Raw genomic sequence first — 100,448 nt, forward strand, 5'->3', positions numbered from 1 at the left:
CAATGCAGAAGGGCGACGTACCGCGAACCTATGCCAGTCCCGACCTGCTGATGGCGCTGACAGGCTACAAGCCGGACACGAGCCTTGATGTCGGCGTGAAAGCGTTCGTCGACTGGTACCTTGAAGCACGCCGCGAACTGGATCGCGAGTTGGAGGCCACCAAATGAAATATCGCGCGGAAATTGACGGGCTAAGAGCGATTGCAGTTGTTCCGGTTCTCTTTTTCCACGCCGCGATCTATCCTTTTAGCGGGGGGTATGTTGGTGTCGATATCTTCTTCGTGATCAGTGGATATCTGATCACTGGCATACTGCTTCGGGAGATCGCGCAAGGCAGCTTTTCGGTGGTAGGTTTCTATGACCGTCGTATCCGACGCATCTATCCAGCTCTCTTTGCAACGATCATCGTCACTGCGATTGCTGCTTCATTCGTTCTTTATGCTGATGATCTGAAGGATTTTGGTCAGAGTGTCATCGCGACACTCACTTTCATGTCAAACGTCCTGTTCTGGCATGAGACCGACTACTTTGCTCCGAATGCTGAATTCAAGCCACTGTTGCACACCTGGTCGCTTGCAGTCGAGGAGCAGTTCTATGTCCTCTTTCCGCTGCTCCTGGCGGCGCTTGCCACCAAGGCACGACGAAGCCAGTTTGTCATTGTCGCAATTTTGACTGTATTAAGCTTCTCCGCAGCGGAGATTGCTTCGGTTCGTTCTCCAGCGGCCGCCTTCTTCCTCCTTCCATTTCGGACGTGGGAACTGTCAGCGGGTGCGCTGCTGGCGCTTTATGAAGCAGGACGCGAGCGCCCGACCGGACGCTTTGCGGAGATAGGTGCTGCTGTCGGCATACTCTTGATCGCCTACGCTATTTTTGGCCTCGACAACGAGACGCCTTTTCCCGGGCGATGGGCGTTGCTGCCGGTATGCGGAGCAATTCTGGTCATTCACTTCGCTCAGCCTTCAAATTTGGTGGGAAGACTGCTCGGCTCGCGAATTCCTGTCGCGATAGGGTTGATCAGCTATAGCCTCTATCTCGTCCACCAACCAATATTCGCCTTGTACAGGTATGCTCGGGTGGTTGAACCATCTCGTCTGGAGATGCTGAACCTGGTTGCGCTTAGCTTTGCGTTGGCAGCCATATCCTGGAAGCTCGTTGAGCAACCGTTCAGGCGGCCGCGCTATCGGTCTCGCGCGGTATTTGCGTCAGCGGCATTCGGGAGCCTCGTGCTGATTTCGCTCGGCGCGGTGGCACATCTCAATGCTGGCTTTCCATCGTGGACGCTCGCGCGCCTGACGCCACAGCAGGCGGTGGTCTATCGAAATCTGCTGGAGGAACGGGGTCGGATCGACCGGGTCGCCGACAGTAACAAATTTGGTGAATGCGTGTTCCGCACAGGTAAGCTTGACGAAATTTTCCGGCGCCAGTTTGCCGAATGCGCCGGGAAGTATGGTCCCGCAACCATGATCGTCGGCGACTCACATGCGGGCAATCTTTTTGACGCCATTGCTCCACTTGCCGAGCGCCCATTTGTCATAGGGCTCAACAAAGGCTTCTGTCGAGCTGTCGAGTCCAATCCTCAATGCTTTTATGGAGAGTTGCTGAATTTCGTGCAAGCGAACTCGGCCTCGGTACACAAGATCATCTATATGCAGGCAGGCTTCTATCTACTTGATGCCCCAGATGGGGCGGTCGGTAGTCGGGACATGTTCCAGCGCTACACTGATCAACAGTTTCCTGTCAGCCGGTCGCGCATTGGCATTACGCTTGCCTATTTGAACAAGCTTGCCAGCCTGACTGATGTCGTTTGGCTCGGGCCATGGATCGATCCGCATGTTACGCACAACCAGCTTGTTGCAAATGGCTGCGACGCGTCGATCGACCTGCCGAACTCCTTTGTTATCCCCTCTTATACGCATCTGGATCAAACCGTCCACGAGTTGGCGCGCGAAAAACAGCTGAACTATGTATCGACGATCAACGCTTTGAACTTCAATGCGCGGCATGATCTGGTCGATTGCCAGAACGTCTACTTTATCGATGCAGACCACTGGAGTGTCGCTGGCGAACAGAGGTTCGGCCCAAAGGTTTTGGGTGCACTTGATATGACGATGTGAAGGGGTGCCCCAGCGGGCTCCGTGATTGCAGACAAGCTACCACCGTCAGATTCATCAGGGGATTTGTCATGACAATGAAGACACCACGATATCATGCCCTCGATGGCGCACGAGGCGTAGCCGCGTTCGTGGTCGTGCTTTGCCATTGCTTGTCGAGAGCCTATCGCCACCCTGACCTGTCGCCATTGCAATTGAACGCATTGAAGGCGTTCCTTACGCTCGGCCACCTCAGCGTCATATTCTTCTTTGTTCTCAGCGGCTTTGCTCTGGGCATTCGCTACACACTAGGAAAGAACAGCTCATACTGGCGGTTTCAGCTGGGTCGTGTGGTACGCCTTGTGCCGTGTGTCGCTGCGGTCGTCGTCACTGCAACCGTCCTTCGGCTCATGACACCGGACCTGCCGGCCGAGATGCTCTCAGGCGCATTTGTCGACTTGTGGAAGCTTCCGATAAACTTCGAAGCATTGGTGCGACACATTTTCTTGATCGGAGTTAGTCGAACGGACACGGATCTGGATCCACCATTGTGGAGCCTTGTCTACGAAATGCGGGCCGGGCTGTTCATTCCCTTGTTCATGTATTCGCTCAAGCGATACTCCTTATCAATCAACATTCTGCTGATTGTCATCCTATACGCCTTTTCATCGATCTCACTGTCGATCGTCGGGCTGCCAAACCCGGTCTTCTACGGCGAGACACTGTTTGGGTCGCTACTGGCTACGTTGCATTACCTCGGATCGTTTCTGTTGGGATGCATGATCTGCCATTCTCTACATCATGGTGGCGAGCAGCAAATTGCACAAGGAAGCTGGAGCTTCACCTCGCTGATTGTCTTTGCTCTACTGGCGTTGTGGCTCGGGGGCATTCTTGCCCACAGCGACCTGCTTTTGAGCATGGCCGCCGGGTGTGCGATATATTGCATCTTGCGAATCGAACCACTGAAGCGAGGGCTCGAGGTTGCGCCGATCCAGTTCCTGGGCAAAATATCCTATTCACTATACCTGGTCCATATGCCGGTTTCGTTCGCGGTACTTCGATTGGCGGCAGGCGAAATAGGCGACGGTTACTTTCTGATCGTTGCTCCAGCCCTCAGTCTACTTGTTGCAACGATTTTGTTCCTCATTGTTGAACGTCCGTCGATTGCTCTTTCGAGACTTGTTGGGCGCCCGAGCAAAGCCGCGAAATCAATCGGCCAGACCGAACGAAACGAAGATCGGTCAACGATGAAAGAGCCATCGGCCGGAGAGTCGAAAGATCTGCAAGTTCAATCCCTCTGATGGAGAAATCTAATGGATGTCAATAACCTCGATTGCCACAAGAGTGTCGAAGAGATGGCACTCTTTGCAGTTTCGATCCTGAGTTCAGCCTCCTCCTCATCTGTCCAAGTTTCCAGTGCCAGGAGCGTTTTGGTCGAAGTAAAGCGCGCATCCTACCAATTGGCTACGGATGAGGATGTCAGGGCCCAATACCAGCGCCTCGCATTGGCGTGTGCTGATCGCTGATGACGGGCCAGAATTCCTTCGCCCAACCATCATGTCGTGTTTGGCGAAAACTCCTACCGTGAGGTGTCGGATGGGAAAATCGAACGGTAACGCGATTACGATTCTCATCGTGGATGACGAACTAGCGGTCCGCATCGCACTGCGGGCGGAACTTGAGGACGCCGCGATGACGGTGATCGAGGCGCGCAACGCCACCGAGGCGCTGCGCGAACTCGAACGCAATAAGAATATTGAGGCCGTGTTGAGTGATATTCGGATGCCTGGAGGGTTTGATGGAGTCGCTCTCGCGCGACTTGTGGAACGTCGATGGCCGTGCATGCGAATTCTGCTGACATCGGAAGAGCATATGGTTTCCGACAGAGACCTGCCCTTGGGTACACGCTACATCGCCAAACCCTACGAAAGCCGGCAGGTGGTAGCGACCATTCGCGGGATGGTGCGAGGCTACGCGTGAAAGACAATGAACAGCATGGATGTTTGCGTTTCAAGAGAAGGCCCGGCACATTGTCGCCGTATGGTCCGCCTGCCGGGCCCTCTGCCGCAGGGAGGGGTGGTGCGGCGTCACCGTTTGATCTCCAATCGGTGAGTCGTTCCATCTCAAAGAAAAAGGAGGGCTAACTCGCGATGAACGCGGCCCGGGCGCACGACCATTTTGGCACAAGAACGGGGGGCGCCCTGGACGGGGAAAAGGATGCGCGATGGGACTAGAAGGTGGTTTCCTGCACCAGCCACCACACGGGCAGAAATGCCAGCGCAATCGCTGCCAGCCAGACCGAGGCGAATTTAATCAGGTATTGCCGTCTCGCTTTTGCTTCGTTCCATTCGTAGTACATCGCCAACTCCCAACTTTAGGCTTCGCTACTGAAACATTGCATCAGCGATGAGTCGAGTGCGCAATTGCAACACTCGCCGTTGAACAAACTCGGATCATCCACTGCTTTTTCCCTTCCGTGCCCAATCCTCAATATCGCTCGTGGCAACCCAAGAGAGATGGGGCCGTGTAATTCGATAGGATTGTGTTGTGCCGTGGTGTTGTGTAGGTCGAATCCACCATCACCGGAGCACTTTTCAAAGCCTGCTCCGCCTTACCGATCTCCTCGTGAAGCGGTTGTCCCATGAACCGGGCTGTATCGGTGCCGAGCTCCCGGGCCGCCGAGAAGGACACCACCGGTCGATCGCGTAGTCGACGCGGATCAACGATTTTGCGTGGTCTGCCTGCTCCTGCGTCTCTGCAAGCACGAGCGCGACCGGCTGGCCGTTCCAATGGATGCTGTCATCCTGGATCACTGGCGGACTATCGCCACCGGCAGCTTTCTCACCGGAAAGAAGCAGGGGTGGCCGGTGCAGCCGCGGCGCGTTCTGGTAGGTCATGACGAGCACGACGCCAGGTGCTGCTTCCGCTACGCTGGTTTCGATTGTCGATATACGACCTTTGGCGATGGTGCTGTAGACGAGGGCAGCATAGGCCATATCGGGTAGTGGAAACTCTGCGGCGAAAGGCGCTTTGCCCGATACTTTTAGCGGCCATCAATGCGGGAGACCGGTTGTTCTATGTGGCCATGACGTTTGAGAATGAAGGGATCCGGTCCCCCGCCAGGGATCCAGCTACCGGGAGCCATGGCGACAACCTTCGCCCTGCTTGCCTGGATCAAACCCTTGGCTTTTTGCTTGGCATCCTCGTAGACTCTCATGCCGCATCTCCCGTCAGTTCCATAAGCACCGAGACGATGGTGCGCGTTGCCGCTGAGAGGCCGCGCATCGGCGAGTTCGGCCTCTGCCGCAACAGTAAGGGCGGCTTCATTGGCCACGCGCCCGCGAAGTGTGTCTTCAACTTTCTCTGCCCGCCACGGTTTGTGCGCCACGCCGCCAAGTGCGACCCGCAGGTCACGTATGCGGTCCCCTTCGATATCTACGGCCGCGGCTACGGAAACGAGAGCAAACGCGTAGCTCGTGCGGTTACGCACCTTGCGGTAGGTCGACCGGGCCGAGAACGATGGCTGCGGCAACTCGATCGGATGTGACGTGGCTTGGGACACCCCGTCTAATTTCATCGACCATTGCCACTGCCGAACAGATTTGACCGGGCGTGCAGTAGCCACATTGAAAGCCATCGTATTCTACAAAGGCCTGTTGCAGTGGATGTAACGCATCGGGCTGCCCCACTCCCTCGATCGTGATAACCGATCGCCCTTCAAATTGGACCGCAAGAGCGAGGCAGGAGAGAATGCGTTCTCCGTCAATCAGGATGGTGCATGCCCCGCATGCTCCTTGATTGCAGCCCTTTTTGGTGCCGTGCAGCTGTAGGTGATCGCGTAGGAGATCCAGCAGGGACACTCGCGGGTCCTCTGGCATCTGCACCGCTTCGCCATTGACAGAGATGCTCATCCGCGCCTCCCTATGTTCGGTGAAAAATCCGCGAAGCTGTTAAAACGCAGGCGTCGCGAATACTTAAAGATCGAGGCTGCGTTTACGGCAGCAACAATGTGAATGGGATCGACTTCGAAGCCGGTGATGTGACAGGTCGTCAGAGCAGGCGAACCCTATCTCGCGATAGCGGCCATTGGCTTTGCTCGACGTGATGATCTTCAAAAGGTATGCGTTACGATCCGAACCTCACTATCGAGCACCCTCTTTGGCCGGCTCGAAGATCAGTTGCCGAGGAGCAAGAGCGACCGGACGCGGTCAGCGGCATCATCGCTGTGAACGGGCGAGCAATGTCCTCGCTTCTTCGAAACGGCGCTTCCTGTCGGCGTCCTGCTCACTTGCCGAATAGCATGTGTTTGAGACGCAAAACTTTACCAGTTCGTGCGGCTTTTGGTTATTTCTAAACTCGCATTCAAAGCTATCGGTCATCTCTGCAGGAGCCGTACCAGCCCTCGTAGAGTATGTCATACGCACACCTGGCGGCTTCAACTCCGGAAATGACTGGATTGTGCCTACTGGAAGCTTTTCCAGCATAAAGAAGGCTTGCGCGACCGCTTTGCATGTTGCTTCAAGCTCCGGTGACTGTGCAAATCCGGAGACGGGCGTCAGAACAAGGGCAGCGATGAGGAATGCCTGGCGCAATTTTGGGGCTCCTTGAGAGTCGTTTAGTCGTTAACTAGAACTTTCTCAACGAAAACAAGTCGATCCTACAATGGAGGGCTTTCACTTTGCTGCGACTCCATTTGTGCTCGAAATTTTTGCCAGCAGTTGAGGGCGTCTGGCCGAACTGAAGCTGCTTCCTTCTAATCCGCGGTAACGGGTATCCTCCTCTTAAGAAATTCACGAAATATCTCCCGAACAATTTCAGGAAAGCCTTCGGGCCAAAACGCCGACCCACGTCTTCCTGACCCCAGCGGCCTATAAAGGCGTTTGAAGAACGGCTTAGTGTTGAACCCTTGGCTGGTCCAACTCCTGCGAAGGGCCGCGACCAACAGTTCAATTTGCGTCCAGCCTGTAAGAGGCTGATCCAACCCTTGGAACAATCCGTAGGACGGGGATGTCGCCAGATAATACTGCCGGGGGAACAATGTTCATCGTGCATCACCTTAACAACAGCCGTTCGCAACGTGTCCTGTGGCTGCTGGAGGAACTTGGTCTCGACTACGAAATCCGCCACTACAAGCGGAACTTAGACATGAGTGCCCCGGACGAGATGAAGAGGATACATCCGCTCGGAAAATCCCCGATCGTGGGCGTGATAGACGATAGCTGTCGTATGACACTCGTCGAAACCGGCGCGATCTGCGAGTACCTCGTTGAGAGTGCAAATGGGCGCCTGGGTGCTCCCGGTGATTGTGAAAGTAGTCAACGCTATCGGCAGTTTCTTCACTATGCAGAAGGCTCTATCATGCCGCTCCTCTTTGCCCTCCTCGTCGTTTCGAAAATTCCGCTGCTCGGAGTAATCGCCGCCAGGAAGATCCGCCCGATGCTCGATCTCCATCTTGATTATGTAGAGCGCGAACTCTCGGAGCGACGCTGGTTTGCTGGAGATACCTTTACGGCCGCGGATGTTATGATGAGCTTTCCGTTGGAGGCTGCTGCGAAATGGTCGGGTCGGAACGCCAATCGACCCGCCACCTCCGATTGGCTGAAACGAATTCACGCCCGCGATGCCTTTGCTCGCGCATTGCAGAAGGGGGGACAATATGTCCTGGCTCGGTGAGAAGAAGATCTTATCGATAGGTGATTTTACCGGAACAGCTTTCGATCCACGGGGTTAACCTTTGGATCGTCTAATCGGAGGACATCCAATGTCGTTCAACATATTGATCGTTGAAGATCAGCCGCTTATTGCACTTAATCTCCAGGATACGGTCGAAGAACTCGGCCACAACCCCATCGGCATCGCCAGCAACATGTATCAGGCATTGATGCTTGCGAGTAAAGCCGACGTCGCGCTTGTGGACGTTCATCTGGAAGACGGACCCACGGGACCGATCGTCGGACGGGCACTCGCTGATGCTGAGGTAAGTGTTCTATTCATGACAAGTGATCCAGGCGCGCTCCGGGGAGCCGTAGAGGGCGCTCTGGGCGTTATGCAAAAACCCATTCTCGATCTCGAGCTTATTGAAGCGATTCAATATGTTGCCGACCGGCGGGCCGGTAACAATGACATTCCTCCGCCGCGCGGTCTCACCGAATTTTAGGATGGGCCTTTACCTATCTCTTCCGCCAATTGAATACCATAGTCATCGCGTCCGTCTCGTTGGAAAATCGCTTATCAACCGAGGTACACATCTTATGGTGCTGACCTCCCGGGTCAGTTTCGAGACCAATGCTAATCGAGATCGCCGGTGCGCAACATAGTTTGTGAAGGCGCCCCGGATGAGATTGGCTATTCCGAGCACAGGTATTGGCTTTAGGAAAGGGTTTACCGGCGGCTGGGCGCGCGCGCCCCAGTAGCGTACGCAGCCGAACCAGCTCGACTGGCTTCACCTTACTCACCGTAGGGCGAGCAGGAGAATGACATCGAAAGTGGCGGAACGGCTTTTTCGAAATTCGCCAGCACCGGGACAACAATCATGTCGATCCTGACGTCTCCAGCACAGAACAAGTTAGTCGGCATGGAGAAGCTGGATGAACAGGAACTGCGAGAGATGAGCAGGAAACTACCCGAAAGCAAAGCACGTTGACAATTTCGCAGACGATAGGGCCGGGAGGAGCGAGGGGAGCTCTAGTTCCGTCACGTTGCTTGTCCGGTCGGAAAGGGTGCCCAGGTGTTGCCTTCGGAGAAGCCGGGCACCCTTTCCTCTGGCGTTCGAGCATTAATGCTCACATTCCCGTTCATCCTCTCGGACCAACACGAAGGTAGCCATGAATCGGATATTAGGGCGTGGTCGGATTAAAGAAACTTAATCCCCAACAATAGGTTAACGATGAGACTGATGCAAAGCGGACGCAGCGAGGAGCCGATGTTGCCAGCTCTACTCGCCGCGCGCATCACTGTCGCCGGGGAGAGGTCCGACGCCAGGTGATTCGATTTTTATTGGTGAAGCGGCCGGCTCGCCCCTGGCTAGCACTGCTCAAGGGAGCCGACCTGCGCCGCTCGTTTGGGGAACGGGCGCGACGCTCACAAACATATGGAGAACACCGACTCCATATTCCAGAGCGGAGAAGGATAAACACCGTGATGACAAGAAATGCGGCACGAGAGAGCTCATTCAAAACAGTGCAAACCGAGCTGGTTGGGCGTTCGGAGTTTGACTAAGGCGCTATGGCTATTTGCAACAATCGAGTCTTGACACCGGCACTAAATCTGGCTGGTCCTTATGTCTGCTGGCGTACGGTTTCCCAGCTTCTGGTGTTTGTGTACAATTACCGCCCTACATATCAACGGCCGGCCCAAAAGAGAACGGCGGAGGCCGGTTGGGAGACTGCACGTGCTCTTGCCGCAAACATGGGAGGAGCCGACAGTGTCTCTCCTTACTCTTCTTTCGCTTGACGATGACAGCATTGAGTTGGTGACCCGTGCTGTTCGGCAGTGGTGCGAAGACCATAAGGTGCCCTTGGAGTCACCGCAAGGTCGTGAAGCAATGTCTGAGGCGACACGGCTCGCAGTCGGAGGCGAAAAATCGCCTGAGATCATTGCGGATGCTCTCGGCCGACATATGCGATTAGCGCATTACAAGCAGCTGACTGTCATCTAAAGCGCAAGCCAGCAAAATAGAGCCGACCTGCCGGAGGCGGGATGTGGGCGAAGACATTTGCCAGAACTGGAGCTGGAAACTCCCGCCGATTTGCAAACGTATCCTATTTGTTTCGTAATACCCAGCCAGCAAATTGTTGGGCGGCGTCAGTCGCTCCAGCGAATGCCGTTGGTCACGAAAAGGACCCTGCCGTCCCGAATGCAGGGCTAATCAGTATAGACTCGCGGGGTTTCAATTCACGAGCAATTCTTAACTATACGGCCGCACGATTGTTCCCTGTAGAACAACGCAATGGTCTGGATCTCTCGCTGCCGCAGGAGCCTGCAAACTTGGCCAAAAGGAAATTCCGTTGCGGTTTGTCTGGCGCCATTCCCGAGGAAGCGACGAGTATTGGGAATCGCGGCGATTTCAGCGCTCCCATTCATTTCTTGAAGAAACAGGTCGGCACCGGGGCGCCGACCTATTCAATCTGCCTCACAACAACTGCCAGTAAATCCGTGGTCAATTGTAAGAAACACGATGGGTTGAGCTTACCGCATATTGGCGAGTGGTCAATACCGATTATGCGAAGCCGGTCATTCGTATTACCTTACAGCAGACAAACCCACGATAAGGCCTGTCGCCACGCTGAGCAGTACAAACTGATTGTCAACCCGAACCCATTGCTGGCCTCGGCCGGGTTGGCGCAAGCCATAGCGGCGATACTCTCTGACTGCCTGGTACCGACGCCAATCGTGCATGCGTTGACCTCTGTCCCAGCGACGTTCGCTATGATAGCGGTGATCAGGTCGCCGGTCGTCGTATCTGCGGTCGTGGCGGGGCGGTTCACGCCATTGCTGCGCCTGAGCAAGAGATGCGGTTAGCATAGTGCCGGCGAGGGCGAGAACGAATAGCTTCTTCATCGGGATATCCTCATCGTTTAACGAGCCACACCTAGTGAAAGCAGGGTTAACGAAAGGTTAATCGGGCATGCGAAGGTCGCACAACAATTCGTCATCGCCGATAAGCAACTCGCGAGTTGGCTGTTTCAGTAGGGATCATGCAGACATAGGCCCTATCTAGACGGTCCCCGCATGCCAGGCACGCAAAAGGAATGGGGAACACTCTGTCGCGATCGTCGTTTACCTTTCGTCACCACAATGCAAGGAGAAAGCGTAATGGATTGGAACCGTGTCGAAGGAAACTGGAAGCAGATGAAGGGCAAGGTCAAGGAGCAGTGGGGCAAACTCACAGACGATGACCTTGATCAGATTGCCGGGAAGCGCGACCAGTTGGAGGGCAAGATCCAGGAACGCTACGGGCTCGAGCGTGATCGCGCTCGCCGCGACATAGATGACTGGTACGGCCATCAGACCTGGTAACAGCGAGGGCCCGGAACAAAATTTCCGGGCCTCTTCATTTCAAGGAGAGCGTGATGCCCAAGTACAGAAAAGAGCTGTCCAGTGAGGAGGATTATCGCGACTTCGAGGAGCGCGACCTCTCAGAAGGCTGGCCCTATCCCGATAAGGAGAATAGCGGGACTCAATCCCAAAATCGCGAATACGGCGTCAAGTCAGGTTCTGGCGAAGGCGGAAATAGCGGGTTTCGCGTGGATGGAGTCGATGCTGATGGGAGCGAATACCGCCTGAGAGACTCGTTGGAACCTGGTTCGATTGATCGCGACGAGAGCGACGAATTGGAAGCCAGATTGACAGAAACCCTTGAAAACATCCCGGACGTCGATATCGACAGCATAGACGTTCATGTGGATGGACACACCGTCACACTCGAGGGGACTGTCGAAACGATTGAGATTGCGCGGAAAGTCGAGCTCGCCGCGCTAGCGGTCGACGGGGTTCGGCAGGTCCACAACAAAATCGAAACCACAGGCGTGGATTCGCATATTCCTGACGATAACTGATGTGGAGTGCCGGTTATCCGCATCTGGAAGATCGGTGTGCGTTTGCCGCTCGATATCGTCGAATATCAGGCTCAACTGAAACATATGTATTCTGATATTTGTGTAATTGAGGATTTTCCAATAGGCTCCTTCTTGGAGTTGTCCTCCCTGTTAGCAAAACTCCTCCCTGGTCCGCCTATCGAGCGGGCCATTTTTTCGGGAGCTACACCCCATCTGGGAACTAAGTCTAGCCTCAGCGCACGTCTGATGCCCTGGCAGCCCTTGCCAGTATCGCCCTGAAAGCGGCGGGACCCCTGGCTCAACGCCTGAGACGTGCTTTTAGCCTGCTGTCGGCATGGGGATCGAAATAGTGATAGAGAGCCGTCGCACGCACGGTGTCGGGATCACACGGTTCGTTGGCGTGAATGCTGCGGTAACCCCAGAAAAAGTAGAGACTTCCCGGAACCATTTTGATTCTTGTGAACGACGACGGATCGTTTTGTGCTCGGGTTCGCAGCGACTTCTGCCGGATCTTGTCTACGATGACTTTGTCGACAAGGTTACCTGCATACGTTTGGCGGACAGGCCTCGCATTTGGGACAAGAAGGAGGTCGCCTGCACGGCCAGTATCCGGAATAACAATGGGGATCAACGCTGTGATAAGGTAGGAGTCATAGTGGAAGTTGAGAGAATGTTCCATCATTCCCTTACCGGTGAGGCATCTCAGCAATTGATAAAACTCGACAGCGGGAGCCGGTTTGCTGCGGCTGGCTACATAAAGCCTCGAGAAAATCGACTGGAATTGCGGGGATTGTGCCAGCTCATCAAGTCCTGAACCCTTGACTGCTTCCCGACCCTTGAAGGCGACATATTCGTTCTGGGAGCTCCGCACGGACGATGCGACGAACTCCTGCATGGTACTCAGGCTTGAGATAGTTAAAAAGTCCGGGATGCAGCAATACCCATCGCGTTCCATAGCGTTATACATCGCTTGCAGCTGATCGTCGGAAATTTCGGGTGTATTTGTATCAAGCGCATTTGGGCTATCCATGGCGGACCTCGAAGCGTTTGAACCTCCCAAGTAAACAATAAGGGTTGCATTTAAACTTGTCCACACCGATATTTCAAACGCGGCAGGGGTAATGAGAATATTCTCTAAACCGACCAGCTTCGACTTGTTAGGCTTAGGAATTAGAGGTCGAAGCGAGCGGTGGCGAGTGGGGCCAAGGGCTCACGGCCTTGGTCTGTCGTAGATTAGATGATGTTTCGTTTGCAGGCGACGGCAATGGCCTGCATCCGACTTACACAATTTAGCTTGGTGGTCGCGGACTTGAAGTAGCCATTGACGGTATGCTCGCTTAGGGAAAGGATGATTGCGATCTCCGCGCTGCTCTTTCCTGCCGCAGCCCACTTGAGACAGCTCACTTCGCGGTTGGTTAACGTGTGCTCAGGTTCCAAGTCCGTTTCTTTGACGAATTCATCAAGAGCTGCCAGCGTTTCATACACCAAGCAGGCAACGTGCTTTGCCAGGGCTGGACGCTGACCCGCAAACAATACGATATACCGCCGACCCGCGACGTCGTGCGGCGCGAAGCCGACGGCACTGCCGTCTCCAACCCGGAGTAAGCTCGATCTTATTTCTCGACGCTCTCCCAGGGCTCCGGTCAACCACGATTTGCAAACAACCACCGGCATGATCGAACCTCGCAATTCGACTACGAGCGGATCATCTTTGAATTGGTTCAATCTATCAGATTCGCGCTGTGCAGCGACGGTCCAATTGGACGCGATCAGGTTTTCTAGCAGACCGGAACGATCCACTGTGGGAAAATGGGCAGCAAAGAAACTGTCGAGGCCGTAGGTCTGACCGATCTCAGATAGTGCAGCGGTAAGGCGGGTGAGACCATCGAGGTGGTCCTCATACGCAATATACGGAACAGGCAGGAGTGATAATGCCATCGAACTTTTCTATTCAATCAGACGGACCCTTTGAACTCATGGCGAGACGGGCGGTCGCGACAACGTACCGTGGTACCCACCTTCGATCTTGGAAGCGCAAGTGATGGCCTGGTACTAGCGTCACTAAAACAGCATCTAGTAATTTGAGGGTGGCGATGAAAGTATCAATCATGGCCTGTCCGCTACCGTACGGACCCATGGCCGCCGAACCCGCCTGACGGCGCGGTATGTTTCGAAGATGATCGACGGAGATTTAGCTTCCATTCATGCGAAAGCCACCTCATGGCTGTTTCTCTGACCTGTATCAACCCACGTCCCAACGAAGCAGAAACTATCGACGCTCGAGTGAGTGCAGGGCGCGTTCATCATTCCCACCTGTGACGGCATTGCGCGCCGGCGTTTACGACTTGCCTCCAACTCTGCCTGCCCGCTGAATTCGATAGGACGAGCTGCGTGGTGATCTCACGCCGGGGCGGCGGCAGTACCCCTTTACTGCCGATTGGAGCGCTCTCTTATGTGAGGAGACCGTTCAGGTAACCTAGCTTCATTGTAACCGGGTTTGACATGACGAACGGATAGCTATCTTTCTGCCCCATACTTCTTTGTATTGCGTTGACCGCTATGCTCAATGGTACCCATGCATCGACGAGTTGTTGACCAGATCGAGCCCGGTAGGGGTCGAAAAGAATTTGAGCTGCAATTTCTTCATGGCCCCTCGGCTCGATAGTAATGCCGAACGCACGGGCTGTTTCGAGCGTATCGACGATGTGCAGCAGATGGGCAAATGACTCTGCGAAGTCCTCCCAGGGATGTGAACTAGCGTACGCGGAGATGAAACTGGCTTGCCAATTTGGCTTTGGCCCATGGGAATAGTAGCGTTGCAAAGCTTCGTCGTAATCCTCCCGCTCATCGCCGAAAATCCGACGAAACTCTTCAAAGCAGCCTTTGTCACGGACGAGCTTGTTCCAGATAAAATGCCCGGTCTCATGTCTGAAATGCCCGAGGAGGGTCCTGTACGGCTCGTTCATGGATGTCCGCACGTGCGCCAACGTAACGTCGTCGGCTTCAGCAGCGCGAATGGAGATGACGCCTTCCTCGTGGCCAGTTTTAGGAATAACGATATTGCCGTCAGGTTGCAGTTGATCCTCAAGGAAGTCGAACACGAGCCCTCCCTGAGGGTCTGCGAGACGCTCCGGGAGCGGCAGGTTCCACTTCAACAGAGAATAGAAAAGGTGCCGCTGCGCTTGGCCGATTCGACGCCAGCGATTGAGACCGTCGGCCGTTGAAGCGTTCGGTACGAGCCGGTTGTGTCGGCACGCGACGCAGAAGCTGGTGTCGTTTTCATCGGCTACCAGCCAGTTGCAAACGTCGATTGCCTCGTTTCTGCAGAACTGTCGCCTTTCGGTCGGTTGGCCGGCGAGGCGCCAAGCTGCGCCATCCGCCTCGAGTGCGAACATCGCGAGCTTGTCCGCATCGAAACCCAGACGGGCGCCACACTTGACGCAGCTTCTGTTGTCGAAGTGCACTATTTGGCCGCAACTGTCGCAGGCAAAAAGACGCATGTTACGCCCTCCATTTTGTTGCGTCCCCACGGGACGGTGTTTTCCGCCTCACGCACCAGCGTTCAGGAATGCCTGCACTCGTTGAATGTTCCAGTGCAAATATGATGAGCGGTGATCAGCGAGTGGAGCACGCTTCAGGCCCGGTTCGACGCGGTCACAAGCGAGGGTTGGACAGAGCCTTTCGCTGCCGCAACTGAAGATTCATCCCGAACCGTGATATCAACCAAAGAATAAGTTCCGAAAATGCATAATTAGGATACATTATGCCCATCAAACGAGCAGAGGTGGCTCCCCGAAATGCGTGTTCTCATTGTCGAAGATGAGTATCTCATCGCGTTGGACCTCGAAGGTACGGTTCTCAATTTGGGACACCAACCGATCGGACCAGCTTCCAGAGTCGGGGAGGCTATGGATCTTGCCCACGATGCTGAAGTTGCATTTGTGGATGTTCGGCTTCTCGATGGTGAGACGGGCCCGGAGATCGCCCGGCGACTTGATCGCGATTTCGGGGTCAGCGTCCTGTTCGTCACGGGCAACCCTGAAACCGTCGCGGATAATCCTCACGCAATCGGCATACTCGTCAAGCCATATAATGAACGTGAGATCGCTGACGCTCTCGAGTACGCTGTGTCATTGCGGAACGGCGAGACTGCTTCGCCTCCACGTTCGCTCTGGAGACGACGTTCCGTCATGCCTGCACTGCCATAATCTTCAGGCAGCGTGAAAGCATTTTCAACGCTTACTAGATTCTGTCGATAAAGGCAGTACGGATCACCACCTCATCTTGGTCGAACGTTGACTGAAGCTGGTACTTATATGCTTTCCACCACGGCCTGTGTATCGCTGGAGCCATCACCTCGACCACGGCGATACGATCCTGCTGAACGTCGTCTCCGTCATCCCATAGGCCCTCGGCAGCGTTGATGTACATTGTCACGCCGCCAAAACGTTCCGTAAGTTCTTCTTTGATGGCGGAAAGCTGTTGCGCCATATGCCGTTGCTCCGAAATCGGCAAGAGAATCTGCACGAGATAGCTCATCAATTAGGATTCCTGTTCTTGATGCTGGAACGCTAGTCGGATCCGGTTGCAGCTTCGCTGAAAACTAGCGTGGAGCCATTCTGTTCCTCGCGTAATACAAATGCCGCCCGCAATCGACAAGGACGGGTCACTTGCGACCTTCCACCGGTCAACTCTTCCCTCCTCCAATGTTGCCAGCCACCACAGGAAATCCGACCCCAGACCCGGTGTTTTTTCTATGTGTCGCGGTCTTGGGCCGACGCCTGTTACCTCGACCCGCTCTTACAGTGACGAACAGTCGGAACAATTTGCTTACAAACAGCATATATGCCCCAGGATTGTGCGCTGATTGCGCTAATTAGGAAGGAGAAATGGCATGCCCGTCAAGCAAGAGAGGACTGCTGCACTCAAATCTGAAGGCGCGAAGGTAGGTGAACGAGTCCCACGAGCCATCATCGATACGAACACGGCATCCGTCGGCATCGCGCCCCAACCTGAGTTCGACGCGGAGGCGGAAATCGGGGCGCTCCGGCAGCAATTGGAAACTTTGCGGCAGCAAGTTTCAGACGCCTCCGCCGCGATCACGAGCGGTGCCCGCCGCGTGGCTCGTCAGACAGAGGCCACCGTCAAAAACTATCCTGCATCCAGCCTTTTGGGCGTGGCAGCTATTGCCGCTGCGCTAGCGCTCGCCGTGGGACTTCAACCGTCTCGGCGCCAATCACGGTATGACCGCATGTTGGACGACATGCGAGACCTGTATGAACGGGTTCGCGACCGGCTTTGATCGAAGCCGCGGATACGGGTCCATGTCCCTCGCAGTCGCTTCGGTGGCCGTCGTACTTGGCGCCAACAAGTATCTGTGACCGCCTCCAAGGCGGTGATGACGCCGCTATCAGCCGGGCGGTCAGCTTGGGCTATCCTGCATGGATCTCATGGTCGTCAGCCGGAGGAATATCGCGCGGCGGCGCGAGGGTACGGCTGTGAGTTCGGTGGAATCCTCGCTTCGCAGCGATGGTCGACATGATGGCGTTCTCTCTGCCGGCATCTGGTTGCGAATGAGCTGTTGCGCGTGGTGTGCAAAGGAGACCGCTGGACAGTATTGAAGGCGGCGAATGGGGATTGATTTTACGATGCGAAGGGCGCAGCAACTTGTCGGCCTATGCTCGGGTACTTGGCTTACTAGGACGCGGACTCATTAGCTGACGCGATCCAGATCCTGGTCGCGGCAAGTTTGAGCCCGGCAAGGTAATTATCTGCACGTTTGTCGTATCGCGTTGCCAGATCGCGCATTTGATTGATGCGATTGAAAAAACGCTCCACGAGATTGCGCTGGCGATAGACCCAGCGGCTGAAACTGAAGGTTTGGTTGCGGTTGACCTTGGCGGGGATATTTGCCCAGCACTTACGTTGCTTGGCAAAGTTACGGATCGCGTCGGTGTCGTAGGCTTTGTGGGCAAGCAGCGTCGAACCAGGCTGGCTGATTGTCGCTCAGCAGCTTTTCGGACATGGGAGCATCGGCGGCCTGGCCCGCGCTCAATTTCAGTCGAACAGGCAAACCATCAGCATCGACGAGCGCGTGGATTTTTGTCGTCAGGTCGCCACGCTAACGTTCCATGCAAGGATCGGCAGATCCCCTTTTTGCGTTGGCACCATGCTGGAACGCGGACACAGGAAGAATCGATTATAACGATCTCGCCGGCATAATGCCTTGAAGCAGCGCCGAGTAGGCGATCCCAGACGCCCGCCGCCAGCGCGAGAAGCGATTGTAGAGCGTCGTGCCCGGGACCATAGCGATCCGAAAGCGCCAGAGGATACCATTGTAATTGCCGAACCCGGCTCTGTCTACGTGCTTTCCGGGCCTGCGCGCAGCAGTTGGGAATATTCCATCCCGCCAGTCGATCAGCTCCGCTATTCCATAACCTTCCGCCAAATCGGCTGACGACGTCGGAAGAGGCGCCCTAGACGAGAATGGCGCACCGGGTTTCCCGGCGCTGCAGGCAGTATTGTGGGAGGGCAAGACGGGCGATTTCGTCACTTCGCATTATCGTCATGCGGTCCTCCCGATCTTCCTGAAGCAGGGCTGCGGCGTCTTTTTCAACATGATCTCGCTCGGCGGCTTTGCGACGGCCCCTTCGCCACCGCCTGCAGCGCCAGCAAGTTCGGGCTTCGTGGATTCTCCGAAGCATCCAGGCGGAGCTTGCCGACAAGCCTCGCATCCACACCTGCGACGTTTATCCTGCCTTCGTCGATACGCCCCGGCTGAGGCACGGCGCAAACTATATCGGCCAGAAAGTGACCGCCGCCGCCGGTTCTCGCTGCACGTCGTGTTGCGGAAGCCATCGTCAGCGTTGCAGGATCTCCGCGTCCGACCACCACGGTCGGATCCGTGACTACGGCTACCAGATCGGCCTACCTGGTAGCGTCGAATGTGGCCGCGCGCGTACTCGGCCGCTTCATGGCAGTGTATTTCAATCCAGCGCCCCGTATCGCTGGAAGCGACGGCAATCTCTGCGAACCGTCAGCCGACGCCGCCCACGTCGACGGCGGGTTGCGGTCACCATACCGGTCCTCCATGCCGCTTCTTCTTGGTGTCGCTGCGGTTGCTGTGATCGCCCTTGCCGCCGCGGTTGGCTCAAGGCACTCGCGACCAGGCTTAAAAGAAAGGAGCTGATAAAGGTTCCGGTGGCCATAGAGGAGATGCAGGTGGTTGAAGACCAAATTCGGCCACGGACCATTCCGACGTACGCCTTGGGCGAGGATCTTTCGGCATTGCATCGCTCAAAGTGTGAGCGACGCGTGGTTATGATGACAAATTGGGAGCTCCTATCGTTTTCAGGGGACCACGACAGATCCTGCCCTGAAGACGAAGCGGGGCAGTCAACAGGAAAGGGGAGAAGCTGGCTCACGTCCTTCTCTGACGCTCGAACAAAATGTGTTGGATTTGCCTAATCATTCAAAAGAGCGGGCGGCGACTACAGGTTTAGGACGGATTTGAACGGGATCGTCTCAACCAGCCGCCCGGCATCGTCGACGATTTCGAATACCTGGCCATCAATAAGCTCGCCGGCCAGCAGCTTCTCAGCCAGCATCTCCCGCGCTGCCTTGATGGCTTCTAGTCGGGCTGCGGCAAGGCCGCTCATCTCGACCCCGGTATCTTCTATGAACTGGTCGCCGTCTCTTCGGTGGAAAAAGTATCTGGTCACGTCCGAACTATCTCAAGTGTCTAAGTAGCAAAGGAACCTTTTCCGAAGCTTCTTGTTCCGCTGCCAATAACACTCCCCAGGAGCAGAAGGTCAAGGAAACGCCGCGCTGCATTCAAGTCTTGCGGGAGTGCACCTGGCGTGACTGGCACCGCCCCTCTGCGAAAATGGAAACCTCGGCCAGAACGGCGGAACCCTTTGTCGGGAATAGCAGCGTGACAGTTTCCAGCACGTCACCCGCGTTACGGGTCGTGATCCCTATCGTCGATTGCATCGGGCGACGCCGAACGACTATCAGAAATTTTTGGCGCGCCTCCATCACTTGCAAGTACAGTCGCGACGCAGCAGCGGAATATCACGCCGACCACCGTGAACGTGGGTTCGCACAGCAAGGATCCCAACGACTCAGCGCTTCCGGCGCGAGCGGGCGGAACAATTTATAGATACTGCTTTGCCCGCTAAGGGCAGCCGCGTCCGGTATCGTACGGGAACAGCTGTCACGTGGCTTGGTTCGGCTTACAGAGGAGATTCATGAAGTACCAAGAAGCAGTTCGATCACTGACCGACGCGGTAGCTCGACGGAGAGCGATTTTATTTGTTGGCGCCGGTGTCTCCATGAGTGTTGGCCTTCCGTCATGGGAAAACCTGATTGAACACATGCAGTCGGACCTCGGGATGGCACGCTCGGTCCCTGAATCCCATCGAAGCTCGTATCAGCAAATCGCTGAGTTTTATCGTCTCAAGCATGGCTGGATTTGTCCGCTCGTCGAGTGGATGAACCGAGAGTGGCGCATCGATGCTGATCGTCTGCGAAATTCGGATCTGCATCGCTTGATTGTCAACGTCAACTTCCCCCTGGTATATACCACCAACTACGACGCTAATCTTGAAACGGCCTATGAGGCGTTCGGCGAACCATACGTCAGGATAACGGGTCCCGCGGATCTGGCGGCCGCTACGCCGGGCGTCACGCAGATCGTCAAATTCCACGGCGACTTTTCCAACCCTGACACTCTCGTGATCACCGAATCCGACTACTTCGACCGCTTGTCATTTGACGCCCCGATGGACATAAAGTTCAGGGGTGACGCGTTTGCGTCGACGCTTCTTTTTATCGGCTACAGCATGACGGATCTGAACATCCGCTTCCTGCTCCACCGCCTATGGAAAACGTGGAGGGTCTCCGGCGAGGAGCGGGCGCGGCCCCCGCTATACATCGTTATGCACGAGGCAAACGATGTACAGAAGCACGTTCTCGATCGGTGGGGCGTTACGGTGATCGAAGGCAAAGGTCGCAACGCAGAAGAGTCGCTTTTGCTGTTCCTACAGGAGTTGAAACTTGCATTCGCGGGCCAGAGGGCGCCCTGTCGATCAGCGGAAGCTTTGCCTTTCAGTCGAGCTTCGGGCCAAACGAAACCGGTCGATACACTAGATGAATGATCGACAAGTCGGGATAACCTCCATTCAAAAATCGCTGCGTGATGTCTGCGGCGCGGCCGATCATCTGCTCGATGGACTTTGCAGCCTACCAAGACCCCGGTAGAAACAGATAGACTATAATCCGGTACCCCGTTCCGCACCGGCGAAGATGCGACTGGCAACGCAGGGCCAGCCACAAGGTGATCAACTGTCAGCCCTTGGCCGTAGTTTGCAAAGATCCCGTCCTGTCCGCTCTCGAGACCGTGGGCTGTGATCAAAAGCGGTATTCGCCCGCTGTTGAGAAGATAGAAATCGGAGTTCGAGCAGGTTTTGCGTTTGCGGAGAAGTGTCGAACAGGCTTCCGGCACTTGGCAATTCATCAGTGGGAGGATGAATAGCGCCGGCCGGCCGCTCACGAGCCCTCGTATGACGAATTGGTTTTGGGCGAGAAGACCTCGCCCACATTTCGTCACCAACATGCCACCAGGATTCGTGTAGACCTCGATACGATTTCGTGCAGGTTGTCCGGCGACAAGCGCTCCCGTAACCCCATCGATCGATGCTCCGGCTATCTGGTTGGACGTGATGTTGTGCTCATCGAAGCGTTTCGTGGTCGTCGCGGGCCATACCGCAGATGGTCAAGATACAAGATCCGATTGGAGATTTCCTGTTCCACAGCGTCCGGTCATGGTCAGCGGTCGACCTCACCAAATACGATGTCCAGTGACCCGAGAATGGCTGAGATGTCCGCCAACTGGTGACCCCGACAGAGAAAATCCATTGCTTGAAGGTGCGTAAATCCCGGAGCGCGAATCTTGCATCGGTACGGGGCATTTGTGCCGTCTGCGACAAGATAGACGCCAAACTCTCCCTTTGGCGCTTCAACAGCAGCGTAGATCTCGGATGCTGGAATCCGAAAACCCTCAGTATAAAGTTTGAAATGGTGGATCAAGGCCTCCATGGATCGCTTCATTTCGCCGCGCTTTGGCGGGACTACCTTGCCGTTGAGGGAGGTATAGGGACCTGTTGCTTCGCTGGAAAGCAACCTGTCAATGCACTGACGCATTATCTTCACAGACTCTCTCATTTCCTGCATTCGGATAAGATATCTGTCGTAACAGTCACCATTTTTTCCGATCGGAACGTCAAAATCCAGTTCGGAATAGCACTCATATGGCTGGGCACGTCGAAGGTCCCATGCGGCACCCGAGCCTCGCAACATCACGCCAGTGAAGCCCCAAGCCCACGCGTCCTCGAGGCCGATCGAGCCGATGTCCACATTTCGTTGCTTAAAGATCCGGTTGTTGGTCAAGATGGAATCGATATCAGCGAGGGCGCCCGGAAAGGTCTCGCACCACTTGCTGATATCAAAAAGGAGGTCTTCGGGAAGATCCTGATGCACGCCGCCTGGTCGAAAATACGCCGCATGCATGCGCGATCCTGAAGCCCGCTCGTAAAAAACCATGAGCTTCTCGCGTTCCTCAAATCCCCATAGCGGCGGTGTCAGTGCCCCAACGTCCATCGCCTGCGTGGTGATGTTCAAGAGATGGGACAATATTCGACTAAGCTCGGCGTAGAGGACTCGTATCAGTTTTCCTCGAACCGGCACGTCCAGTCCCAGTAATTTCTCAATCGCAAGGCAATAAGCATGCTCTTGCGACATCGGAGCGACGTAATCGAGTCTATCGAAATAGGGGAGAGCCTGCAGGTACGTCTTCTTCTCAATCAATTTTTCCGTTCCCCGGTGAAGAAGGCCGATGTGAGGGTCGACCCGCTCCACAAGCTCGCCATCGAGCTCGAGAATGAGGCGAAGAACTCCGTGGGCAGCAGGATGCTGTGGTCCGAAATTGATCGTGAAGGTTCGTACGCTGTGTTCGTTCATAGCTGCCTCGCGTAAAGAGTTACCTCGTCTCGCTATCAATCGTGGGAGTCGCCTTCTCGTCGCCAGGCAGTTCTGACGGCGTGCTGTCCCAGGGCGATAGAAAATCGAAGTCGCGGTACTCTTGCTTCAACTCGACCGGCTCGTAGACGACCCTTTTGACAGCGTCGTCATACCGCAGCTCGACAAATCCAGTGAGCGGAAAGTCCTTCCGAAGGGGGTGACCTTCAAAACCGTAGTCAGTCAAGATACGGCGCAAGTCCGGGTGCCCCTCAAAGACGATGCCATACATATCCCAGGCTTCACGCTCGTACCAATTGGCACAAGGAAAGAGGTTACAGACCGATGGGACAGAAGTAACCTCGTCGGCCCTAATTTTCACCCTGACGCGAACGTTCCTTTTTGGTGCGAGGAGGTGGTACACGACATCGAAGCGCTCTACTCGACCAGGCCAATCGACCCCACAAATATCGAGCAGTATTATGAAACCAAACGCTTCATCGTCTCTAAGCAGACCAAGGACGTCGAGCAAATGCTCTTTTTCTACCATAAGCGTGAGTTCCTCACGCTCCTGTGCCGACGAGGCCCCTCCAGCGGCTTTTTGAAGAATTTCATCAGAAAGGGCGGTAAGCGTTGCGTTCATAATGATGGTCCTCTCGAAGAGGTTCTCTAACAGGCCGAGGGGCCATCAGTTCCAATTCCATGAATATATTAGCCGTGAGATTTCCGCGGGAACTTGTGCAGACGCCGGCGGTTGGGTGGCTCTTTCAGGCGGAGGCGGACATGGCTCAAGTTGCTTTTGATCAACGACTTGCAACACAAATCGATCCCACCATGGGCAGGATCGATGCTGAACTTGCCGACAAGGGTTTCCTCGTGGCAAGTGCCGACGAGCTTATCACCTGGGCGCGCACCGGTTCGCTAATGTGGTTGACTTTCGGTCTTGCTTGCTGCGCGATCGAGATGATGCAGATGTCCATGCCGCGCTACGACGTCGAAAGATTCGGCGTGGCACCGAGGGCAAGCCCACGGCAAGCGGATTTGATCATCATTGCCGGCACATTGTGCAATAAAATGGCTCCCGCGCTACGCAAGATCTATGATCAGATGCCTGAACCCAGATACGTCATATCAATGGGATCGTGCGCGAACGGTGGTGGTTACTATCACTATTCGTATTCGGTCGTGAGGGGCTGCGACAGAGTAATACCTGTCGACATCTACGTCCCCGGGTGCCCTCCTACAGCCGAGGCCCTGTTGTATGGGATACTCCTCCTGCAGCGAAAGATAAGACGCAATGGCTGCATTGAACGATGAAATAACCTTGCGCGGGACGGTTTGAGGACAGATGCGATGTTCAGCGAGCTCCTCAGCAAGAGAATTCTTGTTGTGGAAGACGATTACATGCAATCGGCTGAGTTGAGTCTGATCCTTGAACTCCAGGGGAGCGACGTCGTTGGGCCATTTCCGTACCTGCAGGATGGCTTGAGGGCAGCCGAGAACGGGAACATCGACGCCGCTGTGCTTGATGTGCGATTGGGCGACGAAAATGTCTACCAGTTGGCCGATAACCTTGACATGAGAAAGATCCCCTTCATCTTCGTCACCGGGTTCTCTCGAGAGAAAGTCCCGGATCGGTTTATAGGGGTGCGCTGTCTTCAGAAACCTTTCGACAATAATTCGATGGTGATGATACTAGCAATCGCTATAGCCGAACATCGCAGCCTTCACTAGCTGACAGTCGACAGAGGGAGCGCGCCGCGCCCGTCGCCCGATCCGACAGCAACTAGCTGTTTCTTGGTGTGGTCATGATCGCAAGAATGCGGCTTAAGGCAACCAACGCGCCTCGATCATTGGGGTAAGCATCGACCATACGCGCCACGCGGCAGAACGTCCTCACAGCATCAGCCACGGCGATCGGGAACAATCGTTATCCACTGTTGTTCCAAAAAGCCCGTTGCGGCAGGTAAGGCCGTGGCAACCTAGAACGAGGACCGCCGATGCCGAGGGAACCGACGATCTCAAAGATGATAGGAACTAAGCTCGAGGCTTTTGTACGACGCTACCGTGCCCTTTTGCCGGTTGCCATGAAAGATTATCGATGCAGACGGCAGGAAGCTAAATACAAGCTAGACAGGCGCATGGGCGAGAACATCTGGTGCCGCCCAGGCTCGCCTCTGAACCGGCGCGAGTATGGTCCAGGCCAGCATGGCCAGCGGCGAAGAGGAAAGCTCTCTGATTTCGGCATTCAACTGCGCGCAAAGGCAGAAGCTGAAGGGCTATTACGCCAACAGTCTAATCCCACAGAAAATCCGGACCTGTCATCTGGTAGGTGAGCTTCAAGGTTCCGTCTGCTCGGACGACGTACCGTTCAAACACGCGATATCCGAACTGACCGAGGAAGGTATTTTTGACGACCGTTCCCGGCTTGTAGCGTGAATGAACGACCTTGCCTCCGTAGGTGAGGCTGCCCGGAAGTGGTCTTATTTCGCCCGACGAGATTGATGTATCTTGCGTCGCGCAGCCTGCAAGACCAATGAGGAGGACTGCCGTCACGGCGAATATCCGTATGCTGCTCAAGGTGGGTTACTCCGTCTGCTAGGACTTGCGAAAGAATGATCAACCCGCTCGCCTGTGGTGACTCGCAGCCACCTGAGGCGTATCGCGGCAACTCCCGAATGCCTCCGCCGCCGCAGGCTTGAAAGAAGTCTCAAGACGACGCGGATCTCACCCTCGACATCGCCGATGGCCTGCTGCAGGTCTCGTGCGAACTGGGGGCAGCCGCTCGTCTTGAACCGGACAGCTTGTTGCCAGGAACATTCATCTCTCCGCAACTGTGTGAACAAGGCTGGCAAACTGCAGGAAGCAGGCAAAGTTCCCGCCGAAGGCTATCTGCAGTTTTCCGTTTGATTTGTTCCGCTTGTGCCGGAAGTTGTCGAGCCGGAGCTACTGGATGAGCCGGTTGAACCCGCGCGATTGCTGGCGTCCGAGCAACCGTTAGTTCCCGACTGGCTGTCGGTGTTAGAAGAGCCGCTGCTGGACGTTCCAGCACCGCCGCTGTCTGGGGAAGTCGTGGTGCCGCTGCCTCCGCTGGACCCGGACCCGCCGCCGGAGGTGCCGGCCCCACCGGAACTGCCCGAGCCGGACGCTCCGCTGCCGGAAGAGCCTCCCGCGCCGCCGCTGCCACCCGATGACTGCGCAATCGCCGACGTGGCGAGGCCGAAGGACAGAAGCGATACCGTTACAAGTTTCAGAAACATAATGTTCTCCAAGCTCATTGTTACAATTGTGCGAACCTGAAGGTCGAGCCACAGTTCCCGATGAGTGCAAGGGTATCTCGCTCGGTACGGTTTAATACGATTAGCAATGGGAGACTTGATTCAGCTTGAGCTAACGGACGCGAAGTGGAATGGTTTTTTCTTATTCACGGTTTGGCGGGGTCAGCGATGATAAATGGCGTGGCAGACGGTCTTTTCGAGCCCGCCGACCTGCGGGTGGTGCAGGACGTGTTTGACGAGATTACGGCAGAACCCTGGTGCTCTCGCGGGGTAGCCTACCGGGAGGAGTTAGCGCGGTATGTGATGAGCATGTACCGACGCGGCCTGATCCTGCCAGGGCAGCTTAAGGAGCTCTGCCGCACAGCCGCCTGGAACAAATTTAGCGCGGGTAAATCAGACATCAAGGGATATCGATTTCTGATCGTGGAGGATGAGTATGTCACCGCCCGCGAGGCTTCCGAAATGCTGACAGAGCTCGGCGCGGATATTGTTGGACCGGTGTCGAGGGTGGCCGACGCGGTCGACCTCATCGAACACGGGCCTGAACTCGACGGTGCCCTTCTTGACATCAACCTTGACGGAGAAATGGTGTACCCTGCGGCGGCAATGCTAAAGATGAAGCGGGTGCCGTTCGCGTTCGTCACCGCCTACGAGGACAGGGTGCTGCCAACGTCATATAGGTCGGTGAAGGTTTTCACGAAGCCCGCCAGCTGGGGGGCGATCGCGTCTTACTTGGCGCGTGAACGTGACATCGCAAGGCCCCATTTCCGCGATACGCGGATCCGGGCTTCCGGACGGTGCTCTAGGTAAAACTTGTTCCCGATGTCGGCGGCGGAGCGGCGGCTTTGCGTTGTCGCCCTTCAAAGGGACCATCCGTCATCTCTGAGATCCGGTCAAGCGAACAGAAAGATACCGAACACCGCCAAAGCGGAGGTAATGCCGAGGCCAGTCAAACCGGCTGTCATGTATCCTGAAGCTGTACCCGTCTGCCCATGCCTGATCTCTGCGCTGGTGCCAATAACAGCAACCAAACCCGCAGCAAGCCAGCACGCAAGTGTGAACGCTCCAAGTAGCATCGCACAAAGTGGTGATCGTCAATCAAGTCAGCTTGTTAGAGCACCGGCACTCTGTGAGCGCCTGAATCATGCACGATCTGCGCGAAACGAAAGACCGCATCGTCAAACTGATCATTGAACCCGTGTATGAAGACGAGAACGCTACCGTCCGAGGTTTGGACGGCGATTGGTTCTATTTGGGGGATTTGACGACCGGCGACGCGTAATTGGCCAAAGTTCCTACGCGATCCTGACGACCACGGCGAATGACGATGCGCGCCTTTCGGCGATCGGCAGATGGCGTGCTGCGCGAGAACAGTGGATAGCATGGCTCGATCTGACCTGCCCGGAGGGCGAATTCCTCCAGTCATTGCCATTGCCGGTGGGAAGTTTCAAAGTCTCATCCGACTCGGACGGCCGCTGCAAGCCTTCTGAGGGTCGATCATTCACGACTGCTCTGCCATTGGGCAGGAACAACGCCAGTTAAGTATGGTTGGGCCTCTATTAAGGCCAATAGATCGGATTGCAAGATGACCGGCCCCATCCATCAAACTCCTGAACAGCAAAACACCGACACTGTACCGGAAGATACGCCCTTTGCCGCCGAAAACACCTGTCGCCGATGCAAGGGAACGGGCAAGGTCGACGGGAATAGATGCCCCGATTGCCAGGGAAGCGGCAAGGTCATCACGCCAGTCGGAGGCGCAGGTTGAACGAAGTCGGCATTACGAGCTCTCAGCCGCCGCCACTATTTCGTTCCCAGAACGAAGCACTGAGCTTCTTCGATGAGCTGCAGCCTGTGGTGCCCGCCGAAATGATTGGTCTCTGGCAAGGCCATGGCATCGCAACCGGACATCCCCTCGACGGAGTCCTCGAAAACCTCGGCTGGTACGGCAAGCGCGTCCATCCCGACCTTCGCGCCGATGCACTGCTCTTTCGGGCGGGGCCGGGGCGGCTCGCAGCCGTCGACCCGGCGCTGATCCCGCTCGAGCTGGCGTTGTGGCTGAGCCGCTTCGGCCGTACCCGGATTGCGCGGAACTGGTTCACCTATCTGCAGAGGGCCGTGCGGGCGCGAGCGCCTGTCTCCAGGCTCAAACCATTACCGTTTCGAGGCAAGACTAGTACGGCGATGATATATGATCGCCAGCCGATCATTGATCACTTCCGCCGGATCGACGACGAGATGGTCATTGGCGCCATGGTCGTTGAGGGCGACGGGCGTTTCTTTTTCTTTCTTCTCCGACGGGCCTCACCCGCGCCGGCGCGGGCATGATCGCGGGCAAACCGCCTCTTGAAGCGTCTGGTTACTCCTATAATGCCATTCTGAGGAGAAGACCGGTGGCGCATTGCAAGGAGGGAGAAAATGCCGCTCAATGATGTTACATGGACGCGTCGGGTGAGGAACCGGCTGCAGTGTCGCCTGTAGCGCACCTTCACAGGCGTCTATGATGCCTTCGATTTCCTGGAAAACGAATGGCCTCTGCGGCACGGTGAACGTCACGAGCGCGCGATAAAAGCCTGCCGCAGTGCGCTAAATGGCATCGCACCGGCCGTCATTGCGCCTTGGAAGACTCCGCCGCAGCCGCTCCGAGCCGCGAGCGGCCCCCATATAGGCGCTTCCATGGGATCGCCTTTTCCGAAGGCGTGCCTTCGGCAGCATCGCCCGAAACAGCAGCTGCCTCATCGTCGGCGATAATGTCGCGCGGCTGCTGACATACACCATGGGGCTTGGCGCCGCAGCAAATTGAGAACTTTCGGCAAAGGCAGATTTTTCGCGTCGTGCTCTTTGTTCCGCGGATTTGCGAGCAAGGAGGTCGATGTACCGCTGATCATCTCCTCGATTTGATCTCGCCTTCAACCCACTGCTCCACGAGGCCATTTACTCCACCATCGATCGGCATTCCGCGTCTTCGGGCGCGGGCGATAGCGCACTCCGCGATTGACATTCTTAATTGCACGCGCGTTCCTCGACTCACGTACGTTTCACTTGAACCGACGGCCTCTTGCCTCGTGGTGCTCGCCGGCATTCGAGGCTGTCCGGGTTAGAAGAAAAGGGCGCTCCCCTCGTGGTTTCAGGTTTCCGTTGGAGGTGGGTCGTCTTGTAATGGCGCCACCTGCTTCTTATCTCTCGAGCACCAGGGACGTTGCGAACGTCGACGATCTCGCGCGTGACCGCGCGAAGAAAAAATGCAGTGCGAGGGCCTGCTCCGCGAGACGAGAGTCCGCCAAGCTTATGACAAACCGTCCGAACGCCGGGTTCGCGAAAGGGCGCAGGCGATTGCTCGCCGGCGCAAGGCGCCCCGCAAGAAGATGCAGCGGGAAGGACTTCTGCCTGCCGCTAGCCGCAGGGCATCAGCTCGGTAGCTGCCGGCATAGTAGGGAAGGACACATGACGGACGAACTGCACAGCATTACGGTTTCCGACGAGCGGCTTGAAGATTGCCGAGATGTCGTTGAGCCAGACCTGCAGGACCTGATCCGCACGACGATTGGCTCGGGCTTTTCGGCCGAGGAGGTGCTGATCGCAATCACCGAACTCCTGGCAGAGGATTTTGCCGCGGTCCTCAAAGTTCCGAGCGTTCGTTGAGGCGAAGAACCCATGGCTTTTTCAGCGCAAGCAGATCTGTTCGGGATGCTGAACCGGCTCTACCGCCGGTTTCCGCTACAAACCCGATATAGTTCCCGAAGACGTTCAGTCGGGCCTCCTACATGAAATTTCGCAACTGCCGTTGAAACGGTTCGACTTCCATGGTTTCGAAGGCAAGCGGAGGGTCGTCTCCTACGGCTGGAAATACGACTTTGACACCGAGCAGGTTCGGCGCACCCAAGACATACCGCCATTTCTCCTGCCGATACGAGCCATAGCTGCAGCCTTTGCCGGTATAGCACCGGATCAACTGCAGCAGGCTCTCGTCGCCGCACCCGGCGCGCCGATCGGCTGGCATAAGGACAAGAAGGTTTTTGCCCGGGTTGTCGGCGTCTCGTTACTGTCGCCATGCACGTTCAGGCTAAGGCGCCGCGCGGGCGACAAATGGGAGCGCGCGTCGCATTGATCACCCGGCGGTCGTCTACTTGCTCGACTCCACGGCTCCTGGTCGGCAGCAACGGCGCGATAACCGCCCCATTCCTCCTCGGTCAGTTCGTGACGGCGCATGACAATCTCCTTTCGCGGAGATTGAATCACACAAGCCAGCGACATGAACCCCGTTATGGGGACACTGCCTAGTCGAAATCACCTATCCGTCCGGTCTGGAAAATGATGATCGGGTTGCCTTCCTCACCCACGGCAGGCTTTCCCTCTCTTTTCACGACAAGAGCACCCGCATGCGTCGTGGCGAGTGCTTTAGCTTCCTCGACGGCGCCGTGCTCGTCCTCGTCAACAACGGTCTCCCATACCTGGATCGCCTGCCCATTTTCGTCGAGATCGAAAGCAAAGATTGATATGGAAGTGAATGCTCCCGGCATTGAAGTCTCCGTGGGCTCGGACCGGTTCGTCTTTTCACTTGCGGTTTGAAAACTGCGGGGCTGGGACGCGCGAATTTGCGCCGGTTCTGCCGGTTTTCGGGTCGGCATCCGCCACGCTGTCGCCTGCCTCACGACTGCCGCCCATGTTGACCGGTGGCGCCCGCTGCTCGTCCACGTTGGTTTCGGGCATTTCGTCGTCCTGTGTATCCTCGTTCAAGGACTTCGGCGGGAGCTTGACAGAATCTGGGATTGATCTGGTCTTCATTGCAATTCTCCTTTGATCAGAAGAACTCGCAAACCAGAGCACGGTTCCGCGGTCATTTGTCCGCTTTTCAGTTGCTCTCACCTGCCGTGGAAGCCGGTTGGCCGGTCATCAGATTTATCCAAGTAAGTGACAGCCGCACGGTGTCCAGCGAAGGACGCCATGCCGACTGTCGAGGCCTTCGACGGCCCGCGGACCAGGACTACGGCTTTTGCACGCCGATCTAGTGCTCGCCGCCATTCGCACGGACAGCGGCTTTGTGAAGGGTGATTAGCGGGTCAAGAGGGGCTGCGTAGCGGTGCACCAGGTCCCAGCGTTCGACGGACCGGCGGTAAACCTGGGTACGCTGCCGGCTGCCTGAGCATTGGGATACAACTTGCTTCTCCGGTCACATAGCCCTCTCACGACACCTGATCTGCGAACTTTGACACAGAGGTCCAGGACCGAAGGCATCGGCGTAAATGGGAGAACCCTTTACCGTAGCGGCTGTCGCGAGCTTCTGCCTCAACCTCAGCGCTTTTGTCCATTGTCTAGAAGAGCGTATCATCGCGAGGCCGGGAACCATGTAGCGCTAATGATCGTTGAACGGCATCTTGGATGGCAGGTACCGATGACACGGAAGCAGATATTCACTTACGTTATGTTCGCCGTCGGATCCGGTGCAGCCGGATACCTTCTTTATCAGACCTTCAGCGAATATTCCGTCTGGGACATCATTGACTCCGTCGAGGCGATACCCGTTTCGAATCTCGCCATGGCCCTCGTTTTTGCCTTTGGTTCCTACGCCTGCCTTACGGGCTTCGACTGGACGGGCGTGGGCTACGTCAAACGCGACCTTTCATATTCAAAGATCGCTCTCGCCTCCTTCATTGCATTGTCCATAGGACAGAGCGTTGGTCTTTCGGGATTGAGCAGCGGTGCCCTCAGATATCGGTACTATGCCCACTGGGGTATGACCACTGAGGATGTGGCGAAGATCGTGCTCCTGTCGGGCGTCACCGTTGCCATTGGAATGGCAATGCTGTGCGGCATCGTGATGCTTCTTAATCCCCGTGACGCCGCTGGCGTGCTTGGTTTGAGAGAGGATGCCGTCAGGATGATCGGGATTTCCTGCCTAGGTTCAATCGTTGGATACCTTGCGCTTGCGGCTTTCCTGCGCGTGCCGCTAACGATCCGTGGCTGGACATTCCAGATGCCGAAATTGCGGATTGCTGTCGCGCAAGTCATCATCGGCACTATAAACTTTGCACTCGTTGCAGCGTGCTTGCGAGAGGTGATGGCTGCCAACGCTGATGTCAGTTACCTCAAGGCAGCGACCGCCTTCGTACTGGCAAACCTAGCCATAATGGTAACCCATGCGCCAGGCGGTCTGGGCGTGCTTGAGGCGACGGTGCGTCACGTGATGGGAGACCAGGCTTCGATCGGTTCACTCGTTGCGTTCAGGGTTGTCTATTTCTTCATCCCGTTCTTCATTGGACTGCCGTTATCGCTGATCGTCGAGGGGCTATTCCGTGCGCGGAAGTCAAGCGGTAACCCTTCATCGCCCGGTCCAGTCACTACAACTGCCTAGGCCGGACAGCCGAGGAAGGATTGGCTGGGACGCTTGCCCAGTGAAAGCGCCGCAAGGTGCGGAATGACCCATCATTGGCGAGAGCCGAAGTTGTCTTCGGGCTGCGACTGAGCTTTTGCGCTGGTGCCCCCTGTGGAAGGCTGTTTCTGTGAACCGATGCTTTTGGGATTTGTGAGCCGGCTGAGGCGAAGGACGACAGCCCTTTGCTGGCGGACAGGCGGCACGTACTCAACGGTTCCGAGCACGAACTGTCCGCAAGCGGACAGCATCCATTTGCGCCATGGCGCGTTACGTTTTCAAGGAGGACGCACCATGACTACGACCAATTCCGACCGGAGAAGAGTCAAAATGACGATTGCTGACAGGCTAGCTTTGTACGAACGGACGAACGAAGTAGCGCGTCAAACCATTGAGGAAGAGCGAAGAAAGCGGGAAGCTAAGACGGAGAGGCTCCGTTTGGCGAGACAACAAGCTGAGGAGCAGGAACGGCAACTTTAACAAAGACGACGAGCCTGGACTTGCCCATACCAGGGAGCCGACGGTTCGATCTTCGCTCCGTGCGGCGGCCAGAAGAAACTCGTCGTGACACCGGCAGGCCGGCCAAGCCGCATCTCGTTTTTCATTCCATCGGACGGAAAAAGCTCAAGCGTCCTCCATGGCCAACGCGAGGTGACCGGTCATGCTTTCGGTCCGGAGCGTCGGATTTCGATTGATTTTTTTGCAACCTTCCATCCGTCCCCTAAGTAGTGGCTAATGGAGATGTTGAATCTTGATAGTAGGACTTTGGGAACAGGAGACCAGCCGTGGCGTTCGGCTAGGCGATTAGGAGCTGACCGGCTGGAGAATACGCATTCTCGCTTTGGGCATGGAACTGATTTATTGAAGTTTCCTTGCGACTTCGCCCTACGATTAAGATAACAATCGCGAACGAATGACCCTTGCCGTTTCGACATTCCCTTGCACCACTCCGAAACGCTCTGGATCAGTGCCCATCACGATACACTGGAGGCACTCTCGACATGGCCGATGAACCCGATCTAAGTGGCAAGTCTGTTCTCGTCGTCGAGGATGATTACTTTATGGCGTCGGACTTCGCGTCCGCACTTCGAAGCGCAGGTGCTGAGGTGCTAGGGCCGTGTCCCTCAGAAGAGGCGACGCTTGCGATACTTGAAACAGCGGTTCCATCAGCGGCAATTCTGGATCTGAACCTTGGTGGCGGCGGTCCTCGATTCGAGATTGCCCTGCTTCTGCGGCAGAAAGGTATCCCTTTCATCTTTCTGACCGGGTATGATCCGGATGTCATCCCGGCGGACTTGCAGAACGTCGTTCGATTGCAGAAGCCGATCTCGCTTCGGCAGATCGTAAACGCGGTTAATGACCTGACCTAGGCACTGCTAGCTCACCCAGATCCTTCGGCTGGCGTGTCGATCGGCTGGAGGGGCAGACAGCAAACTTTATCTGCGTCAAAACATGCCCCAAAATTCACCGCGCAATGGACAGTTAGGGGTTCAGCGGGCCTCTTCGGCAGACCTTTCGTATTCCATCAGCCGCTGCCGGGGGATACACTCTCTTCGTCATTATCGGGAAGAGAGCCTGCGCCCGGGGTCTTGCTGCCGTCCTGCAGATGCTCCTGGGCGTGCGGACCGGCAGCCGGGATGTTATGCCCGTCAACTGGCTTCCTTCCCGTCTCTTCGATTGCTAGCTGCGCCTTCTTGTCTTTGTTCACCTTTGATACTCCTTGCTTGGCGAGGGGAAACCTCCGGGCCCTGTCAAAGTTCCGTAACCGTACCGCGCTGGTTGCTGAGAGTTTCGGATTGTGGCCCATCCAGCAATCGTTCTTCAGGCGCATCCCTGGCGAACCAAAACCTTCATGAAATGTTTCGATGCCCGTCTGTGGAACCACCAGGATCATTATCAGTCGCCCGCACCTGTCGAAGCTAAGGGATCACTCGATCCGTCAGCTATCGTACAGACGTAAGATGCACCTTGTGCGGCGTCCGTGCATTTTCGTACATTAGATATGTGGAATATGGAGGAGAACAAATGAGGAAGCAGACTGTCGTCTTCAATGGACAGGAGGTAGGTATCGCGGTGCCGCTTGATGATCGTATGAAATTCATTGCAGTCAAGTTTGACGTGATTGGCTTGGATAACGAAGTTTTTGATACCGTCAATGATATACGCTTGGCTATCGTCCGACATCTCGCGGCCGAGGAAAGCCTGCTATGAAGTGCCTGAGTGGCTGAGTAAGCCTTGCCCTTTCAGCCGGGATTGTTCCTGAGCAGGCGCCTCGCGTCTCCCGCCATTTCCGGTCGACACTAATCCCGCGTTGAGATCGAGAAGATCGCGATGGCGGCTGTGATCGAGAGTAGTCACAAGCGGCCGTCCTCCAACTGCGGCCGTCGGCTGTGCCTTTTAGAGAGGATATTGGGGTGGGAGTGAACATACAGTCCGTCTCGACGGTTCCAACAACAGACTAAAGTCCCAGTCTCGGAACTCCTTGCGAGGTCGCTCGTTTTCTCGCCGCGGCCAGGTAAGCCGCACGAGATAAAGGAGGTCTGAATATGTTCCATAAAGTTATCGTCGGCGCCGCAATGTCCGCTGCTCTGATGTCGGGCGTCGCTTTCGCCCAGTCGTCCACTGTGAATGGCGCAGCAGGTGGCGCCGTTACGGGCGCGATTGTCGGTGGTCCAGTCGGTGCTGCCGTTGGCGGTGTTGCAGGCGCGATCGTTGGTGCGGCGATCGATCCGCCGCCGCAGAAGGTTGTCACTTATGTTCGAGAAGCTCCGGCCCCGACAACGCGAGTCGTCGTCAGGGAGAGGATCGTCGTCGGCCATCCGCTACCGGAAACGGTGGTGGTGACGCCGGTTCCAGACAATCCCCAGTACTCCTATGCGATCGTGAACAACGAGCGCGTCATCGTCGAGCCATCCTCCCGGAAGGTGATCCAGGTCATCAATTGATGGTCCTACGGGCGCGGCGCGAGCCGCGTCCGTAGCTTCCTTCAGCACTCAGGAGACTCACGATGAAGACCCTCGCTTCGCTGGCGTTTGGAGTTGCTAGTTCCATCGGTCTGTGCATAGCCGTTACGTCTGTCGCTCAAGAGGTTATCGCCGAGACCGGGACCGAGAAGCTGGTAAATGTATCCTCGCCCGATCTCTGGACGAGCAAGCCCGTTCGTGTCGATACCGCCGTTCAAAACTACGAGCGCATTCCGGCAGCCTATTCGACTTATGCGAGCGACGCGCCTACGGCCCGGATTGCGGCAGACACTCCGCGAACTGGTTCGACGTCTCTCCCAGTTCCAGAAAAACCATTGCTGTCGGCAGAACACCTGAGCTTTTGTGCGTCACGGTATCGGTCCTACGATCCGGCCTCAAACACATACCGGGCTTACAGCGGATCAACGAAGACCTGCGCCTCGCCGTACGCGAACGAGAAATCAGGCGACGGCGAAGAACAAACGGCTAAGGCAGGAGCTGAAGTGTTGGATGCGACGGCGGCCGCGTGGTGCGCCGCACGCTACCAGTCCTATCGCGCATCCGACAACACGTATCAGCCTTACGATGGCCCACGCAGGACCTGCATTGCGCCTACCCGCCAGGAAATCGCGTCCGCCAGGTAGCGTCATCGCGGCGCAGGCTGCGGGCACGATCTTGTCGAAAGCGAGAGGTTCCAAGGGAAGGTGGCACGAGTGTGAGTGGTCTGGCTGTCCTCCGACTTGCGTGCTGACCTTGCTCTTGTCCTTCATAGGCGTTCTGCGGGCCTTTTTTCGGCTTCAGCGAGGCATGGCCGCTCGTCATCAGTACTGGGACTACGATTCATGACCTTTTTGATGGTCCTCGGACTGCAGAACTTGCAAAAGTCATGCAGGTCACGCTCGATCCGGCTGGTCCAACAAAGCCGGGACAGAGAAGTTGAATGAGCAGCAGCTTCGCGAGATGAGATGAGAGCTTGCTGAGCGGGTCGCATCCATAGGGCATGTTGCTGACGGCAAGGCCGAGGAGGAGCAACGAGGGTTAGCTTCAGATCGCAATTTTGAAGGTAGAAAGGCGATGATCACGGATTGCGTCGCCAGGGACGTAGACGATTGGATATCTTCCGCTTAGCGCGCGCGCATACAATACTCAGCCCGCCGAGGGATGCACCGGCGAGAATGCCCGATGCAGCATGCAATTCGTAAAGCTGCAGTGTGATCATGGCTTCGAGGACGAGCAGGGCGCACGCGGCAGCGACTACGGTTTCCTTCAACATCGAGACCTCCGGAAGATTGCCACGAAACGTTGTCGGGGCCGCGAAGTTCCCTGGGGCATCGACGAGGCCAGCGCTTTACTGTGTCCGGGGTGGCCTACACCGGTAGAGCAATACAGGGAACTTCCTGAATCGGCGTCCGTTTTGGTCGTATTACACCGAAAGGAGCTATTACAGTGTCAACAACATCCCGAGGACGGGCACAGGATCGCGCACGCGTCGCAGGCAGCCAGGACCACGAAGTGAACAATCTGGCGTAGAAGGAAGGTGTTTCCAAACAGACTGTCAAGACGGCGGTAAAGAAGGCTGGCAATTCGCGCAAAAAAGTTCAGGTTGAAGTCGACCATAGCTGATTGACAGCGGAAGGGGTTTAGCAACGTTGAAGCTTCACTGCACGGACGCGGCTCTCAGGTGGACTCGGGAGTCATTTGACCGATCGCCTCAGGGTGTTCGCGATACGTCCGTAGTGTCCGCCTTGGGACTGAAGTCCCAGTAAAGGAACCCTTGCACCAACAGGCGCGTTCTGATCGGCCGGGCAAAAGAGGTTCCAAATGAGCGACAACACCGCATCGAAACTATTCTCCAAGTTCGCGACTGCCATTGCCGGCTTTTCTGGAAAGCCGGTGACCTTCGTTCTCGCTGTCGTTTTGGTTCTGGTGTGGGCAGTTTCCGGCCCGTTCTTCGACTACAGCGAGACCTGGCAGCTCGTCATCAACACGAGCACAACGATCGTCACCTTCCTAATGGTCTTTGTCCTCCAGAACTCCCAGAACCGCGACGGCAAGGCCGTGCAGGCGAAGCTGGACGAGCTCATCCTGACATCTCAGGCCCAGAATAAGTTCGTGGGGATCGAGAAGCTCGATGAGCAGCAGCTGCGCGAGCTGAGCCAAAAGCTGGCCCAGAGGGCCGAGTGTGTCGACGAGGTTGCCGAGGACAAGGCAGGCAGACGCGAGCGCAAACCTGCGTGATGCCTCTATCTATGAGGGGGATTGATACGAGATACTCCTCGGTGACCGGTGTTATGTCCTGATCATCACGCGTGAGTTCCTGGGCGCATCGCTGATCTGAACACATACGACGCGACGCCTTGTGCTCTATCGCTGGGTACCAAGGCACTCGTCGTGTCCGTTGACGATCACCATTCACCGGTTGACGTTCCGTGTCATCACGTGGCGCGCGGCGGCCTCGGCTGGTATCGATCACGGCACCAGATGGGGTGAGAGATGCTATCGCTCGCCACGAGGTCATCGCATGCCATGCTGGAAGAAAGTCCGCTCCAGTCGTGGTTGAAACCGACAAAGGCGAGGCGTGTGTTGCAGCGAATAGGGGCGATATCGCCCAGGTCGGCAACGATGTCTACGAAGAAGATCTCGGGGTCGCGGGCCGAGTACTTGAGAATTTCTGCAGCGATAGTCGATACGCTTGTGCACACGCCCCGGTAAAAAGCTATTTCGCCGTTCTCGGCGAACTCAGCGAAGGCTGCTACCGCAACGTGAGCGGACAGAGGAGCCATTGTACCTGTTGGGCCGTCGAACCTTTGCCCATTGCCGCTTGCGACATGGGCATGACAACTACCACTGAACTGATAGAAGATTGCCTGCCTCGTGAAGTACTCGGCAATCCAGCGCCATTCGAACTCGACAGCGTTAGGGCGCCGGTAGTTGTCAATTTCAGCCAGAATCTCATTAAAAGCTCGCCTCGCCTTAGCCATCTGCTTCTCCTCAAAAACCGAAGCCAGACGGCTTGCGAAAGTTCCCGATGGCACGCGACAGTCAGCTGGATTTCCTGGTCAGATGACCAGGGGGCCTTGCAGTTTGGTGAAGCGTCCTTTGAGATGGGGGCTTCGAGGGCCGATTGATGGACCCGCGTCGTCCGGTTAAGACACCTCCACGACATGTCAAGCTCAAATGGAACAGTAAAGAGTGTGGCTTGTTAGGCGCCGTGGCTGTGCAAACCGTGATCGGCCATCTGCTGGAGGCTGAGATGAATCCCAAGAGTACATTAAGTATCGCTGGTCATCCTGTTCACCCAATGTTGGTGCCCTTTCCAATTGCCTTTTTCGTTGGAGCATTGCTCACAGACATTGTTCATACGCAGTCTGATGACCCTTTCTGGCCCTCTGCATCGAGTTGGCTCCTTGGCGCGGGTCTTATCTCAGCAATTTTAGCTGCGCTTTCTGGGCTAACAGATTTCCTTGGTGAGGCCCGCATTCGCTCTTTGCGAGCCGCCTGGTATCACATGCTGGGCAACGTCGCGCTCGTTGCCATTGAGGCATTCAATTTGTGGCGTCGCGTAGCAGACGGTTTGGATTTCGTAATTCCGATGGGCTTGGTGCTCTCCCTCGTGGCGACAGTTGTCCTACTTTTTAATGGGTGGAAGGGATGGGAGATGGTCTATCGGCATCGAGTTGGCATCAGCGACAAGTAGCAGCTTCGAGTGGCACGGCTGCGGCGCAAACGCTTTATCGCAGGGGCCAGGCTGTGCTTGCGAGAGGATGGCGAACCAAGACAGGACGGACAGAGCAAATGACATTCCCGACAATACGCATTTCCGGCATGGTAGCTGAAGATCAGCTTGATATGATCGAAAGCATCTGTTCTGAAATCGCTTCACAGCCATGGTTCCTAGACGATGAGGACCGCAAGCGGGAATTCGTCGGGCGCGTTGTTTTCATCTTCTCTCGTGGAATGGTCGAGCGTGAAAGGCTGAGGAGCTACGCGATGGTTCTCGCTAAAGCCCGCTATGAGCGATCAGATGGGTCCAAACAGCGCATCAACAATGTCATCAAATTCAACAGGCTTGTTCAGTAGACGATATCCGTTGAACCTGCCTGGAACACGCATCCGATCCCCAGTCGAAGCAAAGACAAATGGCGTTTCTCTGGCTGAAAGAGCATCAGCGATGAGGTAGGCATTTTCCGCACCCAGGCGGATATCCAGGAGCGCCGCATCCATACATTCAGTTGCAATAAGCTCCAGCGTCAATTTTACATTCGATACTGGCCCGACGATTGTGCTTCCGTGCGCTATGAATTCAGCACACAGCTCAGCATCGAGAAAGAAGTCATCCTCCACAACGAGAATAACTTTGCCGAGAAGCAGATTGTCCATACAGGCACCTGTAGGCATGGATGACATTGAAACTGTGCTCGTGCTGTTCTGTTCCTTTCGATCATGGCTGTTTACATCACAATTCATCGGCCATGGCTGTTATTGCCCAAGGTAGGACGGTGCTCTCATAGAAGCCCGCTCACTTTCGCCCGCGTTGACGATCAAGATTTCTTCCTCCCAGGAAAAGGAGGATAAAACAGATGAAGTTCGCTTTTGTAGCAACGAGGCTGGCTGTCATCCTTATCGCTGCGGATGCTGCATGTTCCTGCCAACCTTCGAAGCGCCCGAGCGGTCACCATATAGTCTTGCGCGGTCGGATCGCTTGCACGACTCCCTGGGAACAATCTGAGGTGTCTGCGGTTCTGCGCCACGCAAAGTGGAGGTAATGATGCCGCAACAGATTCCGCTGAACAGCAGCAACCGGTCTAAGGAAGTTGACCGTGACGATGATACTCGGGAGATTGTGACTGACCTCGCCTATCTTCGAACCGTGATGGTGAACGTGATCTTCTTCGGCCTCCCGAATGCAGGAGACCGCAACTGGGTCCTCATCGACACGGGCATTCTGGGCGCGAAGTCCGCGATCAAGATCGCCGCGGAAAAGAGATTCGGTGAGGGAGCCAGGCCAGCGGCGATCGTTCTAACACACGGACACTTTGATCATGTCGGCACTTTGGAAGGGCTCCTAGAAGAATGGAAGGATACACCTGTATACGCCCATCCACTGGAACAACCTTACCTGACAGGTCAGGCAGCCTATCCAGAGGGAGATCCGACTGTTGGTGGGGGATTGATGGCGAAGATGTCGGGTTTATTGCCTACTCATCCCATCGATGTCTCGGCTAACCTGCATACTCTGGCCGAAGATGGTTCACTTCCCGCAATGCCGGGATGGCGGTGGCTTCATACGCCTGGCCACTGCCCCGGCCACATTTCCCTATGGCGCGAAAGTGACCGCACCCTTATCGCGGGCGACGCCGTCATTACGACAGCGGCCGAATCCGCTTACGCGACAGCTTTTCAAACGCCGGAACTGCACGGCCCACCGAAGTATTTTACGATCGACTGGGAGCAGTCCCGCTCCTCCGTTAGAACGCTAGCAGCGCTCAGACCGGATCTCTTGATCGCTGGTCACGGACGCGCGATGTCTGGCGCCGAGATGACAAAGGCTCTTTCACTCTTGGCAGAAAATTTCGATCGCGTGGCAGTTCCTGAAGAAGGGCGTTACGTTTCCCATCCTGCTAAGGTAAGTGATGGCTCCGCTTACGTAGGGAAATAGGATGCCCGATGCTTAAGGGGGCATGCCGATTGCCGGCAGCCTGTCACCGTCCGTACTATCGCAGCCGGTTACCTAAATGGCGAACTACCGTTCATCCGAAGTCGCTCGGAACAATGGAACTCTTACGGTGTTTGCGATTTGCAGGAGGCGCTGATGGTTCGCTATTTTCTACATATCCGCGACGGAGAGAAACTTGAAAAAGACGCTGAAGGATCAGAGTTCGCATCTCTGGACCTTGCAATCGAGGAAGCTCGCATCGCCGCCCGCGAAATAATGGCTGAGAGAGTGCGGGCGGGCTACGAGCCGGACGGCCACTCATTTGAAATAACAACAGGTGAGGGCCAGATTGCTGCCACCGTGCCCTTTCGCTCAGCTTTGAAGCCTCTCGCCTGAATGCTGTTGTTCCGGGAGGGAGCTGCTTCCTAGAGCGTTCCGAAGAAAATGCGAAATGCACCTTGTGGCACACCGTTAGCGCGGCATGATGGGTCCACCTGTGGTACCGAACAGACGATCGTCCTGTAGAGAATGAAGGGCGTCGCTGAAGCTCGGGCGCCTGACACAAAGCATGTCCGCACCAGGATGAGGAGGAAAGGACAAGCTGACGCTCCCACCGTGGCCAGCGACGCGAACGCAGCGAGGAGCCGGTGTTGGCAGCTCAACTCGCCGCGTGCATCACCGTCGCCGTGTGTAGAGGTCGGCGCCAGTGATCCAGATCGCAGGTAAAGCGGCCGGCCCAGTTACAGCAGCACTGCTCGTCGTGAGCCGACCTGCGCCGGTCGTTTGGGGAACGGGCCCGGCGCAAGTCTATATCTGGTGGCTTTGGTCGACGGTTTCTATGTCTGCAAACGTACCATGTGAAGCGAACTTGCGCCCCCGCATCACAAAGACAGCGAGCAACGGCGCCCAACGAGATTTGCTGGAACTTCAAAAATCGTTCGGCCTGGGAGGCGGCGCTGGGTTCACTGACGCTTGCTCTAACCCGCGTCTTGGTTCGACATGATGTTCAATAAACGGACCAAGGTAGCGACTTGGAGCTGAGTTTATCAGGAGAAAAGGCTTGGCCCGTCATTGATCCCGCCTTGGTGCCTTTCTAGCCGTTAAAGCTATGCCCAGTAGTCAACCGTCTACGAGCACTGTTTCCATCAAGTGGCAACGGAAGCGCGTGCGAGCGATGGGTGCACCGCTGTCATGGCTCTTGCAAGTTTGCGTGGCGAGCAAAAGGAATTTGTCGATGTCGCACTTGAAACTGGGCACTTCGCCAAATGCGGAACTCGAATGGTAGATGCAGGTTCGGCTCCGGTAACCGATGGAGAACAGGCATGCAATGGCACTCACTTCTGACACATCTGGGAACCTGGACTGCTCGACCATGGGCTTTCCTGATCGTCGCGCTGTATACGAGCGGGTGGCTTCTCCACAGTCCTGAGACGCTGGAGTGGCATGGCGTTGCCACGCTTGCTACCTGGTCGATGACTTTATTTATACAGCGCGCGGAACACCGCGATACCCAGGCAATCCATGCCAAGCTCGACGAACTGCTTTGCGTGCAAGGTGAAGCGAGAAGTGACCTGACACGATTGGACGAGAAGGAGCCGGAGGAGATCGAGCGCTTTCGGGAGGTGGATAGGACAGAAGAGTAATTTTCTTTGGAAGCATAAGCGGCTTGGAGACGGGAATTGAGTGGTGGCAGAAACAAAATTTGCGCTGTCGCGTCGGCCATTCCAGCATCGCGCCCGATAGTTGCTCCCCAAAAAAAATGTTGAGCTGAGGCTCGTTGAACGCCGGTGGGAGTGGGTGGTCCGACGGGGCGCGTAGACCCAAAAAGTCAGCGCCCAAGCTAGTGCTTTGGGAGCATCATGGAACTCTAGAAGTCAATTTAGGTTTTGATAGGCCTGAGCATCAGCGTTGGTTCCGGCATGTAAGCTGCAACAGACTGCGGAGCATCCACAAAACATGACAAAAAATCCAAAACGAAGACCAAAGATTGGCTTTGACAGCGGTCCGGCCGGCGGTTGGGGCTCGGCTAAATCGGTCAGTGAAGTGTTGCTCAGAGAGCACGTGCCTCTCTCAGGCCCCACGCTACTTGCCGAGCAGAATAAGCCCGATGGCTACATGTGTGTAAGTTGCGCCTGGGCAAAGCCGGCAAAGACGCATCCCTTGGAATTCTGCGAGAACGGAGCGAAGGCTACAGCCTGGGAGGTGACAAGCCGCCGCGCCGATCGCGCCTTCTTCGAGGCCCATACACTGGCGGAGCTGGAAAGCTGGCGAGATCACGATCTTGAGGAGCAGGGCAGACTCACGCACCCCATGCGGTGGGATAGTGAAGGCGACAAGTACGTCCCGGTTGACTGGGAGGAGGCGTTTGAAGAAATAGGCCGCGAGTTGCGTGGAATATCCCCAAAACAGGCGGAATTTTACACTTCAGGCCGCGCCTCACTTGAGACGTCCTATATGTATCAGTTGATGGCCCGGATTTATGGCAGCAATAACCTGCCTGACTCTTCCAACATGTGTCACGAAAGCTCATCGGTCGGATTGCCCGAAAGCATCGGTGCGTCCGTTGGAACCGCAATCCTTTCCGATTTCCAGAACTGCGATTGCATCTTTTATATCGCGCAAAACGTGGGCACTTCATCGCCTCGGCTGCTGCACGATCTGCAGGATGCAGTGGACCGCGGCGTGAAGGTTGTAACGTTCAACCTTCTGAAAGAGCCTGGACTGGAGCGTTTCATTAATCCCCAGGCACCCAGCGAGATGCTGACGGGGAAGGAGACACCGATCTCCTCCAACTACTATCAGGTGAAGAGTGGCGGCGATATTGCCGCAATATTTGGCATTTCCAAAGCTTTGATCGAAGCCGATGACGCCTTGCATGCAGCGGGGATAACCAAAGTTTCTGGCTCTGATGCGGAACCTGACGATCCTTCGAACGCGGCGGCTATTGCGTTTGCGGCATCAATCGCAGCAGCCGACAAGAAACACGTTCTGGACCACGACTTCATCAGCACCCACACCGCGGGCTTTGAGGAATTTGCGGCTGCGGCGCGTCAGTATCAATGGGAGGATCTAGAACGGGTTTCCGGTCTTACCAGGCAGCAGATGATCGAGGCCGCCGGTATTTATGCGGCTTCCGACGCCGTTCTGATAGTATACGGCATGGGCCTGACCCAGCATCTGATGGGAGTCGAGAATGTTCACATGGTTGCAAACCTTGCCCTGCTGCGGGGGAACATAGGCAAGCCGGGTGCCAATATCTGTGCCGTGCGAGGCCATTCCAATGTCCAGGGACAAAGGACGGTCGGGATTACCGAAAAGCCCGGGCTGGTTCCCCTCGACAAGCTGAAGGAGCTTTACAAATTCGAGCCGCCCCGATGGGAGGGGCATACGACTGTGGATACCTGCAAGTCGATCATAGAAGGCGAGACAAAGGCGTTTATCAGCCTCGGCGGAAATTTCCTCCGCGCCGCGCCTGAAACCGGGGCGATGGAAGCGGCATGGCGTAAATTGCGGTTGACGGTACAGATAGCTACCAAGCTCAACCGCAGCCATGTCATCCATGGCGAGATCGCATATCTATTGCCTTGTCTGGGGCGCATCGAAATTGATGAACAGGCGAGCGGGCCTCAGGCGGTTTCAATGGAAAGTTCCATCGCACATTTTCATGGATCAAGGGGTAAGGCAAAACCCGCCAGTCCAGAGCTCCTTTCCGAACCGGCGATCGTGGCGGGCATAGCCAAGGCGACACTGACCCAAGGGGAGGTGCCATGGGATCAATGGGTCGGTGATTATGCGCTGATCCGTGAGGCGATCGAGCAAACCTATCCGGAAACGTTCAAGGATTTCAACAAGCGTCTGTTTCAGCCCGGAGGCATCCCGCGTCCACTGCCCGCCAGGGAGCGAAAATGGGTGACGCAGAGTGGCAAGGCCAACTTCCTGACGCCTCCGCGGCTTTTCCCGGAACTGCCGGAGGAGGCACACGCTGAAGGAGTACTCCATCTTTCTACTCTTCGCTCCAACGATCAGTTCAACACTACGATCTACGGCTATAGCGACCGGTTCCGTGGCATCGATGGCACGCGGCAAGTCGTGTTTATGAATGGAAAGGACATAGCAAGGCTTGGGTTTGCAGCGGGCGATGTCGTCGACCTTGTAACTGCCATGGAGTCTCAAAAACGACGGGAAGTTAAGGGCTTCCGGGTTGTTGAATATCAAATCCCCGAAGGATGTTGTGCAGCTTATTACCCGGAGACCAATCCGCTGTTCCCGCTGAGCCATCACAGCCCAAAGGCCAAGACACCATCCTACAAGCTCTTGCCCGTTCGCTTAACCCGGTCTGATAGAATGCCTTTCAATTGAAGGATGGAGCATGACACCGGGCACCACTCACACGTCTCCGATTGTGCTCCCATCAATCCTCCTGATCCTTGTGGCAACCACGGCAGGCGCCATCGCGTATTTCCGCGAGCCTCGACAGTATCGTGCTGATCCGCCAGTGTCCTCATCCCTAGAGGGGTTAAGGTTGATGCCGAATGGCATAGCTGGGACACCCCCTGATGTCTATTTCGCGCTCGGCAAACCCTTCGAGAAAACAGCCTTCGACCTGTCTCAGGGCAAGCGCCTCTATACCTGGTTCGGATGTGTCCAATGCCACGGAGAAGGTGAAGGTGGGAAGGGACCGTCATTTCTCGACGGGTGGTGGCTATATGGCCCATCGATGGTGTCTATCGTCGCATCCGTCCGGGATGGTCGGCCGCACGGAATGCCAGCGTTCAGAAGCAGGATGACGATTGACGAGATATGGCAGCTTTCCGGGTATGTGAAGGCAGTCGGTGCGTATTCGGCGAGCGTCAACGCGCCTGCGCGCAACGACGACCGACAGACGCGGCCAGCTGAGAACCGCGCGCCGGCTGCGTCCCTTTTCCGAGAGGATCCCGCAGTCGTTCATCCGAATCAGGGGCCTACTCCGTGAAGCGGCCTCTACTACTGCTACTTCCTCCCGTATTTTTGTGCGGCTGCGATGGCATCCAATCGGCGCTTGATCCTCATGGACAATCAGCCGTTCTCCTGAGGGATCTGATTATCGGCATCGTGATTGTCTGCACCATCGTGTGGCTGGCGGTAATGGCTACGCTTGTCTGGGCACTGCAGCGCCGACGAGATGTGCCTGAAACGGCAGAACGCCGTCTGCGTAATGCTGTCATCGCAGCCGTCGCAGGAACAGTTGTTATCATCACCGGACTGACAATCGCAAGTTTTTACACCACCCGTGGTTTAGGTCCGGAGCCTGATGTCGACCTGACGATCCGGGTGCGGGCGCAGCAATGGTGGTGGCAGTTCATCTATGAGGACAAGAACGCGGCAAAGGGGTTCCAGGCAGCGAACGAAATCCACATCCCGGTTGGCAAGACGATCCGGGTTCTTCTCGAAAGCACAGATGTGATTCATTCCTTCTGGGTGCCGAGCCTTGCGGGCAAGCAGGACCTTATTCCAGGGCGGGAAAACATACTTACTTTCCGCGCCGATAAACCAGGCGTCTACCGGGGCCAGTGCGCCGAATTTTGCGGGTTGCAACACAGCCATATGGCGTTCGTGGTAATTGCAGAGGATGAGCAGGCATACCGCCAATGGGAGGCCGCCCAGCGCGCACCCGCAAAAGAGCCCGACGAGGTTGACACTGTTGCGGGCAAACGGGCTTTCCTCGCCAAGCAGTGCAGCGCCTGCCACACGATCCGCGGGACGGAGGCAACCGGGACCTCGGGCCCTGACCTAACTCACGTCGGAAGCCGAGCGACGGTTGGTGCGGGTCTTCTCAACAACACCCGCGGTTCGCTTGCCGCCTGGATTGCCGATCCCCAGACGCTGAAGCCCGGGAACAACATGCCGCTCGTGCCTCTTTCGCCAGAAGAGCTCCGGCAGATTTCCGCCTATATGGAAAGCTTAAAGTGATGGCCGAACAGCACCTAACAGGGTTGAGAGACATTGAGCTGGACCAAGCGGGGCTGGATCGGGCGCTCGGCAGGACCTGGGGTTCAAACCATGGCTTCTGGGGTGCGATCGCCAACGTCGATCACAAGGTGATTGCCCGCCGCTATATAGTCACGGCTTTTGTCTTTCTGATGTTAGGGGGTGTTCTGGCACTTGCAATGCGGCTCCAGCTAGCGCAGCCGGAGGCCAGGTTTATTGGTCCGGACAGATATAACCAAATATTCACTATGCATGGCTCGAACATGATGTTCCTCTTTGCCGTGCCGGTAATGGAGGCGATGGCTGTCTACCTCGTGCCCCTGATGGTCGGCACGCGCAATATCGCGTTTCCACGGCTGAACGCTTTTTCCTACTGGGTCTTTTTGGCCGGAGGTATCTTGCTTTGGCTTTCGTTCCTGCTTGACGCCGCACCTGATGTCGGCTGGTTTGCCTATGTGCCGCTCGCGGGCCCGGAGTACGGAGCGGGCAAACGCGCCGATATATGGGCACAAATGATCACCTTCACGGAGCTTTCGGCGTTGGCGATCGCGGTGGAAATCGTGGTGACCGTCTTCACCCAAAGAGCGCCAGGAATGTCGCTCGACCGCATTCCGCTTTTGGTCTGGGCAATGGTCGTCATGGCGTTCCTGGTGATCATGGCCATGCCGGCAATCATGTTCGCAAGTTCGACCTTGATCATGGACCGACTCGTTGGAACTCATTTCTATAATCCAGCGGAGGGCGGCGACGCGCTGCTTTGGCAACACGTCTTCTGGTTCTTCGGCCATCCGGAAGTTTACATCATCTTCCTGCCCGCCGTCGGCATGGTCTCCACGATCCTGCCTACTTTTGTTCAGCGGCCGATTTTCGGCTATCTACCGCTTGTCATGGCCCTCATCGCAACGGGCGTGCTGTCCTTTGGACTATGGGTCCATCATATGTTCGTCGTCGGACTGCCACGGCTAGGAGAAAGCTTTTTTACGGCCTCCAGTATGGCGATCGCTGTTCCAGCCGGCATCCAGATCTTCTGCTGGCTGGCGACGCTCTGGGATGGACGACCAGTGTTCAAGGTACCCATGCTTTACATCCTCGGCTTCATCGTGACGTTCGTGATCGGCGGCCTGACGGGAGTGATGGTCGCCTCGGTGCCCTTCGATACCCAGGTCCACGACACTTATTTTGTCGTTGCGCATTTCCACTACGTCTTGATAGGGGGCGCAGTCTTTCCGTTGCTTGGGGCGATTTATTACTGGTTTCCCAAAATGACCGGGAGGATGATGAGCGAAACCTTGGGACGCTGGTCGTTCTGGTTGATCTTCCTAGGCTTTCACCTCACGTTCTTTCCGATGCATATCCTCGGGCTGCAGGGCATGCCGCGCCGCATCTATACCTATCAGCCGGAACTGCCTTGGAGCGGGCTTAACATGTTTGTCAGCCTGAGTTCGATCATGCTGGCTGCAGGGTTTTTAGTCTTTTTTGTAGACGCGATCCGCAGTTGCAGGATTGGGCCGAAGGCTGGAGAAAATCCGTGGAACGCACCGACGCTGGAATGGGCGACTACCTCACCGCCGCCACCATACAATTTCCGCTCGATCCCTGTGGTGGAGGACCGCAATCCGCTTTGGTCACAGAGGGGCGAACGTGCCATCGCATCAGGTTTGCGGACCGATCGCCGCGAACTTTTGGTGACCAGCGTAGTTGAAGCATTGCCGGTGGCGCGCGAGTCTTCGGCGCGAAGCTCGGTGTGGCCCTTCTGGGCGGCGATAGCCACCGCGGTCATGCTGATCTGGTCGATGTTTTCGGCCTGGGCGGTGATCTGGGGCTCGATCCCGATCGCACTCACTCTGATCGGCTGGTTCTGGCCGAAGGGAACACCGGAGGACGATTCATGAGAGAAAGGGTTGTTCTTGACGTTTCTCACCTGCCGCTTCATGCGACGGGTACAGCTAGCCCGACCTGGTGGGGTACCTGCGCCTTCATGCTGATTGAGGGCTCCGGCTTCGGCCTGGCGATTGCCGTCTACTTCTATCTCATGAGTCTTGCGCCCCGTTGGCCGGTAGATGCTCCTCCGCCGGACCTTTGGGCGGGAACCGTCGTGACTATGCTGTTGATCGTGAGCTTGGTTCCAAACATCCTCGTGTCACGTTGGGCGAAGCAGAAGGATTTGCGCCGGGTCCAGATCGGACTCGTCATCATGTCGGTGATGGGGGCCGTGCCGCTCGTATTTCGCGCCTACGAGTTTCCTGCCTTGCATGTCCTTTGGGACGACAGCGTCTATGGTTCGATCACCTGGACGATCCTAGGATTGCACACAACCCACATATTAACCGACTTGGTCGATACGCTGGTTTTGACCTGTTTGATGTTTTCACGGCACGGCGACAACCCCCGCCGATACGGTGATGTACAAGACAATTGCCTCTACTGGAATTTCGTCGTCGCAACCTGGCTGCCGATTTATGCCTGCCTCTACTGGGTGCCGCGCCTATGAGACCGGCCATTAACCAATTTGGCGGTTTGATCGTGGCGCCGGCCGCCTGGGCGGCGAACCTACAGCTCGGCCAAATCCTTCCCCATATCGACTGCGCGTCCGGCCTCACCTTGACGGCGGCAGCCAGCTTCGTCGCTGCGATCGTAGCCCTGATCGGCACCGTCGTATCTTGCCAGGCCTATGTCGTCTCGGTTTCTCGCAACTCATTGTTCGTTGCGGGTCTCGGTGCGCTTACGGGAGCAGCCTTTCTGTTCGCGCTTTTCCTCCAGGGAGCAGCAACACTGCTGCTGGACGCATGTCAACGTTGATGATCCTTCTCGTGGCGCTCATGAGTGCTGGCAGCGCGGCCGCGCATGGCGCGCTAGAGCACGGCGCTGCGCCGGAATGGACTTTCGATCCATGGATCGTCACGCCCATCGCTCTGGCGGGAGGGCTTTTCGCAATCGGACAAGCAAAACTCGCGGTGCGGTCGAAGGAAAGGACGATTGTCATCAGATCCGGCGCCGCCTATTGGGGCGGCTGGACCGTGCTCTTCGTCGCCTTGATGTCCCCACTGCATTTCCTTGGCGAACATCTCTTCACATTCCACATGATTGAGCATGAGCTTGTGATGGCGATCGCAGCGCCTCTGATCGTAGTGGCGCGTCCGATCGGCGTTTTGATATGGGGTTTGCCGAGGGCTGCACGCCACCTCGTCATGACCGTGGTGAAATCGCATCCGGTTGAGCGGACCTGGGATTTCCTGACCAAGGGAACGGTCGCGACATTGCTGCATGGGCTTGCAATATGGATCTGGCATGCTCCGGCCCTGTTTGACGCAACGGTAACCGTGGTGACACTACACCGGCTGCAGCATCTCAGTTTCTTTGTGACAGCAATCCTGTTTTGGTGGGCAATCGTCTGGAAGGTGGGGAGGGGGGCTGGCGCGTGGCACCTCTTCGTGACGATGATGCATACAAGTGTTCTGGGAGCCCTCATCACTCTTAGTCCTCGCGTCGCTTATGTCTCGCAAACCCAAGCCGCTCCTGACTGGGGGCTGACGCCGCTGGAGGATCAGCAGCTTGCCGGCATCGTCATGTGGGTACCGGGCGGGATCATCTATGCGGGGGCTGCCCTGGCTATGCTTGCGATATGGATTTCGACTGCGAGCCGAGGAGGAGCCTATGTACGCCGCCTCTAGAGTTTGGTGGATGGGGATAGTGATCCTGTTGATAGCTGCAGCAAGCGGGGTCGGCACCAGCATGGTTAAGGACAGGCAGCAGCGGGTTGCCGTGGCGAAGGCCATGACAGGTGGCAATTCGGAAATTGCTCCGCAGATCTTCCGAAAATACGGGTGTGCCGGCTGCCATACTATCCCCGGCGTCCACGGCGCAGACGGCAAGGTCGGAGGGCCCCTTACCGCCATGCGCCAACGGGTCTATGTGGGCGGGGTCTTGAACAACACACCGGATAACTTGGTCCGATGGATTGTTTCTCCACCGACATTTTCACCCAGAACCGCGATGCCAGTCACGGGCATATCGGAGGAGGAAGCCAGGAATCTTGCGGCCTTCCTCTACGCCCGATAGCTCACGGGTGGGGCGTGGGGCGGGGAGGCAGCGACTTTACGAAACGGGCAATGGCATCGCGATCGCTTTGCGGGAGCTCCGCGGTGTTCAAAACGACATCGGCCATCGAGGAGCCGACGCGGCCGTGAGCCGGTGTCTCACCGGTCTTCAAAACAGTGGCAATGTCACCTTGCGACCAATCGCCAATGCGTGCAGGAGTGATGTTCGGAACAAAGCCGGTCCCCTCGGGATCGACGCCGCCGGCAAATTTCGTGGCCGGCTTGATGGCGCCCATTATGTTCCGGCTGGAGTGGCATTCTGCACAATGACCCAGGGTCTCGCTAAGGTACGTGCCGCGATCAGCGCTACTTCTGGCTTCGGCCGCTCCCTCCTTGAAAAACAGTAGCTTCCAGAATCCGATGGCTGGGCGCAGTCGGAATGGAATCGCGAGATCATGTGGTGGCGGCTTGCCTGACACTTTCGGCAAAGTGAGCAGGTAGGCGTATAGGTCCTGAATGTCTTCGCGGCTCATTCCGGTGTAGCTGGTGTAGGGAAAGGCGGGATAGTAGTGTTGGCCCGCTGGAGAAACGCCTGCAACAAGGGCATTAGCGAGGTCAACCACTGACCACGAGCCGATGCCATCGACCGGATCGGAGGAAATGTTTGGTACCCGAAAGGTTCCGAAGGGCGAGGCAAGCGCCAGCCCTCCTCCAAGCTTCAAAGGGTCGGTCTGGCCGGGAGTGGCGTGACAGGAGGAGCAGTAGGCGGCCACGAACACGATGCGTCCCCGGTCAGCATTTCCGCTTGCCAAGATCGCATCCTCACTCGAAAAACGAGGTACCGCGGCGGTGAGGACCAGTAAGCCCAAGATGGCTGCTAGCGCGCCTATCGACATCAACCAAACGAAGAATGGGATCCTGAACTGCTTGCGGGCCAAAGTGGCGGTAACTTCAGCGGTCATAGCGATCTCGCCAATCCCCTTTTGTCGGTCAATAGATGCTCCCCGCGCGAGCAAAGAGAAGGCAGCCCCGCCTTTGCTTTGAAGAGCTCGATGCGGAACCCTTGCAAACCAAGCGCTATTGCAGACCATCGGCACTCTAGCGCTGCTCTGAACTCGACAACACGTACATCGGCGCCTTGCGCGCTTGCTCTGATTAATCGTTGGAGCTTCATTATTGGAGGCCCCTTACCGTGGCCAGACTATTACCCAGCCGTTGCGACCTTGGACGAGATTGGCCTAGCACAATCAACCGCTTGTCGAGCTGTAACTGCACAATGGATCAAGAGTTCCATCCGGACGATACATATCTGAGATGCAGGGGATTTCGGGCGGGAAGGAAAAACTCCAGCTCCGGGTTTCAAAGCATGAAACCAGGGTTGAGACCCGGTCGAGTCTGGAGCAAGGGGAAGATGCAAGGCAGGCTATGTCCAGTTCGACAGCAAGCCGTCAGCGAATTCTGCCTGGGAAGTGTAGCCCGACGTCCGAAAAGGGGGTCACGCTGCGTATCATGAGAAAGACCCCGCTGGCTGTGGAGGCGGGGCCTTTCTACAGGAATGGATGCCGGAGGGTTGGCATCCACTCAAAGAACAAGAGTGGAAGAGATTAGTTCCCGTTAGGGAGCAGATGGCACCCCTTGTCTCAGATCTCGGGTCGGCGTGTCTATCTAAGCCTATCGCGTTCGAGACAACTTAAAGACGCGCGCGCGTGATCATGTCAGGAACGTTCATGTCCTCGATCAATGCGCCTTCGCGATCAAAAAGGCACTTGGATCTTGAATATGGCCAATCTATTGTTGCGGCGAAAGCTTGATAGCATAGGCACCGTCGTTCATCGAATTGATGCACTCGACAAAGCTTGCGCAGTCCTTAGGCCTTCGTGCCAACCGTCAGATTGGCAAGAGCGATCTCGCCGTCTGTGATATAATGGTTCACTTTCGCCGGCATCAAGCGCGTGCCTGACCCGTGTAGTGAAACATCCCCAATTACGCGTGCTTCCGTCAGGTGACTGATGATGTAGTTGCGTTCGGCGTTGGTGTCTGGAGCGGTGGCATGGGTAATTTGAAACGTCAGCCAGGTCAATGATAGGCCGGTATCTCGCGTGCCCGCTCCAACCCACAGCACCGGCTGGCTGGCGGACGGCTTTTCGGTGTTCAACCAGAAGCTTGCATCGGTCATGTCGTCTTCGGAATGGGCGAGGCCAAGCGCCCAGAAGCGTATGTGGTGCCTTTTGCGAGGGCTGTTGTCGATAGGCTCCTGAAACCCAATGTCCTGGCGTCGGCCAAAGAGGTAGAAAGTACTGAATGGTGCGGTGGGGTAGGGGGAGTTCGTCAAAAACGCCCGTGCCATTCTCAGTGAGCTTGTAATACCGAGATCGTCAGCAGTTGACCAACCCGCTAGCGCGAAAGCCTGGCGAAGGTGTTCTAGGGTGCCGATCAGGACAAGGTTTACGGGATCGCCAGGCAGACCATCAGACGAGATGGTGTAACTTGGGATGATGCCACGGTGAAGAAGTTTCAGACCAAGGCGGACAACGTTCGGTAGAATGAAATAGGCAGCCAACCCATACGTAACACACACTGCAACTATCCACGGAAGCCTGTGGTCGGCGGTATCGAAAACAACGAACACTATGAGCCAAACGCTGAGTGCACCCAGCAGAAAAATCAGGCACCGCTGGAGTATCCGCTTCACCAATCTCATCGCAGTCCTCCGAGATTGGGGCAAGCGACACGCCTGCCTCAATAGGCCGACCTCCGGCGATGTAAACTATTCTCAGAGCATCGTTCTTGTCCAGCCATATGGCGGCGCGCACCCTGCGCCCTGGCATGAAGTTGACGTGCCAGCACATGGTGCTTGCATTCCCGTTCGCCACCGTACCAACTTCCCCGACCAGACTTTGGTCCGATTGCTGGCAGCCTCGCCCGCCTTAGAGTCTCACTATCCTTCACTCTCCTGGAAGGATAAGGGAGGCTACTCGGGCGGGGTTAGTCATTGTATCGGTGGCCTCCCAACTTCTACATCGGATTGAGCAGCAAGGCACGCGGAGTAGACGCGCCCGTGGGCCCAAGTGACGACAATTTCGCCTGGTTCGGGAATTGCGAGACTTCTGGCGTGTAACAGTCGAAGTTGCGTCCCGCTGCGCTCCGCCGCTCAGAAAACCGGGACGATGGCGAGAATTAGAGACCCGCTGGCTGGGTGGCCGCGTCACCTGGCATCTGATCCGTTCCAACTGGCCGAGGCGAAACAGTGCCGTCAGCGGCAGCAACACGCCAAACGGTATTTCCAGCATCATCGGCGACCAGCAAGGCGCCCGTTCCGTCTATGCCAACGCCGACTGGACGGCCCCGGGCCGCCTCGCCTTTGATGAAGTCGGTCAGAACATCCTGAGGCTTTCCAGACGGGCGGCCATTTTGGAAGGGAATAAAGATAACCTTGTACCCGTTAAAGGAATTGCGGTTCCAGCTGCCATGCTCTCCAACAAACGCCCCGTTGGCGAATGGAGCAGGTAGAGCGGAGTTCAGCGAAAATGTCAGACCAAGGGCCGCGACGTGGCTGGACAGCGCGTAATCGGGCTTCATCGCCTTCTCCACCATATCAGGCCGCTCTGGATGAACGCGAGCGTCCACATGATTGCCGTAGTAGCTCCAGGGCCACCCGTAAAATCCGCCGTCGGTAACTGATGTTGCGTAATCCGGCACGAGGTTTGGACCGAGTTCATCGCGCTCGTTGATAACTGCCCACAGAACGCCGCTTTCGGGATTGAAGGCCAGTCCGTTCGGATTGCGAAGCCCCGAGGCGAATAGACGGGACGCGCCCGACTGGCGATCCACCTGCCAGATGGCCGCGCGTCCCTTCTCCGCTTCCAAACCATTCTCGACGATATTGGAGTTTGAGCCGACCGATGCATATAAAAAACGCCCGTCAGGACTGAGCGCGAGGTCCTTGGTCCAATGGTGGTTGATGGGGCCGCCTGGAAGCGGAGCAAGTTCTTTGGGCGGAGCGGTAATTTCGGTTTGTCCAAGCGCATAGGGATAGGCGAGGATGGCGTCTGCTGCGGCAACGTAAAGCGTATCGTCAACCCAGGCTAGACCGAATGGGGAGTTCAGCTTCTTGAGCAGGTCGTGGCGCTCGTCTACCTCGCCATCGCGGTTGGTATCGCGCAGGAGCGTTATGATGTTGCTCTCCTTTTGCTCTCCACCACCTCCGTGTGCGATCGTCATGATCCAATCGCGAATGATGTCCTTCGGCCGGGACTGTGGCTCGCCTTTGGGAGCCCGAGATTGGACAACCAGCACGTCGCCGTTCGGTAGTGTATGGACGGTACGCGGATTGACGAGGTCCCTTGCGTAGGCAGTCACCTTCAAACCTTCGGCAGCGGTCGGAGTTTGGTCGTCTTTCCATCCGACAACCTCAGCGACTTTCAAGTCCGGCAGCAGCTCGGTTGTTGGTTCGGGTAGGACGGGATCAGGACCGACCTGCTGAGACGTATCGAAATCGTCGGCCGCTTGGTTGCATCCGGCAAGGGTCATCGTAAAAGCAAAAAGAATTGCGATTGAACGGGTCACCGATCCGGTCATGCTGCTGCCCTCCACTTCAGTACGCGCTGCGAGCGTGCTGCGAAAATGAGCGTGATGAGGCTCACAATGAAGGTCGCGGCTGAGAGTGCAAGTCCGTTCGGAACGACAGCTGTCCAGCCATCCCCTGCATGCACCAGGCTGTTGATGATAGCCAGCGCTATCATAACCAAGAAGCCCAAGATTTCAGCAAGCGAGGCTCGCAACAGGCGGGTCGATGGGCGCAGCAGATCGATGACGCCCGCGAGAAGGGCGACTATGCCGAAAACCACGCCGGCAAACAAAAGCCATGCCGAAAAATTCTGCCACATGAGGTTCCCGGTTTGCCAAAACGCAATGTCAGTTGCGAGTGCCAGGCCAAAGCTTACGAAGGGGATAGGAACAAACAGCCTTTGTAGCGGGTATCCGACGGAATAGGTCTCTGAGATCTGCATGGCTGTGTCCCGACGCAAGGATGTCTATTCGATCTTACGGATCAGAAGCCATTTTGTTCCAATGGGATATCTCAATTACGCGGGAGTGAGCTGTAATACCTTGCAAGCGCCAGAATATCATCGTTGCTCAAACTGGCTGCAGCTTTGGTCATGATCTCCTGATAAGGTCCGCCACCCCGGCTTCCCGTCTTGAAGAGACGCAACTGGTTTTCGATATAGGCCGACGGCTGTCCGGCGAGGCGCGGATAGGCTTTGTTCGCAGCCTTCGTGTCATGACAGGCAATACAGGCGGGGACGTTACGGCCGTTGTCTCTTCGCTCGGCAAGCAGCCTTCCTGCTTCAAGCGTTTGGGAGCGCGGAGCTGCAGTGACACCACTTGCGGCGAAGTATGCCGCCAGTCGACCACGATCTTCAGGCGACGTCAGCGACAATGCCGCCTGCATGATGCCACTTGGACGTTGTCCCCCTACGAACGCTTCAAGGCTATCGCGCAGGTAGGCTTCCGACTGTCCGTCCAGCGACGGGATGAGGCTATCGATATCGAGGCGATCTGACGAGTGACATCCCTTGCAAGCCAATAGGATCGCGTTGAACTGGGATGATTGAGAGGCCGCAAAGCCACTCAGTTTCCGGTAGAGGATGCTGTCCATTTGCGAATACTGCCGGATGAAAGCCACCATCGCCCAAACCTCATCCTCACGTTCGGGGGCTGGCCAGGCAGGCATGCCAGTATAGCGCACGCCATGTCGGACGATCTCGAAGAGTTGAGCATCGGTCCAGTCAGCCGCAATGTTTTTGAGGTCTGGTGGAGGCGGAAGCATGCGGGTTGCAGCGGCCGGACGGGGCATGACGGGGGACCCGTGACAGCCCGCGCAGCCTACCTCGTAGTGCCCAGCCGCCATCGGCAGCATGCCTGGCTTGAAGGGAGGAGATTGAATACCGAGTGCCGCTGTCCGCACAGACGAACGCATGACCTGGTGCAAGAACCAGTCGGTTATGCGCCAGTGACCGGTGCTGGCTCGAACATGCAGAAAACCCGAAAATGCGAAAAGCAGAGCAGCTGCGGCGAGCGCGGACAGTGCCACAAGAACCCGTTTCCAGTTCATTTTCATCGGCAGCGCTCCGAAGATTCGGGCTTCAGCACCTCCGCAAGTAGAAAGACCGCGCCGATCAGGTAGGCTGCCGCTCCGATCAGAAGCATGACAACGCCGGCGAGTTGCTGATCAACCGATCGGCTCAGTGGAATGCCAAGGCAGGTGATGTCGCCCGCGCCATAAAGGGGCCGAGGGGATAGCGTTAGCAACACGCCGAGCAGTGTCATGTGAATGGATGTGAAGAGAAGCCCGATGACGCCTGCCATGCGCTGCCCGCCTTCCTCAAGGGGCCGAAAGCATGTCAGCCACAAAATCATTCCGGCGCCAACGAAACTGATCTGTTCCACAAGCACGGCATCTGCGCGGGTTTCAGCCCATCGTCTTGCGGCAGGTAAATGCCAGAACCATACCACCAACAGTTCGAGCACTGAGGCGAGTAGCGGGCCTAGCCAGCTTGGTTTTATGGTGGAGCCGACTTGGCTGCGACTGATTGAGACCGCTAGGAATGGAGCGGCAATGGCAACGATCATCATATGCACAACCATATGGGCCAGGAGTGACCCGCTGCTCCAGGTCAAAGCAAGAAGCACGAGCGCGAAAAACAGGATGGTGAGACCCACGGTGAGGGACGTTGTTTTCATCGGGCACATACCTCGATGAACACAAGTGGAACTGACACGAAGATGACTGCAACGAAGCTAAGGCCGGACAGCAGCAGGGTTGCGAAGCCCTGGAAGAACAGGCGATCCTGCTGAGTTGATTGGTCATGCGGGGGATCGCCCGTACCAAACCCCCATTGCCGCCACGCGAGCCAAGCTGCGACAAGAATAGCGAGGAGGGCCCCAGCGGTGATGGCGGCAAGGCTCAGCCGAAGTGTCGCAAAGGAGAAGGTGGCCTGCCCTGCCTTGGCACAGTAAATTGCCGCTGCGGAATAACACGCAAGGAAATGCAAAGCCCAGACGACCGGTCCCGTAAACAAGGTCCAGAGGGTTTCGACCTGCTTGGGGATCAATCGCATCATCTCACCTCAGTCCCGGGAAGAGACCGAGCACACCGAAGGAGGTAAGCGCGGTGATTATGAGGAAGTGCCAGTATAGCACCACATTACGCAAGTCGGCATCGAATGCTGCTGTTAGACGACCGGCAAAGCTCCCGGCCAGGCAATAGAGTTGCATGATTATCGCGACACCGCCGTGCACGACCGTCCACAGCGCAAGGATCCAGACTATTGCCGGATAGACATGGGCAGTAGGATTCATGTTGTGCAGATAGGGCCCCATCAGGCCAGCGATACAAGCCGCGATTGTGGCGACCATGGAGAAAATCAGAGAAAGCCGTGCCAGCAGCAGTTTGTTCTTCGTGTTGGCTTGCCGGGCGAGCAGCATTGCGAGCCAGGCCAGAGCGAAGAGCGCGCCGGCCGAAAGAGGCCAACTGCGACCAGGGCCGGGCAGACCTGCGGTGAAGTCAACGTGGATGGTCCAGTAGAAAAAATAGCCGAACATCAGGCTGGCAAAGGCCGTGCCGTCTCCGGCCATCGTGATGAACATTGCCCACCAACCGACCGAAGAAGGACCGGATGCGTAAAGCGGCACCTGCTTTCCAAGCCCGATATCCCTCACGTTCTGCCGAGGAATTTTACCGGTACCCGTCCACAACCAGATGAGGATCGCAGCGAGCGTCACGATCGCGCAGACAATGGCTACCACCCACCAGTGAAATGTCAGCGCGATGAAAACGCCACCGAGGGACAATGCCGAGATGATCGTGAGATATGAGGTACCTCCGACCCTTAGACACTGCTGCGGCTCGGCATCGAGAACGGATGTAACAAGGGTCTCGCGCTCCCCGTTTTCAACATCAGCCAGGTAGAACCGTCCGCTCCTGATATCCTCGCTCAACCCTTTTTGATCCCAGAGCGGATAACGGCTATGGATGATGGGAATGGAGCGAACGCCCCAATTTTCCTCCGGCTCGCTGATCCATTCCAGCGTTCCGGCGTTCCAGGGATTCATCTTGTCTTTAGGCTGACGATGTTTTGGCCGCAGGATGTCGACGACGATGAGGCCGACGCCAGCCGCAAAGACAAAGGCACCGATCGTGGAGATCAGGTTCAAAAGGTCCCAGCCGACATCGGCGGGGTAGGTGAAGACACGTCGGGGCATGCCACGCAGGCCGGTCAAGTGCATCGGGAAAAAGGCAACATTGAAGCCGATAAACATGAGCCAGAATGAAATTCTACCCAATCTGTCGGACAGCTTCCGTGCATTGATCAACGGATAGTAATAGTAGATGCCTGCCGTCACAGGAAAGAGCATGCCGCCGATGAGCACATAATGCAGGTGTGCGACGATGAAGTAGGTGTCATGAGCTTGCCAGTCGAAGGGAACGAGCGCGACCATTACTCCTGTCAATCCACCGATGACGAAGATCGCCAGCCCTCCCGCGCCAAAGAGCATGGGCGTGGACAGGATAACCCGGCCGGCCAGCATGGTAGCAATGAAAACAAAGATTTGAACACCGGTGGGGATTGCAACGGCTTCGGAAGCGGCTGAGAAGAAGGCGAGCGAAATTTGGGGCATGCCGGTGGTAAACATGTGGTGGACCCACAGGCCAAAACTCAGGAAACCGGTCCCGACAGCAGCAAGCACAATCCAGGAGTAGCCAACGATGGGGTGCTGGGAGAATGTCGGCACAATCATTGCCATCAGTGCGATCGCAGGAAGGAAGATGATGTAGACTTCCGGATGTCCAAAGATCCAAAAGAGGTGCTGCCAGAGCAGGGGATCACCACCACGCTCTGCGTCAAAAAATGGCCAGTCAAACATCCGCTCCATCTCGAAGAGGATATCTCCGGCGATCAGAGGCGGAAAGGCAAAGAGGATCATGCCGGCGACGATCAGAAGATACCAGGCAAAGAGCGGCATCATGTTGACGCGCATGCCTGGTGCCCGACATTTCATGATGCCAACTATAAGCTCTACCGCTGCTGCGATCGAAGCGACCTCTATAAAGGAAAGGCCAAGCAACCAAATGTCGGAGCCGATGCCGGAGTATTCCTTGTCAGTTGCAAGAGGCGGATACATGAACCAGCCGGAATTCGGCGCTGCTCCGAAGAAAATTGAGCCGCAAACAAAGACGCCGCCAAGCGCGAAGCTCCAAAAACCGAAAGCCGAAAGCCGCGGAAAGGGTAGCTCGCGCGCTCCGAGCATGGAAGGCAGGAGGAAGATGGCAACAGCTTCAAAGATCGGCACGGCGAAAAGAAACATCATTACCGTGCCGTGCAGCGTAAAGGCCTGATTGAAGAAATCGGCAGTGAGGAAGTCGTTGTCGGGAAAAGCGAGTTGCAGACGGACCAAAAGGGCAAGGATCCCGGCAAACAACATGAAGGTGAATGCTGCCGATCCGTACCAAAGGCCAATCTGCGTGTTGTTGACAGAGGTCCAGTATCGCCACCCCTTCGGATTGGCCCAGACCCGACGCAGTTCCTCTTCTTGCTCGTCGAGGCTTTTTGCCGGCGGCGGCTCAATTGTCATTTGAGCCCTCCGAGGTAACGTGCCATGTCTTCGATATCGCCCGGCGGCAGCATGTCGAACGCGGGCATCTTTGCGCCAGGCTTCACCGACGCTGGCGAACGGATAAAACGCGCTATGTTTTCAGTACTATTGGCAAGAGATCCGGCGCCGATGGACTGACGAGAACCCACAAGTGTTAGGTCTGGTGCGGTTTGCCCTGCGATTTCTTGGCCTCGCAACGAATGGCACCCAAGGCACCCATGACGCTGGATCAAGTCTCGACCGTGATCGTCAGTTTCACCGTGGCCGCTTATCTGGCGACTGCGCCAGGCGGCGAATTCTTCATCTTCCATGACAATAACGGAGAGCGCCATATAGGCATGTGACGTGCCGCAAAATTCCGCGCATGGCGAGCGGAAGATGCCGGTTCGCGTCGGAACGAGGGTCAGGAAATTCGTCCTGCCCGGGATCATGTCCATCTTTCCGCCCAAACTCGGTATCCAGAACGAATGGATCACGTCGGTTGCCTTCAGAGAGAAAGCCGCAGGACGATTAACGGGCAGTCGAATTTCGTTAGCGGTCTCGAAGCCTGGCAGGCCATCCTTGCTCGGATAGCGAACACGCCACCAGAACTGTTCCCCGGTGATCTCAACAGCCCCGTTACTTTCCGGGACGGCAGTCCAGGGACGGATCGCAGGCATAAGCCAGACGGCATAGCCGAGTAAGCCCAGGAGCACGACGACGGGCAAAGCCACGCCACCCCAACCGATCAGAGCGCTTGCCTGTTCTGGCGCCCACACGGTTTCCCGATGGCGCGCCGCATGGAGGAACAGCGCGGCGACGCCCAACCAAATTGCGGCGCCGCCGATAACCATGACGATGAACAGACGATAGACCGCTTCTGCTTCCTTTCCGGCCGGTTCGAGAGCAGATTGTTGCCCGCCGCAGCCTGCGAGCATGAGCACGGCGAAGGGAAGAAGATGTCGTAGAATTGTCAGGTTCTTCCCTTTCGTGCCGGAAACATTCGATATGGAGCAGGGGGCCAGAGGGGGCAAGCTCCTCAGGTTGCACCTGAAGCTAGAACTCTCTCTTGACAGAATGGTTCGTCGGGAGAGAGCTAAAGGCGTGCCTCAGATAGCAGCGGCCAGGGTGCCGCCACGCCGGATCGGATGATTTTCCGGATAGGCGGCCGTGCAAACTCAGATTTCGGTTCGGGAATGGTGGGGGGCAAGCACCATCTAATCGTGCGCCGGCGGGTTGCGAAACGGAAGGACGCCCTGGTCGTTGCGTCCCTTATCTAGGCGAGCTTCGCCCAGCTTTTCGTCGCCGTACAATGCCAGCGAACCGAATTAAGCCCTGGAACTCAAACGCCGACGGTCGCTCTGCGCGCTCAGGCGGTCCGCATGAAGCGATCAAGGAGCCGCCTCGCTAGTCGTCGTCGATTGGACGCGCTTCTCGACACGAGCTTTCGCGGAGACACGCCGAGCAACGGCAGAGCACCATGCTTGCGGCGCCACCCCAAACGCGCCGATTGCTTAGGGAACGGCGCCCCCCGGCAACCAGCAGCGCGGGCCACTTCCTTCTCGCCCGCGACGGGAGAGCGCAACGCGGCCCGTTACATCTGGAGCTCTGTCGTTTGCTCGTTTATCTTTCCGCAGACTTCCTCGAACGGATCACGAATTGGCACTAGAGGCGAAGCACCGAGAAGGAGAAGGGCCTTCAGGTGCTGCCATCCGCCTTCTTCGCCCAAGACTGTCGCGTAGGATGTCATGACGGTGCGCTCCTCGGCATAGAGGCGCTTATACTCCGCAAAATTCGAAAAGTTCTCATGATTGCTCTCAGACGGATGGAAAGTCTCGGCCGCGGCACCTTCGGCAAAAATAACTTCGTGGGTATTGAGCAGGACGGCATAGTACTCGATCGACGCGTCATCAGCCGGAACGACCGGCGCGATAGTCGTGCCGTTGACGAGATCCCTCACACGTATCAGAACGCCATTCAGGAACAGCGCATGGCCGGGCGAGAGGTAGAGATCGGAATGTGGCGTGCCCGCGCCCAACGCGTGACGTGCCACTCGGATCGGTACAACACCTTCGTGCCAACGCGCGCCGCTCTTCTTGAAGACTTGGAGACCGACCCACTTGATGGGGCGGCTGCTGCCGTCCGGGAGGATAACGCGATCTCCGACGCGCAAATCCTCGACAGCCTTTTCGCCGCAATCCGTGAGGATCGCCGTCCCGCGCTGAAAGCATTGCGCGCCACCGCCTGAATTGGAGCCGCCGCCTCCACCCGAACTACCGCCGCCGCCTGAACCGCCACTGCCGCCTGAGCCATTTCCGCCTCCACCTGAGTGACCCCGCCCCCAAAGCCGCCCTAGGGCGCTTGCTGGGGACTGTGAAGCTATTGTGGCCAAGGCGGCAACACCGGCAATGCGCGCTCCGGCGGCAGTGGCGACTCCGAGAAAATGTCTCCGTGCAGTGTTGCGTGGCAAATTTGGATCTTTAACGCTAGACAATATTACGCTCCTCTAATGAAAGGATGAGGCCATCCCCTTGATAAAGAATACGTTTCACGCCTTCGCTCGCCAGCCAGCTAAAAGGCGTAGCTGCGCCAAACTCAAGTTCGATAACCATCTCCTGAACCTCGCGGATCGCGGCTGCTTTGAGAATGACCTGACATTCGCCATCGGCGTACCGAAGGCGAGGATGGTGGTTGCGCCTTCAGTCGTAGATCTCAGTTTTTCGGATGACAGGAGTCAGTAACCCGTAGTCCGGCCAAGCTCCTGATAGAGAGATCGAAGGCATCGGCCCGGAGTTTGCAGCAGTTCTCTGACCTCTTTCACGCTCTAGTAGCACAGGAGAGTGTGCCGGTCTTGCGCCCTGAAACCCTCCTACGTTCCATGCCCGACGTGACAAAAGAAGCCCCGCTGTGGAAGCGGGGCAGTTGGGCTTAGTTGGGACGTGCACGAGCGGGGAACTCGACACCCAGATTCAACTTTGGCGCGGCCCATCAGTTCCGCCTAATATAAAAATTTTCGAGTCATCTCGACGAAAGCCAATCGGCCGCCATTTGATGATTCAGCCGTGTAAAGGAGGTTTGGAATGGACGTAGACCTTCCCGTTTTCATTAAGCCTCTCGACGTAGAATTGGATGGAACCGGGAAATACCGGCATGCCGATACCGTCCAGGACCTGGTAGGCATGCTCATGGGCGGGAAGTGGCCGAAACAGGATAGCACTTTCCACACCGCGCTCTGGCGTTCGATGGAAGCGATAGAGTGGTATGTTGACGCCGACACTGCCCGGCAAGCTTTTGTTGATGCCGCCCACAAGGCCGGCATGCACGTGCTGCCCGATGACGAGGTCGAGATGAAAAAAGCGAGCTAAAAAAAGAACCCCGCGGGCTAGGCGGGGCCACTGAAGAGTCAGGTGAACGTGCGCCCACCTAAGGGCGCAGATGAAGATTAACCAGCGACAAAAGCGGAATTAGGTAGCAATTGCCACCAGCCTATAGATGTGAGGAGAACACCCTGCCCACTCGTGCAATAGGTTAGGCTAGATCCCCCCAGCAACTGCCCGCTTCAGGCAAATCTGGTATCACTTCAGGCTCGGAAGTCGCTTTTCGATACCCGACCCCAGGGGCGCTAAGGTCATAGACCTCCAACGGAACGCCGGAAATGTCTATGGCCAAAATCCCTACGAGTTCTGGGGGCGCATTGCGCAGGTAGTTCTCTGCGTAATCAAGAGCAATAATAAGCTCGTCGCGGATCACTGCGGCAGTCCAATCAGAAGGTAGGCCGCGAACCGTCGTGTAGTCCTCATTCGTGACGGACAACGCTTTACGACGAATCTCATCGACGATACGCAGTGGCGAGAAGTAGGGAGGCTTACCTGCTGCGGCCATAATTACTGGCCCCAACGGGCACATGTAGTTTTCGATCATCAGCAGATCGACATAGTCCCGAGCTTTCGTCCGCGTAGACGCGGCAATCACCTTGTTCACTGCAAGATCGGACGGGTGTAGGCGCGATCCCCACTCATCATCCCTCACCAGTGGGAAGAAGCGTGTCCGGGTCTCGCTCATCCATTGAACAAGGGTGCGTTCTCCGTCGCGAATTACACTTGCCTCAACGCAACCGTAAACGTTGACTTCAATCGATACTTTGAAACCGTCAGCCTCTAATTTCGCGATATCAGTATCCGCCGAGACACCAATTTCCTCGTCGGTATCATGAAAGATGTCAATGTCATCGGACATCCGTGGCCAATCCATGTTCAAAACCAAGCCGCCAGCAACGTAACTGGTGTCAGACCTGTTTCCGGCGATGGAGGCCATGATTTCTTTCTGGATCCGCGTTAGTGCCATCAGCGCCCGTCTCCTAGCTGAACGACCATTCTTCGTCCCATCGCATAAGCCCTCGCATCGCCGCGCTCCATAAGGGCATTGGCGACAACTCGCACCTTCTGCGGTAGATCATTCAGCTTTTCGATGTCGATGTTATCGAAAACTCTTAGCCCATACCTCTCGGTCGCAATCCTGATAAATTCCGCAAGACGACTCTTTTCATCCCGATGCGCAGAGCGCAATTCAGCCGCTGCACTCACGATCTCATCTCTACGTGCTTTGGGAACGAGAACCTCCACCCTCACGAGATCAGACGCTCCTCCAGTCTTCCGGTACTTCTTGATGCGTTCTTTTGCAGACATGGTTACAACTCCTACATGCGGACAATATAGGCGTATCCCGGATACTCATCAAGTATCTATGTTTGTGGTGAAAAGCGCAAATTATCAGTCCGAGTTCACCAGCCTGAATCTATCACAACAAAACCCATCGACTCCTAGGTCCCGCGCCGGCATGGTCTGTGACGTTCTGAATCATACGAATACACGCTGATCCGAGAGTTTACCGCAACAGAGACAGGTGGCAGTTGCTGCCTAATTCTGGACAAAAGCCTGTTCAAGTTTTTATTTCGCTCTTTCTAATGTTGTGCATGCATGGCTAAATCCCTCCCTCTAGACCGCTCCTTGCCGATGACAAACCGCTTCGCTCCCGGCCGCGGAAACCGCGCGACCCTTCTCAGCCAAAGCTCCTCTTGGATCCGATGCCGGCTCGCATTGAGCCTTGCCTGGCGCTTCTCAAACCCAGTCCGCCAATTGGTCCTGAGTGGACCTACGAGGTGAAGTGGGATGGATACCGGGTCGCGGTTCACCTCAACAATGGCGATGTTCGGATTCTCACTCGCGGCGGTCATGACTGGACGCACCGCTTCCCCGGCATCGAAGACGCTGCCAAGCACCTCGGCGTAGGCACCGCCATCCTTGATGGTGAAGCTGTGGTGCTCGACGAGGAAGGCCGCCCGGACTTCGGAAGGCTGCAGAACTCGCTTGGCGGGCGAGGTGGCAAGCTTGCTGCGGGCAACGCGATCATGTTCGCTTTCGATCTCCTCTACTTTGACGGCCACGACATCCGTGAGACGCCGCTCACCGGTCGCAGGGTCTTCCTCGAGTCTCTCCTGAAGAATGAGGAGCGGGCAATTCGGCTGTCGGAAGAAGTGGATGGCGACGGCCGGGAGGTCTTCGCGGCGGCCTGCTCACGCGGTCTCGAAGGCATCATCGCGAAGCGCAAGGACAGCACATACCGCTCTGGTCGCCTCGGCGACTGGGTCAAGATCAAATGCATCCCGAGCGACAGTTTCATCGTCGTCGGCTATGAGCATTCGATGGTTGCGAGGGGAGGGATAGGCAGTCTACTCGTGGCAGCTCGCAGGGGAGACGATTGGGTCTATGTTGGTTCCGTCGGGACAGGCTTCAACCAGTCAAGTGCTGAATATCTCCGCAAGACGCTCGATAGGATCAAGCGAAAGACGCCGCCGGTGAAATACGAGGGCCGGCGCAAGAATGTAGTCTGGGTGCAGCCAACGCTTATCGCAGAGATCGAGTACCGGGCGTGGACACATGACGGAAAGCTGCGCCACGCATCGTATAAGGGGCTTCGTGAGACGCAGGACAACGCGATGGTCTTTCAGTTAAGCATGCAGCACTAGCACGCAGTGAATGCCTTCAGGCTCTTGCGTGTAAACCGGGCACAAGCGAAGGCGTGAACGCAAAACAAATGCCGCCAGATAACGGAGCCGGAAGATTTTTCAGACTGTAACGCACCGTACGAAGGCGGCAACTGTGCCCTTCCTGCTACAGCTTTTCGTCGAGGCGACGCTAATTACGGCTCGTCAATTTAGCAATCGCCTTGAGGTAACAGAAATGAAGATCACCCTTGCCGCCATTCTGCTGGCACTCGCCGGAACGACCGCATCAGCGGCTGACATTGTCCAGGACATTCCAGCTGCTCCGGTAGCCGCCGCCGCACCAAGCTTCACTTGGACGGGCGCCTACTTCGGTATCGATGGCGGTGCTGGCTTCCTGAATGGCGACTTCAGCGTGAGCGGCGTTGGCTCCGAGTCCGAAGACTTTAACGGTGGGCTCTTTGGTGCGTTCGCTGGCTACAATTTCCAGTTCGACAGCATTGTGGTCGGTATCGACGGCAATTTTGAGCACAACTGGAACGACAAGGATTTCCTGGGCGCGAGCATCGGCACCGACTGGTCCGGCGCCGTTCGCGGCCGAGTAGGCTACGCGTTTGACCACGCGCTGTTCTACGGTGCTGCAGGTTGGACCGCTACTCGCGGTTTCGTAGACGTTCCTGGTTTCGACAAGGAAACCGAGACCTTCAACGGCTACACCGTTGGAGCTGGCGTTGACTACTCCTTCACGAACAACATCTTCGTTCGCGGTGAGTACCGTTACAACGACTACGGCGACAAAGACATCCTCGGGGTGAACGTCGACCTTGATCAGCACGTCGTGAAGATCGGACTCGGTGTGAAGTTCTAAGAACCGGACTACCCAAAAACCGTTAGAAGCCCCGGAGCGCATCCGGGGCTTTTTGGTTTGCATGGTCCGTGCTTTCGTTTGACGTTCCCCAAGCATGAACCGATCGACCAGCGCCAGCCTCCTCAGTCAATCGTTGATCAGCGCAGCGACTTCTCGATACGGAGCTTTGCCATAGGTCTTTGGTCTGCGGTTCCAAGTCCCATGCATGACTGAACTTTACTCTATCACCACGGCGCTCAAATGTCCGGAACCCATTTCCAGAAAACTCCCTCACGTCGTGTGGGATAGTGTTTGAATTCACATTCAAAGCGGCGGCCGTAGACACGAGCGGCTTCAAGTGTCTCTTCGGCCGGCGGGTTCGCCCCACTGTCGGGCGCAAACCAGTCCTCCAGAAGGTCATCAGGAACATAGGTCCCAATCCTCAGCGGCAGCTGACGTAACACGTGGTCCATCTCTCTTGGGGGTGCCATCACCAAATCCTTTAGTCATCTGGCCCTCGCGCATGGTCCGTGAGCCAACCGGAGCAAATCCCATCGCCCCCTGACCGCGTCAACCCGGGACGAAATAGTGGTCCCGGGGATGTGAGGCGGATCATGCGCGTTTGTCGGCATGATGCCGGCCGCCGGCAGTCCTCGACGTTATTGACGTGATCAGCAGCGGGCGACGTTTGACCAACCTCTTTCCCTCACAAAATGTTCCGATGATCAGGAACCTCCCCCCTGTCCGCCGGTTAGCGACAAAGTGAATGATGGAGGCAGACCCTATGACATCGACAAGACACGACAGAACGAAGAAGCCAACCGATAAGGATCTGAAGGAAAATCCAGGAATCGGTCAGTCCGCTGGATTGAACTCCTCCGAAGACGCGGAGCTTGTCGAAGGCGACAACACCTTCGAAGGCGATACGGACAATAATGCCAATCCTCTCGGCGTCGATCCGCGCGATCGTCAGCGAGGCAATCGTTAGGAGATAACCATGGTTGGACAGAAGACACATGAGCAGCAGCAACGCATCATAAAGGGCGAAGAAAACACCAAGGGAGGTGATGCGAACTTTCCGGCGGAGGAAGACCTGAAAGCCTCAAAGAACTTGAGAGAGGCCAGAGCCAAAGGCGCTGACCTGACGTCGCCGGTAAAAGATCTCTCCGATCCTGACGATCGCAACATGGTGCGGGGACGCAATCAGGAAAGCCGTCGCTAGGTTCCGCCAAAGCCCCCGTGCAGAGGTACCCGCGGGGGCTTTAGAGCCCAGAGGGAAAGGTGTCCGGCACGGGCCCGCTGGTTGCCTGAGGCGAAATCGGTGTGATGGCGTGCGTCTCATCAAACCAGACATAAGCGTCAAATTGCTTTGACAGTTCGACATTGGCGTAATGACTGAGGCGCTCGGTTCCCGGCCTGTAAATCACACCAATGAAGCGCTCCAGCCGCTCATGGGCTAGCAGATTTGCTAGCTCCGCATGGCGAGCGAAATCGAGCAGAAAGCGTGTGCTACGAGAGAGATGGCAGCATCTTTCGACGCTCTCTTCGAGCGAGGGCCGGACTCGCTTGACCTCCATTTCTCCGTCCCAATCCGTTGCCGCAGCTACGGTTCCCACATGTGTACCGAAACCGATCAGTGCTACCTCGTCAGCAAACTTTTCGCGGCACAATTGACCGAGGCTGAGCTCTCCTCGCACTTTTCCCATTTCCGTGTGACGAGCGTCGCCGATGTGGGAATTATGCGCCCAAACCACAGCTTTGCTGTTCGGTCCGGCACGGTCGAGGAGGTGCTCGAGTGTTTCAAACATATGTCGGTCACGCAAATTCCATGCTTCCGCTCCGCCGTAGTACATAATCCGGTAGTATTTCTCTGCGGCAGTGACCAGCCGGGCATTCTGAGCTGCATCAAACAGTGTGTCATCGCGGCTCTCCTTGAGAGCGTGCCGGAGGAGCTCCCCGCATTGACGCGTGACTGCGTCCTCGCAGCTTCGATAGGCATCGGTCAATGTGGCGCGTCCATAAGTATGGGGTGCATTTTGCCAAGGTGTCAGACATCCGTAGCGTTCACGCGCGACGGCGGCAGCTTTAGGATCAGCCTTATCGAGATAGTCCAGTACCGCGGCAATCGAACCGCGCATGTTATAGATGTCCAGTCCGTAAAAGCCGGCCTGCTCATTAGCCGATGCCGTAGCATTGTGTTCTCTCAACCACGCGAGGAAGGCGAAGACGTCGGTGTTGCGCCACATCCAGCTTGGAAATCGTTGAAAGGGCGGGTTCTCCGTTTTTCTTTCATCCACGCGCACAAAGCGGTTCATCGCTGCCGCGTCGGGCCAGTCCGCCTCAACAGCGACGATTGAAAAACCGTGCCTCTCGACCAAACGTCGAGTGATGACGGCTCGCGCCTGATGAAATTCTGAGGTGCCGTGGCTGGCTTCCCCGAGAAGGACGACCCGACGGTTCGCGAACCGTGCGAATGGGTCGGCAAAGCGGGGATCTTCCGGTGCCGGAAGACTTTCGGCTGCCTGCCGAATAAGGTCCGGCAGGTGTCTTTCCAGATCTGCGTGCCGTGTATCGTCCTTCCATCCGTGCGCAACGACCAGTGGCACAAACGAGACGCCTCCCAGATCCTCCTCATCATAATGACCAGCGGCACGCCGGGTGATGCGGATCAAGCGTTGTGAGCGATCTTGTGGTCCGATCGGTATGATCAGGCGGCCGCCGATTTCCAGCTGCTCCTTGAGGGCGACCGGCACCGTCGGGCCGCCGGCCGATACCACGATCGCATCGAACGGTGCCTTATTCGCAAAGCCTTTCGTTCCGTCGCCAGATTGCACCTCGACATTGTGGCGCTCCAGCTTTGCGAGCCTTGCTGCCGCATTCGTGGCGAGCGTCTCATGTCGCTCAATCGCAAATACGTAGCGGGCAAGGTAACTAAGCACGGCGGCGGCGTAACCTGACCCCGCACCGACCTCCAACACATTGTCGTCGGGCTCGATCTGTGCGGCCTCGGCCATGCAGGCAACAATGTAGGGCTGTGAAATTGTTTGCCCCTCGGCAATGGGCAATGGAGAATCTTCGTAGGCAAACTCCTGAAACCCCTCTTCCACGAACACTTCTCGGGGCACAGCTTGCATGGCACTGAGGACGCGCGGATCGCTGATGCCGCGAGAGGCAAGTTGCCGCTCAACCATCTTGTATCGCGCATACTGGTAATCGATCATAGCCACCTCCACCAGGAGCGGCCAGCGCAACTGTGGCCGCCCGGTTCGCGGATCAGCGAGGCTGAAAGGAGGCCACTAGGCTCTCGCTGGAAGTTGGGATCACTTCTTTTCAGGATCGTGAGTGTGATGACTGTCGCGTTCTCCGCCGCCGCCTGAAACACGGCTTTGCTGCCGTTCATCGCTGTCGGCTGGCGGTTTATCGATTTTAAGTGGCTTCTTAGCATTTTCGTGAGAGGCGCCCGGTCCGCCCTGGCGGATGCTTGCGGGCGTCTTGGTGGAGGTGGACATGGGCTTCTCCTATCGGTCTTGCTGGAAACCCTGATGGGTTGTGTTCACTTTGGTGTTGGCTTCCTGACCCTGCTTGTCAGGATCGGGGGCTGATGCGGAACGATCCGCCTTATCAGTAGAGGGCTTCCTGTTATCACCAGTTCCCTTGTCACTACGGTTGCGCGGTGGCACCGGAGGTTGTTTTGCGGTCATCGTTTTGCTCCCTTGTCTTCCTGCCGGTTCGCAGCATGGTCATGATACTGTTCGGTCTGCACTGCTTTGCCATCGAGACCGCGGTCCTGGGAGTGTTGGGCCTTGTCCCGGTTGGAGAGAACCATGTTTTCGGGAAGGGTATCCTCGGGCAGGTCGGTCATAGCTCCGCTGCCTGCACCCTTACCCTGCGAGCCTGCTCCAATATGCTTCTTGTCTGCATTTGCCATTGAAAACTCCTTTGGGGCTGGTGGCCCGTCCATTCTTGGATGTTCACGCGGACGTTCATCGCGCAAGCAAGAAGCTTTCAGAACCTGAGGCGACCATTTTTGTTCCCCATTTGTGATGAGGTGGCATCTGACGTCGAAACAGTTCGCGAGAGGCAATACTGGGCAGGCTGCGTGGACCTTGGTCGCGGTCGGTAGCGTTAGCGGTTTCTTCTTAAAAAGAGGAAACTGCGTTGGACCCTGACCTCACGATCGCCGCCTTTGCCGCCACCGCGTCGTTTGTCATCCTTGTCGTTGCGATCAGTCGGGCTTAAGGCGCCTGAGCGCGGCCGGGTTTGTAAGCGAACGCAACCCTGTAGCCCGAATTCAAGCGTCTGCGAGACGCGGCCCTTGGAGTCAAATGCGCCACCTCCCGCCCGTCACACTTGTGGCTGCCAACGGATCAGTGCTTCGGCTTCACCTGCCGCGCCGGCATATTGAACCGGACAGGAGCATGCAACTGCTCCAGCGTGCTTGGGTTCAGGGTCAAGTCGACCCTGTGTGGAGGCATCACCTGGGCGTTTCGTAGCGCATTTGGCCGCGTTCGTTTGTTCAGCCTGCCAGACGCATCAGGTCTGGTTTCCGTGGGTCCAGTAGGAGCTTTGGCCATGTTTGCTTTCCTTTTTTGTGACTGCGACAGCCTATTTCAACCAAACTTGCAGGGTTCCCCTGGGTTCCCACAACGACAGGAGAAGGCCCGCGTACTCTCGCCGCGTCCATGATGGCATCCAGACTGCGCGTGAGGCATTTGGCACAACCCGCCGACTTTAACGATCTAACAGCCCGCGTCTGCGCCTTACGGGAGCCGCGGCCTGCGAGACGGGCGTTCGGCTGCTAGCGCAACAATCGCTGACTACCCGCTTCTCTGCACGCCCGAAGCTTTCTGCGGTGAAGGACCTTCATTGAGCGTACAAAATAAATGAGAATGCGGCTGTGGTGGGATTTCCTTTGAGTTGCCGTGGCAGTGTGGTGGTACCCGCTTTGGCCTGCACCGTGCTGGCGAGGCCAAGGGTACGGTTGGATCCAACCCTTAAGGACCGGACCTGGATCGGCGGGAGGCCCACAGAAAAATCAGGAACTGAAACGAGAACCCGCCATGGCAGGTGGCACGGCGATCACAAAGGTCCCACCTTGCAGTGCATTGGAGACGAAAGACCAGGCATTCTCCTATTGATGCAAGCTGCGTCAGGGAGTGCCGCCGTCGTCCGGAAAAGTTCAGTCGAAAATAACTTAGAACCGGCAAAGGCCGATTTACTGTAGAACCTTTAGCTCTTCTTCGCTGATCAGGATGAGAAAGTGATGGTCATCCAGACGTTGAACAACGTCACCCTCTGCCGTCAGGTAGTCGACCCTGTTCGCGCTGGGGTCTCCAAATCTGACGCGGTCGGTTCTCATCTGCTCAATGACGATGTGTACCTTCCCCGACCTGCCGGACACTGAAACCGTCTTGTCTCTTCATATAAGACCATTGGGAGGACCGCTCCTGTGCTTTGGATCAAGCATCGCTATAATCTTCTCTTTTGCTAATAGACCTATAGAAATGTTGAACGCGCGAAAAATCAAGGTGTGAGTTCCTTTGGCCGAGTACTTTACTTTCGCTTCAAAGTGGTTGCGACAAAAAGCGAGAAGCCCGCCGGGGTGTGGACGGGCTTCGTTCGACCATAACAGGAGTGTGCGATCCGCTTTGGATCGCGCCTATAACACCACAACCGACCATGGATGGCACGTACCCCTTTCGGAGTAGGGTAGCCAACCACCGGCTGCACCGTCACAAATAACTGCTGGCGACCTCGCGATCGCTTCAGATGCGTTCTCTTTGAGGCTCTACGACCTGGTGACCGCCTACGTTCGGACGGGCGCAACGCGTCTCGCCTCCATCTTCCCCCAAGGTAAGGTGAAGGACAGTGAAATGAATGTAGTGAAGGTAGTTTGTACCGCCCCTGTTGCTATTTGCGTCGGTTCCACCACTCTGACGCCGGTTTCCGCGGCGCCAATTCGAGCGGTTCACACTATCACGCACGATAGCGGCGTCGTGCAGGTTCGTGATGATCACCGCCGCCCATACTACTACAACGGGCGCTATCGACACGATCGTCACAACCGGGGACACGACCGAGACCGATATTCCCAATCAGCGCCACCACGATCGACGCGGATACTATCGGGGATACCGGGGCTAACGGGACCATCACCCGGGATACCGGCGCTACAGTGATGGCTATTGGTATCCGGCTGCGGCTTTCGCACTGGGCGCCATCATCGGCGGCTCGATCAACCGGTAACGCCTTACGAGCGGAATTTTTCAATGCTCTCGTCCGGGGACGCTTAAGGAACGAAGCGAACATAGGCGTGGCGGAAAGGTCGCCCCGTTCGACAATCATGCCAGCGCGGCGGGTCGGGCCGAGGCCGCCGCTCTCGCGACGGCCTGGCCGTGGAAGGACTGCTCCAGGCCGCGGGGTAAGGCCGGCCTGAAACGGCCTTCTCACAGAGGTGTGATGCGCGCCTTTCCAGCGTAGGTCTTTGCGGGCCGAAGCGTTAGAGCTTCGTTCGCATTAGAAACCATATTCAATTGATGGATGATTGAGTTGGCAAAACCGCCTGGTCGTAAGGTCATCGATGACGGTATATGCTCTGCCTTAGTAGGACATCTATACCAGCTTGAGGAGGCGAAGCTTCAGGTGCCGAAACGACCACTAATTTTGACGTCCGGCAGCACGTGTACGCGTGTTGAGGGAATGCGCTGAAGCTTCGCCTCATCGCACTGAACAAGAGCCTTTCCCAAAAGTTCCACGTCGCAAAGATTTTTTTCAGGTCGGATCTGAGGGATGGTTTCGGCTAGGTGCCAGCTGTCGTCGGCCAACTCATGCGGCGTTGGTCGTCTCATCACAGAGGATTTTTCTGATAGCATCTGGCGAGCGTGTCTGCCCGTCGCGTATATGACGATCCGCTCTTACTTCGGAAAAAACCCAGTAACGTCGGTGTCTTGCGTGATCAGCCAGCGAATAAAACTAAGGTCGCGCGGCACGGCGACATGGGCAAACGAAATCGCACCGACGAGCAATCCTGCGCATAATGAGCAGAAAAGTGCCCCGCGACATGCGGGGCCAAGGTGGGACTTAGTCAGGACGCGAGCAGTGCTCGCACCCACAAACTCTCCTGTGGCAGCTCTGTTCCCAAAATGGCACGAGATCACGAGCTCTCGATGATGATATATGTACCTCGGCGCGGTACCCGGGTCCGACGCCTACGTAGGCTAAGGATGCCAGCCGTGAAGTGGTATCACGTTCATGTATCGACGCGCTATTCGGCGAGGGGGCCCGGGTGAACAGCGAACTCAGTGCCTCTTCCCCCTGATGGAGCGTCAGGCGTGGAGGCCTGCTTCAGGCTATCTATACGGCGGCGGAAGGTTGGTGGTACCGCGACACTAAAGGTGACGACGAACAACTGAGGCAGATTAGGACACCGGCCCTCTCGCCGACGCGCGACACGAGAGGCGGCCAGCCGGCTGTGATCTGCGGCTTAGGCGGCTCACCGCATCTTGGTAGTACCCCGGCGTGCCCACCCATTTAGGCGAAGTGTGCTTGGCTGATCGGTTTCCTAAGAGTGGCGCTGCACGACATGGAGGCACCAGTTTCGTGCGGAAATACCCCCCTGAAAAAAATCAAAAATCTTCACAAACACTCTTGCGGTTTATCCGCGAACCGCATAGATGACTGCCACCGACGCGACGGACCGGAACGGGCCGATCTCGCGAGGGCGATTAGCTCAGTTGGTAGAGCGCCTCGTTTACACCGAGGATGTCGGGAGTTCGAGTCTCTCATCGCCCACCATTTATCCCAATTTATCATCAGGTAGAAGTTTACCCGGGGCATCGTTGTCGGTCGAAACAATAGCACCAATCAGCTTTCCGTTGATCGTTGAGCCGGGACGAGGGACGGGAGAACGCTGACCTGCGTGCGGGGGACCGAGCTCCAGACGCATCGGGACTGAGAACAAAGTCCGGCGCAAGGCGTCTGTTCGACCTGCTTCCGGGTGTTCACGCTCCTCTGCTTTGGAGGCGGTGCGGAGAGAGACGAATTGATCCGCAAACGAGAGTGGCTGCGCCTCGCGCGTTGTCGATGTCGTAACGGAGTTGTCAGACCCCGAGGATGTTGTCGACTTCGATGGGCACCGTCGTGCGAGCTATGGGCCTAGTGCGACCCCCTGTTACCTGATCCGGCCCGACGGTTATGTAGGCCTCATTGCCGATACGGTAGATGCCGTCCCCTCCTGGTTCGACGAAGCCTTCTCGATATGGGAGGTGCTGCGGTCGCGCGGCCGACCTGAGGACGAGTGACAATCCCGCCTGCTTGTAACCGGCGGCCATCAGAATTTTCACGCGATCTGCCGCGACTTGGACAGATCGGTCCCTATATTCGAATGCGCAATGGAAAAGACGTTCGTTACAGCGCGGGAAGATCGGCCGGGAGAGGCGTGGCTATCCCGGTTTATTTCCGGGCGGGATGAAGCCGAGAAATGGTATTTCGGGCGAGCCAAATCACACACCCCAACGGCCTTGGAGTGTCGCAACGCCCTGCTCCAACATATGCCCGAACTAATACCTCACTATGACAGGGCATGTGCTCTTGTTGGAGACGATGAGGTGGCGCACCGAATGTTGAGCCACTACAGGCCCGCACCTGAACGTTTTGGGTGCAGCCAGGCGGTCTGGCTAGGCAAAGAGGGACCGGCGCTGGTCCGCAATTTCGACTATCTTCCCGCCATCGTTTCGGACCGCTTTGAGATGTCGGCTTGGTCGAATGTGCGGGTGATCGCCAAGGCGCAGCGCCCTTGGGGTGGATGCGTGGACGGTATGAATGAAGAGGGATTGGTCGTCAGTGTGACCCTCGGCGGAAGTCGCGCCCAGAGCGAAGGCTTCTCGATTATCCTTATAGTTCGCTACATCCTGGAAACCTGTCGAAAGCTGAACGAGGCGGTGCAGGCGCTATGCAGAATACCGGTGGCGCTTCCGCAGAATGTGACCGTGCTTGATCGATCAGGGGCTTACGCCACATTGTTTTTGGGACCAGACCAGAGACCAATCATTACGCGCCTGAAGGCATGCACAAACCATCAGCGGACGGACAGGCCTTCGTCCTCTTCGTTGGCTAGGCAGCTCGCTCTCCTGCAAGCGCTGGGAGATCGGTCCATGTCATTGTCAGAACTGACCGAGCTTTTCCTTCGCTCGCCTTTGTATTCCAGGAGCAAAACCTACCCAACCCTTTACACCGCCATATACCGACCCCTGGAAGGACGCGTAGACTATGTCTGGCCGGGCAAGCGCTGGTCTCGAGGATTTATGGATTTTCGAGAGGGCGAGTACACACACGACTTTGGATAAGGGTGGGCTTTGGGCAAAGCGGTCGTCGAATCCTAACGCCTCATACGCTAACAACCATCGATCGGCGCCACGGATTGCTTGGTGCGGGCGAGTTCGTGATCAGTGACCCCATTGAGGATCGGATCGCTAAGAAACTTACGGTTCCATCCAGCGGCAAGATCCCGCCACAACACCTTTCGCGGGGCGGCGGCCGGATCCAAGGTCTCCTTGTGTCCTTAAATCTCAGGAATTATGTAGCAAATACCACCAACCGATAACGATGCGGCGTTGGCAGCTTGCTGAAGGCGCGCACGAAGCGGAACAAAACCACAATCAGTCCGCTCGAGGTCCAGGTCACGGTCTCGACGACCATCGAACGAGGGTGTGTTAAACGTCCTGGAAGGCGCGAGATTAGAACGGACGCTGCGGCCGAACTCCGCTTGGGCCGGCGGGCTGTCGAAGGGGGACAAAAATCGAGATCACTCACTGAGGGACGAGACAATGGACGAAGATCATACGAAACGCATGATCCTTGAATTCCTGAGGAAGCACACCCTGGCGGTCATCGCGACGTGCCACCGCAACGGAATCCCGGAGGCGGCGACGATCGACCTCTCTGTGCGGGACAATCTTGAGATCGTGTTCAGCACCTTCACGCACACGCGAAAATTCGACAATCTCGCGGAGCGCCCCGGCGTCGCCTTCGTTGTCGGATGGGACGACAACATCACCGTTCAATACGAGGGTGAGGCAACAAGGGTTCCCGCCGCGGATATCGAACAATACCTGGAAGCCTATCTCACCAGCCTCCCGTCCGCGAGGGAGTTTATCGAGAGAGGGGCCGTGATGTTCAAAGCGACGCCGCGGTGGATTCGATATTCGGATTTCAACAAGGAGCCTCCCGAACTGATCGAGATTCAATTCTGACAGATGCAACGGCTTCGGGTCGCCGTCCGAGGGCGTGGGCCGCGCGCATTGCCACACTTCAGCCCGGGAACGCTGCACCGCTGTCGCGCGGTGCGGTACCGCTTGCGTCTCTGGGCGACGAAGCGGTCGTTGGTGGCATTTGCTACATAATTCCGTAAATCTCCAAGGCCGGCGAAGCCTCCAGGATCGAGATCGGCCCTCGGGTTCCGATCACCCGCTCGAACCGCAGTCCGGCTGCTTTGAACAGCTCCGCATACTGCGTCTCCGTCCTCTCCAGGCCGCCGGTGACAGCGAGCATGATGACATCAATTCCCTTGATCTGGCTCGGCTCGTCGCCCGCGGGCACGAGCGTCTCTAACACGAGAACCTTTCCATTCGCCGGCATAGCCTCGCGGCAACGTCGCAGGATCAACTCGGCGTTCTGATCATTCCAGTCATGGATGACCTTTTTGATCACGTAAACGTCGCCAATTGGGACGCTCTCGAAGAAGTTTCCGGCGATGAAGTCGGTGCGCGGCAAATCGCCGCCTGCTCCCTGACGTGCCGCAGCGACTCCAGACGGCAGGTCGAAGAGGACACCGCTCAAGTGAGGATTGCGCGCCAGGATCGCCGAAAGAAGCTGTCCGTGCCCGCCGCCAACGTCAACGACCCGTGTGTAGGGGGCAAAGTCATAGGCATCGGCAACCGCCTCGTTGCTGCCTTGGCTCAGGGCGACCATGGCGCGCTGAAACAATGCGGCCTGCTCCGGGTGGTCAGATAGCCAATCAAATCTTGGACTTCCGAACACTTTGTCGAAGGCAGGCTTGCCTGTGCGGACGGAATGCAGGAGCTGTTCGAAAGCAATATAGGCCTCGGTGTTGATCATCCGGACGAAGTCTTGGGGACCGGGACGATCTGAGCGAAGCGCTGCACCCATTTCCGTCAAGGCGAAGGTGCGAGGCAGGACTTCGGTGAATACCCCTTCCGGGGCCAGAAGCCGCATGACCCGATAGAGCGCTCCGGCGTCTACCATCGCGGCAGCTGCCAACTTCTCCACAGACTGCTCACCGTCGATCAGAAGATCTGGAATGCCGAGTTCGATCACAACCCGCAACGCCTGTGACACGGCAAATCCGAGCCCCAATCTTATGATTTGCTGCGATGGATTGGCCATGGCCTCCCCCTTGGTTCAGGTGGAAGCTTATTAGAGGAACGACGGGAAGCCAAGGAGACTTACGAGAAGCAGGTTGCCGGCCACACGGCGGCGATAATTCTTCGTCTATTGTCGAACGCGGAGTGAGCATCTCGACTTGAAACCAGATTATTCGATTGAACCCGATTGAACATGCGGCCGTTCTGGGCCAGGCGATGTTCTAGTCGCAATCACGTTCGGAACGACGCCCTGTAGTCGCGAGGTGTCATTCCCCGGATAGACCGGAATTGGCGGTTGAAATTGGCAAGACTGTCATAGCCGACATCCGACGCAATGCGCGCGATGGGTTGGCTGGTTCCGGACAGCCTTGCGCAGGCCTCCCCAATACGAAGCGCGGTCACGTAGGCCGACACCGTCGTGTTCGTGTGCTTGGCGAACGTCCGGTGCAATCCGGATTCGCTTAAAGCGGCGATCTCCGCAAGTTTGTTCAGCCGTATCGTGCTCGCATAATTCTGGTGCAGGTATTGGAGTACTCTGTCGATGCGTGATCGGCTCTCCGTCGTCAATGGTGGCGCGGCGGAGGCGAGCTGCTGGACCTCCCTTTGCCCGGCCAGTTCGAGTAGAATTTCCAAAGCGGACATCAAAAGGACGCTCGGCCTGGAGGTGATCGCCAGTTCGAAGCGCCCAGCGAGGGATCGCCCAACCTCGGGACTAAAGGACAAGCCTGATGCCGCCCGAGTAAACAGTCTTTGGATTGGAGCGAACTCCACGGCGTTGCCGATGAAAGTGTCGATCCACGCCTGCCGGAACCAGAGCACCAGAGCAATGTGTGGCTGCTCCTCATCAATTTTCGATCGAGAGGACCAGGTGTGGGGGAGATTGGGGCCGACGAGCACGAGGTCACCATGGGCATACTCGCCAACATGGTCCCCGATAAACCGCTGCCCTTGGGAGTTTAGCGTCAGGGTTAGCTCATACTCGGGATGATGATGCCACGCGAAGGGTATACCGGCCTCAAGGCGGCGGTTGAGGGTCGAGAGCGAGGAGTCTGGCGATGTCGGCAGCTTCTCCAGATATGGTCTGTGCACGCGCAGTCTCCTTAACAGACGCCAGAATAGTATCAGAACTGGCTCTTTCTCGACAACACCAATGTCCAGATCCCGTTATGGTCGATCCATCACCTGATCATCAGGGAGACTTCGAATGGGAGAACATAATGGAAGCACTCCGGACTACACCGCGCGACAGCCACCCCACGACAACGGCCACCACTCAGCTCAAGGACATCGCCAAGCGGCTGCCACTTCGCGTGCTTTCCAGGGACGATTGGGAGCATTGGATCACGAAGGGATACGTCATTGTCCGGCAGGCGGTGCCTGCGGCGAATGTGGAGCGCCTTGTCGAACTGCTATGGAAATTTGACGAGAAGGATCCGAACGACCCATCGACCTGGTACGCGCCGCAACGCCGTGAGCACAAGATGAAGGAGCTCAATAACACGGGGATGCTGGAAATCTATAATCACCAGTATCTCTGGGACAACAGGATGGAGCGCCGCGTTTATGACGCTTTCGTCGACATTTGGGATCGCGAGGATCTTTGGGTCACCATCGACCGCGCCAACCTCAATCCGCCGAAGAAGGTGAAGGGCAATCCAAACGGTTTCATTCATTGGGACGTCGATACCTCGATCCGACCACTGCCAATCGGTGTCCAGGGGGTGCTCAGCCTCAAGAAGCAGGATGGTGATGTGGGTGGTTTCCAATGCGTGCCTGGTCTCTTCGAACATTTCGAGGACTGGGAGAAGACCCAGCCAGCGGATCGCGATCCGATGCATCCGGACATGGCAGGGCAGACCGTTGTCAATATCGACATGGAGCCGGGCGACCTTATGATTTTCAACTCGCTCCTGGCTCATGGCGTCCGTCCAAACCATTCCGACAATAGAGTGCGCATGGCGCAATATATCTCCATGCACCCTGCCGAGTTTGAGAACGAGGCCGAAAGACAGGAGCGTATTCGCCTGTGGCGGGACCTGGATCACCCGCGGCGAGACGCCTTTCCAGGGGACCCACGGGAGTGGGAGAAATGCAATGCAGCAACGGCCAAGCTCACAGAGCTTGGGGAGAAGCTTCTCGGCACGAAGCGCTGGTGAACATGTTGGTGATGGTGGTGAACAATGGCTTCACCGCCATCGCCGTATCCGCCCGCGATGACCCTGTCTGCGGCGGCAGATCATGTGGGGTACAGATGTGGGGGAACGCTCCTTCGACGGGACAAGCCCGCAAGACGACGCTGCTCTTTGCGTACCATCCTCCGATCGTCGTGATATTTGCCGTTTCGAAGGTCAGCTATCGGCAGAGCAGCACATTAAGCTCATAGCAACACCTCCCGAGGCAGATGCCCCAGGAGAAAATCCGCGCGTTGCTCGACAGCCAATTTCGGCAACACCCGGACTTTATACCCGAGCGCGGGGAATAGCTCTGTGAGGCGGTCATATTCGGCAATTGCGTCCTTTAGGTCATGACGTCGCTCTGGATCGGCGTGATAGATTTCCGGCCATGGAGGGGTCATGAAGACCTCGTCGTAGTAGCGGTTCGCGGTAACGAGCTCGTTGGAAATCTCCTCCCCCGTGGCATAGCGCAGAGCGGCGAGTGCATCGATGAGCCCTCGATCAAAGAAGGTCAAACGCGAACACTTTCGGGCTTCCGCCAAATCCTGGACAGCCATCTCGATTGCGCGGTGAGCGAATGCGGCCAGGTTGAGCCATGGCAAGGCGTCGCCAGCTTCTTCGAGTTGCTGTTTTACGATGCGACGCCCTGGTTCCTCCGTGACAGCAAAACCGCGCTTGGCAAGTTCTACGAGAAGCGTTGATTTACCCCCACCTGAGCAGCCGGAGAGGAGTACGAATTTGCTCATGGATGCTCCTGTGATTGTATCTACGGATCTATCCGGATGCTCGTTAGTAGGGGAGGCTTGTGGTCCTGGTTTGCGAGGAAACGCTCGCAAGTCTGGCGAAATGCTTATCCTGACGGCAATTCCGTTGTCGGCAGCGATCATCGCCTGTCTTGTCGAACCGCAAACTGCTGCATACAGGTTGCGCCCGCGTGAAAACAGGTCGCCAGGGGATGTCGCAGACGCAGTAAGCTATCCGGTCCGTTTCAATGGCAATGGCGGCAATTCTGGTGCATCCAGGCCGCGAAACGGATCACGCCAGGCGTCGATCTGGTTCAGACGGTCGGACCAACGTTGTATGGCTGGATAATCTTCAAGCGGGACGCCTGCAACGTCGTTGAACGGCAAAAAGGTCGCCATGCGAAAATCGGCGAATGAAATTGCTTCTCCGAGAAGCCACAATCGATCGCGGAGTTCGCTTTCGAGAATGACTGCGGCTTTGTGAAACTTGCGAAGGCCCGCTTCAACCATCTCGTTGTCACAGGACCCAATGCCGTAACGCAGTTTCGTTCCCCGCTCCCAATGCACGATGTCACATGCCTTTACGAAATTTTCCTTTGCCCAGCTAATCCAGCGTATCATTTCCGGCTCGTCATCGTCGGTTCTCCAGAGATTCGACCCGGCCCGGCGCGAAAGCCAGCACGCAATTGCATCACTTTCCCAAAGCGTCCGATCGGAGCGCTCCAATATCGGCAAGAGAAGGTTCGGATTGAGTGAGATATATCGTTCCGATTGGCCCGGAGCCATTGGTTCAGCAAATTCGAACTCAATCTCCGAATTCAAGAACCGCGCAACCGCGACTGCGAGCCGTGGATTGGGATTTCTGCTGTAATACAATTTCATGAGTATCGCCTCGTGGTGTCATTACAGTGCAAAGACGACTGAAGCTTCGGCTATTCGACATCGCACATCGAAAAAATCTCATCAGGTCCTTGCTTGCGGACACTTAGCCCACCTTTCCAGGACCACGGGAGACGACGATCGGACCCATGACGCTGTTGCCGCTATCCCACCCCAGTCGCAAGATAATCTGGAAATAAGAACGCTGTCTTGCAGGTGGAGACGACAACTTCGCTGCGTTGGCGAGGGCGTTGGAGCCGTAAGGGTAGGTCGCGTCTTAGTACCTAGGATGTATTGCACAGTGCAGCGGCGGCTTGCGATCACTATCCAGTGGAACTTAATCTCACTTGATCGCGTTCACATGCTATCCAATAAGGGGTTAATCGTGGACACTAATCTTCCTCTCGCCGCCTTCGCTGCCACCGTTTCGTTCGTCTTCATGATCTGGGCGATGGGGCGGGCGTAGCAGCTCTTCGCGGGTCGTTTGTCAGGAGACAATGCGGCTTTGGCGAAGGGGTCTGGAACTTCCATATCGTTCCCAGGGAGGAATTTGCATGGAAACGCAGCCGCCCTTCAACGTCTCGGTAAGCTCCGAACAGGGCCAGTACTCAGTGACTGTAGTCGAGAGCGGGACGGTGACGGAACAAATCTCCTTTCCAATCAAAAAGATGCGGAGGATTACCGAGAAGAAATGAATCGCCGCCTGTCAACGAAATACGCCATGATGGGCAGATAACCCCGCCGAAGGCGAGTTTGGGCGTTAGGTCACAAAACCCGACCGAACCTGACAGGTCATCCCGACCACTCTGATTGCGACGAAAGTCCTGCGGATTTCGCGCCTGCGCTCACGGAAGCGGCTTCACAAGCCGAAGGCGGTTGCCCGGCGAAAACGCGACGATCTTGTCTTGCTCGAGCGCGGCAAGGACTGCCATGATCTCCTCTTGGGAGAACCCAGCTGCATTAAGTGGAATCCCAATGTCGAACAGGTTGATCGTCATATCGGGCTTCAGCTTCAGCGCGCGCAGCTTTTCGGTCACGGCAGTTTCGGTGTCTTCAAATCGGCTCATACTGCGTCCTAACAAACGTCTGGTCGGAAGAATACCCCCACGGACGGCCGGTCGGTCCGCAAAAGAGGCATTATAAACTGCCTACGCGGCGCCCCCTAGAATTCGGCCAAGGCCGTTTGAGCGTCCAACGCCGCCTTGAGCAGATTGGTTCCAAATCGCACCACCCGATTCACAAAAGGCACCAGAGCGCCGGCGTCGGATTTCCGAGCGATCTCGTGCGAGCGCTGACGGGAACCAGGCCTTGCTATGGTGCAGTTGGGGGAAGCTTCCACAGTTCCTTGAACGCTATGCTGTCTAAGAATGCCGATGCGTTTACGATCTTGCCGTCCTGAAGGTCGAGGAACCAGGCATAGGTATTCTTGTAGGGTTTGCCGTCCTTGGCGGTGCCGGCGGCATCAAAGAAGACGACGACTGTGTCACCCCTTGGCATACATATTCCGATCGCTGGCTTGTGGCCGACACTCATGCGAGCATTGAACGGCTTGATTACTTCGCTGATGAAGGGGTCCCGGCCGGGATAGGTTTTGGACGCTGCGGAGTTGCCGGTGATTGTCCATTTGACGTCAGTGGCGAGCAGGTCGTAAGGACTTCCCGTGCCAGCGGCCCAAGCATCGAACGCTTTCTGCACAATCGCCTTATTTGGCGACTCGTCGGATGTCATTGCTGCTCCAACCTGGTTTGCAGTCAAAAGAGACAGGCCGAAGCCCGTGGTAATCGCGATCTTGCGGACACCGGCGAACGCCTCGAATTTTATCGATCGCCGCAGAGGATTCTTCACTCTCTACGCAACTTCTCATTGAGCGATGCGCGGAATTTCGCTTCTACTAAAATATGCCGACACATCGATCATTTCCGCCGCCACGATATCAGACCAAGAGGCAAGCACAGCCACTTTTCACCATGCAGACTTTCTACATGGCGATCATCGTTGCTGGACTTGCTGGCTACGTCGGAACGGACCTCTTATCCTCATCGACGGCGTTTTCTGTTTTCTCCAGCGCGTGCAATATCAAAGGGAACGTTAGTATCGACACTGGTGAGCGGATCTATCACATCCCAGGGCAAGAGTACTATGACGAGACCAGGATATCATGGGGCCACGGTGAGCGATGGTTTTGCAGTGAGGCCGACGCGCGAGCGGCTGGTTGGCGCAAGGCGCACAGATGAGAATCCTCCAGCGGGACACGGGCTTGCTATTTTAGTCGGGGCGCAAGTATTTTTTCGATAGATTCAATACGTTCATTACGTCGCTCAAGCCATTTGTTTCTGCCGCGCTTTTCGCCCGCCTTGGCTTGGCGGCTAGCTTGTAATTGCTCGATATACACAGCATCGGTCTTTTCATTCGAGAGCCGGTCGAAGATCCAGCAGAACGACGAATGCAGCTTCCCTTCCGAGTACTTCGGCTTGGCCGAAGCGCTATCTTGATCAAGAATGTCCTGTAAGACAACCTGATCCCAAATCTCGGGATCCTCGTCACAGCGTTCTTTCCACAATTCCAACAGGTCTACGGTAGCAGGCGTGTCATTCAGAAGAATGGTCGCAGAAATCAAGCGCCCCTCTTCGCGATACACCGCTACGTCGCACTCGTACCCGATCAGAACTGGCCAAGGGTTGCGATGGAAAACTGAATCAACGTCCACATACAGCAGCGGGCCGCGATGTTTTCTTCGCGCCTCCAGGAGAAACGTTGGCTTCAACGCCGCATTGCGCACCCAACTTCCGGCGCTCTCGATAGCGGTCGTTTCTACATCGAGCCCAAGGCGTTTCGCGGAGGCCTCCATCCGTGCGGCTTCTTGCTCGTAGAATGAGTTCGAGGTGTAGAACGCGACGATATTCCCGTCCACGGCTGGGGTAATGATAATTTCAGAGTCCATTGGGAACGGAATGACGTGCTTGCGATACTTGGATTTTGACGCGCTGAACAAATCGATGAACTGATAAAAAAACTTGGTGGTCATTCTAAATCCAATACAACGGTAAGCGTGAATGTGGCTCGCGTACCGCGGCAAGCCCACACATTCAAGGTGGGCCGAAGAATATCCGAGATATTGGTGGTAGTGTGTCCGTCAATCTTCACCCTCTATCGAATTTAGGGGCAGGTCGAACCGAAAGCAGGCATAGCGACTTACCAGTTCAAGGCCGATTTCACTTGTCCGGCGGTGAGGGGCGGAAAGATTAACGATGGATCACGACGTAAAGGCCGACCCACTCGCAAGCCTGCTAATCAATCGCACCGACCTCACTGGCCAGCGGGCCCAGAGCGCGTGAGCGATGTGGGGGCTCATCCCAGTCGTCTCCTTCCAACAAATCAAACTAGACAGCTGGCAGACAGCCACCGTCCAGCCCCTCCACAATGGCCACCCGGTCGACATGACCCTGTTGCTCGACGTCCTAATCGATCTGCCTCACATTGGCTAACGCTGGCATCACGTTCCCACCCACCGGGGCCGGGGTGATGGTGTCCTCTCGCCGCTTTCGGTCGCGGACTAACCCTTCGTTCGCCTGCCCCATGGGATAGCACGAGGGATCGACCGTGAACTGTAATAGGGATAGGCCGCCAAACGAGACCAAGGCAATGGCGAGTCGCATCGCAACGAGCCCCGCCGCGCTTGGCAAGTCGTCCATTTGATATGTGATGCCGGGCGCTTCTGTGTCCATGCCCCCATGCTAGCCGTGACTGAGGAGAAAATGCCCGATCGAGTGACGCTGTCATCTCGAAAGAGCTTTCTGTTGGGAGATTTGGAAGCGGAAAAGCGTCCTTACTGCATCACCTTAAGTTCTTCTTCGCTGATCAGGATGAGAAAATGTTCATCGTCCAGCCGATGAACGACGTCACCATCTTCCGTCAGGTAGTCGATCCTACCTGCTGTCAGGTCGCCGAGCCTGTTGCGATCTGTTCTGACCTGCTCAATGACAGTGTGCCGCCTGCCTGACCGGCCGGAACATTGAAATCGCCTTGTCTCTTGATAAGCCGGCATTTGGTTTCCCCCAACAATTCGGATTCGATTGGTACTGTGCGCAGGAGCTAAACAAGGACGGGGCCGGGTGAGCGTCGGCCCAGTTAGAAGTAACTCGAAATCACGTCCTTCAATTCGCGGTGGGAAATCCCATACGCAATTAAAGGTGCAATTACCGCGAAAACGATAGTCGCAATAAATATCGCGCCAAATAATGCAAAAGTATTCCTGTAAATGCGTAGTATTTTACCGAATGAGGCTCGGTTTGACCGCCTCACCATCGTCTTCTTGATGGCGCTGATCATGATCGCCAACGCCTGGGAGCCGGGGCCTGATCCCCTCGACAAGGCGACCGACAACACCGTCGTCGACTTGATCGGCTCGGTTCTCGTTATCCTCATCCCCGACAAGGACAAAACGAAAGCCCGACAAGTGAAGCAAGGGTCCGACCTCACAGGTGGCCGGACCCTCCCAGTGCCGCCTCAGGTCTAGATGAGCACGGCGGGGGCCGAGTTAGTCGATCGGAGATGTCCGGTCAATCAAGAAACCAGGGCACGCAGCATTAAAGGGGCAGGGAAATTGTCACCAACAGAAGACGGGCGATGCATCGCGAAATCGGCATGCCAGCTGCGAGGGTCGACGTGATCCCTGAGGAGGTTGAACGATCGGAGATTAAATCCGACGCTAGTCGCGCCTCCATGCACCGGCGGATGGACGAGATCGTCGATGGGGTGAGCAAAGTCGAGTTGATGACCGGGGCGGTTCAGGAGAACGGCGGTAAAATGCCGCCGGTCACCGACGACGTGAAGCGATGGAAGCTCATGGGGGTCGGGGGGCATGGTACTAGGCATCACCTTTGGTGACGTAGGCCGGCGGGTCGTGATGGCGGTTTTCGGCCGTTGGTCACCGTCGACATCTGTCGGTGACGGCAGACAAACCCAAGGTACAACTTACTGGAATAGCTTCAGGATGCTACCTGGAGTGCTGTTGGCTATCGAGAGCGCTTGTACCCCCAACTGCTGTTGAGTTTGTAGCGCTGCAAGCCTGGATGACTCCACCTCCATGTCCGCGTCCACCAACCGCCCTATCCCGGATGAAATGTCGTCGATCAGGTCGTTTGCGAATTCGGTCTGCATCTCGATGCGGTTTTTCAGCGAACCGAGGATGGCCGCCCCATCGATGACCCGCCCCAGCATGCTCTCTACACTGGCGAGATAGGCATTGACCATGCCGGGATTTTTTTCAACATCGACGGCCTTCAGGCCGCTCATCGGCAAGGGCTCGATGTTCACGATCATATTCCTGAACCCTATCTCGGTCTTTGCGCCGTTCAACCGATCGTCGAGAGGGTCCGATCGTACGAGAATCTGCGACCCATTGGCTTCGATAATGGTATTTGGACGGGTGATCAGCGTTTTCAGGACCGTCACCATGTCATCGGCCGTATTGATCCATCCGTCCGTCGTCCCGAGGATGGAATTGATCGTGGTGCGATCGATGGTGTGGGTCTCGGTAGCCTCATCGTTTACGCCGAATGTGAAATTCAACGACACGTCGCGGTAGATTTTGAAGGGCGTGAAATAGAGCGTCTGGACCGAACCGAGCGCTCCATAGGTGTTGACGTTTCCAAGATCGCCGAGACTTGTGCTGGCGCTGTAGTTACTGATTTGCATTTGGGAGCCATCGAGACCCGAGGTTTCCAAGGTCTGGATCTGGTACCGGTCAGGGATGACGTTTCCATATTGATCCGTATACCAACTTGCGGATGCACCTGTACCGGCAAGGGCCGCATTCAGCACCTTAACCATCTGGACATTGTCGCTGATCGTGCCGTCAGAGCGGCCAAGGGTCGAGTTGATCAGCGCCCTGTCTATGGTGACGCCAACCGTCTGGAAACCCGGGTTCAGGGGCGAAGACAGCCCTTGGCTTGGGTTATCGCCGTCGACCGTGACATCGAATGTGATCTTGTCCGTGTTAGAGAACGTGACCGGTGCCGTGAAATTAAAGCTTTTCCCTGCCGCGCCGCCCGGCCACACATTCGTCGTAGAATAGTCATTCGTGATGTCGGTGGTGAAAAAGTTCTCGTTTCTCATGCCGCCGATTGTCAGCGGACTACGCGGATCACCATCGAGGATACCACCGCCCTCTTTATTGTAGAGAGAGGTCATGATCTGGTCGAGGGACATCATGTCGACCTTCACCGTCCCGTCGGCGTTCCGCACGAACGACGATACAAGGCTCGCGGATCGATCCTTCGGATCCGCTTCATAGAGATCGTGGACGTCTGTGTTCAGCCAATTCACGCCATTGAAGGAGGCTGAATTGGCTATGGTGACGGTCTGTTGCACCAGTTGCGCGATCTCGTCCTGAACCTTCGACTTGTCAACGCCGTCCTCGGTTGCTGCAACCAGTTTCGCCTTGATCTGGCTCAATACGGTTCCCGTCTGCTCCATCGCCTCATAGGCAGTATCGGCCTTGGCGGCTGCCAATCCTAACGCATCTGAGACGGCCGAAACCGCAGTACGGTCTGACCGCATCGTCGTCGCAATCGACCAGTACGCGGCATTGTCGGAAGCCTTCTCAACCCGCACGCCTGTGGAGACATGCGTCTGAGTGTCGTGAAGCTTAGAGCCAACCGATCTCAACGTTTGGAGTGCGGCAAACGCAGATGTGTTAGTAATAAGCGATGTCATGAAATGCCTAATTGAAACGTCAGGTGGATTTTAAGGGAATCATCGACGCTTCATGCATCTTGTGGATGTAAATCTGAAATATCGAGGTTAACAAATAGTGGCTACACTGAAAGAAGTGTGATTGCCTAAACATCCCCGCAGCGTTCGTAGCCAAGTAAAGCAGCCCGCGCTCGCTGCCGAGGATGCGGACCGCCGTGCCATAACTCTGCCAGACGCTCTCTAGTCAACGGCAGTGTAGCGGCTCCGCTGATTGTCCTCCAAAGTCTCTGAAGGTCTGGTCAGTTCAATCAGTTCGCAGCCGGGATCAGGCGTGCAGCTGAACTGGAGCCATTAGTATCGAGAACCACCCATTGCCATTCACCGTCGATCAGGCGGGAAGCCGGAATGTGGTTGTGCCTTCGGTCATGGTGATCTCCTTTTGCTCAAAGATCACAGATTGCGCCGCCAGGCGTCCTCTCGCAGAAATGCGGTTATCGCGTGAAAAACCCCCCGCATCTGCTGGTTGCGGGGGTGGAGTTCACGAGTTGGATGCTCCGAGGGGTTTCGGGTCTCGAAGCGTCCACTCAACTATTGAGGTCGGCGATAGTTCCCGAGGTCGCAAAAGAGAACCCCGCCCGGTGGAGGCGCGGGGCTCTCAGGCGACGAGACAGGTAAGGAAGTACAGGAGAGTACCCCTGCCTCGCGCACGGGAAACGCGTGTGCAGAATTTCCGTTCCGCGGCTACACAAAAAAAACCCGCAGCGAGGAGCCACGGGGCTGGAGTGTAGGAGTTAGCGCCACAATCGGGGAAGAGGAACGTGGCGTCAAGCTAACCTACCGTGACTGGTAAAGTTCCCTTGGTTGCAAAAAGAAGCCCCGCCGTGAAGAGAGCGGGGCAGTTGGGCTGTCTGAAGGGAAACACGAGGGAAGTGGGTACCCGCGTTTTCCAGCCCACCGAACATCCCTGGGCATCAATAGTTCCCGCCCCATAATTTTTGTTTTGACTCGCCTAGACGAAAACGAATCAATCGCCATTTGGTGGTTCAGTGATGTCAAGGAGTTTCGAAAATGGACGTCGACCTTCCTGTAATCATTAGTCCTCTGGACGTTGAGATCGACGGGATTGGGAAGTATCGGCACGCCGACACGGTCCGGGATCTCGTCGGCATGATGATTGGCGGGAAGTGGCCCGAGGGAGGCAGGCAGTTCCACAATTCACTCTGGATGTCCATGGAAGCGATCGAGTGGTATGTGGACGCTGAGACTGCTCGCCGAGCTTTCGTCGATGCTGCCGACGAAGTTGGTATGCACGTCTTTGCGGAGATGAAAAAGGCCACCTGATAAAAGAAGCCCCGCGTGGCTGCGGGGCTGGAGATGTCTTGTTGAGCGGCCACCACTCGGTGACGCCCAAAGGCTAATTCCCCAGTCGCTCCATTTCAAGCTTTTATTCAACTCTTTCTGATGTCGTGCATAATGGCCAAGGCTCCACGATCGAAACCGCTTCTCGCCGGCGACAAACCGATCCGTTCTCGCGCGCGCAAGCCGCGAGATCCCTCCCAGCCTAAGCTTCCTCTTGACCCGATGCCGGCTCGCATCGAGCCTTGCCTGGCGTTGCTGAAGCCGTGCCCGCCCATCGGGCCAGAATGGACCTACGAGATCAAGTGGGATGGATACCGGATCGCCGTCCACCTCAATAATGGACAAGTACGAATTCTCACGCGTGGCGGCCACGACTGGACGCATCGCTTTCCCGCTATCCAGGCCGACGCCAGGCGCCTAGGTGTCGGCTCTGCGATCCTCGACGGTGAAGCCATTGTGCTCGATGATGAGGGGCGACCCGATTTCGGAATGCTCCAGCAGTCGCTGGGTGGTCGAGGAGGGAAGCTCAACTCCGGCGCTTCGATCATGTTCGCCTTTGACCTCCTCTACTTCGACGGCCACGATATCCGGGAAACGCCGCTCACAGGTCGGCGCTTCTTCCTTGAATCGCTCCTGAAGAACGAGCGGGGCGCCATCCGGCTTTCCGAAGAGATTGACGGCGACGGCCGCTCTATCTTCAACGCCGCGTGCGAGCACGGCCTCGAAGGCGTTATCGCCAAGCGCAAGGACAGCACCTATCGATCGGGCCGTCTCGGTGATTGGCTGAAGATCAAATGCGTCCAGAGCGACAGCTTTATTGTCGTGGGCTATGAGCTTTCGATGGTGGCGAGGGGAGGCATCGGCAGCCTACTTTTGGCAGCTCGGAAGGGCGACGATTGGGTTTACGTTGGATCAGTCGGTACCGGCTTCAACGAGCGCAGCGCCGAGTACCTGCGGAAGACGCTCGATAGGATCAAGCGAAAGTCTCCGCCCGTCAGATACGAGGGGGGGCGCAAGGATCTGGTGTGGGTGCAGCCGACGCTGATCGCCGAGATCGAGTATCGAGCGTGGACGCATGATGGAAAGCTTCGTCACGCCTCGTACAAGGGGCTGCGTGAAAAGCAGGACAACGCGGCGGTCTATGAGTTGGCGGATCCGCCGTCTAATGGCTCACCGGCCTGATCTTTTCCCGCAGTATGTATCTGGCGGAGGCAAAGCCTCATGGGCCTGCGCTAGTGCTTCCAACCAAACGGCCAAGCCTGAAGGAATTTCCTCGTTTCCAGCCTCCAGCGCCTCGATCCAGGAAAGCTCGCACTGGAGAGCTGAGGCAATGTTGATCTGGGTCCACCTGATGTGGAGCAGGCATTCGCTGAATCGTTCCGGGGTCATGGTTACGTGCTCCTAGGTTTCGCGGGACCCTCGTCGCGCGCCCTCATTTCGTCCCAATGCGGATAGTGCTCCGCACACCAACGGCGTGTTTCGATGTGCTTGGCGGAGGCATGCCCGAAACCTCCCCACTTACCGCCGCCGGTGACCGAGCAATAGTGGTTCACAAGAACGCTATCGGGTCGGCTTGGTCTTATCGTCTAGGTCCATGGCTACTTCTTGATTTCGTTTTAATCGAGGAGACGATGATAATAAGCCTCGTCTTTCCGCATAGCCTCCCGGCCTTCGGCTTCATAGCCTTTATGCGGTAGCAGGCGCTTTGGCACTGTAGGGCATGCCCGGACCAGAGCCACATGTTTTATTTTTGCAATTCCGAGCGAGGCCCGCCAAATGGTATCGCGGCCGCGAATATCCAAACGGCTCTGGCTGAGATCGGAAACGAAAAGTTGCGTTAGCTGGTGGAGCCATGACGGGAGGCATCGTCTCCTTGAAAGGGACCGTCGCGGGCTTAACCCTGCTTACGCGGTGGAGATCCGCCGTGCATCGAAGTATGGCTGCGTCCCAGGTCCAAAAATGAAGTTCGATTCCGGCGCGGAGCATAGCCGACATATCGGCTCGCCAACCAGACGAAGCCCACTCGCCCAAAGGGGCGAGGGGCTTTGTTGAATGTGGCGGACATCGCGTCAGGATGTCGATCATTCGGGTGGCTGCCTATCCGATCAGTAGCATTCATTCTGGAAGGGATCGACGTAGTGTTCATGCCACCAGTCCGGATAGCAAGTATCCCAACCATCATCGCGGAACCGGTGGAATCCCCGATGGCTAAATCGGCCGAAATTGTGAGTTGTGTTCTCGGCGAACGCGTTGTGGCTCGTAAAGTTTCCACGACCAAAGCCACCGAAGTGGTCTGCACCTATCGCATGGCCAAAACTTCCGCCACCTTCATGGCCTCCACCTCCTCCGTGACCGCCGTGGGCCATCGCCGGCGACGAGGCGACAATGGACGCGAGTGCTAGGGTTGCAGCGATCAATCCGGTACTGGCTGTCTTTCTGAATGACATAGCATTCTCCTTTCAAGACGATCTGCACCCAAAGGAACAAACCGTGCGAGAATAATAGCTCACGGTAGGTCGGACGGAATCACACGAAGGTGTAGTGTGACCGATACGAAGGTGGCCATCTGGCGATAGATCGGTGAGATCAGGCAGGCAAAAACCAAGACGGATTTCGGCTGCTCCCAGCAACGACATCCAGCTAATCAGAGTCGCCCTGGTTTATCCAGCGGGCGGCTTTCTTGTTTTCTATTGCGATGAAACCATCTCCCGCCTTCAGGCGTTATAGGCTTGAAATAAATGGAGAATGTAATGAAGAGACTAATCATTGCGGCCGCTCTCGCGGCTTCCTCAATTGCTGCAACGACGGTTCCCTCTTTCGCTGATAGCGTGACAATTCGCGTCGGTGAGCCAGGCCATAACAACCATCCGTTCTATCGAGATCACTATCGCCATGACTACCGCGACCACCGTCGCATCCGCTACGAACGATGCTGGAAGCAGTCTTACCAAGTTCGAAGCCATCATCATGAAATAACCAAGTACCGCACAGTTTGCAGGTAGTCGTAATTTCTATCAGCAAACCACGCCGCCCATACCCTAGTCGGTTGGGCGGCTTTTCCTTTTGATGAGGTGGCTGTTCGTCCATGGCTTGCTTCACGATTGGCAAGGTCAGGTCGATATCCGCGCGGAAGCGGCTGTCCTGTCTTGAGATCTCGAGCCGTCACATCGTTTGAAGGAGACGGTGCTTTTGCCAAGACTACTGTCTTGTCGCTGGGCTCTTCAGACCAAGCGGCCCGCGCTGATGGTTTGCCGGGACAGGCGGGCCGCCGTGCCATTATAGCACTCGGCGTCTGGGGGCAGGCGCCGAAAATAGCCTGCGCCTTCAGTCGAGATGGGTCAATGTCGCTGCAATGGCTGCGCTGATTTGTCCTCGGGCTAACGAGTTCTCTCGGTTCCGATCTTGACTTGCCATGTTGGGAAATGGCACGAGAGCGACCTGAGTTTAAGCGCCATATCTTTCGAGCGTCCCTTGCGTATTATTTCTTTGTCCAGCATCCCACCTCGTTTCGATAAACTAGGTCCGACCTTGAACAGTCTCGTCAAGCAGATAGGTCCGATCAACGAAATCAGGCTCTATATTCCGAAGCGATATCGGCGGTTCCCCGAGTATGACGGATCGCTTCCTGCCGTTCCTGACGGCATTACAATTGTACGGCCAGACGAGGATATGGGGCCGGCGTCCAAAGTGCTTTTCGCTGCTCGCGAGTTCCGGGGAAAGGACGTGCAGATCCTCTTTTGCGACGACGACAAGGTGTTCGAGCCAGATTGGGCTTCCACGCTGTTCACGGCCCAAAAACAGCGTCCGAACGAATGTGTCGCGCTTATCGGGAAAGACGTTCCATCGGACTTTGCACAATCGACCTCGTTCTTGCCGAAGGCAGTACGCAAACGAAAACTGACCTTGGCGCTTCGAGCTCGTCGCCTTCGCTACAAAGTCGCCAAAAAGGTTTTTCGCGATGCTGGCGCCCGCCGACCGATGCCGACCCTCATAGAGCGGGGTGGTTATACGGATGTTTTGCAAGGCCTCGGCGGCGTTGTGGTCAAGCCCGAGTTCTTCGACGATCTCGCCTACGATATTCCTAAGGTTTTGTGGGCTGTCGATGACTATTGGCTCTCCGGGATGCTTGCCCTAAAGGGCATCCCGATCTACCTTCCTGCCGGGCTTGCCGAACCATTCTCGACTGACGCCACCGAGGTCTCTTCACTCTTTTTGGCAACGATTGAAGGCGCAGATCGCGTGCAGGCCAACCGTCGATGCATTGAGTATATGCAGGAGAATTTCAATATCTGGCGGTGATGCAACTGCATCTGCATCTGTAGTTTGTTTCCCTAGGGTCGCGGTGAAAACAAATCTCCCCAGACCGCCCTTTTTCTGCCATGCAGTGGTTCCAGCATCTATATTAGCTCGATCAGCTTGGCATCCCGCCCACGCTGCGTCGCAGGCCAGGTACCGTCAGCGTACCGGAAGGCGAGGAACAGGGTCGCGTCTCGATCATGGCTTTTTCCTTTGCTCAAGGAACACAGACCGGGCAGATAATGGTCTAGTGCAGAAATGCGGGGGAAACCCCGCCCGGTGGACGAGCGGGGCTCTACCAGACGGTTTTGGACATCAGGAGAGACCGCCTGGTCCCGTGCTCGTCAAACTCCCACACTCGACGTTGGTTCCCCTCCGAAAAAAGAAGCCCCGCTGGGAAGAGAGCGGGGCAGTTGGGCGATTATAGTCAGAGGGAACGCGCCGGGAGCGGGGATTATGCGCGTTCTGACACTAGAACCTCGGTCGAAGTGAATAGTTCCACATTTTGAGCTTTCTTGCGCATGTGGTAGCGGTAACCTGGCTTATCCGTACGGCTTCCTCAGAGATTGTGGGCCCGTAGCATTCCTCGACCATCCGCATCGCCTCCCGATCTTCAGGTTCGAACCCTGATGCGGCAGTAATCGTTTCGGTACTCGTGGCCCATGAGCGAAGAGGTTGCTGGCAGCCGCATGCCGATGGGTTCGAGGTTCGCACTCGCCCGAGCGAAGAGATGAAATGGCGCGCTGATCGCTCGCCGCGTCAAGCTCGTCCAACCATCCCCAGCGCCCGCATAAGAAGCCTTCAGGGGTTCAACGTGCAGCCGTTCATCGGAGGTTAATGGCTATTAACCGAGACTCATATCCTGAAAGGATGTTCAGATGAAGAAGCTTTTGTCCGCACTCGCCGCCATGATGATGGCTGGATCTTTCGCCCTACCGCTTAACGCTGCGCCGATCGTTGTGCCGAACACAGGCCCGGTGCACGCCACCGACGTCGAGCAGATCAAACACCGCGGCCATGGTAATGGATATGCACATGGCCACTATAAGCATCGGCGATACGCTTATCGCGATTGCCGGTATTATGGTTCTTGCTCCCGCCCAAGATACTACGGCGGCTATCCGAGGTATTACGGCTATCCGCGATACGGGTATCGCGACTATTACCCCTACCACCGCAGATCGGGTGTGGGCGTGTATTTTAACTTCTAGTCCCTAGTGCCATCTTGGCAACCACACAGGGGCCGGCAGCCCTTATGCCGGCCGATGCTGCTGAGGGAATCAGGGCGTCTATGCCCATTGCCACACCGGGTGAATTAGTGATCATACTTCTCGCCTGACGCGCTCAGCGCCGAGAAATCGTTGGGGTTCACGAGCCGCCGGTGCGCGCCACATAATACTTTCCGTTTTTAAACGACGTCAAAAGCGCGGTCCCGCAGAGGTTGGTTGTGATCGGCGTTTTCTTATGCCTTTTCCCATTGACCGCCATCCTCCTCACCAGCGCCGTCCTGGTCGGGTGGTATGAGTTGAGGCAAGATTCGCCATTCGTGCAAAACCCGACTTGCTACAGGTGTGCACCCCCGGTGTGTAGCTGGGCCGACCGCTCGGGACGCGTCAGCTATTGGTTGGCTTGGCCTTATAGTCTATGCCCATGGGCTATTTACTAATTCCGCTGTTCGCAAGGAGGCGATCGTAATTCCTCAACGTTGCCCATCACAGTTGCCTAGCTTCCCACTCGGGTCGCAATATGCCCATCACTGCCGTGTCCCACCTCTCATCGCCAATCCTGACAGATGATCGCCTTAGTCCCTCATGACTAAAGCCGACTTTGTTGTAGGTTCGGACAGCCGCAGTGTTCCAGCTATATACGTTGAGTTCAGTTCTTTCGATCGCGCGATAGGAGAAAGCTTGCTTGACCACCGCCTCTAATAGAGCGGACGCATGCCCCCTGCCGCGAACCTCAGGCGCAATGATGACCCGAGCGACACGCGCGACGCCATTCTTCCAGTCGAGAGCAAGCTGCACATGGCCCAAAAAGGTTTGAGCAACGTCTACAGCCATCCAGCACAGACGTGCTGGTGGTGTCGTTTTCCCTTCCTCCACCATCTGCTCAAGTTGATGTTCGGTTAATGGATAGGTCAGATCAGGTCCGCCCCATTGCACCAGGTCGCGCTCGCTGCGAAGCCAAATGGTGAGGGTTGGGAAATGCTCAGGCTCGAACTCGACCAGCCTTATCATTCGGTTTTCAAGCGTTAGCAATCTCACAAGATCCATTCCCTTGGAGAAGCTGTATCATCTTCTCCTGCATTGCATATAGCGAGGCAACCAAGGCTTTCGATTGATCAACTCGACATAAATGATCTTCTACGCGATGTTCCCTTTGCTTATCTCCCCTCCGGCCGTGAGGAGGTAAACGTTTATGGCGATATGCAGCAAGTGAGCCTTCCTAGTAGGGAAAGCCGTCGCGTTTGTTCCGCTTTTCGATCGGTTGAAAGTAATCTCGATGTTCTCGTAAACGGCGCCGTGAAAAGATACGATCTCACAAAAAAGCTCGCTTCGGCGGGGCTTTGAATTCCCGGCATCTGGCGCGTCTCATCGACGGCAAGGACTTCTTTATTCCTCCTTCAGAACCAGGTTACACAGCGCTCCCAATTCTCAGAAAAACCTCGCGCGATAGGGATTTATCACGCCGTTCTCGCCAAGGCGGGCCGCAGAGTATCCGAGATATTGGTGGTAGTGTGTCCGTCACCCCTCCATGCCGAAAGAGTTCGGCGCGTCGCGCCGTCTACTCGATGAGGATGAGAAAGACGGCGCGATGGTGCTTGTTGGGCGATCAGCTGCGTCCGAACTCATCGACAATGCGGATGATATCATCTTCGCCGAGGTAGGATCCCGTCTGCACCTCGATGAGTTCGAGCATGATCTTGCCGGGGTTGGCGAGGCGATGGATTTCTCCGAGGGGGATGTAGACGGATTCGTTTTCCCTGAGCATCTGCACGTTCTCACCGATGGTGACCTCGGCAGTGCCCTTGACGACGATCCAGTGCTCGGAGCGGTGGTGGTGCTTCTGCAGTGACAGCTTCTTGCCCGGGGTGACGAAGATACGTTTGACCTGGAAGCGGTCGCCGTTCAGCACCGAGGTATAGCCGCCCCAGGGGCGGTAGGAGGTCGGATGCGTCTCGGTCAGCTGCGACGTCGACGGCGTGGCAGCGAGCATCTTGACGATACTTCCGACATCCTGGCTGTCCTGCAGCCGGCCGACATAGACAGCGTCCTCACTCGCGATGACGGCGATGTCGTCCATGCCCTGGACGGCGAGGTGCACGCCATGGGTCATGATCAGCGAATTCTTGGTGTTGACGACGGTGGTGTTGGCTGCTGCCACGTTGCCGTCGGCATCGCGCGTACCGCTCTTCCAGACGGAATCCCAGCTCCCGAGGTCGGACCATTTGAAGGGCGAGGGAACAACGGCGGCGTTACTCGTCTTCTCCATGATGGCGTAGTCGATCGAGATGTTGGGGCTTGCGGCAAACGCGGCCTTGTCTAGGCGGATGAAGTCGAGATCCGTCCTGCCGTTCTTTACGGCCTCTTGCGCTGCCTTCATTGCCTCCGGAGCGTATGCAGCCATCTCTTCGGCGAAGCGCGAGACGGAGAACATGAACATGCCGGAATTCCAATAGAATCCGCCGGCAGAAAGCATCTCTTCGGCCTTGGCAAGTGGAGGCTTCTCGATGAAGCGCTTCACCGTCTGTGCTCCTGTTGGCAGGGCCTTACCGCCTTCGAGGTAGCCGTATCCGGTTGCCGGCTCGGTCGGCTGGATGCCGAAGGTCACGAGCTTGCCTTCGCGGGCCGTGGCGGCTGCGATGCGGACACTGTCGAAGTAGGTGTCGTCGGCCACGATCTCGTAGTCGGATCCGAGCACGTGCATGATCGTGTCTTCATCAAACTGTTCGCGGACGAGCGTGGCTGCCGCTGCAACGGCAGCAGCCGTGTTGCGGGCAACCGGTTCAAGCAGGATCATCGATAGCGCGACATCGACTTCACGTGCCTGCTCGGCAACGAGAAAACGGAATTCCTCATTAGTCAGAACAACGGGAGGCTCGTAGAGTGTTGGATCGGAAACGCGTAGCAGCGTTTCCTGAAACAACGTCTTGTCGCCGATGAACTGAATGAATTGTTTTGGGGCTGCCGCGCGAGAAAGTGGCCAAAGGCGGGTACCTTTGCCGCCGGCCATGATCACGGGAACGATTTTGTGCGTCATCTGGAATGTCCTTGGATGTCTCTTTGCCTTGTCAATCAATTTGCGTTCGCCCACCAGCGGATGCGCTCCAATCCGGCATGCAGCAACGCCACCGCCGCGGCTTCATCCTCCGCCTCGACATAGCAACGCATCTCGGGAGCATTGCCGGAAGGGCGCAGATGGATGATGCGTCCGCTCTTCAACGTGACACGAAGCCCGTCGAGATCGCTGATGCTTGCGACGTCGCCGACCGGCTGCAGAAACGCGGCAAGGTTGGCAGGATCGGCACGCAGATGCGCCATCAGCCGCGCACTGGTTTCGACTGGAAAATTCTCAAGCCTATCGGCTGCGGCAAACGCCAGATGGTGGGAAGAGGCGATAGCTGAAAGCGGTTGGCGCCTCGATGCCGCAAGCGCGAGCGTCGCCAGGATCGGTACGAAGCAATCGCGTGTCGGCAGCGCGTATAGGCGGTGACCGTTGATCTCGAAGTCACTCGCGGTCAATACGCCGCCGTTTGCTTCAAAACCTGCGACGCGGTTCTCTCCGGCCGCCAGCGCCTCCTGCATGCCCGATATCACAAAGGGAGAGCCGACACGGGTGCGAATGACGCGGAAGCGACCGGCAGTCTCAATACCCGAATTCGAGGTAACGGGCGTCACCACTGCTGTGGCTCCGAGGAAGTTTGCGGCGATCAGCCCGAGAAGATCACCACGCAGCGGCGCGCCTGTCTCGTCGGCAACTAGCGGACGGTCGCCGTCGCCGTCAGCCGAGACCACGGCGTCGAGACCATGCTGGCTCGCCATCTCCCTGAGCTTCAGGATCGTTTCTTCCGAAACGGCTTCGGTGTCGACGGGGATGAATGCCTCCGACCGGCCAAAGGCCACGACGGCGGCACCGAAATGCTGCAGGAGATCCACCAGCAGGTCTCGGGCAACCGTGCTGTGTTGGTAGACACCGACCTTTAGCCCTGCCAGTGACCCTGATGGCAGAATGCTGGCATTGCGTTCGCGGAAGGCAGCCAGACACGCGGCGGAGCGGTCCTGCGGCTCTGTGTTGCGGGGCTCAAAGGCAAAGCCGGCGCGATCAAGCTCCGTGGCGGCGGCAGTAATCGCCGCTTCATCTGCCTTGTCGATTTCTCCATCCGGGCGATAGAACTTTATGCCGTTGCGGTCAGCCGGAATATGCGATCCCGTCACCATAAGGCACGCCGCCTTTTCCCGGAGCCCTGCCAGGGCAAGCGCAGGGGTCGGCACCGTGCCGCAGT

General features: G+C 56.6%; 102 protein-coding genes, 1 tRNA gene and 12 pseudogenes. 57 read left to right on the top strand and 58 right to left on the bottom strand.

The window, feature by feature from the left end; genetic code table 11:
* The 4 genes and pseudogenes from JNB88_RS28845 to JNB88_RS28860 form a co-directional block, all read left to right on the top strand.
* Positions 1 to 167, top strand: a pseudogene (locus JNB88_RS28845) (UDP-glucuronate 5-epimerase); the annotation flags it as partial.
* On the top strand, positions 164 to 2,113 hold the full coding sequence (locus JNB88_RS28850; RefSeq protein WP_220358448.1) for an acyltransferase family protein: 1,950 nt from the start codon (positions 164 to 166) through the stop codon (positions 2,111 to 2,113). The pseudogene JNB88_RS28845 and the gene JNB88_RS28850, both read left to right, overlap by 4 nt.
* A gap of 68 nt (positions 2,114 to 2,181) precedes the next feature.
* Entirely contained in the window at positions 2,182 to 3,390 is a 1,209-nt protein-coding gene (locus JNB88_RS28855) for an acyltransferase family protein (RefSeq protein ID WP_220358449.1), read from the top strand.
* 295 nt (positions 3,391 to 3,685) lie between these two features.
* Positions 3,686 to 4,069 carry a response regulator gene (locus JNB88_RS28860; RefSeq protein WP_220358450.1) on the top strand — a complete coding sequence of 128 codons (384 nt, stop codon included), beginning with the start codon at positions 3,686 to 3,688 and terminating at the stop codon, positions 4,067 to 4,069.
* Positions 4,070 to 4,319: 250 nt separating this feature from the next.
* On the opposite strand, the gene JNB88_RS34235 is transcribed toward JNB88_RS28860, so the two are convergent.
* The 5 genes and pseudogenes from JNB88_RS34235 to JNB88_RS28880 form a co-directional block, all read right to left on the bottom strand.
* A complete protein-coding gene (locus JNB88_RS34235; RefSeq protein ID WP_018858765.1) occupies positions 4,320 to 4,448 on the bottom strand; it encodes a hypothetical protein in 129 nt (42 codons plus the stop codon).
* A gap of 235 nt (positions 4,449 to 4,683) precedes the next feature.
* On the bottom strand, positions 4,684 to 5,085 hold the full coding sequence (locus JNB88_RS33895; RefSeq protein WP_223217371.1) for a hypothetical protein: 402 nt from the start codon (positions 5,083 to 5,085) through the stop codon (positions 4,684 to 4,686).
* Between the two features lie 47 nt (positions 5,086 to 5,132).
* Positions 5,133 to 5,666, bottom strand: a complete 534-nt coding sequence (locus JNB88_RS34305) for an FAD binding domain-containing protein (RefSeq protein WP_276572949.1) — start codon at positions 5,664 to 5,666, stop codon at positions 5,133 to 5,135.
* Positions 5,605 to 6,000 (bottom strand): annotated as a pseudogene (locus tag JNB88_RS28875) (2Fe-2S iron-sulfur cluster-binding protein); the annotation flags it as partial. The gene JNB88_RS34305 and the pseudogene JNB88_RS28875, both read right to left, overlap by 62 nt.
* A 306-nt stretch (positions 6,001 to 6,306) precedes the next feature.
* Complete coding sequence (locus tag JNB88_RS28880; protein WP_220358451.1) at positions 6,307 to 6,681, bottom strand: hypothetical protein; 375 nt, start codon at positions 6,679 to 6,681, stop codon at positions 6,307 to 6,309.
* A gap of 445 nt (positions 6,682 to 7,126) precedes the next feature.
* On the opposite strand from JNB88_RS28880, the gene JNB88_RS28885 reads away from it, so the two are divergent.
* From JNB88_RS28885 to JNB88_RS34715, 3 genes and pseudogenes are all read left to right on the top strand, one after another.
* Complete coding sequence (locus JNB88_RS28885; RefSeq protein ID WP_220358452.1) at positions 7,127 to 7,762, top strand: glutathione S-transferase family protein; 636 nt, start codon at positions 7,127 to 7,129, stop codon at positions 7,760 to 7,762.
* Between the two features lie 88 nt (positions 7,763 to 7,850).
* Positions 7,851 to 8,246, top strand: a complete 396-nt coding sequence (locus tag JNB88_RS28890; RefSeq protein WP_220358453.1) for a response regulator — start codon at positions 7,851 to 7,853, stop codon at positions 8,244 to 8,246.
* A 381-nt stretch (positions 8,247 to 8,627) separates the two neighbouring features.
* Positions 8,628 to 8,717: pseudogene (locus tag JNB88_RS34715) on the top strand (low affinity iron permease family protein); the annotation flags it as partial.
* 1,613 nt (positions 8,718 to 10,330) lie between these two features.
* Here JNB88_RS34715 and JNB88_RS28895 read toward each other — a convergent pair.
* The gene (locus tag JNB88_RS28895; RefSeq protein ID WP_220358454.1) at positions 10,331 to 10,648 is read right to left on the bottom strand and encodes an RcnB family protein; all 318 of its coding nucleotides are present in this window, start codon (positions 10,646 to 10,648) and stop codon (positions 10,331 to 10,333) included.
* A 255-nt stretch (positions 10,649 to 10,903) separates the two neighbouring features.
* Between JNB88_RS28895 and JNB88_RS28900 the strand changes: the two genes are divergently transcribed.
* Both JNB88_RS28900 and JNB88_RS28905 read left to right on the top strand, forming a co-directional pair.
* Positions 10,904 to 11,107: a CsbD family protein gene (locus tag JNB88_RS28900; protein WP_037138426.1), complete on the top strand. Its 204-nt coding sequence runs from the start codon at positions 10,904 to 10,906 to the stop codon at positions 11,105 to 11,107.
* Between the two features lie 53 nt (positions 11,108 to 11,160).
* Complete coding sequence (locus tag JNB88_RS28905; RefSeq protein WP_220358529.1) at positions 11,161 to 11,646, top strand: BON domain-containing protein; 486 nt, start codon at positions 11,161 to 11,163, stop codon at positions 11,644 to 11,646.
* Positions 11,647 to 11,944: 298 nt separating this feature from the next.
* Here the strand turns inward: JNB88_RS28905 and JNB88_RS28910 are convergent, their stop codons facing one another.
* The 3 genes from JNB88_RS28910 to JNB88_RS28920 all read right to left on the bottom strand — a co-directional run bounded on the left by JNB88_RS28910 (position 11,945) and on the right by JNB88_RS28920 (position 15,146).
* Positions 11,945 to 12,676: a hypothetical protein gene (locus tag JNB88_RS28910; RefSeq protein ID WP_220358455.1), complete on the bottom strand. Its 732-nt coding sequence runs from the start codon at positions 12,674 to 12,676 to the stop codon at positions 11,945 to 11,947.
* A 203-nt stretch (positions 12,677 to 12,879) separates the two neighbouring features.
* Positions 12,880 to 13,584 (bottom strand): helix-turn-helix transcriptional regulator, encoded by a 705-nt coding sequence (locus JNB88_RS34310; protein ID WP_220358456.1) that lies wholly within the window; start codon positions 13,582 to 13,584, stop codon positions 12,880 to 12,882.
* A gap of 512 nt (positions 13,585 to 14,096) precedes the next feature.
* The gene (locus JNB88_RS28920) at positions 14,097 to 15,146 is read right to left on the bottom strand and encodes a zinc-binding metallopeptidase family protein (RefSeq protein WP_220358457.1); all 1,050 of its coding nucleotides are present in this window, start codon (positions 15,144 to 15,146) and stop codon (positions 14,097 to 14,099) included.
* A gap of 297 nt (positions 15,147 to 15,443) precedes the next feature.
* On the opposite strand from JNB88_RS28920, the gene JNB88_RS28925 reads away from it, so the two are divergent.
* Positions 15,444 to 15,854: a response regulator gene (locus JNB88_RS28925; protein ID WP_220358458.1), complete on the top strand. Its 411-nt coding sequence runs from the start codon at positions 15,444 to 15,446 to the stop codon at positions 15,852 to 15,854.
* A gap of 34 nt (positions 15,855 to 15,888) precedes the next feature.
* On the opposite strand, the gene JNB88_RS28930 is transcribed toward JNB88_RS28925, so the two are convergent.
* A complete protein-coding gene (locus tag JNB88_RS28930; protein WP_220358459.1) occupies positions 15,889 to 16,185 on the bottom strand; it encodes a hypothetical protein in 297 nt (98 codons plus the stop codon).
* A gap of 355 nt (positions 16,186 to 16,540) precedes the next feature.
* Here JNB88_RS28930 and JNB88_RS28935 point away from each other — a divergent pair, with 355 nt between their 5' ends.
* Positions 16,541 to 16,948, top strand: a complete 408-nt coding sequence (locus tag JNB88_RS28935; RefSeq protein ID WP_220358460.1) for a hypothetical protein — start codon at positions 16,541 to 16,543, stop codon at positions 16,946 to 16,948.
* Positions 16,949 to 17,343: 395 nt separating this feature from the next.
* Here the strand turns inward: JNB88_RS28935 and JNB88_RS33910 are convergent.
* Positions 17,344 to 17,983 (bottom strand): annotated as a pseudogene (locus JNB88_RS33910) (IS5 family transposase); the annotation flags it as partial.
* Here JNB88_RS33910 and JNB88_RS33915 point away from each other — a divergent pair.
* Positions 17,972 to 18,103, top strand: a pseudogene (locus JNB88_RS33915) (alpha-ketoglutarate-dependent dioxygenase AlkB); the annotation flags it as partial. The pseudogenes JNB88_RS33910 and JNB88_RS33915 overlap by 12 nt on opposite strands.
* A 1,033-nt stretch (positions 18,104 to 19,136) precedes the next feature.
* Here the strand turns inward: JNB88_RS33915 and JNB88_RS28945 are convergent.
* On the bottom strand, positions 19,137 to 19,367 hold the full coding sequence (locus JNB88_RS28945; protein ID WP_220358461.1) for a DUF6894 family protein: 231 nt from the start codon (positions 19,365 to 19,367) through the stop codon (positions 19,137 to 19,139).
* A gap of 112 nt (positions 19,368 to 19,479) precedes the next feature.
* Positions 19,480 to 19,638: a hypothetical protein gene (locus JNB88_RS28950; protein WP_220358462.1), complete on the bottom strand. Its 159-nt coding sequence runs from the start codon at positions 19,636 to 19,638 to the stop codon at positions 19,480 to 19,482.
* A 257-nt stretch (positions 19,639 to 19,895) separates the two neighbouring features.
* Between JNB88_RS28950 and JNB88_RS28955 the strand changes: the two genes are divergently transcribed.
* Positions 19,896 to 20,804: an SIR2 family protein gene (locus JNB88_RS28955; protein WP_220358463.1), complete on the top strand. Its 909-nt coding sequence runs from the start codon at positions 19,896 to 19,898 to the stop codon at positions 20,802 to 20,804.
* Between the two features lie 670 nt (positions 20,805 to 21,474).
* Here JNB88_RS28955 and JNB88_RS28960 read toward each other — a convergent pair.
* Together JNB88_RS28960 and JNB88_RS28965 are read right to left on the bottom strand one after the other, a co-directional pair.
* Positions 21,475 to 22,665, bottom strand: coding sequence for an NADH-quinone oxidoreductase subunit D (locus JNB88_RS28960; protein WP_220358464.1), 1,191 nt, complete (start codon positions 22,663 to 22,665; stop codon positions 21,475 to 21,477).
* A 19-nt stretch (positions 22,666 to 22,684) separates the two neighbouring features.
* Positions 22,685 to 23,305: an NADH-quinone oxidoreductase subunit C gene (locus JNB88_RS28965; protein WP_220358465.1), complete on the bottom strand. Its 621-nt coding sequence runs from the start codon at positions 23,303 to 23,305 to the stop codon at positions 22,685 to 22,687.
* 140 nt (positions 23,306 to 23,445) lie between these two features.
* Here JNB88_RS28965 and JNB88_RS28970 point away from each other — a divergent pair, with 140 nt between their 5' ends.
* From JNB88_RS28970 to JNB88_RS28980, 3 genes and pseudogenes are all read left to right on the top strand, one after another.
* Positions 23,446 to 23,979, top strand: coding sequence for a NuoB/complex I 20 kDa subunit family protein (locus JNB88_RS28970; RefSeq protein ID WP_276572950.1), 534 nt, complete (start codon positions 23,446 to 23,448; stop codon positions 23,977 to 23,979).
* Positions 23,980 to 24,015: 36 nt separating this feature from the next.
* Positions 24,016 to 24,396: a response regulator gene (locus JNB88_RS28975; RefSeq protein ID WP_220358466.1), complete on the top strand. Its 381-nt coding sequence runs from the start codon at positions 24,016 to 24,018 to the stop codon at positions 24,394 to 24,396.
* Between the two features lie 353 nt (positions 24,397 to 24,749).
* A pseudogene (locus tag JNB88_RS28980) lies at positions 24,750 to 24,954 on the top strand (30S ribosomal protein S4); the annotation flags it as partial.
* Between the two features lie 3 nt (positions 24,955 to 24,957).
* Here the strand turns inward: JNB88_RS28980 and JNB88_RS28985 are convergent.
* Positions 24,958 to 25,200 (bottom strand): hypothetical protein, encoded by a 243-nt coding sequence (locus tag JNB88_RS28985; protein ID WP_220358532.1) that lies wholly within the window; start codon positions 25,198 to 25,200, stop codon positions 24,958 to 24,960.
* Between the two features lie 920 nt (positions 25,201 to 26,120).
* Here JNB88_RS28985 and JNB88_RS28990 point away from each other — a divergent pair.
* On the top strand, positions 26,121 to 26,750 hold the full coding sequence (locus JNB88_RS28990) for a response regulator (RefSeq protein ID WP_220358467.1): 630 nt from the start codon (positions 26,121 to 26,123) through the stop codon (positions 26,748 to 26,750).
* 304 nt (positions 26,751 to 27,054) lie between these two features.
* Here the strand turns inward: JNB88_RS28990 and JNB88_RS28995 are convergent.
* Positions 27,055 to 27,174: pseudogene (locus tag JNB88_RS28995) on the bottom strand (alpha/beta hydrolase); the annotation flags it as partial.
* Between the two features lie 530 nt (positions 27,175 to 27,704).
* Here JNB88_RS28995 and JNB88_RS29000 point away from each other — a divergent pair.
* The 5 genes and pseudogenes from JNB88_RS29000 to JNB88_RS29020 all read left to right on the top strand — a co-directional run.
* Positions 27,705 to 28,268 carry a DUF4334 domain-containing protein gene (locus tag JNB88_RS29000; RefSeq protein ID WP_262928097.1) on the top strand — a complete coding sequence of 188 codons (564 nt, stop codon included), beginning with the start codon at positions 27,705 to 27,707 and terminating at the stop codon, positions 28,266 to 28,268.
* A gap of 90 nt (positions 28,269 to 28,358) precedes the next feature.
* Positions 28,359 to 28,691 (top strand): annotated as a pseudogene (locus JNB88_RS34720) (DUF982 domain-containing protein).
* Positions 28,692 to 29,182: 491 nt separating this feature from the next.
* Positions 29,183 to 29,359, top strand: a complete 177-nt coding sequence (locus JNB88_RS29010) for a 30S ribosomal protein S21 (protein WP_220358469.1) — start codon at positions 29,183 to 29,185, stop codon at positions 29,357 to 29,359.
* 25 nt (positions 29,360 to 29,384) lie between these two features.
* The gene (locus JNB88_RS29015; protein WP_220358470.1) at positions 29,385 to 29,582 is read left to right on the top strand and encodes a hypothetical protein; all 198 of its coding nucleotides are present in this window, start codon (positions 29,385 to 29,387) and stop codon (positions 29,580 to 29,582) included.
* Positions 29,583 to 29,594: 12 nt separating this feature from the next.
* Positions 29,595 to 30,042, top strand: a pseudogene (locus JNB88_RS29020) (alpha-ketoglutarate-dependent dioxygenase AlkB); the annotation flags it as partial.
* Position 30,043: 1 nt separating this feature from the next.
* Here JNB88_RS29020 and JNB88_RS34725 read toward each other — a convergent pair.
* The 3 genes and pseudogenes from JNB88_RS34725 to JNB88_RS29030 form a co-directional block, all read right to left on the bottom strand.
* A pseudogene (locus tag JNB88_RS34725) lies at positions 30,044 to 30,149 on the bottom strand (IS5-like element ISRhru5 family transposase); the annotation flags it as partial.
* Positions 30,150 to 30,217: 68 nt separating this feature from the next.
* Positions 30,218 to 30,460, bottom strand: a complete 243-nt coding sequence (locus tag JNB88_RS29025) for a hypothetical protein (protein ID WP_220358471.1) — start codon at positions 30,458 to 30,460, stop codon at positions 30,218 to 30,220.
* Between the two features lie 34 nt (positions 30,461 to 30,494).
* Positions 30,495 to 30,725, bottom strand: coding sequence for a hypothetical protein (locus tag JNB88_RS29030; RefSeq protein ID WP_220358472.1), 231 nt, complete (start codon positions 30,723 to 30,725; stop codon positions 30,495 to 30,497).
* A 607-nt stretch (positions 30,726 to 31,332) separates the two neighbouring features.
* Here JNB88_RS29030 and JNB88_RS29035 point away from each other — a divergent pair.
* Together JNB88_RS29035 and JNB88_RS29040 are read left to right on the top strand one after the other, a co-directional pair.
* Entirely contained in the window at positions 31,333 to 32,292 is a 960-nt protein-coding gene (locus tag JNB88_RS29035) for a lysylphosphatidylglycerol synthase transmembrane domain-containing protein (protein WP_220358473.1), read from the top strand.
* A 1,019-nt stretch (positions 32,293 to 33,311) separates the two neighbouring features.
* Positions 33,312 to 33,680: a response regulator gene (locus JNB88_RS29040; protein ID WP_220358474.1), complete on the top strand. Its 369-nt coding sequence runs from the start codon at positions 33,312 to 33,314 to the stop codon at positions 33,678 to 33,680.
* Positions 33,681 to 33,835: 155 nt separating this feature from the next.
* Here JNB88_RS29040 and JNB88_RS29045 read toward each other — a convergent pair whose 3' ends face one another.
* Positions 33,836 to 34,018: a hypothetical protein gene (locus JNB88_RS29045; protein WP_220358475.1), complete on the bottom strand. Its 183-nt coding sequence runs from the start codon at positions 34,016 to 34,018 to the stop codon at positions 33,836 to 33,838.
* Positions 34,019 to 34,335: 317 nt separating this feature from the next.
* Between JNB88_RS29045 and JNB88_RS29050 the strand changes: the two genes are divergently transcribed.
* The 3 genes from JNB88_RS29050 to JNB88_RS29060 all read left to right on the top strand — a co-directional run bounded on the left by JNB88_RS29050 (position 34,336) and on the right by JNB88_RS29060 (position 35,917).
* Positions 34,336 to 34,521 (top strand): hypothetical protein, encoded by a 186-nt coding sequence (locus JNB88_RS29050; protein ID WP_220358476.1) that lies wholly within the window; start codon positions 34,336 to 34,338, stop codon positions 34,519 to 34,521.
* Between the two features lie 335 nt (positions 34,522 to 34,856).
* Positions 34,857 to 35,255: a DUF1236 domain-containing protein gene (locus JNB88_RS29055; RefSeq protein WP_220358477.1), complete on the top strand. Its 399-nt coding sequence runs from the start codon at positions 34,857 to 34,859 to the stop codon at positions 35,253 to 35,255.
* Between the two features lie 62 nt (positions 35,256 to 35,317).
* Positions 35,318 to 35,917 carry a BA14K family protein gene (locus JNB88_RS29060; protein WP_220358478.1) on the top strand — a complete coding sequence of 200 codons (600 nt, stop codon included), beginning with the start codon at positions 35,318 to 35,320 and terminating at the stop codon, positions 35,915 to 35,917.
* A 434-nt stretch (positions 35,918 to 36,351) separates the two neighbouring features.
* Here the strand turns inward: JNB88_RS29060 and JNB88_RS29065 are convergent, their stop codons facing one another.
* A complete protein-coding gene (locus JNB88_RS29065) occupies positions 36,352 to 36,546 on the bottom strand; it encodes a hypothetical protein (protein ID WP_220358479.1) in 195 nt (64 codons plus the stop codon).
* A 173-nt stretch (positions 36,547 to 36,719) separates the two neighbouring features.
* Between JNB88_RS29065 and JNB88_RS33930 the strand changes: the two are divergent.
* Positions 36,720 to 36,896, top strand: a pseudogene (locus JNB88_RS33930) (DUF3606 domain-containing protein).
* Positions 36,897 to 37,094: 198 nt separating this feature from the next.
* Positions 37,095 to 37,511, top strand: a complete 417-nt coding sequence (locus JNB88_RS29070; protein ID WP_220358480.1) for a low affinity iron permease family protein — start codon at positions 37,095 to 37,097, stop codon at positions 37,509 to 37,511.
* Positions 37,512 to 37,708: 197 nt separating this feature from the next.
* Here the strand turns inward: JNB88_RS29070 and JNB88_RS29075 are convergent, their stop codons facing one another.
* Positions 37,709 to 38,254, bottom strand: a complete 546-nt coding sequence (locus tag JNB88_RS29075) for a hypothetical protein (protein ID WP_220358481.1) — start codon at positions 38,252 to 38,254, stop codon at positions 37,709 to 37,711.
* A gap of 272 nt (positions 38,255 to 38,526) precedes the next feature.
* On the opposite strand from JNB88_RS29075, the gene JNB88_RS29080 reads away from it, so the two are divergent.
* Positions 38,527 to 38,970, top strand: coding sequence for a DUF2231 domain-containing protein (locus tag JNB88_RS29080; RefSeq protein ID WP_220358533.1), 444 nt, complete (start codon positions 38,527 to 38,529; stop codon positions 38,968 to 38,970).
* Positions 38,971 to 39,293: 323 nt separating this feature from the next.
* Here the strand turns inward: JNB88_RS29080 and JNB88_RS29085 are convergent, their stop codons facing one another.
* Entirely contained in the window at positions 39,294 to 39,653 is a 360-nt protein-coding gene (locus JNB88_RS29085; protein WP_220358482.1) for a response regulator, read from the bottom strand.
* Between the two features lie 388 nt (positions 39,654 to 40,041).
* Between JNB88_RS29085 and JNB88_RS29090 the strand changes: the two genes are divergently transcribed.
* The 11 genes from JNB88_RS29090 (at position 40,042) to JNB88_RS29140 (ending at position 50,955) form a co-directional block, all read left to right on the top strand.
* Positions 40,042 to 40,932, top strand: a complete 891-nt coding sequence (locus JNB88_RS29090; protein WP_220358483.1) for an MBL fold metallo-hydrolase — start codon at positions 40,042 to 40,044, stop codon at positions 40,930 to 40,932.
* A gap of 153 nt (positions 40,933 to 41,085) precedes the next feature.
* Entirely contained in the window at positions 41,086 to 41,325 is a 240-nt protein-coding gene (locus tag JNB88_RS29095; RefSeq protein ID WP_220358484.1) for a DUF6894 family protein, read from the top strand.
* A gap of 926 nt (positions 41,326 to 42,251) precedes the next feature.
* Positions 42,252 to 42,572, top strand: a complete 321-nt coding sequence (locus tag JNB88_RS29100; protein ID WP_220358485.1) for a low affinity iron permease family protein — start codon at positions 42,252 to 42,254, stop codon at positions 42,570 to 42,572.
* Positions 42,573 to 42,885: 313 nt separating this feature from the next.
* Entirely contained in the window at positions 42,886 to 45,288 is a 2,403-nt protein-coding gene (locus tag JNB88_RS29105; protein WP_220358486.1) for an FdhF/YdeP family oxidoreductase, read from the top strand.
* 10 nt (positions 45,289 to 45,298) lie between these two features.
* Positions 45,299 to 45,901, top strand: coding sequence for a c-type cytochrome (locus JNB88_RS29110; protein ID WP_220358487.1), 603 nt, complete (start codon positions 45,299 to 45,301; stop codon positions 45,899 to 45,901).
* Positions 45,898 to 46,878: a cytochrome c oxidase subunit II gene (gene coxB, locus JNB88_RS29115; RefSeq protein ID WP_220358488.1), complete on the top strand. Its 981-nt coding sequence runs from the start codon at positions 45,898 to 45,900 to the stop codon at positions 46,876 to 46,878. The genes JNB88_RS29110 and coxB overlap by 4 nt, the downstream gene beginning before the upstream one ends.
* Positions 46,878 to 48,788 carry a cytochrome c oxidase subunit I gene (ctaD, locus tag JNB88_RS29120; protein ID WP_220358489.1) on the top strand — a complete coding sequence of 637 codons (1,911 nt, stop codon included), beginning with the start codon at positions 46,878 to 46,880 and terminating at the stop codon, positions 48,786 to 48,788. The genes coxB and ctaD (JNB88_RS29120) overlap by 1 nt, the downstream gene beginning before the upstream one ends.
* A complete protein-coding gene (locus JNB88_RS29125) occupies positions 48,785 to 49,387 on the top strand; it encodes a cytochrome c oxidase subunit 3 (protein WP_220358490.1) in 603 nt (200 codons plus the stop codon). The genes ctaD (JNB88_RS29120) and JNB88_RS29125 overlap by 4 nt, the downstream gene beginning before the upstream one ends.
* Positions 49,384 to 49,695 (top strand): hypothetical protein, encoded by a 312-nt coding sequence (locus JNB88_RS29130; RefSeq protein ID WP_220358491.1) that lies wholly within the window; start codon positions 49,384 to 49,386, stop codon positions 49,693 to 49,695. Before JNB88_RS29125 ends, JNB88_RS29130 begins: the two co-directional genes overlap by 4 nt.
* Positions 49,683 to 50,567, top strand: coding sequence for a cytochrome c oxidase assembly protein (locus tag JNB88_RS29135; protein WP_220358492.1), 885 nt, complete (start codon positions 49,683 to 49,685; stop codon positions 50,565 to 50,567). Before JNB88_RS29130 ends, JNB88_RS29135 begins: the two co-directional genes overlap by 13 nt.
* Complete coding sequence (locus JNB88_RS29140; RefSeq protein ID WP_220358493.1) at positions 50,551 to 50,955, top strand: c-type cytochrome; 405 nt, start codon at positions 50,551 to 50,553, stop codon at positions 50,953 to 50,955. Before JNB88_RS29135 ends, JNB88_RS29140 begins: the two co-directional genes overlap by 17 nt.
* 1 nt (position 50,956) lies before the next feature.
* Here the strand turns inward: JNB88_RS29140 and JNB88_RS29145 are convergent, their stop codons facing one another.
* The 11 genes from JNB88_RS29145 to JNB88_RS34245 all read right to left on the bottom strand — a co-directional run bounded on the left by JNB88_RS29145 (position 50,957) and on the right by JNB88_RS34245 (position 63,181).
* Complete coding sequence (locus JNB88_RS29145) at positions 50,957 to 51,829, bottom strand: c-type cytochrome (RefSeq protein ID WP_220358534.1); 873 nt, start codon at positions 51,827 to 51,829, stop codon at positions 50,957 to 50,959.
* A 971-nt stretch (positions 51,830 to 52,800) separates the two neighbouring features.
* Positions 52,801 to 53,634 (bottom strand): LssY C-terminal domain-containing protein, encoded by an 834-nt coding sequence (locus tag JNB88_RS29150; RefSeq protein WP_220358494.1) that lies wholly within the window; start codon positions 53,632 to 53,634, stop codon positions 52,801 to 52,803.
* A 476-nt stretch (positions 53,635 to 54,110) separates the two neighbouring features.
* Positions 54,111 to 55,463, bottom strand: coding sequence for a PQQ-dependent sugar dehydrogenase (locus JNB88_RS29155; protein ID WP_223217381.1), 1,353 nt, complete (start codon positions 55,461 to 55,463; stop codon positions 54,111 to 54,113).
* A gap of 44 nt (positions 55,464 to 55,507) precedes the next feature.
* A complete protein-coding gene (locus JNB88_RS29160; protein WP_220358496.1) occupies positions 55,508 to 55,942 on the bottom strand; it encodes a DUF2231 domain-containing protein in 435 nt (144 codons plus the stop codon).
* Positions 55,943 to 56,013: 71 nt separating this feature from the next.
* Positions 56,014 to 57,054, bottom strand: a complete 1,041-nt coding sequence (locus JNB88_RS29165) for a c-type cytochrome (protein ID WP_220358497.1) — start codon at positions 57,052 to 57,054, stop codon at positions 56,014 to 56,016.
* The gene (locus JNB88_RS29170; protein WP_220358498.1) at positions 57,051 to 57,677 is read right to left on the bottom strand and encodes a cytochrome c oxidase assembly protein; all 627 of its coding nucleotides are present in this window, start codon (positions 57,675 to 57,677) and stop codon (positions 57,051 to 57,053) included. Before JNB88_RS29170 ends, JNB88_RS29165 begins: the two co-directional genes overlap by 4 nt.
* A complete protein-coding gene (locus tag JNB88_RS29175) occupies positions 57,674 to 58,057 on the bottom strand; it encodes a hypothetical protein (protein ID WP_420832228.1) in 384 nt (127 codons plus the stop codon). The genes JNB88_RS29170 and JNB88_RS29175 overlap by 4 nt, the downstream gene beginning before the upstream one ends.
* Before the next feature lies 1 nt (position 58,058).
* Positions 58,059 to 60,569: a cytochrome c oxidase subunit I gene (gene ctaD / locus JNB88_RS29180; RefSeq protein ID WP_220358499.1), complete on the bottom strand. Its 2,511-nt coding sequence runs from the start codon at positions 60,567 to 60,569 to the stop codon at positions 58,059 to 58,061.
* Entirely contained in the window at positions 60,566 to 61,603 is a 1,038-nt protein-coding gene (locus JNB88_RS29185) for a cytochrome c oxidase subunit II (RefSeq protein WP_223217374.1), read from the bottom strand. Before JNB88_RS29185 ends, ctaD (JNB88_RS29180) begins: the two co-directional genes overlap by 4 nt.
* 560 nt (positions 61,604 to 62,163) lie before the next feature.
* Positions 62,164 to 63,063: a Hint domain-containing protein gene (locus JNB88_RS29190; protein WP_220358500.1), complete on the bottom strand. Its 900-nt coding sequence runs from the start codon at positions 63,061 to 63,063 to the stop codon at positions 62,164 to 62,166.
* Positions 63,056 to 63,181: a hypothetical protein gene (locus tag JNB88_RS34245; protein ID WP_262928098.1), complete on the bottom strand. Its 126-nt coding sequence runs from the start codon at positions 63,179 to 63,181 to the stop codon at positions 63,056 to 63,058. The genes JNB88_RS29190 and JNB88_RS34245 overlap by 8 nt, the downstream gene beginning before the upstream one ends.
* Positions 63,182 to 63,649: 468 nt before the next feature.
* On the opposite strand from JNB88_RS34245, the gene JNB88_RS29195 reads away from it, so the two are divergent.
* Positions 63,650 to 63,934, top strand: a complete 285-nt coding sequence (locus JNB88_RS29195; protein WP_220358501.1) for a DUF982 domain-containing protein — start codon at positions 63,650 to 63,652, stop codon at positions 63,932 to 63,934.
* A gap of 163 nt (positions 63,935 to 64,097) precedes the next feature.
* Here the strand turns inward: JNB88_RS29195 and JNB88_RS29200 are convergent, their stop codons facing one another.
* A complete protein-coding gene (locus tag JNB88_RS29200; protein WP_220358502.1) occupies positions 64,098 to 64,913 on the bottom strand; it encodes a nucleotidyl transferase AbiEii/AbiGii toxin family protein in 816 nt (271 codons plus the stop codon).
* Positions 64,913 to 65,254 (bottom strand): hypothetical protein, encoded by a 342-nt coding sequence (locus JNB88_RS29205; RefSeq protein WP_220358503.1) that lies wholly within the window; start codon positions 65,252 to 65,254, stop codon positions 64,913 to 64,915. Before JNB88_RS29205 ends, JNB88_RS29200 begins: the two co-directional genes overlap by 1 nt.
* Positions 65,255 to 65,652: 398 nt before the next feature.
* On the opposite strand from JNB88_RS29205, the gene ligD (JNB88_RS29210) reads away from it, so the two are divergent.
* Together ligD (JNB88_RS29210) and JNB88_RS29215 are read left to right on the top strand one after the other, a co-directional pair.
* Positions 65,653 to 66,594, top strand: coding sequence for a non-homologous end-joining DNA ligase (gene ligD / locus JNB88_RS29210; RefSeq protein ID WP_222858176.1), 942 nt, complete (start codon positions 65,653 to 65,655; stop codon positions 66,592 to 66,594).
* 214 nt (positions 66,595 to 66,808) lie between these two features.
* A complete protein-coding gene (locus JNB88_RS29215; RefSeq protein WP_220358504.1) occupies positions 66,809 to 67,438 on the top strand; it encodes an outer membrane protein in 630 nt (209 codons plus the stop codon).
* A 236-nt stretch (positions 67,439 to 67,674) separates the two neighbouring features.
* Here the strand turns inward: JNB88_RS29215 and JNB88_RS29220 are convergent, their stop codons facing one another.
* Positions 67,675 to 67,908, bottom strand: a complete 234-nt coding sequence (locus JNB88_RS29220) for a hypothetical protein (RefSeq protein WP_220358505.1) — start codon at positions 67,906 to 67,908, stop codon at positions 67,675 to 67,677.
* A 293-nt stretch (positions 67,909 to 68,201) separates the two neighbouring features.
* Between JNB88_RS29220 and JNB88_RS29225 the strand changes: the two genes are divergently transcribed.
* Both JNB88_RS29225 and JNB88_RS29230 read left to right on the top strand, forming a co-directional pair.
* Positions 68,202 to 68,405, top strand: coding sequence for a hypothetical protein (locus JNB88_RS29225; RefSeq protein WP_220358506.1), 204 nt, complete (start codon positions 68,202 to 68,204; stop codon positions 68,403 to 68,405).
* Positions 68,406 to 68,414: 9 nt separating this feature from the next.
* Positions 68,415 to 68,639: a hypothetical protein gene (locus JNB88_RS29230; protein WP_220358507.1), complete on the top strand. Its 225-nt coding sequence runs from the start codon at positions 68,415 to 68,417 to the stop codon at positions 68,637 to 68,639.
* Positions 68,640 to 68,679: 40 nt separating this feature from the next.
* Here JNB88_RS29230 and JNB88_RS29235 read toward each other — a convergent pair whose 3' ends face one another.
* The 4 genes from JNB88_RS29235 to JNB88_RS29245 all read right to left on the bottom strand — a co-directional run bounded on the left by JNB88_RS29235 (position 68,680) and on the right by JNB88_RS29245 (position 71,345).
* Positions 68,680 to 70,638 (bottom strand): protein-L-isoaspartate(D-aspartate) O-methyltransferase, encoded by a 1,959-nt coding sequence (locus tag JNB88_RS29235; protein WP_220358508.1) that lies wholly within the window; start codon positions 70,636 to 70,638, stop codon positions 68,680 to 68,682.
* Positions 70,639 to 70,737: 99 nt separating this feature from the next.
* Complete coding sequence (locus JNB88_RS29240) at positions 70,738 to 70,926, bottom strand: hypothetical protein (protein ID WP_220358509.1); 189 nt, start codon at positions 70,924 to 70,926, stop codon at positions 70,738 to 70,740.
* 9 nt (positions 70,927 to 70,935) lie between these two features.
* Positions 70,936 to 71,118 (bottom strand): hypothetical protein, encoded by a 183-nt coding sequence (locus JNB88_RS33935; RefSeq protein WP_223217375.1) that lies wholly within the window; start codon positions 71,116 to 71,118, stop codon positions 70,936 to 70,938.
* Positions 71,115 to 71,345: a hypothetical protein gene (locus tag JNB88_RS29245; RefSeq protein WP_220358510.1), complete on the bottom strand. Its 231-nt coding sequence runs from the start codon at positions 71,343 to 71,345 to the stop codon at positions 71,115 to 71,117. The genes JNB88_RS33935 and JNB88_RS29245 overlap by 4 nt, the downstream gene beginning before the upstream one ends.
* 3,790 nt (positions 71,346 to 75,135) lie before the next feature.
* On the opposite strand from JNB88_RS29245, the gene JNB88_RS29250 reads away from it, so the two are divergent.
* Positions 75,136 to 75,211, top strand: a tRNA-Val gene (locus tag JNB88_RS29250).
* Positions 75,212 to 75,516: 305 nt separating this feature from the next.
* On the opposite strand, the gene JNB88_RS29255 is transcribed toward JNB88_RS29250, so the two are convergent.
* The gene (locus JNB88_RS29255) at positions 75,517 to 75,759 is read right to left on the bottom strand and encodes a hypothetical protein (RefSeq protein ID WP_220358511.1); all 243 of its coding nucleotides are present in this window, start codon (positions 75,757 to 75,759) and stop codon (positions 75,517 to 75,519) included.
* Positions 75,760 to 75,807: 48 nt separating this feature from the next.
* On the opposite strand from JNB88_RS29255, the gene JNB88_RS29260 reads away from it, so the two are divergent.
* Both JNB88_RS29260 and JNB88_RS29265 read left to right on the top strand, forming a co-directional pair.
* Entirely contained in the window at positions 75,808 to 76,761 is a 954-nt protein-coding gene (locus JNB88_RS29260) for a C45 family autoproteolytic acyltransferase/hydrolase (protein WP_220358512.1), read from the top strand.
* 480 nt (positions 76,762 to 77,241) lie between these two features.
* Positions 77,242 to 77,667, top strand: a complete 426-nt coding sequence (locus JNB88_RS29265) for a pyridoxamine 5'-phosphate oxidase family protein (RefSeq protein WP_220358513.1) — start codon at positions 77,242 to 77,244, stop codon at positions 77,665 to 77,667.
* Positions 77,668 to 77,809: 142 nt separating this feature from the next.
* Here the strand turns inward: JNB88_RS29265 and JNB88_RS29270 are convergent, their stop codons facing one another.
* Both JNB88_RS29270 and JNB88_RS29275 read right to left on the bottom strand, forming a co-directional pair.
* Positions 77,810 to 78,820, bottom strand: coding sequence for a methyltransferase (locus JNB88_RS29270; protein ID WP_220358514.1), 1,011 nt, complete (start codon positions 78,818 to 78,820; stop codon positions 77,810 to 77,812).
* 209 nt (positions 78,821 to 79,029) lie between these two features.
* Positions 79,030 to 79,887, bottom strand: a complete 858-nt coding sequence (locus JNB88_RS29275; protein WP_220358515.1) for a helix-turn-helix domain-containing protein — start codon at positions 79,885 to 79,887, stop codon at positions 79,030 to 79,032.
* Between the two features lie 128 nt (positions 79,888 to 80,015).
* Between JNB88_RS29275 and JNB88_RS29280 the strand changes: the two genes are divergently transcribed.
* Positions 80,016 to 80,954, top strand: a complete 939-nt coding sequence (locus JNB88_RS29280; protein WP_220358516.1) for a phytanoyl-CoA dioxygenase family protein — start codon at positions 80,016 to 80,018, stop codon at positions 80,952 to 80,954.
* 221 nt (positions 80,955 to 81,175) lie between these two features.
* On the opposite strand, the gene JNB88_RS29285 is transcribed toward JNB88_RS29280, so the two are convergent.
* The 4 genes from JNB88_RS29285 to JNB88_RS29300 all read right to left on the bottom strand — a co-directional run bounded on the left by JNB88_RS29285 (position 81,176) and on the right by JNB88_RS29300 (position 84,439).
* Entirely contained in the window at positions 81,176 to 81,718 is a 543-nt protein-coding gene (locus tag JNB88_RS29285) for an AAA family ATPase (protein WP_220358517.1), read from the bottom strand.
* Between the two features lie 228 nt (positions 81,719 to 81,946).
* Positions 81,947 to 82,597: a glutathione S-transferase family protein gene (locus JNB88_RS29290; RefSeq protein WP_220358518.1), complete on the bottom strand. Its 651-nt coding sequence runs from the start codon at positions 82,595 to 82,597 to the stop codon at positions 81,947 to 81,949.
* An 842-nt stretch (positions 82,598 to 83,439) separates the two neighbouring features.
* Positions 83,440 to 83,661: a hypothetical protein gene (locus tag JNB88_RS29295; protein WP_037138223.1), complete on the bottom strand. Its 222-nt coding sequence runs from the start codon at positions 83,659 to 83,661 to the stop codon at positions 83,440 to 83,442.
* A gap of 244 nt (positions 83,662 to 83,905) precedes the next feature.
* A complete protein-coding gene (locus tag JNB88_RS29300; protein ID WP_420832229.1) occupies positions 83,906 to 84,439 on the bottom strand; it encodes a nuclear transport factor 2 family protein in 534 nt (177 codons plus the stop codon).
* Between the two features lie 137 nt (positions 84,440 to 84,576).
* Here JNB88_RS29300 and JNB88_RS34795 point away from each other — a divergent pair, with 137 nt between their 5' ends.
* Positions 84,577 to 84,828 (top strand): sunset domain-containing protein, encoded by a 252-nt coding sequence (locus JNB88_RS34795; protein WP_476705534.1) that lies wholly within the window; start codon positions 84,577 to 84,579, stop codon positions 84,826 to 84,828.
* 26 nt (positions 84,829 to 84,854) lie between these two features.
* On the opposite strand, the gene JNB88_RS29305 is transcribed toward JNB88_RS34795, so the two are convergent.
* Both JNB88_RS29305 and JNB88_RS29310 read right to left on the bottom strand, forming a co-directional pair.
* Complete coding sequence (locus JNB88_RS29305; RefSeq protein ID WP_220358519.1) at positions 84,855 to 85,619, bottom strand: putative nucleotide-diphospho-sugar transferase; 765 nt, start codon at positions 85,617 to 85,619, stop codon at positions 84,855 to 84,857.
* Between the two features lie 801 nt (positions 85,620 to 86,420).
* Positions 86,421 to 86,639, bottom strand: a complete 219-nt coding sequence (locus JNB88_RS29310; protein ID WP_220358520.1) for a hypothetical protein — start codon at positions 86,637 to 86,639, stop codon at positions 86,421 to 86,423.
* Positions 86,640 to 86,852: 213 nt separating this feature from the next.
* On the opposite strand from JNB88_RS29310, the gene JNB88_RS29315 reads away from it, so the two are divergent.
* Together JNB88_RS29315 and JNB88_RS33945 are read left to right on the top strand one after the other, a co-directional pair.
* Complete coding sequence (locus JNB88_RS29315; protein WP_220358521.1) at positions 86,853 to 87,110, top strand: hypothetical protein; 258 nt, start codon at positions 86,853 to 86,855, stop codon at positions 87,108 to 87,110.
* A 110-nt stretch (positions 87,111 to 87,220) separates the two neighbouring features.
* Positions 87,221 to 87,481 carry a DUF1515 family protein gene (locus JNB88_RS33945; protein WP_223217377.1) on the top strand — a complete coding sequence of 87 codons (261 nt, stop codon included), beginning with the start codon at positions 87,221 to 87,223 and terminating at the stop codon, positions 87,479 to 87,481.
* Between the two features lie 87 nt (positions 87,482 to 87,568).
* Here the strand turns inward: JNB88_RS33945 and JNB88_RS34315 are convergent, their stop codons facing one another.
* Positions 87,569 to 88,807 (bottom strand): flagellin, encoded by a 1,239-nt coding sequence (locus tag JNB88_RS34315; protein ID WP_476705535.1) that lies wholly within the window; start codon positions 88,805 to 88,807, stop codon positions 87,569 to 87,571.
* Positions 88,808 to 88,918: 111 nt separating this feature from the next.
* A pseudogene (locus JNB88_RS34800) lies at positions 88,919 to 89,311 on the bottom strand (flagellin N-terminal helical domain-containing protein); the annotation flags it as partial.
* A 1,047-nt stretch (positions 89,312 to 90,358) separates the two neighbouring features.
* Between JNB88_RS34800 and JNB88_RS29335 the strand changes: the two are divergent.
* Together JNB88_RS29335 and ligD (JNB88_RS29340) are read left to right on the top strand one after the other, a co-directional pair.
* Complete coding sequence (locus JNB88_RS29335; protein ID WP_220358522.1) at positions 90,359 to 90,631, top strand: DUF982 domain-containing protein; 273 nt, start codon at positions 90,359 to 90,361, stop codon at positions 90,629 to 90,631.
* Between the two features lie 132 nt (positions 90,632 to 90,763).
* On the top strand, positions 90,764 to 91,831 hold the full coding sequence (gene ligD / locus JNB88_RS29340) for a non-homologous end-joining DNA ligase (RefSeq protein ID WP_220358523.1): 1,068 nt from the start codon (positions 90,764 to 90,766) through the stop codon (positions 91,829 to 91,831).
* Here the strand turns inward: ligD (JNB88_RS29340) and JNB88_RS33955 are convergent.
* Together JNB88_RS33955 and JNB88_RS29345 are read right to left on the bottom strand one after the other, a co-directional pair.
* Positions 91,820 to 92,038: a hypothetical protein gene (locus JNB88_RS33955; protein WP_223217378.1), complete on the bottom strand. Its 219-nt coding sequence runs from the start codon at positions 92,036 to 92,038 to the stop codon at positions 91,820 to 91,822. The two genes, ligD (JNB88_RS29340) and JNB88_RS33955, sit on opposite strands and share 12 nt — an antisense overlap.
* A gap of 716 nt (positions 92,039 to 92,754) precedes the next feature.
* Positions 92,755 to 93,096 (bottom strand): hypothetical protein, encoded by a 342-nt coding sequence (locus JNB88_RS29345; RefSeq protein WP_220358524.1) that lies wholly within the window; start codon positions 93,094 to 93,096, stop codon positions 92,755 to 92,757.
* A 1,024-nt stretch (positions 93,097 to 94,120) separates the two neighbouring features.
* Here JNB88_RS29345 and JNB88_RS29350 point away from each other — a divergent pair.
* Positions 94,121 to 94,948 carry a glycosyltransferase gene (locus tag JNB88_RS29350; protein ID WP_220358525.1) on the top strand — a complete coding sequence of 276 codons (828 nt, stop codon included), beginning with the start codon at positions 94,121 to 94,123 and terminating at the stop codon, positions 94,946 to 94,948.
* 875 nt (positions 94,949 to 95,823) lie between these two features.
* The gene (locus JNB88_RS29355) at positions 95,824 to 96,156 is read left to right on the top strand and encodes a hypothetical protein (protein ID WP_220358526.1); all 333 of its coding nucleotides are present in this window, start codon (positions 95,824 to 95,826) and stop codon (positions 96,154 to 96,156) included.
* Positions 96,157 to 96,657: 501 nt separating this feature from the next.
* Here JNB88_RS29355 and JNB88_RS29360 read toward each other — a convergent pair.
* From JNB88_RS29360 to JNB88_RS29370, 3 genes are all read right to left on the bottom strand, one after another.
* Entirely contained in the window at positions 96,658 to 97,182 is a 525-nt protein-coding gene (locus JNB88_RS29360; RefSeq protein ID WP_222858177.1) for a GNAT family N-acetyltransferase, read from the bottom strand.
* A 595-nt stretch (positions 97,183 to 97,777) separates the two neighbouring features.
* Positions 97,778 to 99,205, bottom strand: a complete 1,428-nt coding sequence (locus JNB88_RS29365) for a mannose-1-phosphate guanylyltransferase/mannose-6-phosphate isomerase (RefSeq protein WP_220358527.1) — start codon at positions 99,203 to 99,205, stop codon at positions 97,778 to 97,780.
* Positions 99,206 to 99,240: 35 nt separating this feature from the next.
* A partial coding sequence (locus JNB88_RS29370) for a phosphohexomutase domain-containing protein (protein ID WP_220358528.1) occupies positions 99,241 to 100,448 on the bottom strand: 1,208 nt, incomplete at its 5' end.

This window comes from Rhizobium cauense (assembly GCF_019511525.1).
Classification (GTDB): domain Bacteria; phylum Pseudomonadota; class Alphaproteobacteria; order Rhizobiales; family Rhizobiaceae; genus Rhizobium; species Rhizobium cauense.

Excerpts from the sequence above, each read along its gene's own strand:
- JNB88_RS28850 (WP_220358448.1), top strand. The coding sequence starts at position 164 with ATGAAATATCGCGCGGAAATTGACGGGCTAAGAGCGATTGCAGTTGTT.
- JNB88_RS28855 (WP_220358449.1), top strand. The coding sequence starts at position 2,182 with ATGACAATGAAGACACCACGATATCATGCCCTCGATGGCGCACGAGGC.
- JNB88_RS28860 (WP_220358450.1), top strand. The coding sequence starts at position 3,686 with ATGGGAAAATCGAACGGTAACGCGATTACGATTCTCATCGTGGATGAC.
- JNB88_RS34235 (WP_018858765.1), bottom strand. The coding sequence starts at position 4,448 with ATGTACTACGAATGGAACGAAGCAAAAGCGAGACGGCAATACCTGATT.
- JNB88_RS33895 (WP_223217371.1), bottom strand. The coding sequence starts at position 5,085 with ATGGCCTATGCTGCCCTCGTCTACAGCACCATCGCCAAAGGTCGTATA.
- JNB88_RS34305 (WP_276572949.1), bottom strand. The coding sequence starts at position 5,666 with ATGAAATTAGACGGGGTGTCCCAAGCCACGTCACATCCGATCGAGTTG.
- JNB88_RS28885 (WP_220358452.1), top strand. The coding sequence starts at position 7,127 with ATGTTCATCGTGCATCACCTTAACAACAGCCGTTCGCAACGTGTCCTG.
- JNB88_RS28890 (WP_220358453.1), top strand. The coding sequence starts at position 7,851 with ATGTCGTTCAACATATTGATCGTTGAAGATCAGCCGCTTATTGCACTT.
- JNB88_RS28895 (WP_220358454.1), bottom strand. The coding sequence starts at position 10,648 with ATGAAGAAGCTATTCGTTCTCGCCCTCGCCGGCACTATGCTAACCGCA.
- JNB88_RS28900 (WP_037138426.1), top strand. The coding sequence starts at position 10,904 with ATGGATTGGAACCGTGTCGAAGGAAACTGGAAGCAGATGAAGGGCAAG.
- JNB88_RS28905 (WP_220358529.1), top strand. The coding sequence starts at position 11,161 with ATGCCCAAGTACAGAAAAGAGCTGTCCAGTGAGGAGGATTATCGCGAC.
- JNB88_RS28910 (WP_220358455.1), bottom strand. The coding sequence starts at position 12,676 with ATGGATAGCCCAAATGCGCTTGATACAAATACACCCGAAATTTCCGAC.
- JNB88_RS34310 (WP_220358456.1), bottom strand. The coding sequence starts at position 13,584 with ATGGCATTATCACTCCTGCCTGTTCCGTATATTGCGTATGAGGACCAC.
- JNB88_RS28920 (WP_220358457.1), bottom strand. The coding sequence starts at position 15,146 with ATGCGTCTTTTTGCCTGCGACAGTTGCGGCCAAATAGTGCACTTCGAC.
- JNB88_RS28925 (WP_220358458.1), top strand. The coding sequence starts at position 15,444 with ATGCGTGTTCTCATTGTCGAAGATGAGTATCTCATCGCGTTGGACCTC.
- JNB88_RS28930 (WP_220358459.1), bottom strand. The coding sequence starts at position 16,185 with ATGAGCTATCTCGTGCAGATTCTCTTGCCGATTTCGGAGCAACGGCAT.
- JNB88_RS28935 (WP_220358460.1), top strand. The coding sequence starts at position 16,541 with ATGCCCGTCAAGCAAGAGAGGACTGCTGCACTCAAATCTGAAGGCGCG.
- JNB88_RS28950 (WP_220358462.1), bottom strand. The coding sequence starts at position 19,638 with ATGCAATCGACGATAGGGATCACGACCCGTAACGCGGGTGACGTGCTG.
- JNB88_RS28955 (WP_220358463.1), top strand. The coding sequence starts at position 19,896 with ATGAAGTACCAAGAAGCAGTTCGATCACTGACCGACGCGGTAGCTCGA.
- JNB88_RS28960 (WP_220358464.1), bottom strand. The coding sequence starts at position 22,665 with ATGAACGAACACAGCGTACGAACCTTCACGATCAATTTCGGACCACAG.
- JNB88_RS28965 (WP_220358465.1), bottom strand. The coding sequence starts at position 23,305 with ATGAACGCAACGCTTACCGCCCTTTCTGATGAAATTCTTCAAAAAGCC.
- JNB88_RS28970 (WP_276572950.1), top strand. The coding sequence starts at position 23,446 with ATGGCTCAAGTTGCTTTTGATCAACGACTTGCAACACAAATCGATCCC.
- JNB88_RS28975 (WP_220358466.1), top strand. The coding sequence starts at position 24,016 with ATGTTCAGCGAGCTCCTCAGCAAGAGAATTCTTGTTGTGGAAGACGAT.
- JNB88_RS29010 (WP_220358469.1), top strand. The coding sequence starts at position 29,183 with ATGCAGTGCGAGGGCCTGCTCCGCGAGACGAGAGTCCGCCAAGCTTAT.
- JNB88_RS29015 (WP_220358470.1), top strand. The coding sequence starts at position 29,385 with ATGACGGACGAACTGCACAGCATTACGGTTTCCGACGAGCGGCTTGAA.
- JNB88_RS29025 (WP_220358471.1), bottom strand. The coding sequence starts at position 30,460 with ATGCCGGGAGCATTCACTTCCATATCAATCTTTGCTTTCGATCTCGAC.
- JNB88_RS29030 (WP_220358472.1), bottom strand. The coding sequence starts at position 30,725 with ATGAAGACCAGATCAATCCCAGATTCTGTCAAGCTCCCGCCGAAGTCC.
- JNB88_RS29035 (WP_220358473.1), top strand. The coding sequence starts at position 31,333 with ATGACACGGAAGCAGATATTCACTTACGTTATGTTCGCCGTCGGATCC.
- JNB88_RS29040 (WP_220358474.1), top strand. The coding sequence starts at position 33,312 with ATGGCCGATGAACCCGATCTAAGTGGCAAGTCTGTTCTCGTCGTCGAG.
- JNB88_RS29050 (WP_220358476.1), top strand. The coding sequence starts at position 34,336 with ATGAGGAAGCAGACTGTCGTCTTCAATGGACAGGAGGTAGGTATCGCG.
- JNB88_RS29055 (WP_220358477.1), top strand. The coding sequence starts at position 34,857 with ATGTTCCATAAAGTTATCGTCGGCGCCGCAATGTCCGCTGCTCTGATG.
- JNB88_RS29060 (WP_220358478.1), top strand. The coding sequence starts at position 35,318 with ATGAAGACCCTCGCTTCGCTGGCGTTTGGAGTTGCTAGTTCCATCGGT.
- JNB88_RS29065 (WP_220358479.1), bottom strand. The coding sequence starts at position 36,546 with ATGTTGAAGGAAACCGTAGTCGCTGCCGCGTGCGCCCTGCTCGTCCTC.
- JNB88_RS29070 (WP_220358480.1), top strand. The coding sequence starts at position 37,095 with ATGAGCGACAACACCGCATCGAAACTATTCTCCAAGTTCGCGACTGCC.
- JNB88_RS29075 (WP_220358481.1), bottom strand. The coding sequence starts at position 38,254 with ATGGCTAAGGCGAGGCGAGCTTTTAATGAGATTCTGGCTGAAATTGAC.
- JNB88_RS29080 (WP_220358533.1), top strand. The coding sequence starts at position 38,527 with ATGAATCCCAAGAGTACATTAAGTATCGCTGGTCATCCTGTTCACCCA.
- JNB88_RS29085 (WP_220358482.1), bottom strand. The coding sequence starts at position 39,653 with ATGGACAATCTGCTTCTCGGCAAAGTTATTCTCGTTGTGGAGGATGAC.
- JNB88_RS29090 (WP_220358483.1), top strand. The coding sequence starts at position 40,042 with ATGCCGCAACAGATTCCGCTGAACAGCAGCAACCGGTCTAAGGAAGTT.
- JNB88_RS29095 (WP_220358484.1), top strand. The coding sequence starts at position 41,086 with ATGGTTCGCTATTTTCTACATATCCGCGACGGAGAGAAACTTGAAAAA.
- JNB88_RS29100 (WP_220358485.1), top strand. The coding sequence starts at position 42,252 with ATGCAATGGCACTCACTTCTGACACATCTGGGAACCTGGACTGCTCGA.
- JNB88_RS29105 (WP_220358486.1), top strand. The coding sequence starts at position 42,886 with ATGACAAAAAATCCAAAACGAAGACCAAAGATTGGCTTTGACAGCGGT.
- JNB88_RS29110 (WP_220358487.1), top strand. The coding sequence starts at position 45,299 with ATGACACCGGGCACCACTCACACGTCTCCGATTGTGCTCCCATCAATC.
- ctaD (WP_220358489.1), top strand. The coding sequence starts at position 46,878 with ATGGCCGAACAGCACCTAACAGGGTTGAGAGACATTGAGCTGGACCAA.
- JNB88_RS29125 (WP_220358490.1), top strand. The coding sequence starts at position 48,785 with ATGAGAGAAAGGGTTGTTCTTGACGTTTCTCACCTGCCGCTTCATGCG.
- JNB88_RS29130 (WP_220358491.1), top strand. The coding sequence starts at position 49,384 with ATGAGACCGGCCATTAACCAATTTGGCGGTTTGATCGTGGCGCCGGCC.
- JNB88_RS29135 (WP_220358492.1), top strand. The coding sequence starts at position 49,683 with ATGTCAACGTTGATGATCCTTCTCGTGGCGCTCATGAGTGCTGGCAGC.
- JNB88_RS29140 (WP_220358493.1), top strand. The coding sequence starts at position 50,551 with ATGTACGCCGCCTCTAGAGTTTGGTGGATGGGGATAGTGATCCTGTTG.
- JNB88_RS29145 (WP_220358534.1), bottom strand. The coding sequence starts at position 51,829 with ATGTCGATAGGCGCGCTAGCAGCCATCTTGGGCTTACTGGTCCTCACC.
- JNB88_RS29150 (WP_220358494.1), bottom strand. The coding sequence starts at position 53,634 with ATGAGATTGGTGAAGCGGATACTCCAGCGGTGCCTGATTTTTCTGCTG.
- JNB88_RS29155 (WP_223217381.1), bottom strand. The coding sequence starts at position 55,463 with ATGACCCTTGCCGGATGCAACCAAGCGGCCGACGATTTCGATACGTCT.
- JNB88_RS29160 (WP_220358496.1), bottom strand. The coding sequence starts at position 55,942 with ATGCAGATCTCAGAGACCTATTCCGTCGGATACCCGCTACAAAGGCTG.
- JNB88_RS29165 (WP_220358497.1), bottom strand. The coding sequence starts at position 57,054 with ATGAAAATGAACTGGAAACGGGTTCTTGTGGCACTGTCCGCGCTCGCC.
- JNB88_RS29170 (WP_220358498.1), bottom strand. The coding sequence starts at position 57,677 with ATGAAAACAACGTCCCTCACCGTGGGTCTCACCATCCTGTTTTTCGCG.
- JNB88_RS29175 (WP_420832228.1), bottom strand. The coding sequence starts at position 58,057 with ATGATGCGATTGATCCCCAAGCAGGTCGAAACCCTCTGGACCTTGTTT.
- ctaD (WP_220358499.1), bottom strand. The coding sequence starts at position 60,569 with ATGACAATTGAGCCGCCGCCGGCAAAAAGCCTCGACGAGCAAGAAGAG.
- JNB88_RS34245 (WP_262928098.1), bottom strand. The coding sequence starts at position 63,181 with ATGGTTATCGAACTTGAGTTTGGCGCAGCTACGCCTTTTAGCTGGCTG.
- JNB88_RS29195 (WP_220358501.1), top strand. The coding sequence starts at position 63,650 with ATGGACGTAGACCTTCCCGTTTTCATTAAGCCTCTCGACGTAGAATTG.
- JNB88_RS29200 (WP_220358502.1), bottom strand. The coding sequence starts at position 64,913 with ATGGCACTAACGCGGATCCAGAAAGAAATCATGGCCTCCATCGCCGGA.
- JNB88_RS29205 (WP_220358503.1), bottom strand. The coding sequence starts at position 65,254 with ATGTCTGCAAAAGAACGCATCAAGAAGTACCGGAAGACTGGAGGAGCG.
- ligD (WP_222858176.1), top strand. The coding sequence starts at position 65,653 with ATGCCGGCTCGCATTGAGCCTTGCCTGGCGCTTCTCAAACCCAGTCCG.
- JNB88_RS29215 (WP_220358504.1), top strand. The coding sequence starts at position 66,809 with ATGAAGATCACCCTTGCCGCCATTCTGCTGGCACTCGCCGGAACGACC.
- JNB88_RS29220 (WP_220358505.1), bottom strand. The coding sequence starts at position 67,908 with ATGGCACCCCCAAGAGAGATGGACCACGTGTTACGTCAGCTGCCGCTG.
- JNB88_RS29225 (WP_220358506.1), top strand. The coding sequence starts at position 68,202 with ATGACATCGACAAGACACGACAGAACGAAGAAGCCAACCGATAAGGAT.
- JNB88_RS29230 (WP_220358507.1), top strand. The coding sequence starts at position 68,415 with ATGGTTGGACAGAAGACACATGAGCAGCAGCAACGCATCATAAAGGGC.
- JNB88_RS29235 (WP_220358508.1), bottom strand. The coding sequence starts at position 70,638 with ATGATCGATTACCAGTATGCGCGATACAAGATGGTTGAGCGGCAACTT.
- JNB88_RS29240 (WP_220358509.1), bottom strand. The coding sequence starts at position 70,926 with ATGTCCACCTCCACCAAGACGCCCGCAAGCATCCGCCAGGGCGGACCG.
- JNB88_RS33935 (WP_223217375.1), bottom strand. The coding sequence starts at position 71,118 with ATGACCGCAAAACAACCTCCGGTGCCACCGCGCAACCGTAGTGACAAG.
- JNB88_RS29245 (WP_220358510.1), bottom strand. The coding sequence starts at position 71,345 with ATGGCAAATGCAGACAAGAAGCATATTGGAGCAGGCTCGCAGGGTAAG.
- JNB88_RS29260 (WP_220358512.1), top strand. The coding sequence starts at position 75,808 with ATGGAAAAGACGTTCGTTACAGCGCGGGAAGATCGGCCGGGAGAGGCG.
- JNB88_RS29265 (WP_220358513.1), top strand. The coding sequence starts at position 77,242 with ATGGACGAAGATCATACGAAACGCATGATCCTTGAATTCCTGAGGAAG.
- JNB88_RS29270 (WP_220358514.1), bottom strand. The coding sequence starts at position 78,820 with ATGGCCAATCCATCGCAGCAAATCATAAGATTGGGGCTCGGATTTGCC.
- JNB88_RS29280 (WP_220358516.1), top strand. The coding sequence starts at position 80,016 with ATGGAAGCACTCCGGACTACACCGCGCGACAGCCACCCCACGACAACG.
- JNB88_RS29285 (WP_220358517.1), bottom strand. The coding sequence starts at position 81,718 with ATGAGCAAATTCGTACTCCTCTCCGGCTGCTCAGGTGGGGGTAAATCA.
- JNB88_RS29290 (WP_220358518.1), bottom strand. The coding sequence starts at position 82,597 with ATGAAATTGTATTACAGCAGAAATCCCAATCCACGGCTCGCAGTCGCG.
- JNB88_RS29295 (WP_037138223.1), bottom strand. The coding sequence starts at position 83,661 with ATGAGCCGATTTGAAGACACCGAAACTGCCGTGACCGAAAAGCTGCGC.
- JNB88_RS34795 (WP_476705534.1), top strand. The coding sequence starts at position 84,577 with ATGGCGATCATCGTTGCTGGACTTGCTGGCTACGTCGGAACGGACCTC.
- JNB88_RS29305 (WP_220358519.1), bottom strand. The coding sequence starts at position 85,619 with ATGACCACCAAGTTTTTTTATCAGTTCATCGATTTGTTCAGCGCGTCA.
- JNB88_RS29310 (WP_220358520.1), bottom strand. The coding sequence starts at position 86,639 with ATGCCGGCTTATCAAGAGACAAGGCGATTTCAATGTTCCGGCCGGTCA.
- JNB88_RS29315 (WP_220358521.1), top strand. The coding sequence starts at position 86,853 with ATGCGTAGTATTTTACCGAATGAGGCTCGGTTTGACCGCCTCACCATC.
- JNB88_RS33945 (WP_223217377.1), top strand. The coding sequence starts at position 87,221 with ATGCATCGCGAAATCGGCATGCCAGCTGCGAGGGTCGACGTGATCCCT.
- JNB88_RS34315 (WP_476705535.1), bottom strand. The coding sequence starts at position 88,807 with ATGATGTCCCTCGACCAGATCATGACCTCTCTCTACAATAAAGAGGGC.
- JNB88_RS29335 (WP_220358522.1), top strand. The coding sequence starts at position 90,359 with ATGGACGTCGACCTTCCTGTAATCATTAGTCCTCTGGACGTTGAGATC.
- ligD (WP_220358523.1), top strand. The coding sequence starts at position 90,764 with ATGGCCAAGGCTCCACGATCGAAACCGCTTCTCGCCGGCGACAAACCG.
- JNB88_RS33955 (WP_223217378.1), bottom strand. The coding sequence starts at position 92,038 with ATGACCCCGGAACGATTCAGCGAATGCCTGCTCCACATCAGGTGGACC.
- JNB88_RS29345 (WP_220358524.1), bottom strand. The coding sequence starts at position 93,096 with ATGTCATTCAGAAAGACAGCCAGTACCGGATTGATCGCTGCAACCCTA.
- JNB88_RS29355 (WP_220358526.1), top strand. The coding sequence starts at position 95,824 with ATGAAGAAGCTTTTGTCCGCACTCGCCGCCATGATGATGGCTGGATCT.
- JNB88_RS29360 (WP_222858177.1), bottom strand. The coding sequence starts at position 97,182 with ATGATAAGGCTGGTCGAGTTCGAGCCTGAGCATTTCCCAACCCTCACC.
- JNB88_RS29365 (WP_220358527.1), bottom strand. The coding sequence starts at position 99,205 with ATGACGCACAAAATCGTTCCCGTGATCATGGCCGGCGGCAAAGGTACC.